108 protein-coding genes, 20 tRNA genes, 3 rRNA genes, 3 pseudogenes and 5 riboswitches (2 of these 139 running past the window's edge) are annotated in these 115,343 nt (G+C 43.3%); of the genes and pseudogenes, 39 read left to right on the forward strand and 95 right to left on the reverse strand.

What is annotated here, in order from left to right; genetic code table 11:
- Positions 1–580, forward strand: partial view of a response regulator transcription factor gene (locus NYE23_RS18365; RefSeq protein WP_341079840.1) — the 3' portion only. 137 nt of this gene lie to the left of the window's left edge; the window shows 580 of its 717 coding nt (coding positions 138–717); the start codon falls outside the window, past its left edge; its stop codon occupies positions 578–580.
- Positions 567–2,288, forward strand: a complete 1,722-nt coding sequence (locus tag NYE23_RS18370) for a sensor histidine kinase (protein WP_341079841.1) — start codon at positions 567–569, stop codon at positions 2,286–2,288. The genes NYE23_RS18365 and NYE23_RS18370 overlap by 14 nt, the downstream gene beginning before the upstream one ends.
- A 97-nt stretch (positions 2,289–2,385) precedes the next feature.
- Here NYE23_RS18370 and NYE23_RS18375 read toward each other — a convergent pair whose 3' ends face one another.
- Together NYE23_RS18375 and NYE23_RS18380 are read right to left on the reverse strand one after the other, a co-directional pair.
- Positions 2,386–2,733, reverse strand: a complete 348-nt coding sequence (locus tag NYE23_RS18375) for a permease (protein ID WP_341080803.1) — start codon at positions 2,731–2,733, stop codon at positions 2,386–2,388.
- Positions 2,734–2,779: 46 nt separating this feature from the next.
- On the reverse strand, positions 2,780–2,983 hold the full coding sequence (locus NYE23_RS18380) for a helix-turn-helix transcriptional regulator (RefSeq protein WP_341079842.1): 204 nt from the start codon (positions 2,981–2,983) through the stop codon (positions 2,780–2,782).
- 210 nt (positions 2,984–3,193) lie between these two features.
- On the opposite strand from NYE23_RS18380, the gene NYE23_RS18385 reads away from it, so the two are divergent.
- The gene (locus NYE23_RS18385) at positions 3,194–3,325 is read left to right on the forward strand and encodes a hypothetical protein (protein WP_341079844.1); all 132 of its coding nucleotides are present in this window, start codon (positions 3,194–3,196) and stop codon (positions 3,323–3,325) included.
- A gap of 25 nt (positions 3,326–3,350) precedes the next feature.
- Here NYE23_RS18385 and NYE23_RS18390 read toward each other — a convergent pair whose 3' ends face one another.
- Positions 3,351–3,710: a hypothetical protein gene (locus NYE23_RS18390; RefSeq protein WP_341079846.1), complete on the reverse strand. Its 360-nt coding sequence runs from the start codon at positions 3,708–3,710 to the stop codon at positions 3,351–3,353.
- 142 nt (positions 3,711–3,852) lie between these two features.
- Between NYE23_RS18390 and NYE23_RS18395 the strand changes: the two genes are divergently transcribed.
- Positions 3,853–4,230 carry a VOC family protein gene (locus NYE23_RS18395; RefSeq protein ID WP_197214014.1) on the forward strand — a complete coding sequence of 126 codons (378 nt, stop codon included), beginning with the start codon at positions 3,853–3,855 and terminating at the stop codon, positions 4,228–4,230.
- Between the two features lie 85 nt (positions 4,231–4,315).
- On the opposite strand, the gene NYE23_RS18400 is transcribed toward NYE23_RS18395, so the two are convergent.
- The 7 genes from NYE23_RS18400 to NYE23_RS18430 all read right to left on the reverse strand — a co-directional run bounded on the left by NYE23_RS18400 (position 4,316) and on the right by NYE23_RS18430 (position 10,776).
- A complete protein-coding gene (locus NYE23_RS18400; protein WP_341079849.1) occupies positions 4,316–5,335 on the reverse strand; it encodes a MoeB/ThiF family adenylyltransferase in 1,020 nt (339 codons plus the stop codon).
- Complete coding sequence (locus tag NYE23_RS18405; RefSeq protein ID WP_341079850.1) at positions 5,332–6,099, reverse strand: thiazole synthase; 768 nt, start codon at positions 6,097–6,099, stop codon at positions 5,332–5,334. Before NYE23_RS18405 ends, NYE23_RS18400 begins: the two co-directional genes overlap by 4 nt.
- Position 6,100: 1 nt before the next feature.
- Complete coding sequence (thiS, locus tag NYE23_RS18410; protein ID WP_341079852.1) at positions 6,101–6,304, reverse strand: sulfur carrier protein ThiS; 204 nt, start codon at positions 6,302–6,304, stop codon at positions 6,101–6,103.
- Positions 6,301–7,440: a glycine oxidase ThiO gene (thiO, locus tag NYE23_RS18415; RefSeq protein WP_341079853.1), complete on the reverse strand. Its 1,140-nt coding sequence runs from the start codon at positions 7,438–7,440 to the stop codon at positions 6,301–6,303. Before thiO ends, thiS begins: the two co-directional genes overlap by 4 nt.
- Complete coding sequence (gene tenI, locus NYE23_RS18420) at positions 7,440–8,048, reverse strand: thiazole tautomerase TenI (protein ID WP_341079854.1); 609 nt, start codon at positions 8,046–8,048, stop codon at positions 7,440–7,442. Before tenI ends, thiO begins: the two co-directional genes overlap by 1 nt.
- Positions 8,049–8,135: 87 nt before the next feature.
- A riboswitch (TPP riboswitch) is annotated at positions 8,136–8,246 on the reverse strand.
- Positions 8,247–8,269: 23 nt separating this feature from the next.
- The gene (gene thiC / locus NYE23_RS18425; RefSeq protein WP_341079856.1) at positions 8,270–10,054 is read right to left on the reverse strand and encodes a phosphomethylpyrimidine synthase ThiC; all 1,785 of its coding nucleotides are present in this window, start codon (positions 10,052–10,054) and stop codon (positions 8,270–8,272) included.
- 128 nt (positions 10,055–10,182) lie between these two features.
- Positions 10,183–10,297, reverse strand: a riboswitch (TPP riboswitch).
- Between the two features lie 194 nt (positions 10,298–10,491).
- Positions 10,492–10,776: a hypothetical protein gene (locus NYE23_RS18430; protein WP_341079858.1), complete on the reverse strand. Its 285-nt coding sequence runs from the start codon at positions 10,774–10,776 to the stop codon at positions 10,492–10,494.
- 180 nt (positions 10,777–10,956) lie between these two features.
- On the opposite strand from NYE23_RS18430, the gene NYE23_RS18435 reads away from it, so the two are divergent.
- The gene (locus NYE23_RS18435) at positions 10,957–12,576 is read left to right on the forward strand and encodes a bifunctional metallophosphatase/5'-nucleotidase (protein ID WP_341079861.1); all 1,620 of its coding nucleotides are present in this window, start codon (positions 10,957–10,959) and stop codon (positions 12,574–12,576) included.
- A 345-nt stretch (positions 12,577–12,921) separates the two neighbouring features.
- On the opposite strand, the gene NYE23_RS18440 is transcribed toward NYE23_RS18435, so the two are convergent.
- Positions 12,922–13,458 (reverse strand): DUF3267 domain-containing protein, encoded by a 537-nt coding sequence (locus NYE23_RS18440; RefSeq protein ID WP_341079862.1) that lies wholly within the window; start codon positions 13,456–13,458, stop codon positions 12,922–12,924.
- Positions 13,459–13,679: 221 nt separating this feature from the next.
- On the opposite strand from NYE23_RS18440, the gene NYE23_RS18445 reads away from it, so the two are divergent.
- Positions 13,680–14,111 (forward strand): hypothetical protein, encoded by a 432-nt coding sequence (locus NYE23_RS18445; protein ID WP_341079863.1) that lies wholly within the window; start codon positions 13,680–13,682, stop codon positions 14,109–14,111.
- A 181-nt stretch (positions 14,112–14,292) separates the two neighbouring features.
- Here the strand turns inward: NYE23_RS18445 and NYE23_RS18450 are convergent.
- The 34 genes and pseudogenes from NYE23_RS18450 to NYE23_RS18615 all read right to left on the reverse strand — a co-directional run.
- A pseudogene (locus tag NYE23_RS18450) lies at positions 14,293–14,469 on the reverse strand (IS1595 family transposase); the annotation flags it as partial.
- A 52-nt stretch (positions 14,470–14,521) separates the two neighbouring features.
- Positions 14,522–14,797, reverse strand: coding sequence for a hypothetical protein (locus NYE23_RS18455; protein WP_341079865.1), 276 nt, complete (start codon positions 14,795–14,797; stop codon positions 14,522–14,524).
- A 125-nt stretch (positions 14,798–14,922) separates the two neighbouring features.
- Positions 14,923–15,120: a hypothetical protein gene (locus NYE23_RS18460; RefSeq protein WP_341079866.1), complete on the reverse strand. Its 198-nt coding sequence runs from the start codon at positions 15,118–15,120 to the stop codon at positions 14,923–14,925.
- Positions 15,117–15,986 (reverse strand): cation diffusion facilitator family transporter, encoded by an 870-nt coding sequence (locus tag NYE23_RS18465; RefSeq protein WP_341079868.1) that lies wholly within the window; start codon positions 15,984–15,986, stop codon positions 15,117–15,119. Before NYE23_RS18465 ends, NYE23_RS18460 begins: the two co-directional genes overlap by 4 nt.
- Before the next feature lie 230 nt (positions 15,987–16,216).
- Positions 16,217–17,005: a DUF2935 domain-containing protein gene (locus NYE23_RS18470; RefSeq protein ID WP_341079869.1), complete on the reverse strand. Its 789-nt coding sequence runs from the start codon at positions 17,003–17,005 to the stop codon at positions 16,217–16,219.
- 149 nt (positions 17,006–17,154) lie between these two features.
- Complete coding sequence (locus tag NYE23_RS18475) at positions 17,155–17,715, reverse strand: hypothetical protein (RefSeq protein ID WP_341079871.1); 561 nt, start codon at positions 17,713–17,715, stop codon at positions 17,155–17,157.
- Positions 17,712–18,344: an SCO family protein gene (locus tag NYE23_RS18480; RefSeq protein ID WP_341079872.1), complete on the reverse strand. Its 633-nt coding sequence runs from the start codon at positions 18,342–18,344 to the stop codon at positions 17,712–17,714. The genes NYE23_RS18475 and NYE23_RS18480 overlap by 4 nt, the downstream gene beginning before the upstream one ends.
- A 60-nt stretch (positions 18,345–18,404) precedes the next feature.
- The gene (locus NYE23_RS18485; protein WP_341079874.1) at positions 18,405–20,099 is read right to left on the reverse strand and encodes a cbb3-type cytochrome c oxidase subunit I; all 1,695 of its coding nucleotides are present in this window, start codon (positions 20,097–20,099) and stop codon (positions 18,405–18,407) included.
- 14 nt (positions 20,100–20,113) lie between these two features.
- Positions 20,114–20,578 (reverse strand): cytochrome c oxidase subunit II, encoded by a 465-nt coding sequence (locus NYE23_RS18490; RefSeq protein ID WP_061793109.1) that lies wholly within the window; start codon positions 20,576–20,578, stop codon positions 20,114–20,116.
- Positions 20,579–20,590: 12 nt separating this feature from the next.
- The gene (locus NYE23_RS18495) at positions 20,591–20,731 is read right to left on the reverse strand and encodes a cytochrome c oxidase subunit 2A (protein ID WP_163139610.1); all 141 of its coding nucleotides are present in this window, start codon (positions 20,729–20,731) and stop codon (positions 20,591–20,593) included.
- Between the two features lie 341 nt (positions 20,732–21,072).
- Positions 21,073–21,149 (reverse strand) — tRNA-Ile (locus tag NYE23_RS18500).
- Positions 21,150–21,158: 9 nt separating this feature from the next.
- A tRNA-Gly gene (locus tag NYE23_RS18505) sits at positions 21,159–21,232 on the reverse strand.
- Between the two features lie 34 nt (positions 21,233–21,266).
- A tRNA-Cys gene (locus NYE23_RS18510) sits at positions 21,267–21,340 on the reverse strand.
- 7 nt (positions 21,341–21,347) lie between these two features.
- Positions 21,348–21,422, reverse strand: a tRNA-Gln gene (locus tag NYE23_RS18515).
- 24 nt (positions 21,423–21,446) lie between these two features.
- A tRNA-His gene (locus NYE23_RS18520) sits at positions 21,447–21,522 on the reverse strand.
- Positions 21,523–21,533: 11 nt separating this feature from the next.
- A tRNA-Trp gene (locus NYE23_RS18525) sits at positions 21,534–21,607 on the reverse strand.
- Positions 21,608–21,614: 7 nt separating this feature from the next.
- A tRNA-Tyr gene (locus NYE23_RS18530) sits at positions 21,615–21,698 on the reverse strand.
- A 22-nt stretch (positions 21,699–21,720) separates the two neighbouring features.
- Positions 21,721–21,796: transfer RNA gene (locus NYE23_RS18535), tRNA-Phe, on the reverse strand.
- A 171-nt stretch (positions 21,797–21,967) separates the two neighbouring features.
- Positions 21,968–22,044 (reverse strand) — tRNA-Asp (locus NYE23_RS18540).
- A gap of 3 nt (positions 22,045–22,047) precedes the next feature.
- Positions 22,048–22,121 (reverse strand) — tRNA-Met (locus NYE23_RS18545).
- 184 nt (positions 22,122–22,305) lie between these two features.
- Positions 22,306–22,398: transfer RNA gene (locus tag NYE23_RS18550), tRNA-Ser, on the reverse strand.
- Positions 22,399–22,421: 23 nt separating this feature from the next.
- A tRNA-Met gene (locus NYE23_RS18555) sits at positions 22,422–22,498 on the reverse strand.
- Between the two features lie 18 nt (positions 22,499–22,516).
- A tRNA-Ala gene (locus tag NYE23_RS18560) sits at positions 22,517–22,592 on the reverse strand.
- An 18-nt stretch (positions 22,593–22,610) separates the two neighbouring features.
- A tRNA-Pro gene (locus NYE23_RS18565) sits at positions 22,611–22,687 on the reverse strand.
- A 5-nt stretch (positions 22,688–22,692) separates the two neighbouring features.
- Positions 22,693–22,769 (reverse strand) — tRNA-Arg (locus NYE23_RS18570).
- A 7-nt stretch (positions 22,770–22,776) separates the two neighbouring features.
- Positions 22,777–22,851, reverse strand: a tRNA-Gly gene (locus NYE23_RS18575).
- Between the two features lie 6 nt (positions 22,852–22,857).
- Positions 22,858–22,942: transfer RNA gene (locus tag NYE23_RS18580), tRNA-Leu, on the reverse strand.
- A 16-nt stretch (positions 22,943–22,958) separates the two neighbouring features.
- Positions 22,959–23,034 (reverse strand) — tRNA-Lys (locus NYE23_RS18585).
- 151 nt (positions 23,035–23,185) lie between these two features.
- A tRNA-Val gene (locus NYE23_RS18590) sits at positions 23,186–23,261 on the reverse strand.
- Positions 23,262–23,267: 6 nt separating this feature from the next.
- A tRNA-Glu gene (locus NYE23_RS18595) sits at positions 23,268–23,342 on the reverse strand.
- Between the two features lie 24 nt (positions 23,343–23,366).
- Positions 23,367–23,483, reverse strand: a 5S ribosomal RNA gene (gene rrf, locus NYE23_RS18600).
- 80 nt (positions 23,484–23,563) lie between these two features.
- Positions 23,564–26,499: ribosomal RNA gene (locus tag NYE23_RS18605) — 23S ribosomal RNA — on the reverse strand.
- A gap of 207 nt (positions 26,500–26,706) precedes the next feature.
- A 16S ribosomal RNA gene (locus NYE23_RS18610) occupies positions 26,707–28,257 on the reverse strand.
- Together the 16S, 23S and 5S rRNA genes with 20 tRNA genes alongside form the textbook arrangement of a ribosomal RNA operon.
- 337 nt (positions 28,258–28,594) lie before the next feature.
- Positions 28,595–29,533, reverse strand: coding sequence for an alpha/beta hydrolase family protein (locus tag NYE23_RS18615; protein WP_341079879.1), 939 nt, complete (start codon positions 29,531–29,533; stop codon positions 28,595–28,597).
- A gap of 128 nt (positions 29,534–29,661) precedes the next feature.
- On the opposite strand from NYE23_RS18615, the gene NYE23_RS18620 reads away from it, so the two are divergent.
- Complete coding sequence (locus tag NYE23_RS18620; protein WP_341079880.1) at positions 29,662–29,988, forward strand: hypothetical protein; 327 nt, start codon at positions 29,662–29,664, stop codon at positions 29,986–29,988.
- A 52-nt stretch (positions 29,989–30,040) separates the two neighbouring features.
- Here NYE23_RS18620 and NYE23_RS18625 read toward each other — a convergent pair whose 3' ends face one another.
- Positions 30,041–30,370: a winged helix-turn-helix transcriptional regulator gene (locus tag NYE23_RS18625; protein WP_341079882.1), complete on the reverse strand. Its 330-nt coding sequence runs from the start codon at positions 30,368–30,370 to the stop codon at positions 30,041–30,043.
- Positions 30,371–30,658: 288 nt separating this feature from the next.
- On the opposite strand from NYE23_RS18625, the gene NYE23_RS18630 reads away from it, so the two are divergent.
- Both NYE23_RS18630 and NYE23_RS18635 read left to right on the forward strand, forming a co-directional pair.
- A complete protein-coding gene (locus NYE23_RS18630) occupies positions 30,659–31,861 on the forward strand; it encodes an MFS transporter (protein ID WP_341079883.1) in 1,203 nt (400 codons plus the stop codon).
- Positions 31,862–31,880: 19 nt separating this feature from the next.
- Positions 31,881–32,714 (forward strand): aldo/keto reductase, encoded by an 834-nt coding sequence (locus NYE23_RS18635; protein ID WP_341079884.1) that lies wholly within the window; start codon positions 31,881–31,883, stop codon positions 32,712–32,714.
- A gap of 60 nt (positions 32,715–32,774) precedes the next feature.
- Here the strand turns inward: NYE23_RS18635 and NYE23_RS18640 are convergent, their stop codons facing one another.
- Both NYE23_RS18640 and NYE23_RS18645 read right to left on the reverse strand, forming a co-directional pair.
- Complete coding sequence (locus NYE23_RS18640; protein ID WP_341079886.1) at positions 32,775–34,394, reverse strand: ATP-binding protein; 1,620 nt, start codon at positions 34,392–34,394, stop codon at positions 32,775–32,777.
- Positions 34,395–34,536: 142 nt separating this feature from the next.
- Positions 34,537–34,878, reverse strand: coding sequence for a zinc ribbon domain-containing protein YjdM (locus NYE23_RS18645; protein ID WP_341079888.1), 342 nt, complete (start codon positions 34,876–34,878; stop codon positions 34,537–34,539).
- A 700-nt stretch (positions 34,879–35,578) separates the two neighbouring features.
- Between NYE23_RS18645 and ahpC the strand changes: the two genes are divergently transcribed.
- The gene (ahpC, locus tag NYE23_RS18650) at positions 35,579–36,142 is read left to right on the forward strand and encodes an alkyl hydroperoxide reductase subunit C (RefSeq protein WP_159868900.1); all 564 of its coding nucleotides are present in this window, start codon (positions 35,579–35,581) and stop codon (positions 36,140–36,142) included.
- A gap of 14 nt (positions 36,143–36,156) precedes the next feature.
- Positions 36,157–37,686 (forward strand): alkyl hydroperoxide reductase subunit F, encoded by a 1,530-nt coding sequence (gene ahpF / locus NYE23_RS18655; protein WP_341079889.1) that lies wholly within the window; start codon positions 36,157–36,159, stop codon positions 37,684–37,686.
- Positions 37,687–37,843: 157 nt separating this feature from the next.
- Here ahpF and NYE23_RS25295 read toward each other — a convergent pair whose 3' ends face one another.
- Both NYE23_RS25295 and NYE23_RS18660 read right to left on the reverse strand, forming a co-directional pair.
- Positions 37,844–37,939, reverse strand: coding sequence for a hypothetical protein (locus NYE23_RS25295; protein WP_445662606.1), 96 nt, complete (start codon positions 37,937–37,939; stop codon positions 37,844–37,846).
- A gap of 56 nt (positions 37,940–37,995) precedes the next feature.
- A complete protein-coding gene (locus NYE23_RS18660) occupies positions 37,996–38,613 on the reverse strand; it encodes a DUF3298 and DUF4163 domain-containing protein (RefSeq protein ID WP_341079891.1) in 618 nt (205 codons plus the stop codon).
- 161 nt (positions 38,614–38,774) lie between these two features.
- On the opposite strand from NYE23_RS18660, the gene NYE23_RS18665 reads away from it, so the two are divergent.
- Positions 38,775–39,503, forward strand: a complete 729-nt coding sequence (locus tag NYE23_RS18665) for a UTRA domain-containing protein (protein ID WP_341079893.1) — start codon at positions 38,775–38,777, stop codon at positions 39,501–39,503.
- A gap of 40 nt (positions 39,504–39,543) precedes the next feature.
- Here NYE23_RS18665 and NYE23_RS18670 read toward each other — a convergent pair whose 3' ends face one another.
- The 5 genes from NYE23_RS18670 to NYE23_RS18690 all read right to left on the reverse strand — a co-directional run bounded on the left by NYE23_RS18670 (position 39,544) and on the right by NYE23_RS18690 (position 44,559).
- The gene (locus NYE23_RS18670) at positions 39,544–40,365 is read right to left on the reverse strand and encodes a PfkB family carbohydrate kinase (protein ID WP_341079896.1); all 822 of its coding nucleotides are present in this window, start codon (positions 40,363–40,365) and stop codon (positions 39,544–39,546) included.
- A 13-nt stretch (positions 40,366–40,378) separates the two neighbouring features.
- A complete protein-coding gene (locus NYE23_RS18675; protein WP_341080806.1) occupies positions 40,379–41,218 on the reverse strand; it encodes a carbohydrate ABC transporter permease in 840 nt (279 codons plus the stop codon).
- Positions 41,219–41,264: 46 nt separating this feature from the next.
- Positions 41,265–42,143: a carbohydrate ABC transporter permease gene (locus tag NYE23_RS18680; protein ID WP_341079897.1), complete on the reverse strand. Its 879-nt coding sequence runs from the start codon at positions 42,141–42,143 to the stop codon at positions 41,265–41,267.
- A gap of 69 nt (positions 42,144–42,212) precedes the next feature.
- Positions 42,213–43,499 carry an ABC transporter substrate-binding protein gene (locus NYE23_RS18685; protein ID WP_341079899.1) on the reverse strand — a complete coding sequence of 429 codons (1,287 nt, stop codon included), beginning with the start codon at positions 43,497–43,499 and terminating at the stop codon, positions 42,213–42,215.
- Between the two features lie 70 nt (positions 43,500–43,569).
- A complete protein-coding gene (locus NYE23_RS18690) occupies positions 43,570–44,559 on the reverse strand; it encodes an SIS domain-containing protein (RefSeq protein ID WP_341079901.1) in 990 nt (329 codons plus the stop codon).
- Positions 44,560–44,870: 311 nt separating this feature from the next.
- Here NYE23_RS18690 and NYE23_RS18695 point away from each other — a divergent pair, with 311 nt between their 5' ends.
- Both NYE23_RS18695 and NYE23_RS18700 read left to right on the forward strand, forming a co-directional pair.
- A complete protein-coding gene (locus NYE23_RS18695; protein ID WP_341079902.1) occupies positions 44,871–46,604 on the forward strand; it encodes an ABC transporter ATP-binding protein in 1,734 nt (577 codons plus the stop codon).
- Between the two features lie 170 nt (positions 46,605–46,774).
- Positions 46,775–46,999 (forward strand): hypothetical protein, encoded by a 225-nt coding sequence (locus NYE23_RS18700; protein WP_035331657.1) that lies wholly within the window; start codon positions 46,775–46,777, stop codon positions 46,997–46,999.
- A 121-nt stretch (positions 47,000–47,120) separates the two neighbouring features.
- Here the strand turns inward: NYE23_RS18700 and NYE23_RS18705 are convergent, their stop codons facing one another.
- The 8 genes from NYE23_RS18705 to NYE23_RS18740 form a co-directional block, all read right to left on the reverse strand.
- Entirely contained in the window at positions 47,121–47,948 is an 828-nt protein-coding gene (locus tag NYE23_RS18705; protein WP_341079904.1) for a sugar phosphate isomerase/epimerase family protein, read from the reverse strand.
- On the reverse strand, positions 47,945–48,928 hold the full coding sequence (locus tag NYE23_RS18710) for a DUF6005 family protein (protein ID WP_341079905.1): 984 nt from the start codon (positions 48,926–48,928) through the stop codon (positions 47,945–47,947). The genes NYE23_RS18705 and NYE23_RS18710 overlap by 4 nt, the downstream gene beginning before the upstream one ends.
- Positions 48,925–49,200 (reverse strand): petrobactin biosynthesis protein AsbD, encoded by a 276-nt coding sequence (asbD, locus tag NYE23_RS18715; protein WP_076258380.1) that lies wholly within the window; start codon positions 49,198–49,200, stop codon positions 48,925–48,927. The genes NYE23_RS18710 and asbD overlap by 4 nt, the downstream gene beginning before the upstream one ends.
- A complete protein-coding gene (locus NYE23_RS18720; RefSeq protein ID WP_076258378.1) occupies positions 49,197–50,432 on the reverse strand; it encodes an AMP-binding protein in 1,236 nt (411 codons plus the stop codon). The genes asbD and NYE23_RS18720 overlap by 4 nt, the downstream gene beginning before the upstream one ends.
- A gap of 19 nt (positions 50,433–50,451) precedes the next feature.
- The gene (locus tag NYE23_RS18725) at positions 50,452–52,167 is read right to left on the reverse strand and encodes an IucA/IucC family protein (protein WP_341079906.1); all 1,716 of its coding nucleotides are present in this window, start codon (positions 52,165–52,167) and stop codon (positions 50,452–50,454) included.
- Positions 52,139–53,965, reverse strand: a complete 1,827-nt coding sequence (locus NYE23_RS18730) for an IucA/IucC family protein (protein WP_341079908.1) — start codon at positions 53,963–53,965, stop codon at positions 52,139–52,141. The genes NYE23_RS18725 and NYE23_RS18730 overlap by 29 nt, the downstream gene beginning before the upstream one ends.
- 147 nt (positions 53,966–54,112) lie before the next feature.
- Positions 54,113–55,060 carry an ABC transporter substrate-binding protein gene (locus NYE23_RS18735; protein ID WP_341079909.1) on the reverse strand — a complete coding sequence of 316 codons (948 nt, stop codon included), beginning with the start codon at positions 55,058–55,060 and terminating at the stop codon, positions 54,113–54,115.
- 165 nt (positions 55,061–55,225) lie between these two features.
- Entirely contained in the window at positions 55,226–56,767 is a 1,542-nt protein-coding gene (locus tag NYE23_RS18740; protein WP_341079912.1) for an AraC family transcriptional regulator, read from the reverse strand.
- A 136-nt stretch (positions 56,768–56,903) separates the two neighbouring features.
- On the opposite strand from NYE23_RS18740, the gene NYE23_RS18745 reads away from it, so the two are divergent.
- Together NYE23_RS18745 and NYE23_RS18750 are read left to right on the forward strand one after the other, a co-directional pair.
- Positions 56,904–57,929 carry a FecCD family ABC transporter permease gene (locus NYE23_RS18745; protein WP_341079913.1) on the forward strand — a complete coding sequence of 342 codons (1,026 nt, stop codon included), beginning with the start codon at positions 56,904–56,906 and terminating at the stop codon, positions 57,927–57,929.
- Positions 57,929–58,960 carry a FecCD family ABC transporter permease gene (locus NYE23_RS18750; protein ID WP_341079914.1) on the forward strand — a complete coding sequence of 344 codons (1,032 nt, stop codon included), beginning with the start codon at positions 57,929–57,931 and terminating at the stop codon, positions 58,958–58,960. Before NYE23_RS18745 ends, NYE23_RS18750 begins: the two co-directional genes overlap by 1 nt.
- A gap of 52 nt (positions 58,961–59,012) precedes the next feature.
- Here NYE23_RS18750 and NYE23_RS18755 read toward each other — a convergent pair whose 3' ends face one another.
- Positions 59,013–59,348, reverse strand: a complete 336-nt coding sequence (locus NYE23_RS18755; RefSeq protein ID WP_341079916.1) for an antibiotic biosynthesis monooxygenase family protein — start codon at positions 59,346–59,348, stop codon at positions 59,013–59,015.
- Positions 59,349–59,492: 144 nt separating this feature from the next.
- Between NYE23_RS18755 and NYE23_RS18760 the strand changes: the two genes are divergently transcribed.
- Positions 59,493–60,707 (forward strand): MFS transporter, encoded by a 1,215-nt coding sequence (locus NYE23_RS18760; RefSeq protein ID WP_341079917.1) that lies wholly within the window; start codon positions 59,493–59,495, stop codon positions 60,705–60,707.
- 178 nt (positions 60,708–60,885) lie between these two features.
- On the opposite strand, the gene NYE23_RS18765 is transcribed toward NYE23_RS18760, so the two are convergent.
- Entirely contained in the window at positions 60,886–61,935 is a 1,050-nt protein-coding gene (locus tag NYE23_RS18765) for an NAD(P)/FAD-dependent oxidoreductase (RefSeq protein ID WP_341079918.1), read from the reverse strand.
- 213 nt (positions 61,936–62,148) lie between these two features.
- Here NYE23_RS18765 and NYE23_RS18770 point away from each other — a divergent pair, with 213 nt between their 5' ends.
- The 8 genes and pseudogenes from NYE23_RS18770 (at position 62,149) to NYE23_RS18805 (ending at position 69,635) form a co-directional block, all read left to right on the forward strand.
- Positions 62,149–62,994, forward strand: a complete 846-nt coding sequence (locus NYE23_RS18770; RefSeq protein WP_341079919.1) for an ABC transporter ATP-binding protein — start codon at positions 62,149–62,151, stop codon at positions 62,992–62,994.
- Positions 62,945–63,871: an iron-hydroxamate ABC transporter substrate-binding protein gene (locus NYE23_RS18775; RefSeq protein WP_341079920.1), complete on the forward strand. Its 927-nt coding sequence runs from the start codon at positions 62,945–62,947 to the stop codon at positions 63,869–63,871. The genes NYE23_RS18770 and NYE23_RS18775 overlap by 50 nt, the downstream gene beginning before the upstream one ends.
- A 99-nt stretch (positions 63,872–63,970) precedes the next feature.
- Positions 63,971–64,981, forward strand: a complete 1,011-nt coding sequence (locus tag NYE23_RS18780) for a FecCD family ABC transporter permease (protein WP_341080809.1) — start codon at positions 63,971–63,973, stop codon at positions 64,979–64,981.
- On the forward strand, positions 64,978–65,985 hold the full coding sequence (locus tag NYE23_RS18785; protein WP_341079922.1) for a FecCD family ABC transporter permease: 1,008 nt from the start codon (positions 64,978–64,980) through the stop codon (positions 65,983–65,985). Before NYE23_RS18780 ends, NYE23_RS18785 begins: the two co-directional genes overlap by 4 nt.
- Before the next feature lie 109 nt (positions 65,986–66,094).
- Positions 66,095–66,920 (forward strand): annotated as a pseudogene (locus tag NYE23_RS18790) (manganese catalase family protein).
- Positions 66,921–67,181: 261 nt separating this feature from the next.
- Positions 67,182–67,889 carry a polysaccharide deacetylase family protein gene (locus tag NYE23_RS18795; RefSeq protein WP_341079923.1) on the forward strand — a complete coding sequence of 236 codons (708 nt, stop codon included), beginning with the start codon at positions 67,182–67,184 and terminating at the stop codon, positions 67,887–67,889.
- Entirely contained in the window at positions 67,886–68,473 is a 588-nt protein-coding gene (locus tag NYE23_RS18800) for a DedA family protein (protein WP_341079925.1), read from the forward strand. The genes NYE23_RS18795 and NYE23_RS18800 overlap by 4 nt, the downstream gene beginning before the upstream one ends.
- A gap of 16 nt (positions 68,474–68,489) precedes the next feature.
- The gene (locus NYE23_RS18805) at positions 68,490–69,635 is read left to right on the forward strand and encodes an MGDG synthase family glycosyltransferase (protein ID WP_341079926.1); all 1,146 of its coding nucleotides are present in this window, start codon (positions 68,490–68,492) and stop codon (positions 69,633–69,635) included.
- A gap of 54 nt (positions 69,636–69,689) precedes the next feature.
- Here NYE23_RS18805 and NYE23_RS18810 read toward each other — a convergent pair whose 3' ends face one another.
- Positions 69,690–70,526, reverse strand: a complete 837-nt coding sequence (locus NYE23_RS18810) for a DUF6843 domain-containing protein (protein ID WP_341079928.1) — start codon at positions 70,524–70,526, stop codon at positions 69,690–69,692.
- Positions 70,527–70,657: 131 nt separating this feature from the next.
- The gene (locus tag NYE23_RS18815) at positions 70,658–71,491 is read right to left on the reverse strand and encodes a TIM barrel protein (protein WP_341079929.1); all 834 of its coding nucleotides are present in this window, start codon (positions 71,489–71,491) and stop codon (positions 70,658–70,660) included.
- 289 nt (positions 71,492–71,780) lie between these two features.
- Here NYE23_RS18815 and NYE23_RS18820 point away from each other — a divergent pair.
- Positions 71,781–72,301: pseudogene (locus NYE23_RS18820) on the forward strand (DUF1287 domain-containing protein).
- A gap of 20 nt (positions 72,302–72,321) precedes the next feature.
- Here the strand turns inward: NYE23_RS18820 and tenA are convergent.
- From tenA to NYE23_RS18840, 4 genes are all read right to left on the reverse strand, one after another.
- On the reverse strand, positions 72,322–73,014 hold the full coding sequence (tenA, locus tag NYE23_RS18825; RefSeq protein ID WP_341079930.1) for a thiaminase II: 693 nt from the start codon (positions 73,012–73,014) through the stop codon (positions 72,322–72,324).
- 59 nt (positions 73,015–73,073) lie between these two features.
- Positions 73,074–73,176: riboswitch (TPP riboswitch) on the reverse strand.
- Between the two features lie 136 nt (positions 73,177–73,312).
- A complete protein-coding gene (thiW, locus tag NYE23_RS18830) occupies positions 73,313–73,801 on the reverse strand; it encodes an energy coupling factor transporter S component ThiW (RefSeq protein WP_341079933.1) in 489 nt (162 codons plus the stop codon).
- A gap of 114 nt (positions 73,802–73,915) precedes the next feature.
- Positions 73,916–74,032: riboswitch (TPP riboswitch) on the reverse strand.
- Positions 74,033–74,101: 69 nt separating this feature from the next.
- Entirely contained in the window at positions 74,102–74,485 is a 384-nt protein-coding gene (locus NYE23_RS18835) for a DUF302 domain-containing protein (RefSeq protein WP_341079935.1), read from the reverse strand.
- A 104-nt stretch (positions 74,486–74,589) separates the two neighbouring features.
- Positions 74,590–75,699 carry an alpha-hydroxy-acid oxidizing protein gene (locus NYE23_RS18840; RefSeq protein ID WP_341080811.1) on the reverse strand — a complete coding sequence of 370 codons (1,110 nt, stop codon included), beginning with the start codon at positions 75,697–75,699 and terminating at the stop codon, positions 74,590–74,592.
- 173 nt (positions 75,700–75,872) lie between these two features.
- On the opposite strand from NYE23_RS18840, the gene NYE23_RS18845 reads away from it, so the two are divergent.
- The gene (locus NYE23_RS18845; RefSeq protein WP_341079936.1) at positions 75,873–76,244 is read left to right on the forward strand and encodes a PaaI family thioesterase; all 372 of its coding nucleotides are present in this window, start codon (positions 75,873–75,875) and stop codon (positions 76,242–76,244) included.
- A gap of 57 nt (positions 76,245–76,301) precedes the next feature.
- On the opposite strand, the gene NYE23_RS18850 is transcribed toward NYE23_RS18845, so the two are convergent.
- Positions 76,302–77,033: a TVP38/TMEM64 family protein gene (locus NYE23_RS18850; RefSeq protein ID WP_341079938.1), complete on the reverse strand. Its 732-nt coding sequence runs from the start codon at positions 77,031–77,033 to the stop codon at positions 76,302–76,304.
- A gap of 528 nt (positions 77,034–77,561) precedes the next feature.
- Positions 77,562–77,699, reverse strand: coding sequence for a hypothetical protein (locus tag NYE23_RS18855; protein ID WP_341079940.1), 138 nt, complete (start codon positions 77,697–77,699; stop codon positions 77,562–77,564).
- Between the two features lie 143 nt (positions 77,700–77,842).
- Here NYE23_RS18855 and NYE23_RS18860 point away from each other — a divergent pair, with 143 nt between their 5' ends.
- Positions 77,843–78,391 (forward strand): GNAT family N-acetyltransferase, encoded by a 549-nt coding sequence (locus NYE23_RS18860; RefSeq protein ID WP_341079942.1) that lies wholly within the window; start codon positions 77,843–77,845, stop codon positions 78,389–78,391.
- A 172-nt stretch (positions 78,392–78,563) separates the two neighbouring features.
- Here the strand turns inward: NYE23_RS18860 and NYE23_RS18865 are convergent, their stop codons facing one another.
- The 5 genes from NYE23_RS18865 to NYE23_RS18885 form a co-directional block, all read right to left on the reverse strand.
- On the reverse strand, positions 78,564–79,346 hold the full coding sequence (locus tag NYE23_RS18865; RefSeq protein WP_341079943.1) for a TerC family protein: 783 nt from the start codon (positions 79,344–79,346) through the stop codon (positions 78,564–78,566).
- 14 nt (positions 79,347–79,360) lie between these two features.
- Complete coding sequence (locus tag NYE23_RS18870) at positions 79,361–79,486, reverse strand: FbpB family small basic protein (RefSeq protein ID WP_341079945.1); 126 nt, start codon at positions 79,484–79,486, stop codon at positions 79,361–79,363.
- Between the two features lie 319 nt (positions 79,487–79,805).
- Entirely contained in the window at positions 79,806–80,801 is a 996-nt protein-coding gene (locus NYE23_RS18875; protein WP_341079947.1) for a hypothetical protein, read from the reverse strand.
- Positions 80,802–80,977: 176 nt separating this feature from the next.
- Positions 80,978–81,184, reverse strand: coding sequence for a twin-arginine translocase TatA/TatE family subunit (locus NYE23_RS18880; RefSeq protein ID WP_341079948.1), 207 nt, complete (start codon positions 81,182–81,184; stop codon positions 80,978–80,980).
- A 15-nt stretch (positions 81,185–81,199) separates the two neighbouring features.
- Positions 81,200–82,954 carry an alkaline phosphatase D family protein gene (locus tag NYE23_RS18885; RefSeq protein WP_341079950.1) on the reverse strand — a complete coding sequence of 585 codons (1,755 nt, stop codon included), beginning with the start codon at positions 82,952–82,954 and terminating at the stop codon, positions 81,200–81,202.
- A gap of 313 nt (positions 82,955–83,267) precedes the next feature.
- On the opposite strand from NYE23_RS18885, the gene NYE23_RS18890 reads away from it, so the two are divergent.
- On the forward strand, positions 83,268–83,585 hold the full coding sequence (locus NYE23_RS18890) for a hypothetical protein (protein ID WP_341079952.1): 318 nt from the start codon (positions 83,268–83,270) through the stop codon (positions 83,583–83,585).
- Between the two features lie 230 nt (positions 83,586–83,815).
- Here the strand turns inward: NYE23_RS18890 and NYE23_RS18895 are convergent, their stop codons facing one another.
- The 5 genes from NYE23_RS18895 to NYE23_RS18915 form a co-directional block, all read right to left on the reverse strand.
- Positions 83,816–83,941, reverse strand: coding sequence for an FbpB family small basic protein (locus NYE23_RS18895; protein ID WP_341079955.1), 126 nt, complete (start codon positions 83,939–83,941; stop codon positions 83,816–83,818).
- Between the two features lie 69 nt (positions 83,942–84,010).
- Positions 84,011–84,877 (reverse strand): formyltetrahydrofolate deformylase, encoded by an 867-nt coding sequence (gene purU, locus NYE23_RS18900; protein WP_341079956.1) that lies wholly within the window; start codon positions 84,875–84,877, stop codon positions 84,011–84,013.
- Positions 84,878–85,015: 138 nt separating this feature from the next.
- Positions 85,016–85,116: riboswitch (glycine riboswitch) on the reverse strand.
- 166 nt (positions 85,117–85,282) lie between these two features.
- A complete protein-coding gene (locus tag NYE23_RS18905) occupies positions 85,283–86,470 on the reverse strand; it encodes an MFS transporter (RefSeq protein ID WP_341079958.1) in 1,188 nt (395 codons plus the stop codon).
- Positions 86,471–86,610: 140 nt separating this feature from the next.
- Positions 86,611–87,243, reverse strand: coding sequence for a glycosyltransferase (locus NYE23_RS18910; RefSeq protein WP_341079960.1), 633 nt, complete (start codon positions 87,241–87,243; stop codon positions 86,611–86,613).
- Between the two features lie 239 nt (positions 87,244–87,482).
- Positions 87,483–88,847 (reverse strand): aspartate kinase, encoded by a 1,365-nt coding sequence (locus NYE23_RS18915; protein WP_341080813.1) that lies wholly within the window; start codon positions 88,845–88,847, stop codon positions 87,483–87,485.
- Between the two features lie 335 nt (positions 88,848–89,182).
- Here NYE23_RS18915 and NYE23_RS18920 point away from each other — a divergent pair, with 335 nt between their 5' ends.
- Positions 89,183–90,325, forward strand: coding sequence for a fused response regulator/phosphatase (locus tag NYE23_RS18920; RefSeq protein ID WP_341079961.1), 1,143 nt, complete (start codon positions 89,183–89,185; stop codon positions 90,323–90,325).
- Between the two features lie 75 nt (positions 90,326–90,400).
- Here the strand turns inward: NYE23_RS18920 and NYE23_RS18925 are convergent, their stop codons facing one another.
- The 5 genes from NYE23_RS18925 to NYE23_RS18945 all read right to left on the reverse strand — a co-directional run bounded on the left by NYE23_RS18925 (position 90,401) and on the right by NYE23_RS18945 (position 99,493).
- Positions 90,401–91,225 (reverse strand): CheR family methyltransferase, encoded by an 825-nt coding sequence (locus tag NYE23_RS18925; RefSeq protein ID WP_341079963.1) that lies wholly within the window; start codon positions 91,223–91,225, stop codon positions 90,401–90,403.
- A gap of 68 nt (positions 91,226–91,293) precedes the next feature.
- Entirely contained in the window at positions 91,294–94,086 is a 2,793-nt protein-coding gene (locus NYE23_RS18930) for a response regulator (RefSeq protein WP_341079966.1), read from the reverse strand.
- Positions 94,087–94,259: 173 nt separating this feature from the next.
- Complete coding sequence (locus tag NYE23_RS18935; protein ID WP_341079967.1) at positions 94,260–97,007, reverse strand: dynamin family protein; 2,748 nt, start codon at positions 97,005–97,007, stop codon at positions 94,260–94,262.
- Positions 97,008–97,350: 343 nt separating this feature from the next.
- Entirely contained in the window at positions 97,351–98,553 is a 1,203-nt protein-coding gene (locus NYE23_RS18940; protein ID WP_341079970.1) for an MFS transporter, read from the reverse strand.
- A gap of 175 nt (positions 98,554–98,728) precedes the next feature.
- The gene (locus tag NYE23_RS18945; RefSeq protein ID WP_341079972.1) at positions 98,729–99,493 is read right to left on the reverse strand and encodes an alpha/beta hydrolase; all 765 of its coding nucleotides are present in this window, start codon (positions 99,491–99,493) and stop codon (positions 98,729–98,731) included.
- 283 nt (positions 99,494–99,776) lie between these two features.
- Here NYE23_RS18945 and NYE23_RS18950 point away from each other — a divergent pair, with 283 nt between their 5' ends.
- The 3 genes from NYE23_RS18950 to NYE23_RS18960 all read left to right on the forward strand — a co-directional run bounded on the left by NYE23_RS18950 (position 99,777) and on the right by NYE23_RS18960 (position 102,395).
- Positions 99,777–101,468, forward strand: a complete 1,692-nt coding sequence (locus NYE23_RS18950) for a glutamine--tRNA ligase/YqeY domain fusion protein (RefSeq protein WP_335449868.1) — start codon at positions 99,777–99,779, stop codon at positions 101,466–101,468.
- A gap of 126 nt (positions 101,469–101,594) precedes the next feature.
- A complete protein-coding gene (locus tag NYE23_RS18955) occupies positions 101,595–101,945 on the forward strand; it encodes an ASCH domain-containing protein (RefSeq protein ID WP_335449870.1) in 351 nt (116 codons plus the stop codon).
- Positions 101,946–101,954: 9 nt separating this feature from the next.
- Positions 101,955–102,395, forward strand: coding sequence for a hypothetical protein (locus tag NYE23_RS18960; RefSeq protein ID WP_341079977.1), 441 nt, complete (start codon positions 101,955–101,957; stop codon positions 102,393–102,395).
- A gap of 173 nt (positions 102,396–102,568) precedes the next feature.
- Here NYE23_RS18960 and NYE23_RS18965 read toward each other — a convergent pair whose 3' ends face one another.
- On the reverse strand, positions 102,569–103,294 hold the full coding sequence (locus tag NYE23_RS18965; RefSeq protein ID WP_341079979.1) for a glycerophosphodiester phosphodiesterase: 726 nt from the start codon (positions 103,292–103,294) through the stop codon (positions 102,569–102,571).
- Between the two features lie 200 nt (positions 103,295–103,494).
- Here NYE23_RS18965 and NYE23_RS18970 point away from each other — a divergent pair, with 200 nt between their 5' ends.
- The 4 genes from NYE23_RS18970 (at position 103,495) to NYE23_RS18985 (ending at position 107,470) form a co-directional block, all read left to right on the forward strand.
- The gene (locus tag NYE23_RS18970) at positions 103,495–104,946 is read left to right on the forward strand and encodes a TerD family protein (protein WP_076258267.1); all 1,452 of its coding nucleotides are present in this window, start codon (positions 103,495–103,497) and stop codon (positions 104,944–104,946) included.
- 170 nt (positions 104,947–105,116) lie between these two features.
- On the forward strand, positions 105,117–105,935 hold the full coding sequence (locus tag NYE23_RS18975; RefSeq protein ID WP_341080814.1) for an MBL fold metallo-hydrolase: 819 nt from the start codon (positions 105,117–105,119) through the stop codon (positions 105,933–105,935).
- A gap of 110 nt (positions 105,936–106,045) precedes the next feature.
- A complete protein-coding gene (locus NYE23_RS18980; protein ID WP_048009723.1) occupies positions 106,046–106,393 on the forward strand; it encodes a hypothetical protein in 348 nt (115 codons plus the stop codon).
- A 114-nt stretch (positions 106,394–106,507) separates the two neighbouring features.
- On the forward strand, positions 106,508–107,470 hold the full coding sequence (locus tag NYE23_RS18985; protein ID WP_335449875.1) for a D-2-hydroxyacid dehydrogenase: 963 nt from the start codon (positions 106,508–106,510) through the stop codon (positions 107,468–107,470).
- A 26-nt stretch (positions 107,471–107,496) separates the two neighbouring features.
- Here NYE23_RS18985 and NYE23_RS18990 read toward each other — a convergent pair whose 3' ends face one another.
- Positions 107,497–108,174, reverse strand: a complete 678-nt coding sequence (locus NYE23_RS18990) for a DUF421 domain-containing protein (protein ID WP_341079985.1) — start codon at positions 108,172–108,174, stop codon at positions 107,497–107,499.
- Between the two features lie 113 nt (positions 108,175–108,287).
- The gene (locus tag NYE23_RS18995) at positions 108,288–109,211 is read right to left on the reverse strand and encodes a DMT family transporter (protein ID WP_341079987.1); all 924 of its coding nucleotides are present in this window, start codon (positions 109,209–109,211) and stop codon (positions 108,288–108,290) included.
- Between the two features lie 162 nt (positions 109,212–109,373).
- On the opposite strand from NYE23_RS18995, the gene NYE23_RS19000 reads away from it, so the two are divergent.
- Complete coding sequence (locus tag NYE23_RS19000) at positions 109,374–109,946, forward strand: CBO0543 family protein (protein WP_335449881.1); 573 nt, start codon at positions 109,374–109,376, stop codon at positions 109,944–109,946.
- Between the two features lie 39 nt (positions 109,947–109,985).
- Here NYE23_RS19000 and NYE23_RS19005 read toward each other — a convergent pair whose 3' ends face one another.
- The 3 genes from NYE23_RS19005 to NYE23_RS19015 all read right to left on the reverse strand — a co-directional run bounded on the left by NYE23_RS19005 (position 109,986) and on the right by NYE23_RS19015 (position 112,464).
- Positions 109,986–111,386 carry a M28 family peptidase gene (locus NYE23_RS19005; RefSeq protein WP_341079989.1) on the reverse strand — a complete coding sequence of 467 codons (1,401 nt, stop codon included), beginning with the start codon at positions 111,384–111,386 and terminating at the stop codon, positions 109,986–109,988.
- Positions 111,387–111,580: 194 nt separating this feature from the next.
- Complete coding sequence (locus NYE23_RS19010) at positions 111,581–112,141, reverse strand: FAD-dependent oxidoreductase (protein ID WP_076258255.1); 561 nt, start codon at positions 112,139–112,141, stop codon at positions 111,581–111,583.
- A 92-nt stretch (positions 112,142–112,233) separates the two neighbouring features.
- On the reverse strand, positions 112,234–112,464 hold the full coding sequence (locus NYE23_RS19015) for an excisionase family DNA-binding protein (RefSeq protein WP_076258253.1): 231 nt from the start codon (positions 112,462–112,464) through the stop codon (positions 112,234–112,236).
- A 205-nt stretch (positions 112,465–112,669) separates the two neighbouring features.
- Between NYE23_RS19015 and NYE23_RS19020 the strand changes: the two genes are divergently transcribed.
- Positions 112,670–114,328, forward strand: coding sequence for a PAS domain-containing sensor histidine kinase (locus NYE23_RS19020; protein WP_341079994.1), 1,659 nt, complete (start codon positions 112,670–112,672; stop codon positions 114,326–114,328).
- Between the two features lie 52 nt (positions 114,329–114,380).
- Here the strand turns inward: NYE23_RS19020 and NYE23_RS19025 are convergent, their stop codons facing one another.
- On the reverse strand, positions 114,381–115,343 hold the 3' portion of the coding sequence (locus NYE23_RS19025; protein WP_076258248.1) for a toxic anion resistance protein. The gene runs 204 nt beyond the window's last position; only the last 963 of its 1,167 coding nucleotides appear in the window; the start codon falls outside the window, past its right edge; it ends in the stop codon at positions 114,381–114,383.

Raw genomic sequence — 115,343 nt, forward strand, 5'->3', positions numbered from 1 at the left:
GAAAACCTACGATCTCATCCTATTGGATGTCATGCTGCCGGACCGCAGCGGTTTTGAGATTTGCCCATTAATCAGAGAAACAACGGATGCTCCCATCTTCTTTCTGACTGCACGATCCACCGACCTTGATAAACTTTCAGGATTTGCCCTTGGAGCGGATGATTATATAACGAAGCCATTCAATCCGCTTGAAGTGGCTGCAAGGATCAAAGCACACTTGCGCCGCCATAAAGGCAGCCAGCCTGCCTCCGTGCAGACAAACTTCGATTTTGGCAGAATTAAGATTAATACATTAGCAGGTGAAGTTACTGTTTCAGGAAAGAAGATCGATTTGCCGGCACAAGTCTACCAGCTGCTTCTTTTCCTCAGTAAACATCCCAATCAGCTTTTCAGTAAAAGCCAGTTATATGAGCAAGTGTGGGGAGAAGAAGGCTTCGGAGAGGACAACACAGTCATGGTGCACATTCGAAAGCTGCGGGAGAAGATCGAAATGAATCCGAGTAATCCCAGCCACATCATTACCATAAGGGGACTTGGCTATAAGTTTGTTCCGGAAGGCACCATTCATGAACATCCATAGACGATTCATTTTTCAATTTTTTGGTCAATTAATTACCGTTTTCGTGCTCTTTTTTATCATTCTGATTTCCTTTTGGGCTTTTCTTGGTTTTTCAATGATGGATTTCGAATCCAAACAGGATCTCTCCAATGCTGAAGATTATTTTATATCTGACCATGTTAGCTTTAAAGACGGGAAGGCCTTTTTTAAAGAGGAATTGAAAATTCTCGCTAAGGAACAGAAGGGATGGCTCCTCGCTATCAATAAGAACGGAGAAGTCCTGGGTCATTATAATGTGCTGGGAAATCCGCCTGTAACATTAAAGGAAAGTGAAATTGCTGCCATGATCTATGGAAGAGACAGTGACTTATCCCAATATACATACTGGGAAATTGGCGATGAAGCTCACTTTGTTCTTTTCGGAAGAATTCAGATGGCAGCTAAACTGCTGGAACAGATATCTCCAGCGACTGACTGGAAGCATGAGAAGCTAAACCTTCCTGAAAAGGTACAGAATGAACTTGCAAAGAGAAACGGATGGGTCCAGCTTATCCGCGCAGATGGAAAAGTAGCGGATGATTATGGAGTCCGGAATCAGCAGACCCATTATTCAGTCAAGGAGCTATTGGCAAAACAAGATATGGAAGGAAGTTCCACAGCCTTACACTTTGACCCAGACACAGAACAGGCAATCCTGGTGGGAGTTCCTGCTGATGAAAAGAACTCCACCTTGGAAAAAAGCTTACTTGAGTCTCTAAACAAGAGTCTCATAATCATTTTCATCATAGCTTTCCTCTTGCTTCTGGGTGGAACACTCTGGTATGCACGTAAGTTCGGTGTGCCGCTGCTGACCTTAATGAAATGGATTCAAAATCTGGGGAGCGGTGTTTATCAGGAGCCTGGCGATGTTCATGGCAGGCCGGCAACACGCACCAAAAATGGAAAATTGAAAAGAAAATTCCGCCTGTATAAAGAACTGATTGCAACTTTAGCCCAGCTGACTGAAACGCTTAAGGAAACCGAGAAGCAACGACGTGTTATGGCCCAAACCAGAGAAGAATGGATCAGCGGCCTATCCCATGATTTAAAAACACCGCTATCCTCTATCTCGGGATATGCTCAAATGCTTGCATCCACTGACTATTCCTGGTCTGAAAAGGAAACAAGGGCATTCGCCGGCATTATGTCTGAAAAGTCGGCTTACATGATGGACCTCCTGGAGGACTTAACTTTAACTTACCGTCTCAAGAACAATGCTCTGCCAATTGCCAAAGTGCGGACCGACTTAAACGAATTCATTCGCCGAATTATTATTCATTACATTAATGATCCAGTCTATCAGGACAGAACATTCCATTTCATCCCTCATCCTGAATCCATTACGGCTTCCATAGATCCCAAATGGTTTCAGCGGATCTTGGACAATATCATTGCCAATGCTATTAAATATAACCCGCCAGGCACAGCCATATCCGTTAGCCTCTCTTCCATAGAAGAACATCTGATTGTCATTAATATTAAGGATGATGGCATCGGCATGGACAGCGCCACACTCGGAAAGCTCTTCAGCCGCTACTATAGAGGAACCCATACAGGGGAAACCGGAAGCGGGTCAGGACTGGGCATGGCCATCACTAAACAGCTTGTCCACCTCCATGGAGGTACCATCAATGTTCAAAGCAAGCCGCAAAACGGCACTCTCATCCGGATTATGCTGCCAGTCCATTAACACAGCAAAAGAGTGCAATGTGCACTCTTTCGCTGTATATTGCAATTCAATCAAACGTTTGATTGATATTTTGGGGTTCATTGACTGCCTTCTTTTATCAATAAATCTTCGAATAAATAACAAATGATAAAAACACGGTACAAATCAGTAAAGTGGATAAAATATTGATGGCTTCACTTGCCGTTAATAAGATTAGATCCAGCTTCAGCCCCATGTTAAATACAATTAAATACATCATCATGGCAAAAAAAGAGGCAAACATCCCTTTTTCCCTGATCAGCTTCATCCGCTCATCTTTCTGTTTAAATTGAGGATACAGATAGCTTAAGCAAAAACACATTACCGCCATTCCAATCAGGATATAAGACTCAGACGGCGGGGCAGAATCAGCCATAACCCCTGCATATACGATAAAACCGCTCATCGCCAAAAAGAATACTCCCAAAACAAAAAATGCAATCCAATATTGATCCTTCAATCCAGCTCCCCCTTTACTCTTTCTTTCCTTCATAAATAAATAGTTCTTCAATTGTGGTATTAAACGTCTTTGCTAATTCAAAGGCAAGCGGGAGGGAAGGGTAATACTTCCCCTTCTCTATGGATATAACCGTCTGCCTGGAGACTCCCAGTATAGCCGCCAGTCTATCCTGTGAATAGCCCTGCCTTTTCCGAAACTCGACTAGATTATTTTTCAATTCGTCCACCTCATCACCTACAGATTAGTGTAAAGTTTCCTTTACGTCAAGCAAACTTTACATTATTAACAAAAAAATGCAGCACGCCAGTGAAGCTTCTCTCTGTTTTAATTATTTTATTCCTCTGAGATTCCGAATAACTTAAGGCATAGCCTCATAAAAAAAATGCAAACTAAACACAATGCTAATGACTAAAAGGGGGTGAAAATCGTGGCAAAGAATAAGAAAAGCAAATCAGATCATAAGAATAATGCACTTCCAAAAGATACAGAATTTGCGGGTGACAGAGAAAACGGCCTTGAAAGAATCGCTTTAAAAGCCCAAAGAGACAACACCAAGTAAGCCATATGGGACAGTTAAACTGTCCCTATTTATCCCTGTCGTTTCGTCCGAAATGCATGTGATATACTTTTCGTGCTTTAGTTTCTGTTTCTACATTGCTTATAAACCGTTCTTTAACCTCCTCCAGCAGCAGCCGCTCCAGCTTTTCAAGCCTTTTTGGCCCGAATCCGGTCATTTTTCCGGTAAGCTGCACCTTGTACTGACCACTTCCCTTATACTTTCGAATGGTTCCATAGCCCCTCCTTTTTGTTTTTCCTACTGTAAAATCAAATTCATATTTCTGCTCAATAAAGGAAGAAACTTCAGGAAGACCCAGGTTCTCATATAACGGGGGAAATTGATGATGGACAGGAGGATCGGTGAACTTTATGGAGTCAATGTTCATATTTCTCTCCTCTCAATGTTTACAGTAATTATCTCCAATCTGAAGTAAATTAAAGCGAACTATCCCTTAGTTGAAATTGTTTTTACAGCTTTAGACTGATAAAATCGCTAATATAAGATATGAATTAAAGGAGACCTTTTTCATGATCAATAAAATTGGAAAAATCACAGTATACGTTGAGGATCAGGAACAGGCAAAAGATTTTTGGCTAAATAAGATGGGGTTTGTGCTAAAATTCGAACAGCCTATGGGACCAAATGCATCCTGGATTGAAGTGGGTCCAAGCGATGATGAGTTCACGACTCTGGTTCTTTATTCAAAGGCAGCAATGGAACAGCAAAATCCATCTGCTGTTGCCCACCCTTCCATCCTTTTCAGCACCACTGATATTGAAGCTGCCTATGAACAAATGAAACAAAATGGCATAGAAGTTGAAGATATGTTAAAGATGCCTTTTGGAACTATGTTTACGTTTAAAGACCAGGATGGGAATAACTACTTATTAAGAGAAGATAAGTAATTAAAAAAGGCCTGCCCTTCAAATGAAGAATGGACAGGTCTTTTTTTATTTAGCCTTCAAATGCTTAGCGGACAGACAAAACTCATTATCCAAGGAAACGATGATACAGGTTCTTTGCCTGTAGAATGTCTCTTACACCATGCACCAGCACTCTTCCATCCTTAAATACAACTACTCTGGCGTCATTGATCGAAAATGAGAGCAAATAAGGATTGCTCTCTACATTGATTCCTTGAGAGACCAGGGATTTTTCGAGATAGGCAACATCCATATCCTGAAGAGCTGAAGGCCTGATTTGTACGGTATCCCTCCCGCAAAGCAACGCTGTCTTTGTCTGATTTCTGTAGTCCAGGAAGGGATAAATTGGTTTAGTCCCGCACGATAAGCACTGCGGATTTCTTAAGGAAGAAACATTCACAGAACTAAATTGATTTTTCCATACATCAAAAGAAACAAGTGTCGCGCGTAAGGATTCCAAGTCTTCTGTCAATATCTTTAATGCCTCAGCAGACTGTTGAGCCGCAACCATTTGAATAGCAGGCTGAATTACACCAGCTGTATCGCAGGTTGCTCCTCCCAATGGCAATTTGTCCATCAGGCAATTCAGGCACGGTGTCACCCCGGGCAAGATGGTATAGCTTAAACCATAGCTCCCCACACAGCCTCCATATATCCAGGGAATCCGGTGCTTTTGAGAAATATCATTGATCAGAAAGCGAATGTCAAAATTATCCGTTGAATCGATGATTAAATCAACATCCTCAATCAGCTCTTCCATTTCCTGTACACCTACATCCATAATACGTGCGAAAATTTGCACCTCTGAATTGATGGCTTTTAGGCGTTTAGCCGCTGCTATTGCTTTTGGCACCTTTCGTACAGCATCTTCTTCACAATAAAGCTGCTGACGCTGCAGGTTGCTCCACTCTACATAATCCCGATCGGCAATGGTTAATTTGCCGACGCCTGCCCTTGTGAGAGTTTCTGCATTTGCAGCCCCTAATGCACCAGCCCCTATAATCAAAGCGTGTTTTCCCCTCAGCTTTTTCTGTCCTTCTTTGCCAATCGGAGGAAATAACATCTGGCGGGAGTATCGTTCATTCAACTAAAAACCATTCCTTCCACCGGGCTGCTTGCTGATGCATAACGTTTTTTTGGCATCCGGCCTGCTTCATAGCCCAGCCTTCCTGCTTCAATGGCGAGTTTCATTGCTTTTGCCATTTTAACAGGATCAACAGCAGAGGAGACAGCCGTATTTAATAACACTCCATCTGCTCCCAGCTCCATTGCCAATGCCGCATCTGCCGGGCTCCCAATTCCAGCATCCACAATAATCGGCACAGTAGCCTGCTCTGTAATAAATTGAAGATTAATAGGATTAATGATTCCCTGTCCTGAACCAATTGGCGAAGCACATGGCATAACCGCATGGCAGCCTAGCTCTTCAAGTTTCCGAGCAAGCACGACATCATCAGAAGTATAGGGCAGAACAATAAATCCCTCGTCTAATAGGATTTCCGCTGCTTTTATCGTTTCTATTGGATCAGGAAGAAGTGTTTTGCTGCATCCAATAACCTCCACCTTAACCATGTCGCAGAGCCCGGAAGCTTTGGATAGCCTTGCTATTCGGACAGCCTCCTCCGCTGTACTCGCCCCTGCCGTATTAGGAAGTAATTTATATTTCTTTAAATCCAGCTTTTCCAAAAAGTTGGGCTGGTTCGCTTCAAAAATGTTCATACGGCGTACAGCAAAAGTAAGCACCTCTGTTTCCGATGCTTCTACAGCTTCTCTTTGCACATCAAAGTTTGGATATTTTCCTGTTCCTAGCAGCAGCCGTGAGTTAAATTCATAGGGTCCAATTTTCAACAAATCATCCGCCTCCCACAAAGTGTACTATTTCGATTCGATCCCCATCTGTCAGTAGGGTTTCAGCATGCGTGGATTTATCCAAAATATGCTGGTTTAGTTCGACAATGACTACCTTCTGTTCCAAATTAAAGTGCTCGAGCAGAAGTGAAACAGAATTAACTGTTTCCGGCAGCACCATAGCATCACCATTAATGACAACATTCATAAAAACACCCCTTTTGACGAATGGACTAAACATTCAAGCCGGGACAGCTTAAACGGGTTATGCTGCTCCGTTTTGCCTTCGAGGATGTCTGCCATCAGCTCTCCTGTTGCCGGGGCAAGAAGGATCCCATTCCGAAAGTGGCCCGCAGCAATATATAGCCCTCTATAAGCAGGATGTTCTCCTAAAAAAGGCTGTCCATCAGCCGATTGCGGTCGAATCCCTGTCCAGGCACGCTCCCATTCAGCCTTAACTATATCCGGAACCAGTTCTTTCGCCTTTTCCATCAGCGAGGATATTCCCTCAAGGGTCACCTTCTCATCAAATGAATTTACCTTAACCGTCGCTCCAACTACCAGCCTCCCAGATTGCTTTGGAACGATATAGCATCCATGTGAAAAAATCGTCCCCTGTACAAGCGGTTTTTCAAGCTTGACCGAGAAGCACTCGCCTTTAACCGGAATAATGGGCAGCGCAAGGTCCGTTCTTTCAAGAATCTCCCTGCTCCAGGCCCCGGAAGCAACAATAACTGAATCTGCCAGAAATTCCCCCTGGCTGGTTCTGACCCCATAAACCTTTTCGTCTTTTAAAATAAAATCTGTTACATGTGTATACTCATAAACTTCTGCGCCGAGGGCTATTGAAGCTTTTGCAAAGGCAAGGGACAATTCATATGCCTGCACCTGTCCGTCATTCGGTATATACATGGCACCCCTCAATTTGTTTGATACGAACGGTTCACGTTTGATCAGGTCATCAATCGAAAACCATTCGGCCTGCTCATCCGCTTTTTGCTGGCTTTCTATCAATCTTTTTAATACCTGCTCCTCTTCTTTATTAGACGCCACTTTATATACACCCTTATTTTGATAGCCAATATGCACTTGTGCTAAGTCTTCCAGTTCAGGAATCAGGCTCCGGTACATGGAGCGGCTTTTGCATGCCAGCTGGAATAGCGGGCCGTCTTCTGTCAGTTCCGTTTGGGCTCCTAAAATTCCAGCTGCTGCTCCAGAAGCCTTGCCGGCTATTTTCCCCTTATCCAAAACAGCTGCTCTATACCCTCTTTTAGCCAGTTGAAAAGCAATGGAGCTTCCGTTAATGCCGCCTCCAACTATCACAGCGTCAAACATTTTCCTCATTATTTCCCCTCCTCATTTAATTTTTTTGAAAAGAGCTTCGCTGCCTCCACAGGATCCTTTGCCTGCAAAATCCCTGACATTACAGCAATGCCATCTGCTCCTGCCTCCAAAACCTCAGGGACTTTCTCTGGTTTAATGCCTCCAATCGCCAATACCGGAATATCTACTGCCTTTTTAAGAGCCTCCAGTGACCCGGTACCTCTTGGCGGGACTCCCTTCTTGGAATCGGTTTCAAATATGTGCCCAAACAGGATATAATCAGCACCCTGTTTTGCAGCCTTTTCAGCTGCCTCAAGAGAATGTACGGAACAGCCCACTTTTAAATCCGGAAAATGCATTTTTACCATATGAACCGGCAGACTGTGGAAAGCAAGATGCACACCCGCGTTAAACGCCCAGGCAACATCCACCCGATCATTAATAACAATTTTATGAATGGGGATTCCCTCATTACGAAGCAGCTTAACTCCTTCATATAGCTCCCTAGAGGTTCGATGTTTTTCCCTCAAGTGGAACTTGTCTGCAAAAGGTTCCACTTCACCTGCTATTTCAGCAAAAGCCTCTAGAGAAAGCTCTCCATCTGATATAACATGCAACTGTTTTCTCATCGCGACTGCTCCCATGCTATTTTTAGATTTTCTGCAAATAAAAAACCACCTTCTAAATAGAAAGCGGCGGTATGGGGCCCAGAATTCAGGCCCGATCCTCCACTTCCCTACGCTGGTATTCAAGCCAGATCAGGTTCTAAGGGTCTTAAAGCTCTTGCCTTAATCTCAGCCTGCAAACAGGCACCCCCAGCAGATATAAATGCTATTAAGCTACTATTCATTTACTGATAGATGGTTCCTCCGGACTTTTTAAATTCCTCAGCTTTTTCTTCCATGCCTTTCTGTATCGCTTCATCCGTGTCAAACTTATTCTCTATTGCATATTTCCGGATATCCTGAGAAATTCTCATACTGCAAAATTTTGGGCCGCACATGGAACAAAAATGAGCTGTTTTTGCACCTTCAGCCGGCAGTGTTTCATCATGGAATTCCAAAGCGCGCTCAGGATCCAATGAGAGATTGAATTGATCTATCCAGCGGAATTCAAAACGGGCTTTTGACAGGGCATCATCCCTTTTTTGCGCTCCTGGATGTCCCTTTGCCAGATCTGCAGCATGCGCGGCAATTTTATACGTGATGACACCCTCGCGCACATCGTCTCTATTTGGCAAACCCAAATGTTCTTTAGGGGTAACATAGCAAAGCATTGCCGTCCCATACCAGCCTATCATGGCAGCCCCGATTGCAGAGGTAATATGGTCATATCCCGGAGCTATATCAGTCGTAAGGGGTCCGAGTGTATAGAATGGTGCTTCTTTACAGATTTCCAATTGTTTATCCATATTCTCCTTGATTAAATGCATTGGAACATGTCCAGGACCCTCGACCATTACCTGTACATCATGTTCCCAAGCAATTTTCGTCAGCTCCCCAAGTGTTTCAAGCTCCGCAAATTGAGCCCCATCATTTGCATCTGCAATCGATCCCGGCCGAAGTCCATCCCCCAGGGAAAAGGCCACATCATAAGCTTTCATGATTTCGCAGATTTCTTCAAAGTGTGTATATAAAAAGTTCTCTTTATGATGATGCAGGCACCATTGGGCCATAATGGATCCGCCCCTCGACACAATTCCGGTCAGCCTTTTGGCAGTAAGCGGTACATAACGCAAAAGGACACCTGCATGGATTGTAAAATAATCAACACCCTGCTCTGCCTGTTCGATTAAGGTATCCCTATATATTTCCCACGTGAGGTCCTCAGCAATGCCATTCACCTTTTCAAGTGCCTGGTAAATGGGAACAGTCCCGACCGGAACAGCGGAGTTCCTGATAATCCATTCGCGTGTAGTATGAATATTTTTACCGGTAGACAGATCCATAATTGTATCTGCCCCCCATCGGGTAGCCCAGGTCATTTTCTCTACCTCTTCTTCAATAGAGGATGAAACAGCCGAGTTTCCAATGTTCGCATTAATCTTCACGTGAAAATTTCTTCCGATAATCATTGGCTCTGTCTCAGGATGATTGATGTTGGAAGGAATAATCGCCCGTCCTCTTGCTACTTCAGACCGCACAAATTCCGGTTCCATATTTTCCCGAATGGCTATAAACTCCATCTCAGGGGTAATGATTCCCTTTTTTGCATAGTGAAGCTGGGTGACATTCTTCCCTCTTATCGCTCTCAATGGCTTGCGGGATAAGCCAGGAAAGACTTTATGATTAGCACGCGGATCATGTTCATCGCGGAACCCGTTATCCTCGGGCTTAATTTCCCGCCCATCATACTCTTCAACATCCCCGCGTTCCTGAATCCACCGGCTTTTCACAGCGGGAAGCCCTGTTTTTAGATCTGCCGTGTATTGAGGATCCGTATAAGGCCCGCTCGTATCATATAAGCGAACCGGCTCATTGATTTCTTCTCCAAAAGTACCGGTGGTGGGACTTAATTCTATCTCCCGCATTGGAACCTTGATATCCGGTCTGGATCCTCCCACATAGATTTTTTTGCTGCCAGTAAAGCTCGACATAATAGAAATACTTTCCTGATTTAATGAACTTGCAGTCATTGATCATCTCTCCCTTATTAAAAAATATAAGGACGAGACCTGGAACCGAGGTAGTGCAAGATATGTAAAAAAGCCGGTCCACATAATGATGGACCGGCTTAACCGCAGATGTCTTTGCACAAAGAAACCTTTGCACATTCTAACTTCCCCACGCTGGTATAATCCAGATCAGGTCCAAAGAGTCAAGAAACTTTAGTGCGTTTCTTTCTCAGCCCAAGCTATTGGGCACCCCTAGTTATTGCTATTTAATTCTATTTTAGTATACATAATTCTGAAAACAAATAAAAGGTATTTTTATAATCCCGCAAGATCACTTGTATTCCTGTAGCTGAATGCTTCACGCCCTTTAAGATTAGACTTTCCAATCCTGAAAAAAAGCACACAAAACGCCTGCCATTAGCAGACGTTTTCCACAAACTTTAGATGTGTATCATCAATTAGTTCTCTTCAGAACCACCATCGTTCATATCAATATCATTTTCATCCATGTTCTCTTCATCCTGAGGGGATTCTTCATTCATGCCGGGTTCTTCCATATCAGACTCCTCTGATGTGCCGGGATCCTGCATTTCACTATCTTCATTATTGTTTTCTTCCATTTGATTGTCTTCCAATTCTACATCTTCCGTTTCCGGCGGCGGCTCCTGTTCATCTGTTCCGCACCCTGCCAACAATAATCCTGCACCCAATGGGACTGAAAGTAATAGCTTCTTATATTTCACTGTTGTCATCTCCTTTGGCAGTATTATGTTTCTTAATATGAGCTTACCCTTTATCAAATTGGATAAACACGTGCAGTTTAGCAGGATTTTTTCATTTTCTTGCCGCCATAATGCCCCCTTACGATTAAATCCCCAATATCTGCAAATACTATCCCTGCCGCAAATACTGGAGGTTGATTGATGAAAGTACTTATCTCCCTTATATTATTTAGCTTCCTGGGAATGCCTCTGGGAAAAAAAGATCAATGGGATAGGCAAGGCCTCTCTGAAGATTATCATGGCCATATTGAAGATCGCTCAGAAGGGCCATACAAGAAAGTCCAGTTGCTGGGAATCAATGATTTCCATGGCCAGCTGAATGTGACCCGGCAGATTAACGGCAGACCAGCAGGACGTGCGGATTATCTCGCTGCCTATTTGCGCCAGCGTGCCGCAGAAAATGAAAATACCATCCTGCTTCATACTGGAGACATGATAGGAGCCAGTCCTCCTGTATCTGCCCTCCTGCAGGATGAACCGACCATTGAATTTTTGAATAAAATGGGGTTTGATATTGGCACCATCGGTAACCATGAATTCGACAGGGGCCTGGATGAACTGCTTCGCTTACTAAATGGCGGAAGCCCTTCAGCTGCAAAGAGTTACCCCGGCTCCCGCTTTCCATGGATTGCAGCCAATGTTATCAGTCAGAATTCTGGCAAGCCCATCCTTCCTCCCTATAAGATTTTAAATGTCAGCGGGGTCCCAATAGGGTTTATCGGTGTGATCATGAAACAAACACCAAGCTTTTCCTCACCAAATAGTGTGAAGGGCCTTACCTTCACTGATGAAGCGGAAGCAATCAATACGTATACACGGGAACTTAAAAAGCAAGGAGTAAGAGCCATTGTGGTACTGGCCCATGTTCCCGGCAAATCAAAACCAAATGGAGAACTAGCCACGGGCCAGCTAATAGAATTGGCCCATCAAGCAGATGACGAAGTTGATATTATGTTCGGAGGCCACAGTCATGCTTATCTGAACAGTGTGGTGGATGGGAAGCTCCTCGTCCAGGCCTATTCATATGGCACTGCCTTTTCTGATGTGGATATTGAAATAGATCCCGGGACCAAGGATATTGTCCGCAAGCACGCGGAAATTGTGAATGTTTTTCAAGAGAATATCCAGCCCGCCAGAGACATAGCCAGAATGATCAATCAATATGAAAGAAAAGTAGAACCTGCTGTGAACAGATATATTGGCACTGCTGCCAGTCCCATCACAGCTGCACGAAACAGAAGCGGTGAATCCGCCCTGGGCAATCTTATTGCCGATTCCAAGCGGGCTGCGATGAACACAGATTTTGCTTTCATCAATCCAGGAGGCATCCGGGCAGACATTGACGCAGGCCGTGTTACATGGGGTAACTTATATGTCGTCCTTCCATTCAGCAATCAATTGGTTAAAATGAACCTGACAGGAAGCCAAATCCGTGAAATTCTCAATCAGCAATGGCAGACTGATACTGCCAGAATCCTTCAGATCTCGGGCTTCACTTACAGCTGGGATGACAGACATCCTGCCGGCAATAAAATAAAGGAAATCTATTTGCCCAACGGAACAATGATTGATCCGGATAAAATCTATTCAGTCACTGTAAATACCTATCTCGCAGATGGCGGAGACAATTTTACTGTATTCAAAAATGGCATAAATAGAGTGACGGGACCAAAGGATATAGATGCATTGGAGAAATATATACAGCAACTCCCGCAGCCGTTTAGTTCTGCTATTGAGGGACGCATAAAGAGAATAGATTAAAAAGGACAGCTCCGGTGACTGTCCTTTTTTCTTGTCAATTTGATACTAATAGCAGGTTCTGACTCATATCTTTCCAGTAGAATAAAAAGAAAAGGATATGATAATGAAAAAATATATTTTATTCCTCATGATGTTCGGCGTCTTCTTTCCATTTTTCCATAAGACAGCCATAGTTTATGAAAACTGGAGATTGTGCACCACTGCTTCTAAATTAATCGGGATCCGGCTTTATGGACTGGATTCCACGAGAAACCTCCTTATATCAGCACTGGCAGCCCTCGCTGCTTTCTTTTTCACCCAGCTATTTATTAGATGGGAGAGCAAATATAAAAGCTAGTTTACTCGCTATTCATAAACCGTAAATTGTGGTTTAGACGGATGATCAATGACATGGGCATCATTTGGAAACTTTAAGAGCTTTTTATACAAAACAAGATCTCCAAAACATCCAACAGTTAATATCGCCCCTAGTATCGATAATCCAGGCATATTCAATACAATTCCAAGAACAAGAGGCAATAAGCCAGTCGGAATGAATGGCAGCATTAAAACCTTTTTCATCTGCTGAACCGTCACAGGCTGTTTGGCATGAGCATAAGCCACACCCATTTTTAAGTTGACTCCCCAGGACATTTCCTTCCAGGGAACACCGCCAATATAGCGAAAACCTGCCAAATGGATAGCTTCGTGCAAAACAACAATAATGACCATACCAGCAAAAAACATTAGCATACCTGTGAGGTCAAAAGACATTTCCCCACCGCCATAAATCGCAGCATGTAAAAAGAGGACCCCAATTATAAGCGCCATTGTTGCCAAGAATAAATAAATCTGCAGCTTCATCATTGAAATAGAAACAACTGTTGCTTTTTTATTTTCCAATTTTTTCACCTCATCAGAATTGGTCAATACCCATACCTACGGATCAAGCAACAGCGAAGTTTCAGATTTTTCCATGTCGTCATTCATTTCTCCTTCTTTTGCATCACTCTCTTTTTTTCATAATTTACAGTTTCTGCCCAAATGGACCTAAAGTAGCTGAAAACACTGTTACCGTCACTGCTCGCCTTGTATAATCAAGGCAAGTAAGCTGTGAAAGGACTGTGATAGGAAACGTGCTGTATATCTGGGATATTGAAAAAATCATTTTACATACATTAAACGAACAACGCCTCAATATAAATTATGAGTTCAGCAATACACTCGCTTCAGCCATGAGCTACAACGTCTCAACGAATACAATCAAGTTTAACTACCTGAAGGTGAACGGCTACATAGCCAAAATCAATTTTAAAATAAAAGAGACAGATGAGAACCTGGTAAAATTAATGCTTTACCATGAAATCGGCTATTATCTGGATTTCAAGAAAAACAAACATGACATCAGAACGCTTATGTACGGAGATGATGACGAGAAAGAACAGCTTATGGCTGAAATAGAAAAAAACTCCTGGGATTACGGAAGAAAGATAGTACCTGAACATCTGGTCAATGCTTATGATCATTTTAGGGAATTGGCTAAAATGTTCAGCTAAAAAAGATTGGGACACGAATATTCTTGATTTTATTAATAATAATGGGAACCTCTAATTCACTAGGTTCCCTAAAACTTTATACTTCTCTTTACGCTTCTCAATAGCAATATCAAATAAATTACAATTCCAGTTGCGACCATATTTAGAGAAGAGTTTGAAATCCAGCCTTTTTTAATTACCATTTAAATCGATTTAACCAGACCTTCAAGACTGTTATATCTATTCACATTTTGGATATGATAAGTCTCTCTACACTTTCCTTACCATCTGATTTATTTCTATAATGCTCATGTCCTTTTTCTTTTGCATTAGTCATAAATGCCCGCAAAGCACCGGTACAAAGAACATTGGAAGGAGTAGTTTAGAGACAAAAGATTTCTCACAAAAAAGAACAGCTTCCGCTGTCCTTTCTATACGCTTCCTGATGCTGATCCGATGGCAACCAGTATCCAAAAGCCGAACTTGTATATAAATGTTCCAATTCCCAATATAAGTCCCGTCCAGCACATCCCTTTGCTCTGTCCCTTTTTCAGCCCCACTGCACCAAATACAATGGCGAGGATCCAGGCTGGAAGAAGAAACCATCCAATAAAAGGTATCAAGCCTAATACAATTCCGCATATGCCAAGAACCAGTGAAGCTACGGCCATTCCATTGCTCTCCACCTTTACCTGCTGCATTTCCATCGCATTCACCCCTTCTTTCTATGGATACGCGTGATTCAGTAATAAAAGAACCGTATTAGTTTTAAACAGAGTTAATTTCTGGATATTTTCATTTGACAAGGGTACAATTATAGAGAAAAATGGATCTATTTGATAGGATGATAATCCGCTATCTTTTCAGGAAGAAAAGCCCGAACCTTCTTCTTATTTGCAAATCGTTTTAAAATTGCAGGAGCTACTTCTGCAGCGTAGTTTGAAGACCTGTTGTGTTTGCAGGATTTATCCCATATAGGATAAACTCCCTCAGGGTCAGATCCCTCATCATGAGACGCATTTCTTTTCAATTTGGTTCCACATGGACATGAACATCATAAACACCATAATCCTGCATCATCACTTTTTCCACATGTGTCGCAATATCATGGGCTTCCTTAATATCAAGTGTGGAATTAACCAAAATGACCACATCGATCACTTCATTATTGCCGTAGCTTCTTCCTTTAATATCTTTTATGCCTTTAACCCCATTTACTTTTTTGATGACATCCTGATATTCTTTAATCTTTTTTTCATCAAATCCATCTGAAAGCTCATGGGAAGCTTGTACAAAAATATCCCAACCCGTTTTGCATATTAAAAGCCCGACAACAATGGCTGTTAACGGATCAAGCCATGGCATGTTCAGCTGTGATCCAAATATCCCGATGGCTGTGCCTATACTCACCCAGGCGTCTGAAATATTGTCCTTTGCTGCTGCCATTACGGCCTTGCTGTTAATTTTAATGGCTAATTTTTTGTTGTAGCGGTACACAAAGTACATTGCCGCTCCTGAAAAAACACCGGTATATGCCGCAAATATATCAGGAGATTCATTAACACCTTCAAATATGGAAGAAACAGCATTCAGCAGAACTTGAATGCCCACAGCAGCCATAATAAAGGAAGCTACCATAGAAGCAATGGTTTCACTCTTCCAATGGCCATACCCATGATTTTTATCAGGCGGACGCTGGGATATCCTAAGTCCAATCAGCACTGCTATTGAAGCAATAATATCAGTTGTATTATTCAATCCATCCGCTTTCAGAGCAGCAGAATCACTCATATATCCGATTGCTAACTTTAATATTGAAAGACATATATAAGCTGCAATACTAATATACGCAGCCCGTTCACCTAATTTAAGGTTTCGATACTTTTCTTCTTCCATGCCCTAGCCTCCTACATTACCCTTGCTTATATTACCAAGCGGGATTCGGGTGGGTCTAGAGCAAACTTTTTGTCTGTTATTAAATAAATAAGCAAAGTGCAATTAAGTTGTACTAATGAAAATTTAAGCCAGCCCGGTAATAGGCTGGCTTAATTCGAATCATTTTATATAATGAAGGAGAAGACAGCATTCGAACCGCTTGTGAGTAATAGCCCTTCATCCATGCAAATCTACGCCCTTTTGAGACTCGCCTCAAACAAATCGATAATTTCCAAAAATCTCTCTGCTTCTCTAAATGTATGATCAGCCAGAAGAGGATGAATATTGCTTTTGATCCGGCATGCCTCTATTAATTCTCTGGCAGTTTTCTTAAAATCCCTTAATGAAGCAACTGATACTTTATTCTGGTTTAAGAATTGGCTCAGAATCGGTTTCGTTTCTGATTGAGGCTGCATAGAATCCAGGTCCACAGCCTGAAATACCAATTGATCGAAATCATGGCTGAACTCTTTGGCCTGTTCAACCAGCTTTCTTTCAGAAGGGTCTAATAGATGGCCGATAAATTTAGCATGATCAGCCATGATTTTTAGGAAAAATACATTCTCCTCTATAATGGCTTCCGGCTTTGGAGCGAGTACCCCAGAGTTAAGTTCCTTTAATCGATTAGCAAAATAAGCAGCTTCTCTGCTGATATGGTCAATCAACAAAGGGTAATTATTCGAACGGATTTCGCATCTCAATGTCAAACCCAATACTTTTCTCTTATAGCTCCAGATAGCGGCAGCTGCCTGATAAACCTCGTTATTAAAAGCTTGCACTTGGCCAAGTTCGGAGTTTACATTAAACCTTGCCAGCTTATCCTCAATTCGTTCAAATAAAGCAATAAACTGTTGAGCTTCGGCAATTAACTGTTTCTGTTCATATGTAAAACCCAAACTTAAAAATAAGGCATGTTCTTTCATGATCCTGGACCAAAATTTAATTTCATCCAGTGATCTAGCGACAATTGGATCCGCCATGTCTTCCCCTCCCTAATTACTCACTCCTTCTTATATATATTTATGATTTTCTGAGTTATTCCATGTTAATTCGCACATTAATCAAGACAATACAAGCAGATAAACAGCTGAAAATTTAAAAACTGCTCCCAAGAGGAAGCAGCATTCTATTACTCATATTTTGAAAAATCCATAAAATAGCTATAAATCAAGTAAACAACCATTGCAAACGCGGTTGAGATGAAACCCCAGCCGAGCGTAATCTGCTCGATAACCAAATAGTTATTGCAAAGCTGTACAGGGGACCAGATATATAGCCATCCCAGAGCTAAAAATAGAATAGTAAAGAAAATAATGAGAGCATGCTTCCAAAATGAACTTAGTTTTGGCCAGCTATCCCGCAATGGCACCCCGGCCAAAAATGGCAGTGAGATAAATTTAAAGACCTCTACGCTTGTAAGCGTCAAAGCTTCATCCATCGTCCTTGGCAGAGACCAATACACCATAATGATTGAAAACAGCAATAGTCCCGGCACTCCGTTTTCATTCCATTTTGAGAAAAACTCCGGAAAGCGATTCTGAAAGAACTTAGCCATGAATAATCCAGAGACGACCAGCAGGGGCATTTGCATATGCATATGGGTAATCATTATTGACTCCAGCAAATTAGCTGCAGGCGGGAGCATCAATGCAAGGAGTAGAAGCAATCCGTAAACTGGTGACTTCATCATTCTTCCCTCCCGCTGCTCAAAATCTCAATTACCCGATCAGCCGCTTCTTCTATCAAGGTGTAGTCCATGACTTCGATTAATTGTCCTTCAGGGTTCACCAGATAAAAAGCCGAGTTATGGGCAAAGTTGCCGTATTCATCCGGTATGACAATGACTCCAAACCGGTCCAGCAAAGAATCAAGCTCCTTCTGTTCCGGAATCCTCGCCATTCTCCACGTTTCTCCGTCACTGCCGAAAGCCTTACGGTAAGTATCCAAAGTTTCGGGATCATCCCTCTCCGGATCGAAACTGATGCTAAGAAATTGAATGTCATGGCCAATATACTCTTCCGGAATCCGTTTATATACTTCAGACATATTAACCTCCAGCTCAGGGCAAACAGTACCGCATGAAGTATATAAAAAAGTAATAAAAACATACTTCCCTTCAAATTCCGAAAAAGAGTAGGTCCTTCCATTATTATCTTCAAGCGTTACATCCGGGAACTGAGGCTTCTCATCCATTAACTGATTAACCCTGGCTGTTTCAGCAGTAAAAGCCTGAAACCCATCTGTGCCAATGTAAAAAAGGACTACGCCAAACATCAGTACAAGCAAGCTTGATATAGCCGTTCTATTTTTTGGAAACATGATTCATCACTTCCTTTTAAAAGAAAGAGACAGCCCAGCAGCCGAGCTATCTCTCATACCTTACCAGGTTTTAAATGGAGGTGAACCTGGGGGCGCATTGACAATGAAATCGACCAATGGAATGACATATGCCATGCCGACAAGGACAATCATACAAACAACCCACAATCCCCAGCGTTCTGTCCATCTAGGTGTTGGCGCTTCATCTTCTTCCACTTCTGCAATAGGGAACTCTGTGTTTCCCTTTGGTGCAAAGAACATGAGATAGAAAACTGCGTATACCTGCATAAGGACACCAATCATCAGAAGCGTGCCGCCGATTGCCAGGAAGAACAGATAAGGATCCCAGCTTAAAGCAGTTGCATTATCAAAATATGTTGAATAGGAAGTTCTTCTCGGAGATCCAAGCAGCCCTACCCAGTGCATCGCACCAGACATGATGATCATACCGAGCGTCCATATGATCGTTTGAATAACCCCAAGTTTATTGATCTGCGGTGTCAGAACTCTTTTAGATACATAAGGAATGAGCCAATAACTAAGGCCAAAGAACGTCATAACTACTGACATGCCAAGTGTTAAGTGGAAATGGCCAACGACCCACATCGTGTTATGGACTACCTGATTTAATTGGTTTGTAGTTTGAGCAATGCCGCCTGCCCCTGCAGGGATAAAAGCAGCCATTGCGATAAATGGTGCAAGGAATCTGACGTCTCCCCAAGGAAGCTTCTTATACCAGCCAACAATGCCTTTTCCGCCTTTCCTTCTCGCTGTGCGTTCAAAGACTGCAAACATTGCATAAGCAGTCATTAATGAAGGGAAGCCAATGGCCAAACTCATAAACACGTGCATGTATTTCACAGGTTCAGAAATACCCGGGTCAATAATTTGATGGTGGAATCCCCCGGTAATATTCATAATTACTAGTGCAATAACCACAATCCTTGTTAAGAGGTCATTCCATCTTCGGCCGCCAATAACTTTCGGCACAATGACATACCAGGCAGATACAGCTGTTAAATACCAGATGTTAACCAGTGTATGTCCGAACGCCCAGAACAGCGTGCGTGCAACCATAACATTTATCGTCTCCACCCATCCAAAAGCCCAAGGAATTATAGTGAAAACCTCAATGGCTACAGGTATGCTTCCGAAGAATAAGAGAACAAATACGCCTGTTGCAAAGAAAGATAAAATCGGGATATGCTGGCCAGGATTTCTCTTTCTCCAGCTTGCCACATTGATAAAAGCACCAAAGGCGCACATCCATACACCCAATACGATAAATACTAAGCCGATATAGAAAATGGGTGAAGCGGCCATTGGCGGATAGAAAGTATACATAACAGATGCTTCATTCATTAAAATCGGGATCACCGCTAGGACAAATCCGAAAATCTTCATCCAGAAACCAATCCATGCCATCTTTCTGACCTTAGGAAGCAGGCCGCCCAGTGTGTGGGATAACCCAGCATAGAAGTATCCAATTGTGAAGAACGCCGACAGTACGACTACCAGCAGAAGACCATGAGCTGTGAGAACCTGATAATAATTCAGCCATGCCGGCAATTCGAGCATTCCAGCCCGGTTCAGGCCTTGCAGCAGTCCAAGTATTCCGCCCAGAAGGATGGCTAAGAAAGCAACAGATAAATATGATTTCGTTAATTTTGCATCCTCGAGGCTAATCCCCATAACTTTATTTGCTTTATCCTTAAAAACTTGTGTTTTTCCTGATTGCTTAATAACTGTTTCCACTGTCTATCCCCCCTTTATTTCACTGTAATGGTTGTGCTCATCATTTGATGACCCGCACCGCAGTACTCATTGCAAAGAACTAAATATTCACCTGGCTTATCGAACTTCTGGGTGATTTTTTGTACATAACCAGGCACAACCATAGCATTTAAGTTAGTTTCCGCAACCTGGAACCCGTGAACGACATCTTTTGACGTCAATGTAAAATGAACTGTTGATCCTGCAGGCACTTCTATCTCACTAGGAGTAAAACTGAACACTTGAAGAGTCATAACTACTTCATACTCATTCTCGCCAATTTTCTTAATTCCTGGCTTATCAAACGGTGCTGTTTCATCCACTTTCTGAGGATCAATTCGCTCTCCATAGCTTGGCGGCCCCATTTCAAAGGCGAATGCTTGGTAGCCCGCGATTAACATGAATCCAATAATCATTCCAAAGCTTAAAATAAGCCATACCTTTTCAGAACGATGCATCATTGTTTATCCCCCCTATATTCTGGCCATGTACAGGCCGTACAAGATTAAATAAGTAACAAAGATCCCAAGCCCTACAACTGTAACTGAAAAGAACGTACCCTTTAGAGAGTTATGTTCTTTTGAACTGCTCTGGTCCACTTTTCGTGTTTCCACCTTCCATCAGCTCCTTTACTTTGTTACCTATATCATAGTTGAGAAGGGTTTTCATAAAAGTGAAATGAATCACACTTTCTTCATATTTCCTCAAAGGCAAAAGGGTTGCAATTTTAGCTAAAACACTGTAATATCAAGGGTTTCTTCCACCTAATGGTGCTCTTGCAAGAATAACGGTTCACAAAGTATTCACAAAGTATCAACTTAGCTCCCCGCTTCCATATTCGGTATCTGCATTTACAGTAAAATAGCCTGTTCCTCTTGGAGACAGCCGTTAAAAAAGTTTCTAAATACAAAAAAACTAATCCCTATTGGAATTAGTTTGATAATGGTATGTATAATGGTGGGCCTAAATGGACTCGAACCATCGACCTCACGCTTATCAGGCGTGCGCTCTAACCAGCTGAGCTATAGGCCCATATGTTGTTGGAGCGGGTGAAGGGAATCGAACCCTCATCATCAGCTTGGAAGGCTGAGGTTTTACCACTAAACTACACCCGCATTTAAATTAATTTATAACATACTGTCTTTTGTTTGGAGGCAACACCCGGATTTGAACCGGGGATGGAGGTTTTGCAGACCTCTGCCTTACCACTTGGCTATGCTGCCTTAAAAATGGCTGGGCTAGCAGGATTCGAACCTGCGAGTGACGGAGTCAAAGTCCGGTGCCTTACCGCTTGGCTATAGCCCAATAATTAATGCAGAAAAAGAATAATGGGGCGATTGATGGGAATCGAACCCACGAGTGTCGGAGCCACAATCCGATGCGTTAACCACTTCGCCACAACCGCCACTATCCTACTGGCAGGGGTAGTAGGAATCGAACCCACATCAAAGGTTTTGGAGACCTTCGTTTTACCATTAAACTATACCCCTATATAAATGGTGGAGGGGGGCAGATTCGAACTGCCGAACCCGAAGGAGCGGATTTACAGTCCGCCGCGTTTAGCCACTTCGCTACCCCTCCAAGTCTGTAAAGACTAAGAAAATGGTGGCTCAGGACGGAATCGAACCGCCGACACAAGGATTTTCAGTCCTTTGCTCTACCGACTGAGCTACTGAGCCATATAAATTTATTAATCCTAAAGTTTGATACATGTGCTTCAAAGTCCTGCGTTCTTTGTCGCAGATTTTAAAAGCATACTATTCGATGATGTAAAAGCTTCGCAGCTGCATTCTTTTAAAATCCTCTACCGACTGAGCTACTGAGCCATATATTATTAAGATTATAAATAATGGCGGTCCGGACGGGACTCGAACCCGCGACCTCCTGCGTGACAGGCAGGCATTCTAACCAACTGAACTACCGGACCAGATTGCGGGGGCAGGATTTGAACCTGCGACCTTCGGGTTATGAGCCCGACGAGCTACCGGACTGCTCCACCCCGCGATAATATTATTTATGTGATTTTTCTATGCTCACATCAAGCATTACATCGCAGTTTAATCAATGAAGTACCGCCCCGATTTCAGAAAGATTATTCAAGCAGCAGCTCAATCGGTGCGCTGAAGTAATTCCCTCGCAGATTATTCGGTCGTGCTCCACCCCGCGATAATATTATTAAAATAAGATATGGAGGAGGAAAGGGGATTCGAACCCCTGCGCGGTTTGACCCGCCTGTCGGTTTTCAAGACCGATCCCTTCAGCCGGACTTGGGTATTCCTCCGATGTTGTAAAAAATAATCATATTGGTAGCGGCGGAGGGGATCGAACCCCCGACCTCACGGGTATGAACCGTACGCTCTAGCCAGCTGAGCTACACCGCCGAAATGATTATATATTCATGGTGGAGCCTAGCGGGATCGAACCGCTGACCTCCTGCGTGCAAAGCAGGCGCTCTCCCAGCTGAGCTAAGGCCCCAAGTAAAAGAAGTGTCGCTGGTCGGGAAGACAGGATTCGAACCTGCGACCCCTTGGTCCCAAACCAAGTGCTCTACCAAGCTGAGCTACTCCCCGTAATATGGCGCGCCCGAGAGGAGTCGAACCCCTAACCTTTTGATCCGTAGTCAAACGCTCTATCCAATTGAGCTACGGGCGCAAAATAATGGAGCGGAAGACGGGATTCGAACCCGCGACCCCCACCTTGGCAAGGTGATGTTCTACCACTGAACTACTTCCGCTTAAAATGGTGCGGGTGAAGGGAGTCGAACCCCCACGCCTTGCGGCGCCAGATCCTAAGTCTGGTGCGTCTGCCAATTCCGCCACACCCGCAATATGAAATTAAAAATGGTGAGCCATGAAGGACTCGAACCTTCGACCCTCTGATTAAAAGTCAGATGCTCTACCGACTGAGCTAATGGCTCGTATTAATATTCTGCTGCCTAAAGCCTGAAAGTGCTAGGTCAGATGTTCCAAAGCCCTGCGTGCTTTGTCACAGATTGCTATTCGGGTGAAGAATCTCACTGATGCTGCAATCTGCTCTACCGACTGAGCTAATGGCCCGTACTAAAGATATGGTGGAGGATGACGGGATCGAACCGCCGACCCTCTGCTTGTAAGGCAGATGCTCTCCCAGCTGAGCTAATCCTCCAAAATATGGTGACCCCTACGGGATTCGAACCCGTGTTACCGCCGTGAAAGGGCGGTGTCTTAACCGCTTGACCAAGGGGCCAAATAAAATTACCCAATCAGGGTTGCCCGGCAGCGTCCTACTCTCACAGGGGGACAGCCCCCAACTACCATCGGCGCTGAGAAGCTTAACTTCCGTGTTCGGTATGGGAACGGGTGTGACCTTCTCGCTATCGCCACCGGACTATTTGGTTGAAGAAACTTCGTTCCCTCAAAACTAGATAATGTATGAAGAAGCATTTGCCGAGTAATTACCAATATGACTTGGTTAAGTCCTCGATCGATTAGTATCAGTCAGCTCCACATGTCGCCACGCTTCCACCTCTGACCTATCAACCTGATCATCTTTCAGGGATCTTACTAGCTTGACGCTATGGGAAATCTCATCTCGAGGGGGGCTTCATGCTTAGATGCTTTCAGCACTTATCCCTTCCGCACATAGCTACCCAGCGATGCCTTTGGCAAGACAACTGGTACACCAGCGGTGCGTCCATCCCGGTCCTCTCGTACTAAGGACAGCTCCTCTCAAATTTCCTGCGCCCACGACGGATAGGGACCGAACTGTCTCACGACGTTCTGAACCCAGCTCGCGTACCGCTTTAATGGGCGAACAGCCCAACCCTTGGGACCGACTACAGCCCCAGGATGCGATGAGCCGACATCGAGGTGCCAAACCTCCCCGTCGATGTGGACTCTTGGGGGAGATAAGCCTGTTATCCCCGGGGTAGCTTTTATCCGTTGAGCGATGGCCCTTCCATGCGGAACCACCGGATCACTAAGCCCGACTTTCGTCCCTGCTCGACTTGTAGGTCTCGCAGTCAAGCTCCCTTGTGCCTTTACACTCTGCGAATGATTTCCAACCATTCTGAGGGAACCTTTGGGCGCCTCCGTTACTTTTTAGGAGGCGACCGCCCCAGTCAAACTGCCCACCTGACACTGTCTCCCGCCCCGATCAGGGGCGCGGGTTAGAATTTCAATACAGCCAGGGTAGTATCCCACCGACGCCTCCACCGAAGCTGGCGCTCCGGCTTCTCAGGCTCCTACCTATCCTGTACAAGCTGTACCAAAATTCAATATCAGGCTACAGTAAAGCTCCACGGGGTCTTTCCGTCCTGTCGCGGGTAACCTGCATCTTCACAGGTACTATAATTTCACCGAGTCTCTCGTTGAGACAGTGCCCAGATCGTTACGCCTTTCGTGCGGGTCGGAACTTACCCGACAAGGAATTTCGCTACCTTAGGACCGTTATAGTTACGGCCGCCGTTTACTGGGGCTTCGATTCAAAGCTTCGCTTGCGCTAACCTCTCCTCTTAACCTTCCAGCACCGGGCAGGCGTCAGCCCCTATACTTCGCCTTGCGGCTTCGCAGAGACCTGTGTTTTTGCTAAACAGTCGCCTGGGCCTATTCACTGCGGCTCATCAGGGCTATTCACCCTAATGAGCACCCCTTCTCCCGAAGTTACGGGGTCATTTTGCCGAGTTCCTTAACGAGAGTTCTCTCGCTCACCTTAGGATTCTCTCCTCGCCTACCTGTGTCGGTTTGCGGTACGGGCACCTTTTCCCTCGCTAGAGGCTTTTCTTGGCAGTGTGGAATCAGGAACTTCGGTACTAAATTTCCCTCGCCGTCACAGCTCAGCCTGTGTGGTAACGGGATTTGCCTCGTTACCGGCCTAACTGCTTGGACGCGCTAATCCAGCAGCGCGCTTACCCTATCCTCCTGCGTCCCCCCATTGCTCAAACGGTAAAGAGGTGGTACAGGAATATCAACCTGTTGTCCATCGCCTACGCTTTTCAGCCTCGGCTTAGGTCCCGACTAACCCTGAGCGGACGAGCCTTCCTCAGGAAACCTTAGGCATTCGGTGGATGGGATTCTCACCCATCTTTCGCTACTCATACCGGCATTCTCACTTCTAAGCGCTCCACCAGTCCTTGCGGTCTGGCTTCAACGCCCTTAGAACGCTCTCCTACCACTGACATCGAAAGATGTCAATCCACAGCTTCGGTGATACGTTTAGCCCCGGTACATTTTCGGCGCGGAGTCACTCGACCAGTGAGCTATTACGCACTCTTTAAATGGTGGCTGCTTCTAAGCCAACATCCTGGTTGTCTAAGCAACTCCACATCCTTTTCCACTTAACGTATACTTTGGGACCTTAGCTGGTGGTCTGGGCTGTTTCCCTCTTGACTACGGATCTTATCACTCGCAGTCTGACTCCCATGGATAAGTCTTTGGCATTCGGAGTTTGTCTGAATTCGGTAACCCGATGGGGGCCCCTAGTCCAAACAGTGCTCTACCTCCAAGACTCTTACTACATGAGGCTAGCCCTAAAGCTATTTCGGAGAGAACCAGCTATCTCCAGGTTCGATTGGAATTTCTCCGCTACCCACACCTCATCCCCGCACTTTTCAACGTGCGTGGGTTCGGGCCTCCATCCAGTGTTACCTGGACTTCACCCTGGACATGGGTAGATCACCTGGTTTCGGGTCTACGACCACATACTCATTCGCCCTATTCAGACTCGCTTTCGCTGCGGCTCCGTCTTATCAACTTAACCTCGCATGTAATCGTAACTCGCCGGTTCATTCTACAAAAGGCACGCTATCACCCATTAACGGGCTCTAACTACTTGTAGGCACACGGTTTCAGGATCTCTTTCACTCCCCTTCCGGGGTGCTTTTCACCTTTCCCTCACGGTACTGGTTCACTATCGGTCACTAGGGAGTATTTAGCCTTGGGAGATGGTCCTCCCTGCTTCCGACGGGATTTCTCGTGTCCCGCCGTACTCAGGATCCACTCTGGAGGGAACGAAGTTTCAACTACAGGGCTTTTACCTTCTCTGGCCGGCCTTTCCAGACCTGTTCATTTACCTCGTTCCTTTGTAACTCCGTGTAGAGTGTCCTACAACCCCAGGAGGCAAGCCTCCTGGTTTGGGCTAATCCCGTTTCGCTCGCCGCTACTCAGGGAATCGCGTTTGCTTTCTCTTCCTCCGGGTACTTAGATGTTTCAGTTCCCCGGGTCTGCCTTCCATATCCTATGTATTCAGATAAGGATCCCATCCCATTACGGATAGGGGGTTTCCCCATTCGGAAATCTCCGGATCAAAGCTTACTTACAGCTCCCCGAAGCATATCGGTGTTAGTACCGTCCTTCATCGGCTCCTAGTGCCAAGGCATTCACCGTGCGCCCTTTCTAACTTAACCGTATTTGACAGGTTCATCGAAGATGAACAAAATCAAAGGTTTTTAACTCTATTTAACATAGAGAGAATTCACTAAAATGGCGATTACTCGGTTATTGCTTCTTCATAATCATTATCTAGTTTTCAAAGAACGAATCTTTCATTGAGAGATTGAACTCTCAAAACTGAACGAACAAAGAACGTCACGTTTCTTGTAAATATTCCTTAGAAAGGAGGTGATCCAGCCGCACCTTCCGATACGGCTACCTTGTTACGACTTCACCCCAATCATCTGTCCCACCTTAGGCGGCTGGCTCCAAAAGGTTACCCCACCGACTTCGGGTGTTACAAACTCTCGTGGTGTGACGGGCGGTGTGTACAAGGCCCGGGAACGTATTCACCGCGGCATGCTGATCCGCGATTACTAGCGATTCCGGCTTCATGCAGGCGAGTTGCAGCCTGCAATCCGAACTGAGAATGGTTTTATGGGATTCGCTTAACCTCGCGGTTTCGCAGCCCTTTGTACCATCCATTGTAGCACGTGTGTAGCCCAGGTCATAAGGGGCATGATGATTTGACGTCATCCCCACCTTCCTCCGGTTTGTCACCGGCAGTCACCTTAGAGTGCCCAACTGAATGCTGGCAACTAAGATCAAGGGTTGCGCTCGTTGCGGGACTTAACCCAACATCTCACGACACGAGCTGACGACAACCATGCACCACCTGTCATCCTGTCCCCCGAAGGGGAACGCCCTATCTCTAGGGTTGTCAGGAGATGTCAAGACCTGGTAAGGTTCTTCGCGTTGCTTCGAATTAAACCACATGCTCCACCGCTTGTGCGGGCCCCCGTCAATTCCTTTGAGTTTCAGCCTTGCGGCCGTACTCCCCAGGCGGAGTGCTTAATGCGTTTGCTGCAGCACTAAAGGGCGGAAACCCTCTAACACTTAGCACTCATCGTTTACGGCGTGGACTACCAGGGTATCTAATCCTGTTTGCTCCCCACGCTTTCGCGCCTCAGCGTCAGTTACAGACCAAAGAGTCGCCTTCGCCACTGGTGTTCCTCCACATCTCTACGCATTTCACCGCTACACGTGGAATTCCACTCTTCTCTTCTGCACTCAAGTTCCCCAGTTTCCAATGACCCTCCCCGGTTGAGCCGGGGGCTTTCACATCAGACTTAAGGAACCGCCTGCGCGCGCTTTACGCCCAATAATTCCGGACAACGCTTGCCACCTACGTATTACCGCGGCTGCTGGCACGTAGTTAGCCGTGGCTTTCTGGTCAGGTACCGTCAAGGTACCGGCAGTTACTCCGGTACTTGTTCTTCCCTGACAACAGAGTTTTACGATCCGAAAACCTTCATCACTCACGCGGCGTTGCTCCGTCAGACTTTCGTCCATTGCGGAAGATTCCCTACTGCTGCCTCCCGTAGGAGTCTGGGCCGTGTCTCAGTCCCAGTGTGGCCGATCACCCTCTCAGGTCGGCTACGCATCGTGGCCTTGGTGAGCCGTTACCTCACCAACTAGCTAATGCGCCGCGGGCCCATCTGTAAGTGATAGCGAGATGCCATCTTTCAGCTTTTCCTCATGTGAGGAAAAGAGTTATCCGGTATTAGCCCCGGTTTCCCGGAGTTATCCCAGTCTTACAGGCAGGTTGCCCACGTGTTACTCACCCGTCCGCCGCTGACTTCAGGGAGCAAGCTCCCATCTGTCCGCTCGACTTGCATGTATTAGGCACGCCGCCAGCGTTCGTCCTGAGCCAGGATCAAACTCTCCATATAAGAGTTGATTAAGCTCGTTTTGTCTTTTCAAAAAAGACTAATGATTTAACGTTGACGTTTCTGTTTTGTTTAGTTTTCAAAGAACTAATGTGCTAACTTCTTTCAAAGTGACAACGATATTTATCATATCATCTTCTTTTATGAAAGTCAACAGCTTTTTTCTGTTTTCTGTTTGATATTCAAACAGATTAATAAGGATTTTTCTTCGCCGCTGAGCGAATACCTCTTAGCGACAAAAACTATCTTACAATAATTTAAACCCTAAAGTCAATACTTTATATAAAAAATTGCATACGCAATAATTTTCTCAAAACCATGCGTATGCATCTTTTCTTTTTTAGAGAATATACTTCTTCGTCCATCCTTCAATTATTTCAAGCATTTCAGCACTCAGCGGCTTTGAAAGACTACTTTTATAAATTGACTTAAGCTTTAGCATAGAAGTTTCTTCTTCCTGATCTCTAAGAAGATGGTTCATATTCGGAACATTATAGCTCTCAGCTGGGCCATTCACTTTTTCAGCAAAAAGATGCACATGCTCTGGATCCACTTGAACATCTTTATTACCGGTAATGGCAAGAACGGGACATGTAATTGCAGCCAAATCTTCTTCCATATTATATTGAAAATGCTCTCTTGCCCATTTTGCATTGATCTTTGTAAATCCTTTTTTCATCACTGTCTTTTCTGACTCCATCATTTCATCGAAAAGTTTCTTTTGTTTGGAAGCAGCAGTTTTATGAACTTTTAAACCACGGAGAATAATACCATTAACCCCCTTCATCTCTTTAACTTCCTCTTCCAGCAGTTTTACCTGCAGCTCAGAAGCGTTCCTGACATTGTCCGCATGACCGGCAAGGAGGATAATACCCGCAGTTTCTGCCTTCCTATTAATAGAAGGAATTAATGTACATCCTTCACTGTGACCCAGCAGAAAAATTCTTTCAGGGTCAATTTCCGGCAGATCACGAGCCGCCTTCACAGCTGCTATCCCATCGTTAACTAAATCCCACATGCCTGTTTGATAAAAATCACCGCCGCTCACACCGGATCCCCGCTTATCATATCTAAGAACCGCCACCCCAAGGGATGCAAAAAATTCTGCAAGCATCTTATAAGCATTCATTTGCATAACCTTTGCATTGCCATCCCGGTCAACAGGGCCTGAACCATGAATTATAATAACAAGGGGAAGCTTTCCTTCTGACTCCTTCGGAAAACTCACTGTCCCCTTTATTTTTACATCTGTATTAAATTCGACCTCACGCTCTTTCATTATGAGTACCCCCAATTAATGACTTTACTTATGAGACGCTTACTAATAAATATCGTTCAGGTTTTTTTATTATTTTTTTGAGGCAATACTAAGAGCAATTCTTATTTGTATTAGAAAGGGCTGATTTTATGCCAAGGAAAGCAGCATCAGCAGACAGCGGGGAAGAGGCCAAGAAGGATACTGAAGCACCATCAAATATCCCTGTCAAAAAAAGTGAGGATGAAATCAGCAAGCTAAATAGGATGTTAGCTTCTGTTTTAAATTATCTTTCGGATGATGAGGTAGAAGAAATTGATATCGAGTATCTGCTTGCAAATACGGAAGGACTGCGGGATTGGTGGGACCAATACAGGGAAAATAATAAGAAACAAATCGAGGAAGAAATTAAGAAGTCACTTGGCTCTTTATCGCTTGAGGAGCTCGAGAGTATCCGTGAACAAATAAAGGGTAAATAGCATTTCCATTAAAAAGGGACTCGTATGCCTAAGCATACGAGTCCCTAATTTTTTATTGTTCCACAAGCTCTCTGCCTGTTAACTCAATATGCCCTTCTCCCCAATTGCACATCGCATCAAGTATCGGGCGAAGTGACCACCCGTAATCTGTTAAAGAATATACAACCTTAGGGGGCACTTGATCAAAAACAGTGCGGTTTACAACCCCATCCGCTTCAAGTTCGCGAAGCTGCTGAGTCAGCATTTTTTGCGTAATCCCAGGCATAAGGCGTTTAAGCTCGCTGGTTCGCTTTTCACCTTTAATTAAATGACACATGATTACAACTTTCCACTTACCGCCAATCACATCTAGAGTAGCTTCTACTGGAATATTGTAAGCCAACTTCCTTCCCCCTCTGTTTGATAGGCACTTAAAAGTACCTACATTACTTTAAAGTGCGTACTGTTCTTTTAGAATCATGCCCTCCATAATAGCATAAGGAAGCATAAAACAAAATGGTGAAATTGACCATAGGTTACTTTTTAGTTCCTGTATTACTTTAAAGTACGTACTGTTCATCATATTTGGCATGCTCCATAATATCTTTCATGAAGACTGTATGGCCAAGGCGCCTGGCTACGAGGTCTTTGCTCCATCCCATACTTTAAATATAAGGAGGATTCATTGCCAATGAGTTCTATATCTATAAATGCACAAAAAGAAAAAGGCGGCACTCCCGCCCTGCTTGCACTCGCAATCAGTGCTTTCGGAATTGGCACCACTGAGTTTGTGCCTGTTGGGCTGCTGTCGACCATTTCAGGTGATTTGGGAATTTCCATTACATTGGCTGGTTTATTGATTTCCGGCTATGCCATGGGAGTTGCCATTGGAGCACCTGTACTAACTGCTTTGACCAGTAAAATGAACAGGAAGTCTCTGCTCATGTCATTAATGGTTTTGTTTATCATCGGAAATTCCGTCGCAGCCCTGTCCACCTCTTTTGCTCTTTTGCTGGCTGCACGTTTCATTACAGCGTTTTCACACGGCATCTTTTTCTCAATCGGCTCGACCATAGCGGCTGATTTAGTTCCTGAGAACAAACGCGCCAGTGCAATAGCCTTTATGTTCACTGGTTTAACGGTCGCAACCGTGACAGGTGTACCGCTTGGAACGTTTATCGGGCAAACATTTGGCTGGAGGGCCACATTCTTGGGAGTAGCGCTGCTTGGGGTAATTGGTATTATCGCCAGCGCCATTCTTGTTCCAAAAGACCTTAAGCAAGCACCAGCTTCTAAGTTCAGTGAACAGCTGAAAATTCTAAGCAGCGGAAAATTGCTTTTAGCTTTTAGCATTACCGCATTGGGATATGGCGGAACCTTTGTTGCTTTTACCTACCTGACTCCGCTTCTCGAAGATGTAACAGGGTTTAGCCCAAAATGGGTCAGCATCATTCTGCTTGCTTACGGAGTGGCCGTGGCAATAGGCAATGTTCTTGGCGGAAAAGCTTCTGACAAAGATCCATTAAAAGCATTGTTTTGGATGTTTGCTCTGCAAGCCATTATTCTTGGTCTGCTTACTTTTGCAGCACCTTTTAAAATTCTTGGTCTTGCTGCTATTTTCCTAATGGGCTTATTTGCTTTTATGAATGTGCCTGGCCTCCAAATTCTGGTGGTGAACCTTGCGGAGAAATATGTTCCTTCTGCTGTCAATGTGGCTTCCGCATTAAATATCGCAGCTTTTAATATTGGAATTGCTATCGGCTCATTTGTCGGCGGACTAATCGTCGACTCTATCGGCTTAATTCACACACCGTGGATTGGCGGAGTAATGGTGCTGGGGGCCGTAAGTCTGACGGGATGGCTAAAGATACTTGAGAAGCACAAAACAAACTAACTAATTAAGGAGTGTCTTAATGAATAAACTATCTTTATCAAGTACTGCAGCACTTGCAAATGGAATTAAAATGCCCAGGATTGGCCTTGGTGTATTCAAAGTGGAAAAGGAAGAAGAACTATTAACCGCTGTTATAGAAGCAATAGAAATTGGATATAGAAGCATCGATACAGCTTCCATCTACGGCAACGAGAAAGGGGTGGGAGAAGCCATCCGCCAGTCTGGCATTAATAGAGAGCAACTTTTTATTACTTCTAAAGTCTGGAACTCTGACCAGGGCTATGAAGAAACACTTAAGGCGTTTAACACTTCTTTAGAAAAAATGGGGCTTGAATACCTTGACCTTTATTTGATCCATTGGCCTGTTGAGGGGAAATACACAGAAACCTGGAGAGCATTGGAAGACTTATATAAAGAAGGTAAAATAAAAGCAATTGGCGTGAGCAACTTTCAGATCAGCCATTTAGAAAAACTATTAAAAACAGCTGAGATCAAACCTATGATTAACCAAATTGAATTGCACCCGAAATTGGCTCAAACTGAACTCCGCGCCTTTGCTGCCAAACATGATATGCACATTGAAGCGTGGGCCCCACTAATGCAAGGCGGATTATTCGAAAATGAGATTCTGAAGGAACTGGCTGAAAAATACGAAAAATCCATTGCACAAATTGTCCTGAGATGGCATCTGCAAAATGGCATAATTGTCATTCCTAAGTCAACAAAACCTAATCGCATTAAAGAAAATGCAGATTTATATCATTTTGAACTCTCTCAGCAAGACATGAAATTGATTGATACCTTAGATGAACATTTACGCGTTGGACCAGATCCCGACAATTTTGATTTCTAAATAAAAGGAGATGAGGAGCAGCAGACTCCTCGTCTTTTCTTAATTTGTTCAGAGAATTCGCTATTTTACAAGCGGCAATGTAATCTCTATTAAAGTACCTTCACCAATCTTGCTATTATATACGATGCTGCCATGATGCTGCTTAATGATCTTATGGCAAATCATAAGTCCCAGGCCAGTCCCTTTTTCTTTTAATGTATAAAAAGGTTCACCCAGTCTCGGCAGAAATTCGTCAGGTATTCCGCACCCCTGGTCCTGAAATGAGACCATACATTCCCCGTCATTATTACTCTTAAGGAAAATCTCAATATCCCCTCCGTTTTCCATAGCTTCCATGGCGTTTTTTAAGATGTTCAAAAAAACCTGCTTGATTTGATTTTTTTCGCATGATATCAAAAAATCACTATCTGCAAAATTCAGCTTGAACTGGATGCCGTTCATATTTGCCTGCGGAGATAATAACTCGACTGTATTCTCAATAATATCCGTTAACTTAGCCGTGTCCATTTGTACGGCCTGCGGTTTTCCGAGCGAAAGCATTTCTGTGGTGATATTTTCAATGCGCCCAAGCTCGCTTAACAGTAATTCATTAATTTGGCTATTGCCGCTCTTATAAAGCTGCAGAAACCCTTTTATGGTTGTAAGCGGGTTTCTGATTTCATGGGCGACCCCGGCTGCGAGTTCCCCGACAATCGATAATTTCTCAGACTGCAAAAGAAATTCCTCTGCTTTTTTCCGCTCAGAAATATCCCTGCTGATCATGACAACATGCTCGATTACACCATTATCACCCTCAACCGGCATACACCGCGACTCAAATTCAATCCAATGGCCTTCTCTGTGTTTTAGCCGGAACTCCATTGCCATTCTCTCATTATTCTCGAATATCCTTTGCATGCCTGCCTGAAAGTTTTCCGCTTCATCCGGATGAATAACAATATCCACTTCCATATTTTGCAGTTCTGGCACTTCATATCCTAAAACAAACTCATGAGACGGAGATAGATAACTCAAACTGCGATCCCTATCCATGACTGCAATTAGGTCTGATGTATTTTCAGCGATCAGCCGGTATTTAGCCTCACTTTCTTCCAGCGTTCTTTCCATCCGCTTTTTTTCTGTGATGATTCGGATCAATCGTTCATAGGATTCAATCAGTAAACTCCCAACAATGACACCAAGTCCCACAAACAGAATATATTGCAGATGAAAAACAGGCTTGTCCCTAAAGACGTTAAAAATGATCGGCACCGTTATAATATAAATGACACAATATACACCAAATAAAATGGCCGTTTTTCTAACCGCCTTTAGGTGGCGGCTATATCTATGTATGACTGCAAAAGCAATTAAAATAAGGGATAATCCTATTATGGCAGGCAGCCAATTCTCACTGACTGCAAGCCTTGTAACAAGAGCAATAATTGCGGTGATAACCCCTGCTCCCGGCCCTAAATAGGAAAATACCAAAATCAGAATGGCATAGCGAATATCATAGGAATATCCCTGCTCGTTAAAAGATAAACCCACAAGAATTATGGAAATAATTCCAGCATAAATGCCGCCCAAAAGATGCAGGTCCTTAAGGGGTTTATGACTGATAAACGAGCGGAGAATTAATGGCACACTGACCAGTAATGAAAAAATGGAGAGGTTGACAATGTAGTCTAATAGTATCAAAGAGGCTCCCACCTATACCGATAAATTCTTAATATTCTTTCTTTATCATAAACCAGAGATGGTGACCTTGCCAATAATATTTGAGAACCCCCAAAAGGATATGTAAAAAAGGCCAATCCATGGAAGGATAGGCCCTTTTTCGTTATACTTTCTTCACAAATTCCGACTTCAGCTTCATGGCGCCAAAACCGTCGATCTTACAGTCGATATCATGGTCGCCGTCCACAAGACGAATATTTTTGACCTTGGTTCCAATCTTAATAACGGAAGAGGAGCCTTTCACTTTAAGATCTTTAATGACTGATACCGTATCTCCATCAGTAAGGACATTTCCATTAGAATCCTTAATCACCTTTTCGTCCTCAAGACTGTTGATTTCGGATTCAGCTGTCCACTCATGTGCACACACAGGACATACTAAGAGCACCCCGTCTTCGTACGTATACTCTGAACTGCATTTTGGGCAATTAGGCAAGCTAGACATTTCGTTTTCCTCCATTGTTATGCATTTTTTCTGTTTAGACATGAATGTCAAAGTCATGACAGCCGCAATAATAACGAATGCTATTACATTATATAAGATATAAGCTGGATCTACATTCACACAGATGAATTTACCTGTTCCAGCACCCACTAATCAGCCCTTGCTTAATGAGTGAAATCCGCAGGACTCCATTTCATATTTAACTTTATCTATATTGTAATGCAAGCCATTATTTTTTCTCTATTCAATCAAACGTTTGATTGAACTAATTTTACTGGATATCGATTTTTTTTAGCCAAAGAGGGAATAATAAGTTAATGTGGACCAGCCGCTGTTTTAACATAAGCTCAGTCAAATTCTCAATTATAAACTTAAATCTCATATTAGTTGAGATTGATGCAGGCAAATAAAGGGTAATAAAAATAAGAAAGAGTTATACTGTTGTTAACGGAATCAATGCTGCTTTTAAAGTTCCATTCCGTACTGATTTCACCTTTAAAAAAAGCTGAATTTATATTGGCGTCTTATTTTGCCATTTATAGTTTCCGCTCTTCAACCGAAAGGGGCAATTTTCACAGCTTTTCCCTTGACAAAAAAATCATGGTATATGATAATTATTACCGAATTAGAATTATTATTAAATAGTTCGCTATTTAATTAATAATTAAATCACTCAACCACTTTAAGGAGGAATTTAATCATGGCATTAATCGGTTCAGAAGTACTACCATTTTCAGCAAAAGCTTACCATAACGGTGATTTCATCGATGTTACTGAAGAAAACTTCAAAGGAAAGTGGAGCGTAGTATGCTTCTACCCTGCAGACTTCACATTTGTATGCCCTACTGAATTAGAAGACCTTCAAAATGAATATGCAACTTTAAAAGATATGGGAGCAGAAGTTTATTCTGTATCAACTGATACTCACTTCACTCATAAAGCATGGCATGATAACTCAGAAACAATTAACAAGATTGAATACGTTATGATTGGTGACCCTAACCAAAGAATTTCCCGCAACTTCGAAGTTCTTAATGAAGAAGATGGACTTGCAGAACGCGGAACATTTATCATCGATCCAGATGGCATCATCCAAACTGTTGAAATTAACGCTGGCGGAATTGGCCGTGACGCAAGCCAGGTTGTAAGCAAGCTTAAAGCTGCTCAATATGTACGCAACAACCCAGGTGAAGTTTGCCCGGCTAAGTGGAAAGAAGGATCTGAAACACTTAAGCCAAGCCTTGATCTAGTAGGTAAAATCTAAGGAGCACGATAAACATGTTACTTGATGCAGATATAAAAGCACAATTAGCTCAATATCTTCAGATGATGGAGGGCGACATCCTTCTAAAAGTGAGCGCTGGATCAGACAAAGTATCCAGCGACATGCTGGCTTTAGTGGATGAGCTGGCCAATATGTCCTCCCACATTAAAGTTGAGCGTACTGAATTACAAAGGACGCCAAGCTTTAGTGTAAATCGTCCAGGTGAAGATACTGGCATTACCTTTGCAGGCATTCCTCTTGGACATGAATTTACTTCCTTAGTGCTTGCACTGCTTCAAGTTAGCGGAAGAGCACCTAAGGTTGACCAGAAAGTCATCGATCAGGTGAAGAAGATCGATGGCGAATATCGTTTTGAAACTTATGTCAGCTTAAGCTGCCACAACTGCCCTGATGTAGTACAGGCTCTTAACGTCATGAGTGTTCTTAACCCTAATATTTCTCACACAATGATCGATGGTGCTGCTTACAAAGAAGAAGTAGATGCTAAAGAAATCATGGCAGTGCCGACAGTTCTTTTAAATGGCGAATCATTTGGCAGCGGCCGTATGTCCCTTGAAGAAATTCTGGCGAAAATGGGAACAGGCCCTGATGCATCAGAATTTGCAGACAAGGATCCTTATGATGTGCTAGTTATTGGCGGCGGTCCTGCTGGATCAAGCGCGGCAATCTATGCAGCACGCAAAGGCATTCGCACCGGCATTGTTGCTGAACGCTTTGGCGGCCAGGTAATGGATACTTTAGGCATCGAAAACTTCATCAGTGTGAAGCACACAGAAGGACCTAAGCTTGTTGCAAGCCTTGAAGAACACGTGAAAGATTATGGCATCGATGTCATGAATCTGCAGCGTGCCAAGAGACTTGAAAAGAAGGACCTTGTTGAAATCGAACTTGAAAACGGTGCTGTTTTAAAAAGTAAATCAGTCATCCTTTCAACTGGTGCACGCTGGAGAAACGTCAACGTGCCAGGTGAAGCAGAGTTCAAAAACAAAGGGGTCGCTTACTGCCCTCACTGTGACGGACCATTATTTGAAGGCAAAGACGTAGCTGTTATCGGCGGAGGCAACTCCGGTGTTGAAGCAGCGATTGACCTTGCTGGGATTGTTAACCATGTAACGGTTATCGAATTCAATCCTGAACTGAAAGCAGATGCCGTTCTGCAGGAACGCCTGAACAGCCTTCCAAACGTAACGGTTGTCACAAATGCCCAGACAACTGAAATTACCGGAACTGACAAAGTTAACGGTATTTCATACATGGATCGTGAAACAGAAAAAACACATCATGTTGAACTGCAGGGTGTGTTCGTCCAAATCGGCCTGGTTCCTAACACCGATTGGTTAGGCGATCAGATCGAGCGTACCCGCTTCGGCGAAATCGTTGTGGACAAGCACGGTGCCACAAACATTCCTGGGGTATTTGCTGCAGGAGACTGTACTGACAGTGCCTATAAGCAGATCATTATTTCTATGGGATCCGGCGCTACCGCAGCTCTTGGTGCGTTTGACTATCTGATTCGAAATTAATTATTAACCTAAAACCGCTTACTGCCTTTGGCAGAAGCGGTTTTCTTACTGCTTCATAATTCAATCAAACATTTAATTAAATCAGGTATTCTTTATGCAAGAACTCGTCTGTAAAGAATGATACAATACTTACCCCTTGACCGTTCAGCCCACTAAACTACACATTATTAAACCGTTTTAATATACCATCTTCCTCATGTGTATGAGGTACATATTTTGCCGCCTTTTTGACATTATCTAAAGCACTTCGCATTGCAATAGGGGTGTAAAAATGAAAAGGACACTGTCAAAGCAGCATCCTCCTTTTATTTAATTCACCGCCATCCTCCCCAGCGGCCCATTTTCATCAATAATATCCTGCAGACCATAAACGGATATCGGAAACATTGGGAATCCATAGGCATATGGCGTGATTTCATATAGCTGGAAATAGACAACAAGCGCTTTGTCTGCAATGTAAAAATCCTGGTCTGGCTTGATTGCAGTAAAATCAACCAGGAGCGGAATGTCTCTTTCTTTGATTTGCACAGCAATCAAGTCAGAAATCTTTTTTACATAGTCGCTTCCCGGCTTGAATAAATCCTTAAGTGCAACCTGCTTCCCTTTCTGAAGGTCAAACGTCAGCGATTTTATTACTGTCATTCCATGAGCAGCATGATAATGGTACACATAGTTGTTCAAAGACAAACTCAGCACATCCCGCTGATTATTTTTAATCTCATAATATCCATACAAATCCACAACGGTTGTATCCATATTGCCTGTCTGTTCGTTAATGAGCTGCTGGTTTTGCCTGAGAATGGTATTGTTTATCAATTCCTGCAGCTGCTTATTCTGCATGCCTGTTATACGGGGATAATAAACGACTTTGGTGGGCCCGGTGCTGATTGTCATCGTTTTGATGCCTACTGGAAAGTTGATTGCCATGGGTTATCCATCCTTTCTAGGTTTTTAACACATCCTATTCAACTCTAAAAAGTTGGCAACATCCATCTGAACATTTACATTTTTTTACTCATTTTGTCTATACTGTTCCTGTAATCTTGTTATATAATATTATATAACGATATATTTCTGGAGGAGCCTTTATGAAATTAAACAATTCAAGTTCAAGGCCATTGTACGAACAGTTAATCCATAATATAAAAGATGCTATTGAAAAAGAAGTATACCTTCCAGGAAAAAAAATTCCCAATGAAGGTGAACTTTGTGACATTTATGGAGTCAGCCGAATCACCGTTAGAAGAGCCATTCAGGAATTGGTGGAAGAAGGTCTATTAGAAAGAAAACAAGGAAAAGGCACATTTGTCTGCAGAAGAAAGTTAGCGCGGGAATTAGTTACGATAGATGGATTCTCTAATTTCAGCAAGCAGCTGGGAAGAAAATCATCTAAAAAAGTATTAGGCTGCGAAGAAATTAAAGCCACAAAAGAGGTCGCGAAAGCTCTTCAGCTGGAAGTTGATTCTCCAGTATTAAAGCTCTCACGAATCATGTATTTTGATAATGAGCCTTTTTCCATTGATGTTGCACACTATTCGCTTGAACGATTTCCGAACTTGTTTAAGAGGATCTTTGATTATGATTCCACCTATGATGTCTTAAGAAATGTTTATCATGTGGATATGCTGGCCAGTTCATCCAAGAAAATTCTTACTGCTGTGCCGGCAACGGAAAAAGAAGCGGAGCATCTGGACTGTGACATGGGAGATATGCTTTTTAATATTGATAAAACGGTCTATGATGATAATGGTATACCTATTCATATTTCCATGACGAAAGTTCCCACCACACATATCGCCTTTACTATCTCAACATAAAAGAAGAACCAGCTCCTAAATGAAGCTGGTTCCTTCTATGTTATAAAGCTAAAGCTTTCCCAAATCCAAATGCCCCATGGACTTCACACGTTCTTGCGGCTCTATAGGCAGCTGCCTGCAATGATTCTTCAATAGGATTTCCATTTAACAGATGTGTTAAAAACCCTGCTATAAATGAATCCCCCGCTCCAAGTGTATCAATCACATTCGCCTCTTCAATTCCTTGGTGGTATATGTTTGTCCCGTCTGACATGACAACTCCATTAGAGCCTCTTGTTATAACAGCATTTGGGCACCCCAATTTATGGATTTGGTTTATCAACTCTTCTATTTCTTCCTCTCTATAATCACTTCCTGAAACAAAGGCATAATCAATATAGGGGCACACCCTTTGTAAAAGCCCATCGGTAAAATGATTGGAAAAATCATAGGAAATCGAAATAGATTCAGACAGTTTCTTTAGCTGATCATCCAAACTGCTGTAGATACTCGTATGCAGAACATCATATGTTCTAACATAATCATAATCATCTTCATCCAGTTTCAGCCTTAATTTTGATTGAATGCCACCTTTATTGGACTTGATGAAAATTCTGTCTCCATCCTCATTCAGGTCTACATATGCTTTACCGCTCTCTCCATATGCTTTCCGGATTTTGCTGATTTCTACTTTATTTAGTTTCAGTGATCCGATAATATGTTCACCTTCTGCATCGTTTCCCACAATCCCAATAAATGCTGCTTCCTCAGCTCCATACTGTTTTGACAAAACCGCCACATTCAAAGCGTTCCCTCCAGGAAACATTTCGTTCCGGTCTTTATATACATCTACAACATTATCGCCTATTGCAATTAATCTCATAATTCTGCTCCTCCTAACCTTTTACACTGCCTGCTGCAAGCCCGCGAATAAAATATTTTTGCATAAATAAAAATAGGATGATGATTGGTGCTGCAGAAATCATTAATCCCGCCAATAAAACTCCCCAGTTTGTTTGGAGTGCATCCCTGAATTGCATTAACCCTGCAGGAATAGTTTTTAATGCATCAGAATCAACGAAGATTAAAGCAAACATAAACTCATTCCAAGTAAAGTAAGCTGTCAGCACAACACCCGTTAATATTATTGGCAAATTTAGCGGAATAAAGATCTTCGTAAAAATCCTCCAAGTATTGCAGCCATCTAAATAGGCTGACTCCTCTAACTCTTTTGGTACATCGAGAAAAGCGGCCCGAATCAGAAGCAGTGTAATTGGAATACGATAAGCCACATACGGAAGGATCAAGGCCAGATAAGTATCATGAATCCCCAATGCCTGAATGAGCTTATACAAAGGCACCAGGCTTACTTGCGGGGAAAGCATCATACCTGCCATACAGATAATTAGCAATGCATTTTTCCCTTTAAACTCAAAACGGGTTAAGCCATATGCTCCTAGTGCACTAAGGAAAACCGTCAGAAAACAAGTAGTTATGGTAACAATCGTACTGTTCAAAAAGTATCCGGAAATACCTGTCTCCCAAGCATGGGCATAGTTTGAAACAAGCCAGCTTTGCGGCAATGCCCAGCTATTTGCGAAGATCTCTTCTGTAGTTTTGAAAGAATTAATAACCATCCAAAATAGCGGATAAGCTATGATAACAAAATAGAAGATTAATATGGAGAATAAAGGAATTCCTTTTACTGCTGATTTATACCTTACGGGCTTCTTAATAACTGGATTTAATTCCTGATGGGTAATTGCTTTATTCGTCTCCACCCTAACCATCCTTTCCTGTTTTAAATAACTTCATCTGCACCAGCGAAACCAATAAAGTCAGGATAAGAATGACGGTCGCAATTGCTGAAGCATACCCCATTTGATCCTTGAAAAACGCTGAATTATAGAGGAGCGTTCCTAAAACCTCACTTGCATTTCCAGGTCCTCCCCCTGTTAAGATGTATGGTTCATTAAAGACGGTGAAAGCTCCTGTCAAAGTGATCAGGGATGCCACAAATAGCATTTCTTTTACTTGAGGAACTGTTACGTAGATAAATTTGCGAATTTTTCCTGCACCATCAATATCCGCAGCTTCATATAATTCCTTCGGGATAGCTTGAATTGCAATAATAAATAGCATCATAATGTACCCAATGCTCTGCCATTGAGATACAGCGATAACGGCGAAGATAGCTGTTTCGGACTGACCCAGCCATGCTCTTGTCCATTCTTCAAGCCCTAAAATAGCAAGCAGACTGTTTAATAAACCGATATCAGGATTGTATATAAAACTGAATAATAGAGCGATGACCGTTATGGAAATGACAACAGGGAGAAAAAACACAGTCCGGAAAAAACTGCTTGCCAATCTGGTAATTGGATCTTCCAGAATGGCTGCTAATACCAAACCTCCAAACACTTGAAAGATTATGGATATTACGGCATACCAGATATTATTTTTTAATGCTATATAAAAAACCTCATCTTTGAAAAGAGTAAGGAAGTTTTCAAAACCAACAAACACTTTATCAGGAGAAAATGCTGAAAACTCATAAAAACTAAATCGAAAGTTTTCTAGAATGGGATAATAAACAAATATGCCCATTAGCAATAAACAAGGGGCAATATATAAAAATGGAACAACTTTTCGGCTAAGCATATTGACCACCTCTTTCTTTTAAAAGGGGAGGCCAAATTCAGCCTCCTCTGCCACTATATATGGTTTCTATTATTTTTTGACCTTTTGTGATGCAGCTTGCACATCAGCCATCACTTCTTCCGGGGTTTTCTTTCCGTCCAGCATTTGCTGTGTGCCATTCAGGTATGCATCAACAATCGCAATATCAACAGCAGTATCAAACCATAGATAAGTTTTGTCCGCATTGACAATTAGATCAATTGCTTCTTCTTGTAATGGAGAGGCATTTTCGGATGTTGTTGTCCCTTTTACAGCACTATATTCACTAACTTCTTTCAGCTGTTCAGTGCCTTTCTCCTTTGAAGTTAAGAACTTAACAAACTCCATTGCTTCTTCTGGGTGCTTAGTTTTAGAAGAAATCATAATTCCCTCTGGTGCAGCAGTGATTGAATTTGGGTTTCCTTCCCCTCCTTCGATGCCTGGTGTATTAAAGACACCTAAATCCTCACCTAAAGAAGGTTCAATTAACCCAATTTCAGCTAATTGGAAATAGCCTATTGCTGCTTTGCCGCCATTGAATAGTTCACGAGCGTATTGATGATCAACTGAATTTACTCCTTTATTGAAGTAAGGTTCAAGTTCCATAAACTTCTCCAATGCCTTCACATATCCAGGGTGTGAAAAATCCCCTTCAGGGTTGTTCGGATCATAATCCTTGGCAATTACATCTTCTGGTACAATCAGTTCATTAAGAGAGCCAATATAATGAGAAATCGTCCAAGGTGCCTTGCTTCCAAAAGTAATTGGAGTAATGCCGGCTTCTTTTATCTTTTCTGAAACCTCGATGAGTTCACTCCAAGTTGCAGGGGGCTCCAGATTTAAATCGTTGAAAATCTTTTTATTATAGAAGAAGGCTTTTCCGTCTGTTGACCAAGGAATTCCATATGTTTTTTCATCCAATGTAAATGGCTTAAATTGAGATTCGATAATTTCTCCTGACCACTCTTTATCACTGTTGATATATTCTGTTAAATCAAGTGCCTGACCGGCACGTACAAAGTTATAAGCAAATTCACCGCTCCAGGAGAAATAGACATCAGGCGGATTCTTCGATCCTAGTACAACACGGATCTTTTCTTTGTATGAGTCATTCAAGACCGCTTCTGTTTTAATCTTTATATTTGGATGCAGCTCTTCAAATTCTTTAACAGCTTTTTCAAAATACTGCTTCTTTGGTTCAGTAGGCCAACGATGGAAAAAACGGAGTTCAATAGTATCGCTATCATTTGAAGAAGATGTGCCGGCAGATGAATTGCAGCCAGTTATTAAAGAAAGGAATAACATTGAGAAAATACCTACTATCGCTAACCTTTTCATCTTTTTTGCCCCCCATATAAATTAAATGAAGCAGTGGAAAAGTGGAGCCGCACTTTTCCACTCTATTAAATTAGTATTCTACCTTCCACATATATCTGCGTTTTGACAATGGATGATTTCTTTGTTCAGCTAAATTATCCGCATACTTTCTTAACACAAAATTCAACACAAGCGGAGCAATATAGCCTTTAACTTCCTCGTTGATTCCAGAAAAATCAAACTCTTTTGCATCCAGAACAACTAGTTTCTTTCCATATTTTTTTGAGAAATCCAGTGCTCTCTCTTCTAAGAATCTTGTTTCATCCAGTCCAAGGAGAATAATAAATGGTGTTTCCTCATCAATGATTTCAAATGGACCATGGAAGTATTCACCTGCATGTATGGCATGAGAGTGAATCCATTGCATTTCCATGAGGATACAAATCGCAAATGAATAAGCAACTCCATAGTTTGCGCCGCTAGCCATGGTATAAATAATCTTCTCATCTTTATACTGTTTTCCAAATTCTACAGCAGAGTCATGCGATTGTGAAGCCGCTTTTTCATACACAGATTGTAAGTTTTCAAGGCTCTTTTCAATCGCTAGAAACTTGCCATTTCCCTCTGCCTCTTTGAGGACTCCAAATACCAGCTGGTAGATAACTGAGTAGTTCGTTGTAAAAGCATTCGCTTCTTGTCCCCATTCGTATTTCAGAACGACGTCTGACGCCTGAGCCAGTGGAGAACCAGGCTCGTTAGTTAAAGAAACCGCCAAGGCTCCTTTACTTCTTGCGAATTTTGCGGCTTCCACTGTTTCTGGAGTAGTACCGGAATGAGAGCATAAGATCACTAACGAATTTTGTCCAAGTTTTGAATGATTGCGATGAATAAATTCATTGGAGCTATATAAATGGGCATCAATTTTCTTTGCTTCCCGATCGATTGCATATTTGCTTGGATACATAAGTGCGGAAGAGCCTCCGCAGGCAACAAAGAACACATTCTCAATATTTCTCTTCTTTACTTCCTCAAGTGCATGTTTAATTTGATTTTTAATATCTACCACTAATTCTGTTGTCATAAATAAACTGCCTCCTTGGTTTTTGATAGGAATAAACCTCTACCCTCCTCAAAACAATACACAACTTTATAATACGTTATATATTGTTATATTTGTTTATATAATATCCCCTCTTATTTTTATAGTCAACATACTTTTCTGAAAATTTTAAATACAATTATCGACATTCCAGTTTAAATGCCCTGTCGAATATACGAAGATGATGGCGTTTCATAGGATTAAACTAGCTGCCTCATGTTGGTTATAGATATGGAACATAATGTATAATTCAACTGGGAAGTAAATTTTTATGTGAAGACAGGAGTAAAAACATGGATACCCGCCAAACCAGTCTAAAACCATTCATTTCACTCATTCTATCAGCAAAAATTCCAAAGACGGCTCTCATCATCGGTTTAACAGCGAGCATTTTAACCACCCTGACTGGCCTGGTGGTTCCGCTGCTGACCAAAAACCTGGTGGACGGTTTTTCTGTTGAGTCTTTAAGCGTTCCGCTAATGATCGGAATAGGAGCAGCCTTTATCGTCCAGGCCATCATAAGCGGGATCTCCATCTACCTGCTCAGCTATGTAGGTCAAAAAGTGGTGGCACGCCTTCGGGATCGGATGTGGATGAAGCTCATAAGACTGCCGGTCCGTTATTTTGATCAGCAATCCAGCGGCCAGACTGTCAGCCGTGTAGTAAATGACACCAGCATTGTCAGGGAGCTGATTACCAATCACTTTCCGCAATTTATTACCGGTATTATCAGTATTATCGGTGCAATCATTATCCTGCTTGTGATGGACTGGAAAATGACCCTGCTGATGCTTACATCTGTTCCTATTACACTGGCAATCATGATTCCACTCGGCCGAAAGATGGCAAAAATATCCCGAGGTCTTCAAGATGAAACAGCCATCTTTACCGGAAACATTACCCAAACACTCGGTGAGATCCGCTTAATGAAGTCTTCAACTGCAGAGCAAAATGAAGAAGAAAAAGGATTGGATGGCATAGAGAAACTGCTTGGCTACGGTTTGCGGGAAGCCCGCATTTTTGCGATGATTGGTCCGACGATGTACCTGATCATGATGGTGGTCATCGTCATGATCATCGCCTATGGAGGCATGCGTGTGGCCAGCGGGACGATGTCAACGGGTTCTCTTGTAGCCTTTTTGCTGTATTTGTTCCAGATAATTATGCCGATCACTTCATTTGCGATGTTTTTTACACAGCTGCAAAAAGCGAAAGGCGCAACAGAACGGATCATAGAAATCTTAGAGGAGCCATTGGAAGAGGGACAGGATGGCATCGAGATGGACATCAGCAGCAAACCGATTACAATCCAAAACGTTTCTTTCTCCTATAGCACAGAAGAGAGTGTTCTGGAAAATATCTCACTGGAAGCCCAGCCAGGCCAGATGATTGCATTGGCCGGTCCCAGCGGCAGCGGAAAAACCACCCTGTTTGGATTGCTTGAACGATTTTACGAGCCAGCTGCAGGTGAAATTAAAATTGGCCATACACCCATCCAGCAGATATCTCTTAAATCCTGGCGCAGTCAAATCGGCTATGTTTCACAGGAAAGCGCTATGATGGCAGGTACGGTCCGTGAGAATTTATGTTATGGACTGGAAAATCCCGAAAACATTCCGGATGAGAAATTTTGGGAAGTGGCAAAAATGGCATATGCCGATCAATTCATTGCTGATTTTCCGAAAGGGCTTGATACAGAAGTTGGCGAGCGGGGCGTGAAGCTTTCCGGAGGACAAAGGCAGAGAATTGCCATTGCGCGCGCATTCCTTCGCGATCCTAAAATATTGATGATGGACGAAGCTACCGCAAGCCTTGACAGCCAATCGGAAGGCATCGTCCAGCAGGCGCTTACCCGTCTAATGGAAGGCCGGACAACTTTCGTCATCGCCCACCGCCTTTCAACAATTGTCGATGCAGATCAAATTGTCTTTATTGAAAAAGGCCGGGTGACAGGCATTGGCACACATTATGAACTAACACAAACTCATGAGCTATACAGGGAATTTGCAGAGCAGCAGCTTGCATAAGAAGCGGCCAGTCTATCGCAGACTGGCCTTTTTGATGCAGATCTTAAAAGTCTAAATCTTGTGATAAAATGTGACAAATTATCCATATAAACGGGAGGTTAAGTTCCTTATAATGGAATTAGGATCTTCATAGGATAGGATACACCAACCCAAGAAGGAGGTTGCTGACTATGCCATTAGATCATACGAAAAACATGCTTGAAACGTTAAAGTACTACAGCGATTGCCAAATCACCCAAACGTTTACAAAGGATCAATCCCAGATTCTAGTGGTTCGTTATATAAAAGAGTCTCATTCATTTGAGGTTACTTATACGGGAACTTCACAGAAAAGGACATATCCTTCCATTGATTCTGCCGCGGTTGCGATTGAACAGGCAATCGGCAGTCATTGATTCCTCACATGTCCCCCATATCAAAAAAACGCAGCCAGTACTCTCTATCGCGTATCAATACTGCGCCCATTCCCTTTCAATCAAACGTTTGATTGATTTTTTTCTGCTTGAAATTGTCCATTTACCTTGCTTCTTCAACCTGAAGAAGCGTCATAATCTCCCTGCTGTCTTTTGCCAGTATGCTTTTCACATTTGGCCCGAACCATTCCAGTGATGCGTCCATTTCCATCATTTCAGCAGCCTCTCTTAAAAACAGGCGATAATCCACCGCTCCTTCAAACAGTGAAACCATGCCTTCCCTGCTGCCGGCTGCTGCATATACATTATTAGGTGCAAAGACACCAAGCTTGCTGCGCGATTCAATATTTTTGAAATGAAAGTGCGAAACATAGGGCTGGAGCTGTTTAAGAGCAAATAGAGGATCCACCCCTGATTCCCATATGTGCAGGACATCAAAATTAACCCTTAGTGCCGGATGGTCCGTTTCCTCAAGAAGCTGAAGTGCAGAAGATGGATTATCTGTCAAAGTATTCGGATGAGTTTCTACCAAAAGCTGCATTCCCTCTGCTTCAGCCATTTTACAAAGCATCTTCATGCGCGAAACAAGCTCAATCCGCTCTAATCTGCTGATATCCGCACTGCCCTTGTTCCCGGCAAATGTCCGTATTTTGTCCGTTCCCCAGCGGTGCGCAAGTGAACATAGGGCGTTCATTTCGGCCATTAAGGCAGGAAGCGGTGCATCCAGGGGCAAATAATCGCTCAGCATACTTGTCTCCAGATTGTATGAGCTCAGCCACTCACTTCCATAATGGATATCTTCCGCCAGATTTTTGGCATGGACACCCCATAATTCAATTCCCTGTAACCCATTATTTTGGGCCCAGTGTGCAATTTGGTCAATGGATTGGAGATGATGCCGGAATGAGATGGTGCAAAGAGAAAGTTTCATAGAATGGCCTCCTTCATATTTTGAGATTGCTGCAGTTCAGACCAGGCCTCAAAGCTCTCCTGCAGCCCTCTTTTTATTTGAAATTCCAGGATATTCTGTTCTTCCAGCTTTGCAGTAATTTCGTCCACTAACCGCCTGTTTCCAGTCATAGCGAGCTTCATGGCCCGGTATTGGATAGCTGTATACCCTTTCACAAGTTTTTCGATTTCATCACACCAGGCTTCAAATCCTTCTTCATCATAGCCAAGCGATTCCCAGAAAAACGCAAAAGCATGTTCATAGGCGTACTTCCGTATGGCGAGAACAGGCAATTCCCTTAAAGCCAGTGTCAGCCCTGACAGCGGAAACTTTTCTTGTCCAGCAGCATGAAGCCCGATGATTTTTGCCACAGCATCTGTCATTGGGTTGCAGTCATGCTTAATGCATGTGTTAAAATACGCTTCAACCGTTTGGGCAGTTGGCGGGATAATACCCGCAGCATCAAAGAAATAGCCGCCTTCAGCTGAAGGATCCTCAATGGCAGCCAGGATCCGGTCTCTTGGAAGCACTCCTTCCCAGCGAAAGTCGGGATCATACATAAACCATTCCTCTTCGTTTTCCGTCCTTTCCAGCATCACGTAGTGTGGAAAAGGGCTTTGATGAAATTTATTTTCCCGCTCAGGAAGCTTCGACAGATCGAGCATCACCATTACATACTGATGGGGCTTTTTGTTTTCCAGCAATCTCAGCATTTCCTTCATATTTTCCTGTTTGCTTTGCTTTTCGTCGTACCATTTATGCAGCTTGATGCCATAAAGCATTTCATACCACTGATGAAAAAAACCATGGTCGATCCGATTGGAATGATACGTTAAAACTCCATTTTCCAGCACATCAAAATCGGCATCCCATACTCCGAAATAATAGGGCCGATGGTCAGCTCCTTCTGTCTTTTTGACTGCTTCGCACACACAGCTTACAAAACAATGCACTTTAATCATCCGGATCCCTCCGCTGCAGCTGGCTCCTGCTGGCGCTCCAGAAAATCAGCCAGGCTTCCTGCCGTCCGGAAGTCTTTTGGCACAAGCATTTCATCTGGAATATCAAAACCCATGTCTACTTCCAAATGGAGGATCAGCTGCAAAATCATGATGGAGTCCATATACAGGTCTTCATTTAAGCGCGCGTCTTCATGGAAAGCTTGAATAGAAGGCAATTCTAATTGATCCCGCAAAATGTCATAGATTACCTGTAAGATCTCTTGTCTTGTCATGCCAGCACTCCTTCCCCCAGCCTTTTCCGGCTGACCTTACCGTTTGGCAGCTTTTCGATTTCCTCCACTTTCTTAAATTCCATCGGAACCTGGTATGGGGCGAGATAACCCCTGCACCATTCCCTCAGCTCCTGTTCTTCAATGGGTTCAGAGCAGACATACTGTGCACAAACTCTTTCCCCTGAAAGCGGATGGACTTTTTTATAAACAACTGCCTCTATAATTCTCGGTTCTCCCTGCAAAACGTCTTCTACTTCCTGCGGATAAACATTCAAGCCTGCTACATTAATTGTGTCATCCATTCTAGCCAGAAATGACAGAATACCATTTTCTAAATAGCCAAGATCTTTTGTATAAATTGTTTTTTCCGAATCATGAATAAGGATTTCACCAGGATTTTGGAAGCTTCCGGCCTCCACTTTGACGTGCGGAAGCGGGTAGCCCATTTCACGCGTGTCGCTCACATCCGGATGAATGGCCACACATCCCGCTTCAGAACAGCCATATTGCTGAAGCACTCGGTTTGAAACCTTCTTTAATGCTTCCAGCCAGCCTGCAGGCATGAGCGTGCCTGATGTCATGACAGCATCCAATCGCTGCCCATCCGTTATTAACAGTGTTAAAGTATGCAGCAGTGCAGGAGCCCCGTAAAGAATATGCTTAGGATGTTCCTTCAGCTTTTTCAGCACATACTTAGGGTTCATATTTGTCAGAATGACCGGTTCTGCCCCGCGCCTTATGCACGCCAATACACCGCAGATTAAACCATAGGAATGGGTCGTAGGACAGGCAACGACTGTTGCAGTCTGATTATCAGCCGGCAAAACTGAGACATAGCTGTCAAGCTCGTTCTCAATCGATTCCCATGTGCGTTCAATGCACTTCGGATCCCCGGTCGTACCCGAACTCATTTGCACCAGAACTCCTTCCTTCTTATTTATTTGCTGTGACAAGTGAATCGGCAGGTGGATATTTTCATAAAGAAGGAAATGGCTTCCGGCCTTAATTGCCATCCTGATGGCACCTTCTTTCGGTACAGAGGGATGGAGGGGGACAATGGATCCTCCTTTACTGCGTACAAATAAACAGAGTGCAAGCCATTGAAAAGCATCCGGCATACAAACAGCCAATCTACGATTCCGGCAATCTTTTAAATGAGGTATATTTTCAAATACCGTATATTGTCTTTTAAGATCATCCCGCGTATAGTACTGATCATTTACAAAAAACATCTCAATTCTCCTTTGGGTTCTATGCTAAAGAGTTAGTGACAAGATGGCGGAACCCGCCAGCTTCTTCTTTTTGGACCTTCCTTTTCAGCAGCGACTCGGCATAAACCATAGGGGCTGTATGCTGCAGAAGGTAATTTCGGAAAATCAATTCAGGATAGCAGCTCATGTGCCCGGCAAGCGTCTCGCCAGCCAGCGCCCAAAACTTTTTCTCACTGTAGCCGTACTGCTCTTCAAGCGCAAAAGACAGTTCTGTTAGATGAAAAACAAACAATGTATCCATAACAAGCTCTCGTAGTGCTTCAATGGAATTCATCCAATAGTACTCATTGTCCCCGCCTTTTTTAAACTGCTCATGAATCTCTCCAAAGTCAGGAATCCGGCTGGGCTCTGCCAAAAAGTCATGATGATACTCTGTACTGTCATGGAAATCCCGCAAAACAACACGGGTTGGCCAGCCGTTTTTATGAAGGAGTATCATGTTCTGGGCATGTGCCTCCACAGCTATGCCATGAGCGGCGAGCATATGCCAGACCGGAACCACACTTACTTCCATCAGCCTTTTTAACCAGCTTTCAATTCCATAGTATTTCAGCCATTCACCTATAAATGGGGAACCATCCCTCTCCATTAAAGGAAGTGCTGTAAAAGGCACAGCCTCCTCACCCTCTTCCATGTAGAGACGAACACTTTCCCGCCAAATAGCTCCCAGTTTTGCCTCTGTTTCTTCATCTGTAGGCTGATAGGTAATCCCTGCATACTCCTTCAAAATGATCAAGGAAGCTTCTTCCTTTAAAAATGGATCAGCTTCCACCGTGTCAGCTATCCATTTGGAAATATGGGGAGCAGCACAGATGGCGTGAGTGTCTAATGTTCTAAGCGATGAGGTATTCACCATATTCATAGATAGTTTTAAGTGAGCTTTCTTTGGATTCGCCACGTTCCAAAGCGTCCGGACCGACTGGGTTGCCCGGTAAGAATCCCCGCTGCTTTTTAGCAGAACGACATCTCCTCGCTCCAGTTCATCTTTTATATGATTTACCTGCCATGGATGTATTGGCAGAAAAGTGTATTCTTCAAAGGTTTTTCCCAGCTCATGCAGCTCGGTCAGCAGCTGTCCGAACAGAAGAGGACCCAGCTCCTTCTCCCAGAATTCCTTCTCACCATGTGGGAGAGCCATTTGGCTATGCTCCCGTCTGAATGCAGCCCATTGCAGCTCAAAAGATCGCCCTGCTTCCGGACCAAATGCAGCATGGTCTTCAAGAGAGAATCCAGTCCTTGCCTTAAAACATGGATGATAGGGATGCCCTTCCCAAACTTCAGACTCCAGGTCTTCATAACTGAATGTTCTCCTTGAAAGAGACGGCATGAGATATTTTTCATTCCATTCACTCAGCAGAATGGTTTGAAGCAGCTCGTGAATAAGCTTGTTTCTTCTATCCGGGTCGGATACAAGGTCCTCTGCCAGCTCCTCTATGCTCGTTGCCGTACGGGAACCATTGCTTTGCACGGAACAGATGCTGTCTTCCTTTAGCCGCACACGGTCAAATGCTGCAATCCTTCCCTCACAGCAATAAGTCCGCTGATTTCCGAAAACGGTGAAGCTCAATAAAGGTTCTTCCGGCTGGTGCGCTGTATTTTCATAATCCATCAGCCCTTCAAAAAGAACGGCCTCCAGTAACTGTCGTATGACTCTTTTTTCAGCTTTCTTAGATGGCAGCGGATGCAGCTTCTGCATAGTTCTCCTCCTCATTCACAAAGGCAAAAGGATTTGGGATATAGGTGTAAACGGCTTGTTCGTTCTTCGCCAGCAGTTCATCCACATCATGGAAACGGGTTAACAGGTTGGCTTTATAGGAAAGCTTCTCTGAGTGCAGGATATGGCCGATGAATGCTTTCCCCTGTCCAGACAGCTCTTGTTCAAGTATGCGAAGCTGCTTCCGGCACCATTCAATCAAACGGGCTTCACTGACGAGACCGTCCTGTCCAAATCGGCAAATCACAGAAAAGAGCTGATTCATAAACAGGTAATAGGTGAATCGTTCCTGAATGAGGTCATCTTCATAAAATAGTTCCGGGCATTCTGCCAATTGCGGCAAAAGGCAGGATAAATCTTTCCTATAATCGTTTGATAGATAATAGCCCTGATTATCACGGTAGTAGTATGCTTCTGGGTATCCTGATGATAAATCCAGAACGCTATTTTGCTGATGGGCCTCAAGTGCAAGCCCATGTTCATCATATAATCGGAGCAGAGACTCAATTGAGCATCTCCAATACTTTTCGAACCAGTCCATGCTGATTTGCTGCCGATCTCTTCTCTCTGTCTTTTCCAGCCTTTCAATTGTCCGCTGCAGTCTTGAGCGTTCATCCGGCAGCGGATCCTGAACCAATGCCGCGATGGAACTAATCCCCTTATCCGCTCCTTCTCGAAAAGGGTTAGACCGAATAATGACCTCGAACCCTGACTCTTTATGCCCCTGCAATTCAGCTGTTATATAGGCCGGATCATCAATCATCCGAAATGCCGGATATTTTTCCGTAAAGCGAAGCTTATCCATTAGTTCCGTCATAGCGGTACCTGCTTTTAGTTCATGAAGGCGGTTCGTCCTTAATGAATTTGTAATTTTTACCGGAACAGAAAATTTGAACATCCATTCATTTTCCGGGCTGTAAACCGTTCTGATGGAAGAGGTAGCTGAATAATAAGCTCCCATTAGGCCAAGATCTTTTATAAGATTTTTTTCAACCGCCTTTCTGACATGATTCTGCTGAAGCAGCCATTGAGCCTGAAGAGGGTGCATCGGAATGAGGCAGTTGTTATGCGGGACAGTAAAATGCGGTATCGATTTCTTTAGTGTATGAAGTATAATATCGCTTGCGCTATTCAGATTAGCTGAAGCTTCCTTGACTAACGCCCGGTCTACCAGGAAATAGTGAAGCTGAAAACGGCCCTTTAACTCCGGTGCATACTGCGGATGCTGCCATCCGGCCATTCCCTGCCTGCTCTTCGGTGTAGGGTGAAGCCAGTGCCCAAACAAAAGTGATTGCTCGGCTTCAATGAAGGTGCTTTCTTCGGAATAGAGGCTATTTTCGTCATTCATTCGTTCTTCAATGTACAAAGCCATTGTCTGATAACTCTCAATCAGCCTGAGCACCAGCTCATCAAAATGGGATGCAAGCTCATGGCAGCCATTTGATTTGGCCATTAAATGCAGTTCGTGGATAAGAGCAATCATCATCGGAAGCCGATCCTGTTGAATCCATTCCCGCCTTTGTCTGCAATATTTAAAGGCACCGCCGATCAAATGCCTGCCGGTTTGTGATTGGTAAATCACTTCCACTGCAAATTTTGCAGACTGACCCGGAAGTTCTATCTCCACTACGGATTCGCCTGATAGACTCATAGATGGCCGCTGCTCCTGCGCCCATTCCTCCCTTTCCATCCAATGTCCGCCATCCACTTCTCTTAAGTAACTATTTATAAAAGCTTGAAACGTTGCATTTTCTGCAATTTGTTTGGCTGAATGATGCATAATTCCATCCTTTCACCGAGTCTTTAGACCTAGTAGTTGATAACCTTTCTCAATAATGGTTAAAAAATTTGATTTCTTCTCTTGAAAGAAATCAATGTAATGGCAGAGACAGGGACCTGCGAAAGTCCCAGCCTCTCATTAAGGTGTTTATTCACTTAGGAGCAAGGATTCGATCTCTTTCAATCCTTTTTGGCGCTCAATCGGATCCCAATATCCCCATGTAGTCTTAAGAGTATGTACGTTGCCGTTCTGAACAGCTTTCAGGCTTTTCCAAACCTCGCCCTGTGTAACAGAATCATAGAACTCTCCACTATTAAAATAAGAAACATCGAGGATATGATCAGGATTATACTTTGCTAATCCTTCAATCGAAATATTCTCACCGAAATCCTCGGGAAGATTTTCTGCCGGTTTTAATTTCAAATCATCAAATAATAAGGAATTTGTTGCATGGTTTGTACGTCCATATACACGAATATCTTTTTTGTTAATTGCTACTGCCATAAATGTTTCATCGCCCATTTTTTCACTTACGCGGCTGCCGATATCTTCTGCTTCCTTCTCAAGATCTTCTATCACTTTCTTTCCTTCTTCAAGCTTGCCTGCTGCTTCGGCAACCTTCAGATGGTCTTCCTTCCAATCACCGCCCACTTCTACTGCAACGGTTGGAATGGTTTCAGACAGCTGGTCATAAAGAGGCTTATAGCGATCACTGATAATTAACAGGTCCGGATCCAGCTTTAAAATTTCTTCCGAGTTAATTTCATCAGCATAAGGCAGAACCTTCACACCTTCAAGCTCCTCTGTCAAATGCGGAGGAAACTCATTATCATACGCCATCACAGCGTAAGGCTTTACACCAACAGATACAAGTGAACCTTCCCATGATACATGCGACAGCAGAACGATTTTCTTCGGTTCGGCAGGAACTTCTGCTTTTCCGTACAAATGCTCAACGGTTCTTGTTTCCTCTGTTTTCTCCTCTTTCTTCTTTTCAGCCGCTTCTGTAGAAGCTTCCTCTTCTTTTCCACAGCCAGTTAAAATAAGTAAAAATAACATAAAAACAACACTCAAAGGAGCAAAAAACTTCTTCATGGATAATCCCTCCCAATCAATAATGAAATTCATTCTCAATGATAATCATTATCACCATTACTGAACATGGACATTTTTAACTTCCTTCATGAACAAAATGAATTTGCGTTATAAAAAAACAGCCGCAAGTCTGCAGCTGCACGTAAATTATTTTCTTTTAAATCTTTAGGCTTTCAGTTTGGCTTTAAGAATGCTTGAAGGAAAGGCTTCAAGCATCCGCTTCCTCCCAATCGGGCCCCACGGATCCCACTCATGGCTTTCAGGGTAATAGACTTCCCCGGTCCGGACAGCCCGGATTTTATTCCAATCTGGAGTATGGGCAGTTCTCCAAACATCCTTTTCATGACTCCATAAGATGAGAAGCTTGTCAGGGTTTAATTCAGCAATCTCTTTCAGGCTGACATTTCGGTAACCCTCCGCATGCAGGTCTGGATGCGGCTGGAATCCCAAACCTTGAAAAAGAAGTTCGAGAAGGGCATGATTTCCCTTCCCGTAAAGGCGTATTTCTTCCGGGCGAATCCAAATGACAGCCCACCGGCCATTTCTCGTTAATGGACAAAGCTCATCCCGCACTTTGCATTCCATACCATGAATGTCTTTTTCTATGCATTCGGCACGGCTTTCACAGCTGACCAGCGATGCTATTTCATAAAGATAATGACGCCAGTCCTGCTTCAAAGGCATATGATGAACTTGTTCCTGTTTTGAAAGCAGCACACTTTGAAGCTGAAATTGATGTAAGGGTGTCTTAATAATGCGGTCCGGATGGGTCAGCAAAATATCATCCGGCTGAAATGGTTTTTCTGCGTTTAACAATTTAGTTCCTTCCAGCTCTTTTTGAAGATAGCTCGGCACCCCGCTGCTTGCAGAATAGACGGTTGGGTAGGACGGAGCTGCAACTGGCTGGATTCCGAGTGAAATAAGGTGATCCTGTAAAAACAGCTGACTTACGACAGCGATTCGTTCACTGGCCCTTTTCATAAAAACAGTTGGCGGCATCCCTTCTCTGCTTTTAAAAAGGCGGCTGAAATAAAATTCATCCTGCAGCCCTATTTGCACGGCGACTTCTTTAGCTGTAATGCCTCTATTTTGGAGCAGCAATTTTTTTGCAGTCTTCATTCGTTCTGCATTTAAAAACTCTTTCGGGGACATACCGGTCCTTTTGCGGAAAGCTCTTGAAAATGTAACAGGGGTCATATTTGCTTTAGAAGCTAATTCAGCAACGGTTAATGGACGGGCCAGGCTGTTTCTGATCAGTTCCTCCGCTTCTTCCATTCTGTCAATTTCGGCCGCGTCTGTCAGGATGGACAGCAGTTCCCAGAGCAGGGATTGAAATCTGCATTGGGCCGAAATTGATTTTTCCTGCCGTCTTTTCTTCATCTCTTCCCAGAGGGGGACCATTTTTGCAGGTGCCTGGTCAGCAAGCGGACGGGATAACAAGTCTTTAAGCATATCGCCTTCTTTTGGCCAGGAAAGCAAATAAACAGAAAGAAGCGAAGAAGAAGACGATGTAAGGATGCAGGAATCCGTAATGAAGCAGCTTTTGCCCTCTTCTGCCCTCAATCTCTGGTTTCCGCTTACCAAGGTGCCTTTTCCCGATGATATGTAAAGGATTAAAAAATGGCTGCTCTTTTCATTTACTTCCCGGGATAAGCCCTCACGCAGATTGGATGCAGCAATTTCAAACATATGGCTCTTCAGCAGCATATTTTGACACTCCCTTCTTTTTCCTGAAATATGATTTGACAAATGATGTGGAAGGATAGTAGATTAATAACGATCTTCCTAGTCGATAACGATTCTCATTTTCAAATAAAAAATACATAGAAAAGGACTGATCATAATGGCCAGACCTGCTGCCGAATCCCTGCAGCCCGTTCACTTAAAATCTATTAAATGGGGCCTAGTTGCCTTAGTATTTGTTTTCTTTGGCCTGCTCGCTTCAATCGGACTCGGAGCCATCTGGATCTCCCCTTCTGTCGTTTGGGACTCTTTTGTCTCTTTTAAAGCCGGCCAAATTGAACACCAGCTTATCAGGGAAGTGCGTCTTCCGCGAGCATTGGGCGGTGCCCTTATTGGGGCTGCACTTGCAGTGGCAGGTACTATTATGCAAGGCATTACACGCAATCCGCTTGCCGATCCTTCAATCATAGGCATTACCCATGGAGCCGGACTTGCCATCGCCATTTCGCTTGCATTTGTATCAGGCGGATCCTACTGGATTCTTCTGATCTGTTCATTTGCAGGCTCTGCGGCTGGCGCTATGCTTGTCCTCTCTTTTTCCATGATTTCAAAAGAGCGGATATCTCCTGTAACCTTGACGCTTGCCGGTGCTGCGTTAAGCACATTATTCAGCGCTCTTTCCACGGGCATTGCCCTGTATTTCCAGGTGGCACAGGACTTGAGCTTCTGGTTTGCAGGAGGACTATCCGGAACTAAATGGCCGCATGTTTTTATACTGCTTCCCGCTGTTATCATAGGTCTGCTGCTTTCCCTATGGATCAGCCGTTCTCTGACTATATTGGCTTTAGGGGAAGAAGTGGCCGCCGGCCTCGGTCAATCTCAGCAGAAAGTCAGGTGGATCGGGCTCATTGCCGTTATTCTATTATCTGGCGCGGCCGTATCCATTGCAGGCGCGATCGGCTTTATTGGCCTTGTCGTTCCCCATATGGTGCGGATGTTAATAGGCTCTGATTACAGATGGCTCATTCCGTTAAGTGCCATTGCCGGTGCCCTTCTCCTGGTAATCGCCGATATAGGGGCACGGATGATCAATCCTCCATTCGAGACACCTGTCAGTGCAGTGACCGCCTTGATTGGCGTTCCGTTTTTCTTATATTTGTCCCGAAGGAAAAGGGGGTATATGTAATGGATTGGAAGCTGGCATTAAGCCGTTCCAAAACCTGGCTGGCAGCCTTTGTCGTTTTAATCATGGCCACCTTTGTATTGAGTCTGTCTACGGGTGTGATGCCTATCAGCTTTTCTGAAATATTGGGCACCCTCGCTGGCAGCGGCACCCCAAGGCAGGAGCTTGTTTTATTTCAGCTGAGATTGCCGAGAATGGTCATTGCCATACTGATTGGTGCCGGACTTGCTCTATCAGGCAGCATTCTTCAGGGACTTTCCAGGAACTCCCTCGCTGACCCGGGCATACTCGGAATCAATGCCGGCGCTGGACTTGCTGTCGTTTTCTCGATCTATCTTTTCGGACAGGAGAAAGGGAGCCTGCTCTCTGAACCTTTTTTTCTGCCCGTTTTCGCTTTTATCGGCGCTCTTGCCATTGCTGCTCTGATTTACCGGTTCTCATGGAAAGGAGGAATAGACCCGGAACGGCTTCTCCTTGTTGGTCTCGGATTTAATGCTCTATGCGGTGCTCTTCTAATGATTCTGCAGCTGAAAATGGATCCAAAGGATTTTCAGCAGGCAGCCATTTGGCTGACAGGAAGCATCTGGGGAACCGGGTGGCCTTATGTATGGTCATTGCTTCCATGGATTTTGATTCTTATACCGGCTGCCTTTTTTAAAGCAAGAACCATGAATCTTCTTCAGTTTAAGCAGGAAGTTCCGGTTGCTCTTGGCTTAAAAGTGGAGTCCGAACGCCGCTTGCTTCTTTGCCTTTCTGCTGCCCTTGCAGGAGCATGTGTTGCCGTCGGCGGCGGAATCGCTTTTATTGGCCTGCTGGCTCCCCATCTGGCACGGCGGCTGTGCGGACCCAATTACTTCAGCAGCCTGCCACTGTCCGGACTGATCGGAGCAGCTCTGGTCCTAATGGCAGACATGATTGGCAAAAACCTTCTGGCGCCAGCCGATATTCCCGTCGGAATCGTCATATCGGTTATCGGTGCACCCTACCTGATCTTCATGCTGCTGACCCGGAAAGGTTCCGGGATGAGGGTCTAAATTCAATAAAAATGCCCATTCAACAATCCCTTTATGAATGGGCATTTCAGCTTTATTTGATTTCAGCAGGCTCCCTGTATTGTTTTTGCCCCAGCACATGATATACATCCTGACGGCTTTCGATAATAAATTCAGGCTTTGGCTTCCCGCGGTTTGCACGGTGGCCTGCAATATGTATATCACTTGTTTCCCATGCCTTCCATGCCTCTTCAGATTCCCAGCGAATCATAACAATGATTTCTTCCTCTCCGCTACGCTGTTTTTTCTTTAATACATTCAAATCAAAAAATCCAGGCTGCTCTTCAATGATTCCTTCTCCTGCAAAGCGCTCCACCATTTTCTCTCCATGGCCCTCTTTAACCATAATTGTCTTTAATTGAATAAACATGCCTATTTCCTCCTCAGTTCTTTTTTGTTATTATAATTGATAACGATTTTCATTTTCAACTGTTTTAAAAAATAGATTCATTATTTTGTAAGTTTATAGTATCTTTAGATTAACGAAATTTTACTGAAATTGTGAGGCCGTTATATGTGGAAAAATAAAAATGTGTGGATTCTTTTAACTGGTGAATTTATAGCAGGGGTGGGCCTTTGGCTTGGCATTATAGGAAACCTCGAGTTTATGCAGGAAAAGGTTCCTTCTGATTTCCTGAAATCACTTATTCTTGCATCCGGTCTGCTGGCTGGGATTGCAGTCGGCCCCTTTGCCGGCAGAATTACAGACCAGCTGAATAAAAAAACTGTAATGCTCGGAGCAGGTTTTGTCAGGGCCATCAGTGTTATTTTCATGCTGATTGCTATTCAAACGGGATCTGTGTGGTGGATGGTTCTGTTCCTGGTTATGATCCAATTATCAGCAGCCTTTTACTTTCCTGCACTGCAGGCAGCCATTCCTCTTGTAGTTGCCGAAAAAGATTTGCTGCAGCTGAATGGTGTACACATGAATGTGTCCACCCTTTCGAGGATATTGGGTACAGCACTGGCTGGTGTTCTGTTAGTCATTCTGCCATTATCCATGCTTTATATCGGGTCGCTGGTCGCTTACCTTGCTCTATTCGGATTAACCTGGTTTATGGACTTCGAGGAAAAAAGGGAACAGCCAGGCACTGGAAAAGAGTCTGCCGGGAGCAGCGGAGGATTCAAGGAGGTTTTCCCGATTATTAAAGGCCTCCCCATTGTATTCATGACATTGATATTAACTCTGGTCCCACTGCTGTTTCTTGGCGGTTTCAACCTGATGGTCATCAACATCAGCGAGCTTCAGGACAGTTCATCCATTAAAGGGTTAATTTATACTGCAGAGGGAATCGGCTTCATGCTCGGCGCATTTATCGTCAAGCAAATCAGCCAAAAGCGATCGCCTTATGCTATCTTATTTTTCTTCTCATTTGTCATTGGCGTCTCACAGCTCCTTCTGTACTTTGCTGATGTGCCCGTTCTATCCATTGCGGCCTTCTTTGTATTCGGATTTGCCGTTGGCTGTTTCTTCCCAACTGCAGCCACCATTTTTCAAACAAGGGTGCCGAAAGAATTCCACGGAAGATTCTTCTCCTTCCGAAACATGCTCGATCGTGTTATTTTCCAAATTGTGCTCCTGCTGACAGGATTCCTGCTGGATGCCGTCGGACTTCAGGTAATGGTCGTGATCTTTGGCATTCTATCCTTAGTCATGACAGCTGCTTTCTTTGTTAAATTCAAGCAAATTCGGACAGAAGTACAAATAAAAGAAGGGATCAGTACGTAAAAAAGCGGCTCACATTATGTGAGCCGCTTTTTTACTGCTATTTTGCCTTAGTTCCAGGCGTTTTTTTCGGTTTATGTGCGGATAGCCTCATTTTATGTGCGGATAAGGTTTTTTCTGTGCGCATAACCCGGTTTTATGTGCGGATAAAAAAATTTATGTGCGCTTAAGTTTTTTGACCCTAGCGAACCAGCTGCTTCACTAATTCCCGGTTCCGTTTCTTAAAAACATCATTATGTGATGAAACCATCGCTGCCCCGGCTGCATCAGGTTCAATGTGCTGCTTCGCTTTATTTACTGCATTTGCAGCATCCTGGAAGGCTCCCGCAATTAAATGAAGCTTGCCGTCATGCTTAAGAATATCGCCGGCAGCATATAGCCCTTCAACTGACGTCTCGCTGTTTGCGTTGCCTGCAATATAGAAATCTTCGAGCATTTTAATATTCAGATTGCTATTTTTCAAGAGTTCCGTATCCTGCTCATATCCATGATTAATCACCACTTCATCGATGGCAAGATATGAAACCTCTCCCGTTTCATTATTGGTCAATTCCACCTGTTCAATTTCCTCGTGATTTCCGCCGGCAATTAATTTGGTGATGGACGTATGGTTAATGCAGATCACCGAACTATTCATCAGCTGTGAAACCTGAGCTTCATGGCCAGTTAACGCATCCCGTCTGCAAGTGATGTATACCTGCCTGGCAACAGGCTCCAATTCATTTGCCCAGTCTACTGCGGAATTGCCTCCTCCTGACACAATAACCGTTTTATCCTTGAAATGCGCAAGAGACTTGACTGTGTAATTTAAATTGGAGACCTCAAAACGCTCTGCGCCTTCAATTTTCAGCTTTTGCGGCTTTAGAATACCGCTGCCAACGGCCACAATCACTGTTTTTGAAAAATGCTCTTCCCCTGAAGACCCTTTTAAAACAAAAACTCCATCTTCATTCTTACTGATGGATTCCACCTTCTCATTTAGGACAACCGTCGGATTAAAGGTCAGCCCCTGCTCGACCAGCTGTTCAATCAGCTTTGCTCCCGGAGTAGGAGTCAACCCGCCGACATCCCAAATCATTTTTTCAGGATACACATGGATCTTTCCTCCCAGGCGCGGCTGAAACTCAATCAGTTTCGTTTTCATTTCCCTTAATCCGCTGTAGAAAGCAGAGTATAGCCCAGCTGGACCTCCTCCTATAACCGTTACATCAAAAATCTCCATCTGTTTCATATCCGTTCACTCCTATAACCAATTATTATTGATTATCATTCTCACTTCAACTATACGTCCTTTCTTCTCCTTTGACAATGAAAATTTCCCTTTGTACTTTTCCATAAATACTGTTGACTTAAAACTTAACTAGACTTATAGTAAAAAGGAACCGACACTGATAATCATTATCACTAATTGAAAATAAAATACGATATAAACGGAGGTTACATAATGGTCCGTCTATATACAGATGGCTTGAACATTGGGTATAGCGAACGGTTAATTGTAAAGGATCTCAGCGTCCAAATCCCCGATAAGAAAATCACAACAATCATTGGTCCAAATGGCTGTGGGAAATCAACCCTTCTAAAAGCCATTACCCGGATCATTTCCCATCAATCAGGCACTGTCATCCTAGATGGGGAGAACATTTCAAAGGAAAATACGAAAATCCTTGCCAGGAAGATGGCAATCCTGCCTCAAACACCTGAAAGTGCAAGCGGTTTAACAGTAGGCGAGCTGGTCTCATACGGTCGCTTCCCTTATCAAAAAGGATTCGGAAGATTGACAAAAAAGGATTATGAAGTCATCGACTGGGCACTCGAAGTGACAGGCACTAAAGAATTTAAATTCCGGCCAGTTGACGCTCTATCAGGCGGCCAGCGCCAGAGAGTGTGGATCGCCATGGCACTTGCACAGGAAACCGATATCATTTTCCTTGATGAACCAACCACCTATTTAGATATGGCACACCAGCTTGAAGTTCTGGAACTTCTTCAAAAGCTGAACGAGGAACAGGATCGCACCATTGTAATGGTCCTCCATGATTTAAACCAGGCTGCCCGTTTTGCTGACCATATCGTCGCACTAAAAGATGGTGAGATTGTTAGATCAGGAAGCTATGAAGAAGTCATTACACAGGATGTTTTAAGGAAGGTGTTCAATATTGATGCAGTCATTGGACGCGATCCCCGCACAAACAAACCAATGTGTATAACCTATAATTTACTAAAAGGAGAAAATCAACATGAAGAAACTATTGATCCCGTTTACAATCTTGCTGCTTCTGGTAATTAGCGCCTGCGGCAATACAGAAGAAAAAGATACAAGCTCGTCTGAACCAAAGGAAGACAAAAAATCGGGTACGATCACATATGAATCTGAAACTGGACCGGTTGAGGTCCCGGCTGATCCTAAGAGAGTTGTCCTCCTTTCAGGCTTTACAGGAAATGTTATGCAATTAGGCGTAAATATCGTCGGAGTGGATACCTGGTCCAAAAATAATCCTCGTTTTGAAGAGCAATTGAAGGATGCTGAAGAAGTATCTGAAGATAACCTTGAAAAAATAATTGAATTAGAGCCAGACTTGATTATTGCCTTATCTACTGTTAAAAACTACGATAAACTTAAGGAAATAGCACCAACTGTAACGTATACATGGGGTAAATTAGATTATCTTTCTCAGCATGAGGAAATTGGCAAGCTGCTTAATAAAGAGGAAGAAGCAAAGAAATGGACAGCTGATTTCAAACAGCGTGCTGAAGCAGCCGGGAAAGACATCCGTGCAAAAATTGGCGAAGATGCAACAGTTTCAGTATTTGAAATCTTCGACAAACAGCTTTATGTTTTTGGCGATAACTGGGCACGCGGAACTGAAATCCTTTATCAGGCAATGGATTTAAAAATGCCTGAAAAGGTTAAGGAAATGGCCTTAAAGGATGGCTACTATGCCATTTCAGCTGAAGTTCTTCCGGAATATGCAGGAGATTATATTGTATTAAGCAAATACTCTGATGCAGATCATTCATTCCAGGAAACTGATACGTACAAAAATATCCCTGCTGTGAAAAATAATCGTGTTTTTGAAATGGAAGGCAATGGCGCTTCCTTCAGTGATCCAATCACACTTGATGCACAGCTGGAGTTCTTTAAAGAATCATTTTTAGGCAACTAATACTTCAGGAGGGATTCTTAATTTTTAGGAATTCCTCTTTCCTATTAAAAAAGGCAGTTCCCAATGGCCAAAATAAATCCGAAGAAAGATGGAAGTACAATGACTAAAGATGCTCAACGCTTCATTCCTTTTATCTATAAACTTGCGGCAGGTTTCGTCATTTTTGCCGTCATGTTTGTGGCTGCTTGTGTGTTCGGGGCAGCCGATGTTACGGTCAGAGATGTTTGGCTTGCACTAACCTCCAATGCTTCCGGAGAAAAAATCTCCATCATTCGTGAAATCCGTCTGCCCCGAGAAATTGCGGCCATTTTTGTCGGAGCTGCACTTAGCATCTCTGGCGCCATCATGCAGGGAATGACAAGAAACCCTCTTGCTGATCCAGGCCTGCTCGGACTAACGGCAGGAGCAAATGCTGCACTTGCCATAACGCTTGTTCTTATCCCTTCAGCAAATTACATTGGAATTCTGTTTGCCTGTTTCATCGGTGCAGCTATCGGTGCGGGGATGGTATTCGGCATTGGCGCCATGAAAAAAGGAGGCTTTTCTCCGATTCGAATCGTTTTAGCAGGAGCCGCTGTTTCTGCCTTCCTTTTTGCAATAGCTGAAGGGATCGGCATCTATTTTAAGATTTCAAAAGATGTCAGCTTGTGGACAGCAGGCGGGCTCGTCGGCACATCCTGGTCCCAGCTGCAAATTATTGTCCCGGTTATTTCAGCAGGCATACTCGTTTCCCTTTTTCTTTCCAAGCAGCTTACGATACTTAGCTTAAACGAAGAAGTGGCTGTAGGCTTGGGACAGAATACAACTCAAATTAAAGTCATCCTGTTTATCTTAGTCACCCTGCTTGCAGGGGCAGCTGTTGCACTGGTCGGCAATATGGCATTTATCGGATTGATGGTGCCTCATATCGTCCGTGCCATTGCCGGAACGGATTATCGCTATATTCTTCCCTTGTCCGCTCTCACAGGAGCTTCATTCATGCTTCTTGCCGATACACTCGGGAGAACCATCAATGCTCCATACGAAACTCCTGTTGCGGCCATAATTGCCGTAATGGGGCTCCCTTTTTTCCTGTTCATTGTTCATAAAGGGGGTAAGGCGTTTTCATGATTCAGCCAGAGTTAGTAAAAAAACAGCGAATTTTAATGGCCATTTTATCCGTACTTATTATTGTTACCATTGTTATTGGGATGGGATTAGGCTATGCCTCCCTTTCCTATGACCGGTTAATCCCGACCATCCTTGGACAGGGAACTTTTAAAGAGGAGTTCGTGTTATTTTCCATACGGCTGCCGAGAGTGTTTATCACAGTGTTAGCCGGTATGGCACTGGCACTATCGGGTGCGATTTTACAGGGAATTACACGCAATGATCTGGCGGATCCAGGCATTATCGGCATAAATTCAGGTGCAGGGGTTGCGATCGCCATTTTCTTTCTGTTCGTCCCGATTGAAGCAGGCACTTTCATCTACATGCTGCCGTTATGCGCATTTTTTGGCGCTTTGCTTACCGCTATCCTCATCTATGCTTTTTCCTATAAAAAAGACGAGGGGCTTCAGCCAGTAAAAATGGTACTTGTCGGAGTCGGGTTTTCCATGGCGCTATCAGGTGTAATGATTGTCCTGATTTCCTCAGCTGAAAGAGAGAAAGTTGATTTCATAGCAAAATGGCTATCAGGGAATATCTGGGGAACGGATTGGCCTTTCATCTGGGCACTCCTCCCTTGGCTGCTAGTGCTTATTCCATTCACTTTATATAAGGCAAATCGTTTGAATCTATTAAGCTTAAGTGAGCCTGTCGCCATCGGCATAGGGGTATCCATTGAAAAAGAACGGATCATCCTTCTGCTTACAGCCGTTGCATTGGCAGCTTCTGCTGTTTCTGTAACAGGCGGGATTGCCTTTATCGGCTTAATTGCTCCGCACATGGCTAAAGCGCTTGTCGGGCCGAGGAATCAGCTTTTCATTCCGATCGCCATTCTATTAGGAGGCTGGCTTCTATTATTTGCCGACACGCTCGGCCGGAACCTGGCAGATCCGGACGGCCTGCCAGCCGGAATTATGGTTGCGATTATTGGAGCTCCATATTTTATGTATCTATTATTAAAGAAATGACGTGCCGGCATGCACGTCATTTTTTATTATTTATGTTTTTTTCTGGTATTACTGGGCAAATATATAGAGTCTCATCATTTAACAGTTTAATAGAATTTGAGGAATTTAGATGTTTTTTCATGTAAAGGATTGCAATTTGTAGCGAAGCCGGAACGTCCGGATCCCATTTTTGCGAAAAAGCTTCAAGAACTGATTGGCGGCCAATATGGTGAAATGACCGTTGCCATGCATACATGTTTCAGGGCTGGGCCACTCGCGGAAATGAAAAATATCGTGATCTTCTCCTCGATATTGGTACTGAGGAAATTGGACATGTGGAAATGCTCGCGACAATGGTTGCCAGACTGATGGACAATGCCCCAATTAATCAGCATGAAGAAGCAGCGAAGGATCCAGTCGTTGGCGCGATCATGTGAGGAATGAATCCTCAGCATGCCATTGTCTCAGGACTTGGCGCACGACCGGCAGACAGTGTTGGGAACCCTTGGATGGGCACTTATATTACAGCCAGCGGGAACTTACTAGCAGACTTCCGTTCAAACTTGAATGCAGAATCGCAGGGCCGTCTGCAGGCTGCCCGCCTCTATGAGATGACAGATGATAAAGGCATTAAAGATCTGCTTTCCGTCCTGATTGCCAGAGATGCCTACCACCAAAACCAATGGGCTGCAGCAATAGCAGAGCTTGAGGAAAAAGAAGGCCTGCTTGTCCCCAGCACCTTCCCGCGGGAAAATGAACGCACAGATATCGCTTACACACTCTACAACCTATCAGCAGGCGAAGAAAGCAGCACTGGCAGATGGGCACAGGGCCCTGCTCTTGATGGCCAGGGAGAATACAAATATGTAAGCAATCCGAAGCCGGAAGGCGACAAGCCAATGCTTAAGCCTGCACCTCCAAATCTTCATAACACATTGCCAATGGATTTAAAATAAATTCCGGCCAATACAGGCTGTTGCATTCAGCCTGTTTTATTATTCAATCAAACGTTTGATTGAATTGGACCGGTTTTCCTCTCCTCTCCATTGACTTCCTTCAAATTTTTTATATGATAAAACCATCTCACCTTAAATCATGAATGGAATAATTAATCTAAATTTTATTTTCCTTACATTCACTCTGAACATTAAGGTTACCCTCACTATTAAAAGGGAATGAAAATAAGTGATTCATCCGCTGGAAAGGATCTAGTTTGCATGATTTATTTTTTTACCGCCGCACTGATTATATTTATTAGTTACGCAGTTCTGCCCACTGTGCTCATACGATTGCTGAATTGGGGAATTGTAAAAGATATAACACAGCCAAATTCCATTGCTTTAACCTTTGATGATGGTCCTGATCCTCAGTATACTGCGAGGCTCCTGGATGTCTTAAAAAAGCATGAAGCAAAAGCAGCCTTTTTTGTTGTCGGGGAAAAAGCAGCCAAGCATCCATTGCTGCTTAAAAGAATGCAGGCAGAAGGGCATACAATTGGCATCCATCATTATCGGCATATCTCAAGCTGGATCCTTTCACCGGGATCATTAAAAAAACAGCTGGAACAAACAAAACAATCTATAGAAGCTACAATTAATGAAGAAGTCTATTTCTACCGTCCGCCATGGGGCCACTTCAATTTATTTACCCTTTGGATAGCAAGGAATTATAAGATTATTATGTGGTCGGGGATTTTCAAAGATTGGAAGATCAAGCATATGAGGAATACCCTTTCCGATTCGCTGGCAAAAGAAACCGTGCCTGGCCGTATTTTTCTTCTCCACGACAGCGGTGAAACTCTTGGCGCCGACTCCAGTGCACCTGAACATATGATTGCCCATCTGGACGAGTATTTGCAGCAGGAAGCACTAAAAGGGATCCTATTTGTTTCTTTAAAAGAAGTATATCAGGGGCATCGCATATGAGTACTGAAACAATTATTGAATTTATTTCGTCATACGGGTATTGGATCATCTTTTTATTTTTATTTTTCGGGATTGTCGGCATTCCAGCTCCGGAAGAATCGCTATTATTCCTGATTGGCGTGTTAATTGGAAATCACAAATTAAGCTTTGCCGAATCTGCTTTGTGCGCAGAATCAGGTGTGCTGCTCGGAATGCTATCAGCCTATTGGATCGGTAAAAAAGCAGGCACGCCCTTTCTCAGAAAATATGGCAGATATATTGGGATCACGGAAAAAAGATGGAATACCGCACAGAAAAAATACATGGAAAATCATCGTTTTATGATTTTTGCGGGTTTTTATATGCCGGGAATACGTCAGATTAGCCCTTACTTTGCCGGCATTTCAAAAGTACCTTTTCATCAGTATCTTCTATATTCTGCGGCAGGCTCCCTGAGCTGGGTTCTCCCTATAATTGCTGCGGGATACTTTGCAGGAAGTTTCTTAGATATAAATCCTGAGTATGTTCCATATCTAGGGGTTGTTTTATTAGTTTTATTTGTAATTTACATGCTGGTTAAATATGCCAAATCTAAATCCAATTAACAGAAAGGAGGGTATTATGAAAGTTCTCCTGCTCCCATTATTTCAATTTCCCACGGGACATTCAAAAGTAGCCAAAACACTTCAGGACCATATTAAAAGCCAATATCCTGATGCGGAAATTAAAATAGTCGACTTTCTTTCCTATTGCAGTGATAAGCTTGAAAAGCTGGTCTCAGGCATATATTTAAAAGGGTTCCTGGGTGCTCCTTTCCTTTACAGGGCTTTATATTACACCATTATGTATAAACAGCATCCTTTTAAATTGCAGCCTGATTTACAGGTTCTTTCCTATTATTTTGAAAGAAAAATGCAGAAGTTCCTTGATGAAGAAAAACCTGATTTAATATTTTGCACTCATTCTTTTCCATCCGGAATCATCAGTTCACTAAAGCAAAAGGGACAATACCGGGACATTACTGCGGTGAATGTTTACACGGATTTTTTTATAAATGATATATGGGGAAAACGGGGAATTGACTTTCATTTCGTTCCTCATACTGAGGCGAAGGAAAAGCTTATTAAAAAACATCATATTCCGGAGGATCATATTTTTGTTACGGGCATTCCGGTTCATTCTGCCTATCACCTCCCGGCTCCATTCAAGAAAGATAACCAGATACGCCATATCCTGGTTGCAGGAGGAAACAGCGGCTTAGTAAACTGTGATTTTATAGAATCTATACAAAAGGTTCCGCATATTCGATTTCTGATCCTTTGCGGAAATAATGACGAATTGTATAGCTCACTCAAAGCACTTGATTCAAAACAAATCGAGCCCATTGGATATATTGAAGACCCATTTGAAATGAACCAGCTGTATAATAAAGCGGATGCTATTTTGACCAAACCAGGCGGAGTTACAATTAGTGAAGCACTGCAAAAGAAACTTCCGATTCTGGTCCATACCTCACTTCCGGGGCAAGAGGAAATCAATTTGGACTATTTGCTTGAGAAAAATCTGGTGACTGTCATTTACGACAGGCAAATTACTGAACAGCTTAATAATGAAGAAGCTATACTTAGTCTAAGAAAGCACATTGATTCTTATCTGGAAAAAGTCACTTGCCCATTGGACTATGCCATCTTCATTTCAATTAAAAGCACCGGCAGAAAAACGCCGGAAACTGTTCATTCCTTGAGAGCCGTTCCAACTATAAAATAAACCTTCAGGTCATTAATAATTAAACAGCCTGAGATCTCCAGGCTGTTTTTCATATCAATCAAACGTTTGATTGATCAATCCTTCTTCATAAAGAATATCCTCAATACCAGGACCATTTCCTTGATCAGCCATGTCCTCCTCACAGCCAACCGAAAAATAGGTATACGAATAATCATATCCGTCTCCCTGTACACCGCCTGCTCCGCCATGTGAAATACAGCTTTCCGGTATAAGTTCACGCTTTCCCTTGTCATCCACATAATAGTACAAGTCTTCAATATACCCTTCACTTTGCGGTAAAGAGGTAATGGCATATCCCCTGTCATTCACCCGAAATACATCATACTCCCCTTCTGTCTCAGGCACAGGAGCAATCTCTATTTCATGAACAATTCTCACCTGACCGGCATACCCTTTTGGAATCAGATAAAGATCATGAGTTTTTTCTTCCAGATCTGCATGCTGGAGCATCCAAAAGAACCCTGCCGGCAGCAGGCAAGCAACGAGGAAACCTGCTGCATTCAAAGTAACCTTCCTGCCACCTGGCATCTCGCGGTCCCATTTCCGCCACTCGTCCACTAAAAAGAAAAGGACCGCAGAAATAAATGCGCAGAAAGCAAACCCTTCCATAATAAAATAAGTGACTGCAGCCAAAAAAGTATGTATCAAAGCAGCAGCAGGAAACCGCCAAACTGCTAGATTTCTAGTAAGTAACTCGGAAAGCATCGAAACTGGAACACCATATATCACATTTCCGAAAAGGCAGTACAAAAAAACCACAATCAGAAAAAAAGAAAACAGTTCCCCTTCTGAAAAGAAAAAGAGAAGCCAAAATCCAAAGGTAAAAAGAATGGAAGCCTGCAGGGCCGTTTTAATTTTTGATCCCAGCATAGGATAAATGAACCTCCTCTTTTTATTGTGAATAACTTCACATATATCATAGCATATTTACATAATTATTCCCATACTCACTATAATAACCTATCATTTTCAACCTGCTCGAAATTATGCCAGGCTGTGCCCTAACTAGCAGACCCTTCCTCAATCACCTCTATTGCCCACCTGATTCCTTCTTCCACCTCTTCTTCCGGAGGGTTCGTGTGTGGTGTGTACTCCATGACAAAAAATACATCCTCACATTCCTTTGCTAAAAGATCCATCAGCTTCTTAATTTTATGATGACTGCCATCATTCTCATGAGATGGATGCACAGGCACCCAAATATATTTATCACCCTGGTATTCAACATTATGTAAATGAACGACTTTCACAAACTCGGTCCATTTTTCTATATAATTTATGGCCTTCCCGCCTGCGGCCATTATATAATCCCCGATATCAATACATAGGCCTAGTCCGTATTTCCTCCATGTCTCTACAGAAAAACAGTCAAGATATTGAATTCCTGCGGGCGATTGCTTGAATCCCAATTTAGGTTCACACACAATCATAATCCCATATTTTCTCTGAAGAGCACTGAGTTTCTTGAGTCCCTCCTCAATGATCTCTGCCGGGTACCCACTTGTTTCCTTTTTAAAGTAAGGAAAGTGCACCAATATGTATTCAGCCCTAAGCCGGGACACCCTTTCTACTTCCTCCTCAAACTGGATCCATGCTTCCTCTGGATTCATACTGACCTTTTCCAGCAGATCGTATTTGCTTTTTCCCCGGAAAAGAGGCGAATGAAGACCAAAGCTTTTGTTTGTTTTGCCCAGTAATTCAATAAAGCTATGAAAGGATTCTTCATCTTGAAATTCGCCTATCTCAATATGCGGCAAATAACTTTTAAAAAGTTTATGAAACAGCTTGCTGTCTGACAAAATGACGCTTCCCGATAACCCTATTCGATGGACCATGATATCTCCCCTCATACGCATTCTTATATCAATCTTATCATAACCCATGTAACTTATTGGAAAATCACACCGTCTAATCATTAAAATACAAGAGGAGACTTTTATGATTAGAAAAGTGTTGGCTTCCATAATCGGAGTACTGTTATTATTCATTCTTTTTTTCCGGAGCGGAATCATTTTGGATTCCACCGGCATTCATTTTGGAAACCCTTTTGCAAAGAAAGTTGTGGTGCCTTCTGATTACTCACAGGCTGATTTAAATCAAAACGGCATTGCTGAACCACTTGATATGGTCCTGACAGCCAGAAAAGAAGTGGAACAGCGCACTCCATATAAAAGTGCTTACTATGCGGGAGGCTATCCGCCCGATGGCGAAGGTGTCTGTACAGATGTGATTTGGAGGGGTTTCCAGGGGGCTGATGTAACCATAAAGGATCTTATTGATCAGGATATCGCTGAGAATACGGACTTGTATTCAAGAGTCCAGGGCAAGCCGGATCCGAACATTGATTTCAGGAGGTGCCAAACCAGAATGTCTTTTTTAGCCGCTTCGCAAAGTCATTAACAACAGACCTGATTCCAGGAGATGTTAAGAACCTTCAGCAATGGCAGCCGGGTGACATTGTGGTTTTCCTTTCTCCTAAATTCGACCATGTGGCAATCATATCTGATAAACGGACGAAAGATGGCATTCCATACGTTATACATAACTCCACACCATTTGCAGCAGAAGTAAAACTATCTTCTTTTAAGACTCCCATTACCGCTCACTACAGATGGGATTTTGAAAAAACGCCTGCACTGCCATAAAGCAGATGCAGGCGTTTTTCTTATTTTACTACTGCTGCAGGATTGCCCGCCGGCCACTCTTCGCAGGTATAAGCCATCTCCCAGAAGCCAAGCTCCAGCTGGCAGCTTTTTCGGAAAGCATCCTTCATTCGCTGCCTATCTTCCGGTGATGCCGCATCAGCAAGCTCATCCAAACGGTTTCTCATATTCATGGTCACAGCTTCGACTCTAAGATTTGCATAAAAAGAGATCCACGGATAAAACGGATGGTTCTCATCTGGCTCATATTGCTTCATGAGCTCAAGCCCAATTTCCCAATAAGTCCATGGACAAGGCAATAATGCAGCTAGGATTTCACCCATGCCGCCTGTGTGGGCATGATACATCATATGCTTTACATAATGATCAGCTGTTGGCGGGAGCGGATATCCCTGCAATGCTTCGTAATCCACGCCAATCTGCTGGCAAAAATTATGATGGGGATGCACTTCGCTGTTCAATACGAATTCTATTTGCTGATTAAAATAAGCAATATCCTTTCGCTCTGCAGACTTTGAAATGGCAATCCCATAAATATGCATGAACGCATTCAAATACTCAAAATCTGCTTTAATGTAATGGGCCAGTGCCTCTTTCGGCACATCCCCTCTCCCGATCCCCTGGACAAACGGGTGCTCAAATATCAGTTTAAACAAATCTTCATTTTCCTTGCGCAGAATCTCTGAAAAAGTCATAAAAAATAGCCTCCTTATTAAATTCAGAAGCTGCCGGGGAAAAAGCATGAGGATATAGATTGAGGTCCTCACCGCTTCCCTGCGCTGGAATTATCCAGATCAGGTTCCAAGGGACAAAGGAGAAAGCTCCTTATCTCAGCCGTAGCGCCCCTAGCAGTTTTCTAACGTTTTTTGTTTTTTACCAATTTTTCACTTGTGGTTTTTCGCTCATAAATCGTAAATTTCGCTCATAAAGCCAGATTGTTATGATGCTCTCCCCTAATCGGCTTACTTATCTTACTTCTCCAGCCCAAAATCATCACATATTCTGAACCAAATTCTTCTCTTTAACCTTCGCTAACACCATCCAGCCTATCGTCGCACCGGCAATGCTGCTGACCAGAAACGGCGGCACAAAGAAGAATGCACCAGCTGCACTGCCCATAAGAAACTTTGCGAATGGAACGGCAAACAATGCACCGATTATGCCGGTGCCCACCACCTCTCCAGCGGCAGCCCATATTTTCCGTCCGAACTTCAAATAAAGGACACCAGCCAAAAACGCACCGATCATGCCGCCTGGAAACGCAAGCAGCGTCCCGAAACCAAGCAAATTACGCAGCAAAGCAATCATAAAAGCGACTGCTGCTGCAGGCAGGGGTCCAAGGGTCACCGCTGCCAATACATTTACCGCATGCTGGACCGGATAGGCCTTCGCTATACCAGCCGGGAACCAGAGTAAATGGGATCCCAGTGTCCCAATCGCCGTAAATAAAGCCATCGTAGTTAACAATCGGGTTCTGCTCATCTAAACCTCCTTTCTAAAAGGGCAGCCTGATTGCTTATCAGGATAAGAAGTATGTATACAAAAAATGCCAGATCCCCACAAAGGACCCGGCATGGTTTAAGTATATGAATCGACAATTGTCAAATCCTACTTCCCTCCGCTGGCATTAACCAGATCAGGTCCATAAGAGTCGGAAAGCTATAAGCGCTTTCCTCTCAGCCCGCACATTTCGGGGCACCCCTAGTAGTTACATAGATATTTAATTTGATAAGCTGTCTCAAGCTTAACAAATTATCACGGCACTGTCATCAATCTTTTAGCTTATAAACTTTTCTTGATGCACTGGATTAAGCGCTCTTCAATTTCTGCTGCGAAGCTTTGAACAGATTCGTCATTGATTAGCTCAATCATACTAGTCGGCTTAGGCATCCCAATTTTCGTTTTGCCCTTGTCTTCATAGACGACAATTTTACAAGGCAGGAAGTAGCCGGCCATTTTATTCTGTGTTAAAACGCGATGTGCTTCATCCGGATTACATACCTCTAACACATGGAATGCCTCGTTATATTCCAAGCCTTTTTCCTGCAGCTTCTCCTGAACATTAAACTGCCATAGAACTCCGAACTTTTCGTCCTTCAGACTTCCTTCCAGTGAGAATATCGCTTCTTCAATTGATTTTTCGGTTTCAGCTGTGTAATCGAACATGACTGCATCTCCTTTAGTATTGGCATATCAATTATGTACCCCTATAGGTATACTATTAAACACATGCTCCGCTGTCAACAAGCCACGCTTTTTTTAAGAAAGCTTTATCGAATTAACTGCAGACCAGCAATATCCTTTAAGCTCCCCACCCCTGCCAGAGAAAGCGACACTTTTGTTTCTTCTATGAAGTTGGCAAGCACTTTTTCAACTCCATCCTGCCCGCCAACGGCCAAGCCGTACACATACGGCCGCCCCAGACAAACGGCGTCAGCTCCCAGTGCCAGAGCTTTAACCACATCTGAACCTCGGCGAATGCCGCTGTCAAACAATACTGGAATCCGGCCTTTAACTTCCTTCGCAATCGGTTCAAGCGCATCAATCGCCGCAATCACTCCATCAAGCTGTCTGCCGCCATGATTGGAGACAATGATTCCGTCTATCCCTCTTTCAATGGCCAGCCTGGCATCTTCCGGGTGGAGGATGCCCTTTAATAAAATTGGCAGGCTGGTTTTCTCTTTTAATCTGGCAATATGCTCCCAGCTTAATGTTGGATGATGAATATTATCAAGGATCCCCTGTACGACATCGCCGTCCTGGAGAGACCCCATAAAGACTGGATCGCTTTCATAATTTGCTTTTCCATAGCCAAGCTTTAATGGGGAAAAATTGTTTCTTAAATCAGCTTCCCTCCATCCCATCATCACCGTATCAACCGTTAACACAATTGCCTCATACCCTGCTTCCTCTGCACGGCGAACCATACTGAAGGATGCTTCTTCATAATTGGACCAATATAATTGGAACCATTTTGGACTCGAGCCTGTTGCCTTTGCGATTTCTTCAATGGAATAACTGGATACTGTGCTCTGGATAAAAGGAACTCCGAACGAAGCTGCCGCCCGGGCAGATGCCAGCTCACCCTCACTGTGTTCAAGCCGCTGCATTCCAATCGGCGCAAGGAATACTGGATAAGGATACGTTTCACCAAATAAATTCACACTTATATCCGGCACTGAAACATCCCTCAGCATTCTCGGAACAATTGAGTATTTTGCAAAGGATTCGATATTCTTTTTCAACGTTTCTTCCCCGCCTGCTCCTGATTGGACATAGCCAAATCCGCCTGCTCCCATTACTTTCTCTGCTTCTTCTTCCAGTTCCTTAAATGAAATAGGAAAGTTCTCTGCGAAACTAATATTCTCTACTTTTGCCATCATCCAGCCCCGCCTTTTTTTGAATTTATTGAAAATAATATCATCTTTTTAGGTTATTTGAAACCATGTAATAATTTTCGAGCCCCTCCTCTGCAAATTAGCCTCAATAAGCAGGGATTCCACAATAAATCGGGAATAACCATTTTAAACTTAATGAAATTGGAGTGTAGCAAATGCTAATCAAACAGCCTTTTGATGAGTTTCTGAAATTCCATTACGAAAGAATCAGTGAAAGCCATATGAAAGTCACTTTGCCCATCCAGCCGCTCTTTATTAACAGCGCCGGACTGGTGCATGGAGGGATCATTTCCACTCTGGCAGATGTAGCGATGGGGAATATTTTCGAGCCGGATGAAAACCAGATGCAATCCGTGGTCACCGCTGATTTGAAGGTCAGTTTCTTAAAGGGGGCCACAGGTGAATATCTTGTTGCCGATGCTCACCTTCTGAAAAGAGGAAGAAGCCTCAGCCACACGGATTGCCTGATTTATAACGATCAGGACCAGGTAGTTGCCAAAGCATCGGGGATTTTCGTTACTATTTAGAGTGATTAATCCTATCGTTGCCTGAATAGTTTCGCTGACAGCGATAGGAGGAACCATTTAAAGCTTACGGAAAATCCTAATAGCTTCTTTTCTTCTTTTATAAAAGTGAAAAACACTGTAAAATACTCCTATCGCAACCGAAACAACAAATAACAGCTGTAAGCCAGATAAAGATAGTGCATTGGCGAATGAAAGAGAGTAAGCCAGCAGCGAAGAAGTTGCTATTTTGGATATAGACGCAATTCCCAGGAACCTTTTAAATGAAACACCACCCATTCCTGCTCCAACACAAATGATCTCATCCGGCAATATTGGAATAACAAAAAGCAGTACTAGTATGGTGTTTTCATTTCTCTCCATGTATTGTTGGTATTTGTCCAGATGCCGCTCCTTTATAAGCCTCGATACCAGCTTTAATCCCCCTATCCTTGCAATCCAGAACATGACAATAATCCCCGAAAGTGTACCTGTGAATCCAAGAAAGGCAGCGGCACCAGGACCGAAAACGGCACTACCTGCAGGCAGTGTGACGGCTTCAGGAAGCGGCAAAAGTATGGGCTGTAAAAAGCAAATCAGGAAAAAGATGAGCTTTCCCTCCGCTTCATATTCCCTCAGTATACTCTCGAGCCCATAGGCATCATTCAGAACGAGTATCTTTGTTAAATAAAAGGTAATAAAAACGATTAACAGCAGACTGAACATATAAATCAGTGCCAGTCTGCTGTATTTCAATCGGGATAGCCTGCCTGCAGAAGTAAAGTAAAAATCCATCACTAATATGGCAGCCATGCCTGTTATAATAACTCATTTATAAGCAGGCAAAAGTGTCGGCATAAAATTAAACAATATATACAACGATATTAAAATGATAAGCCCATGCAAACTAACTTCAATTTTTCCATTCATACATTTTCCCCTTCTTGCTCTTCTTAATTATAGTTTAAAAAAGAATACAAGAAGGATTAAGCTCCCTCAGCATTAAAATAATCTAAGGCTAGGGACTTAGATAAGAAAAGCGCAAGCGCCTTGCCCACGAATGAACACAGACTAAGAACGCCACGTCCTGTGGCAACGTCTGCTTGACCCCCATCCTCCCAAAAGCTGCCGCTTTCGGTCGTGCGATGTTTATGCTGACGAGGCCTTCCTTGTACTGGGGGCCTCATGCACGAGAAGAGCCTCACGGAAAGCGTCCTTTGCCTTTTTGGGAGGCTCGGCTTGTAACCTCGAGGGTGTAGGCGCTGGAGCTAGACAGTTATCGACGTTCAAAATTTTATACTTTCTTACCTTTTAAAATAAGCAGGTATTATCCTGCTTTTTCTAATACTCTATCTCATCATAATCCTTAGGCTGCGGTACCGGCTGATCCCCCTTATATTTTCCAAACTCATTGACAAGCTCCCTCTCCTCTTTTGGACCTTGTGCCTGTTTTTTATTTTTCTCATCTCTTCTGGTCATTTCTTTTGCTCCTTCCTTATAGTTCTTTAAATTAATATGTGCTCATTATTATTATTTAAAGCATAATTTAGAAGGATTTTTCCTGAACTCTGTAAAATAGATAAAAACAGCACAATCAGATGATTAATAATAAGGAGATTCACATGTTAAAATTAGAACCTTTTACAGAAAAAGACTTCGATTTGCTCATCAGCTGGATTAGTACACCGGAATTATTGGTCCAGTGGAGCGGTGCTCATTTCAAATTCCCGCTAGATCATGAGCAGCTTGCTAAGTATATACACTCTGCGAATCTGGAAACCAGCTCGGATTATATCTTCAAAGTTATGGCAAACGATGAAATCGTCGGTCATATTTGCCTTGGCAGAGTAGACCGTGTCAACGAAACCGCGAGGATGGGCAAGGTTTTCATCCGCCCCGCAGCACGGGGGAAAGGGTATGCTTCAGAAATGATTCATCTAATCCTGAACATAGCCTTCCAGGAGCTGAAATTAAATAGAATCAGTCTCGGGGTTTTTGATTTTAATTTGCCTGCTATTAAGATTTACCAGCAGGCAGGTTTTCAAATGGAAGGACTTCTCAGGCAGACCAATAAAGTTAAAAATGATTATTGGAACTTGATAGAAATGAGCATCCTGAAAGGAGAATGGCAAGCCAGCAACGGGCTCGCCGGTATTCAATCAAACGTTTGATTGAATAGTGCTCATAAGAAAAGCGCAAGCGCCTTGCCCACCTCTTACAAGCACAAGACGAGCCTCCCGGAAAGGCGTCCTTTGCCTTTTTGGGAGGCTCTGCTTGTGACCTCGAGGGGGTATGCGCTGGAGCTAGACAGTTAACAGAGCGGATAACCTCCGCCCTGCTTGATCAGCTTGCTTTTTCCTCTGCTGGCACTTCCTGTTTTTCCTTGGAAAGGAACCATCCAGCTACTGCGATACCGATTAAGACTGCATAGAAAGTAACCTTCCATTCAGTCGACTTGGCAAACCCTTCAGGCAGGATCGCGAGTGCCGGATGGGACATTGTATAGACAGCCAGTTTAACACCAACCCAGCCGACAATTCCAAAAGCTGCAATCTCAAGCCCCGGTCTTCTGTGAAGCAGATCCACAAAGAGGTTTGCAGCAAAACGCATAATAATCAAGCCGATCATACCGCCGGCAAAGATGACAAAGAACTTTCCGCCGTCAAGACCGCCTACATGGCCAAGCCCTGAATCCGGAAGAGCTACAGCCAATGCGACTGCTGCCAGAATAGAGTCTACAGCGAAAGCAATATCAGCAAGCTCTACTTTAAAAACCGTCAGCCAAAAGCCAGATTGCTTTTTTGGTTTAGTGTCCCCTGCTTCTTCCTCGCCTTTTTTCACAAGAAACTTTCTTAATATATGATTGGCCGCAATGAACAGAAGATATAGTGCTCCAATCGCTTGAACCTGCCATACGTCAACTAAATAAGAAATCGCAAATAAGGATCCAAAGCGGAATATAAAGGCTCCTGCCAAACCGTAGAATAAAGCTTTTTTCCTCTGCTCCTCCGGAAGGTGCTTAACCATAATCGCCAGCACCAGCGCGTTATCAGCAGCCAATAAACCCTCCAGCGCCACAAGCAGCAGCAACACCCATCCATACTCAAGTATTAGTGATAATTCCATCTAAGCACCCTCCCTTATTTCACCTTTGTGTATTTTTCGTCTAAACGCTTTTCAATTTTCGCCAGCAATTCCTGATCTCTCAGTAGCTCTTCTTTGTTTTTCTTAATTAATTCAGCAAATGATATCTTAGCTTTTTTCATTTCGGTCTCCTTTCATTCTATTTTTTTAAGTATTGAAAGCTTCGCACTGTTTCCCTGCAGTTATGTCGATTGAGGATTTTCATTGCCAAATATCAGGCAATAAAAAAACCTCTACCAGCAAGCGGTAAAGGTTTTAAAAAACAAAAAAGACCTTTACCCGAAACAGGCAAAGGTCTTGCTAACAACGTTTAGGTTGCCAACAAAGCCGGGAGCTCTTAACTCCGAAATGACGACTCTGCTGTAAAAGCTACTCCCCTTTAGGAGAAACTATTCAACTATTTAAATTAATCATATTCCATTTTGTTCATAATGTCAATGCTTATGCAAATCGGTAATAAATTAAAATGAATGTCGCAAGGACGAAAATAAAGTTTAGGAATACAAACACAAATTGATCTGCTTTAGTTTTATGCAGCTTGATCGGCGGGTTATAGAAAGACACCCCTTCAATGATGAAAATAATCAGCACAATATGGATCATAAAATGCCCAATCACTTCTGTCATGCCAAACAGCATTGTGGTAGTGATGAAAATAACTGTCACAACGAAACCAACTACACGGTTAAGAATCCCTACTACAAGAAGGTAACCGACTACAAACTCAATGAATGCAGCCATAACAACGAATGCAGCTGGTGCAAAACCGAATGTCGGAACTCCGTGATTGGCCACAATATCCAGAGACATGCTTGGATATACCCATTTTTCAACAGCTACCCAGCATAAAGATAAGCCTGTGCCCAAATATAAGAATGGAAATCCAACCTTCTCCAGCTTCGTGCTGCCTACCATCAGGACTCCAATAATGGCAACATAATATCCATAATCAAGCATATGGAAAATGCCATTCTGCATGGTAACGTACACAAACAGCCCCAATAAAATAACGGACCCGGCCTTTGTTGAAATATGATGCGGAATTAGCAGAAAGCCAATCGCTGCCCACGTTAATATCATAGCAATCGTGCTGGTTAAATGAAATTCAGGCGCAAACAATGTTCCGTTCGTTACCTGGATTATTAATGCCGCAGCAGTACCATACTTCAGGATATATCTGCTGTATTTGCGGAAACCTGAGAGCCAGTCATCAAGCTTTTTGGCTTTGGCCCATTGTGATGTCCTTGAGATAATCAAGGTCAAAAGCGCAAGGACAATCGCAGCCGTCAGGGCCAGTCCCATAAATAGAGGTGATAATATATTTTCAATGGTTTCCTTTTGAGGTGCCACATTCGTGAACCATTTCACATGAGCGCTTGTAAAAAAAGGTGTCATGACTAAGCCTGATATTAATAAATACTGGAATATTTTTTTCATGATGATCGTGCCTCCTTGATGGCAGTTAAAAATCATATAAACCATATAAGTACAGTATTAATATATTATACTTTTCTATACTGTGGATTATTCAAAAATGAATATTATGTGAAATGTTTCACATAATACATGCAATTAAAATACAGGCGAAGAGAATTCGCCTGTATTTTAATTCCCTACTTTTCTTTTTTCAGAGCTGAAAGTACTGTTTTTTTCTCTTCATTCTTTACCTCATCTGACACTAAATCTTTTGCGGCACTTTTAAACTCCGTTAAGGTCCGCCCAAATGCCCTCCCAATTTCGGGAAGCTTGGATGGCCCAAATATGATCAATGCAATGACAAGAACGAGAATTAAGCCTGGAATGCCAATGTTGGATATCATCTTCTCACCGTCCTTTTAATGTAATACTTTTTCACGCTTTTTCTTAAGCTGCTTTTCATGTGCCCGGGTATGGGCGCGATGGCGGTCTTCCTCCACCTCAGCAGATATTCGAACTCCCTGAGGGACAGCTGAAGCCGAAACCTGCTTCAAGCCAGCTTGATCTTTTTCAAATACAAAGGATGCTCTCGTTGAAATATCCGCCCCAGGCTCTGTTACGAAAGGAAGCACCCGATAATCTGCACGCCATTGCTCTGGTGTTACCCGGCAGCGGACATAGCCTCTATAATTATTAAAGAACTTAATATGCGGATTCTCTGCAAGCGTCTTTTCCGTATCCCCTCTCACATCTGATCCATTTCCACCTGATGTGATAGAGGTTCCGACAAATTCAGCCCCAATCAGCTTTGCATTTGGATCATTATAGTCTGTTAGAATATTGGAAGCCCAGCTTGCATGAACATCCCCAGTCAGAACAATTAGGTTTCCGATATTGTTTGAAACAGCAAAATCAGCCAAACGCTGCCGGGCAGCAGGGTAACCATCCCATGCATCCATGCTGAACTTCGGCGAAGCAATTGTCCCGAAATTTCTCTGGGCAAAGAACACCTGCTGTGCAAGGACATTCCAATGCGCTTGGGAGCTGGCTAGATTGCTTTCAACCCATTGTTCCTGTTCCTTGCCAAGGAGAGTCCGGGCTGGATCAAGCGACTCCGGCGTATGCGGCTTGCTGCCATCGCCATTTGCCTGGTCATCCCGATATTGCCGCGAATCAAGCACAAGGAATGACGCCAGGCTGCCGTAGCTGAACTCCCTATACAACTGCATACCATCACCATTTGGCATGGAAGATAACCGGAGCGGCATGTGCTCATAATATGCCTGATAAGCTGCTGCCCTGCGTTTAATAAATGCTTCAGCTGACTGGCCTTTTTCCGGAACCCCTCCTGCATAGTTATTTTCCACCTCGTGGTCATCCCAAGTGACCACCCAAGGGAAAGCAGCATGAGCTTCTCTCAGATGCTGATCAGATTTGTACTGAGCATGGCGATTCCGATAATCTTCTAGAGAGATAATTTCCGGTCCGCTATGATGGCGGACATTTCCTGTTGGTGAAATATATTCATTTGATCCATATTCATATATGTAGTCTCCAAGGTGAATGACAAAATCCAAATTTTCCTTTGCCATATGCTGATAGGCTGTAAAAAACCCATGTTCATACTGCTGACATGAAGCAAATGCAAATGATAGCCCTGATACTTTAGCACCCGCAGGCGGAAGTGTCTTTGTTTTGCCAATTGGGCTTAGTTCATTGCCGCTTTTAAAACGATAATAATAGACAGTGTTCGGCATTAAGCCTTCTGCCTCCACATGCACAGAATGCGCCAATTCCGGCACCGCAATTTCAGTCCCGTGTTTAACAACTTTTCGGAAGTGTTCATCTGCAGCAAGTTCCCATTTGACTGGTACAGCATGTTTTGGCATCCCGCCTCCATTAAGCGGATCGGGCGCTAACCTTGTCCATAAAACCACACTGTCCGAAAGAGGATCTCCTGATGCGACCCCGAGCGTAAAAGGGTATTTGCTGAACTTAGGAGCAGCATCAACCTTTAGATTGCCCATCCCTAATGATTGCGCCATAGCCAGGGCAAGCGAAAAACCGGCAATTTTCCCTGCACCAGATAAAAAGCTCCGGCGGTCAATGTCCCTCTTCAAGTTCTCTTCATTAAACTTCCTGATTAAATCATCAATCGACCTCTCATTGTTCATTTTCTTCACCTCTTAATTCAATCTGGATTCACAGTTAATTATAAGAGGCATTTTTTAAAGCAATATGAAGATGTGTAAAGGAGAATGACAATACCTCTGCCTATTTTATCAGGACTTTTGTAAGGATTTGGGTTTCTTTCAGCCTATAATCTAGACTTGCAGCCAAAATGCCTTTGTACCCCTGTATCATTTGTCCCAACTTTTTTTACAATATATACATAGAATATTAACGAATCCTGTCAAAATCTTTTAGTTTACTAATCTATAAATAGTGGTTATGATGATAGTTATAATCTTGAAAAGGGGTGAGGGAATGGGGAAACGTCAGGTAATGCCACTTTTACTGCTGTCTGTGTTTTTATCCTTTCTCATTACCCAATATCCTGGTGTCCATTATAATGACATTCCGATGGACCAAAGCAAAGCGGTAACAGTTTCTGACTTTACCGAGAGCTTCCTATTAAAAGATGATCCCAAAAAGCATATCTTCACGTTCGATATCATCTCTTTATCCATTACAATTCTGGCAGTTATCCTTTTTGTATATAGAGCCCTGCACATCGCCCGCAGGAAAAAGATTTTTTATACTCCAATTTTCTACGAGGCGAATTATGTCATTCAAGCTCCTTAATTGTCCAACAAAACAATTAAAGGAGGAAGACATAATGTGGATTAGATTTTTAATGATTGGGTTATTTTCATTAACAGCTTCCAGCCTGTTCTTTTATCAGGGGATGGAAATGTATCATGCTTTCACAGATTTCTTTAGACAAAAATAAGAAGTTGGCGCCCAGGGATTCCCTGGGCGTTTTTAATTCATTAAAAAACCGGCCTGCTTTATCCCCAGGCCGGTGTACTTTCTTACTGTGCTTTTGCATATTTATCGTCTATTTTTTTTTCGATCTTCTCAAGCTCACGGCGATCTCTTAAAAGTTCTTCTCTATTAGCCTTAATCATTTCAGGCATTGATAATTTTTTCTTTTTCATTTCTGCTCACCTTCTTTCATGATGTTGGTAATCTTCTTGATGCAAGATCTTTTTTTTTGACAGTGCCTCTTAAAAAACAATCGTCTTATTGCCATGCACTATGACTTTGTCTTCCACATGCCAGGCGACTGCCTGTGCGAGGACCTGCCTCTCCACATGCCTGCCGGCAATTTTGAGATCCTGTGCAGTGTGCCTGTGGTTAACCCGCTGGACATCCTGCTCAATGATCGGGCCTTCATCCAAATCATTTGTTACATAATGGGCGGTTGCCCCAATCAGCTTGACTCCGCGGTTAAACGCCCGTGCATAAGGATTGGCTCCCACGAAGGCCGGCAGAAAGCTGTGATGGATATTGATGATCCTGTTTGGATATTTGGAAATAAAGCTTGGCGAAAGAATCTGCATATATCTCGCCAGCACAATGAAATCCGCTTTTCCTTCCAGCAGCTCAACCGCCTTTTGCTCGGCTTCCGCTTTATTGTCCGGCGTAATCGGAACATGATGATAGGGTATTCCGAAACCCTCCACCACTTCCCTCATGTCGGGATGATTGCTGATCACCAGGGGAATATCCACTTCAAGCTCCTTCGATTTCCAGCGCCACAGCAGCTCGAGCAGACAGTGATCCATTTTAGAAACAAATATGGCCATCCGCTTGCGCTCGCCTTTGCCGCTCAGCTTCCACTCCATAGAGTATTCCCTGGCCATTTCAGGCAGATCCTCTTTCAGTTTTGGAAAGGACTCATCAAAATGATTCATATCGAATTCAATCCGCATGAAGAAGATGCCTGCCAGCGGATCTGTTGTGTGCTGGTCAAAATGCACAATGTTCGCGTTATGCTCCAGCAGAAAGTTAGAGACTGTGGAGATGATGCCTGGCCTCTCTGGACAGGATATCAGTAATGTCGCCCGGTTTGCGTTAACATTTGTATTCATCTAGATTCCTCCAACTGCCTTGCCATCCATAAAAAAAGGACAGAAAAAAGGCGGCTTGTTTATCCCCCTTCTCTGTCCTTTTACCTGAGAGTTTGACCCCTTTGGTGTCGCAAAGTCCATGCGCGCTCTCCAGAGATGCGTCCGACTGAGGTTCTGTCTACCTGAGAGATTGGCTTCAAGGGTATTTTTGAAGCTTGCTCCTTCGGTGGCTACTGTATGCTCTCTCCCGCAGCCGTCATTCGCTCAATATTTTTGTTATTTTCAGAATAATATATTTTTTAAATTATGTCAATCGAACTAGGTTTCTTTCACAAAATTGCCACAATTTCCGTCTGGCTTTAAAGCTGATTTACTTTGGAAAAAGAAAAGTAAAAAAGCTCGAAGACAAAGTCTCCAAGCCTTTTTCTACACAGAAGCCTTCGGTTTAGGCTCCCTTTTTTGCCATGCAGCCGTGATAAATAACGTAACAATCAATAATGCCAGACCGAGAACAAACGGATAGGTTATCCGTACATCATAAAGTACACCGGCTATCGTTGGCCCCAGAACGTTTCCAATACTCATATAAGCATTGTTCATTCCCATCGCAAATCCCTGTTCATTACCGGCCATTTTTGAGATTAGCGTGGTTAAAACCGGGCGAAGAATGGAAGTTGCAAGGAAAATGATCAGCGAAATAACGAAGAAAAGTGCATAGCTGCCTGCAAACAGTGAGACAAGGAATCCTGACGCTGCAACAGCCAAAAAGATATTCAATACCTTTCCTTCTCCAAATCTCCTAACCACCCGATCGACGACAAACAACTGTACAATAACACTAATGATCCCCGTCGAAGTCACCATAACCGCTATTTCCTGCGGAGTGGCAGCAAATTCATTATCCAGATAAAGCCCCAGAACTGATTCATAAGCCATTAATCCAAAGCTCATCACCAATGTAATGACAAGCGGAATAAAATAAGGCTTCTTAACAGACATTGCCAGCTTCTTGACCATTGGTTCCTCTTCTGGCATCTCTCCTGGTCCGGTCTGCAAGGTGCTGCTTTCTTCGAGGAGCACAATGGAGAATAGAACAGCCACTAGAGATACAAGCGCTGAAATCAGAAATGGCATTTTCAGGCCGAAGTCTGCCAAAAACCCGCCAATTCCAGGTCCAACCACAATTCCGAGTGACATCGCAGCTGATACAAGGCCATTCCCTTTTGCACGCTGCTCCAGGGTAGTAATATCAGCAATGTAAGCAAAAATAGCCGGAATCAGCAAGGCAGCTCCAACGCCTCCAATGACACGTGAAAAGTAAAGCAGCCAAATGGAATCTACTGCATAAAAGACAAGCATGGATAATGTCAAACCAGCTAACCCGTAAATAATCATCTTTCTGCGGCCGTACTGGTCCGCCCATTTCCCCGCAATGGGAGAAAAAATCAGCTGGGCACCCGCAAAAATGGCAATCATCAGGCCTGCTGCCGTTCCTCCCTGATTAATGGATTCCAAATAAGCCGGCAAAATCGGAATAATAATTCCAAAGCTTCCGATTGCAATAAACATATTGATCATCAAAATGATCATCTTTTTCTTTTGATCCCCTGACAAAACGGATACCCCTCCTTCTATATGTGAAAAATTTACATTATTTTTTTCGGCACGCTAAATAGCTTATAATGAGACAGGCTGCTTTGTCAAAGGAAAAAAAGAGAAGCTGCAGCATGTGCTGAAGCCTCTTGTGTTTACCTTTAAAATTTGTCCGGGAATTGCTTCACAACCGCATCAGAAATGGCATCAGCCATCCTGATAATATGTGTTACTCCATCATCAATTGCCACGATTCTTGCTTCCCAATCCTTAACAAGACTTGCTGTCAGATCATCTGTTACTAATTCCAAATGCTTATAAAGCAGTTTTTTCACATCTTCATTTTTCAGATTTGGATTGGCTCCGCTTAGAAATACCGAGATATCATCAGCATTGCGATGCCACTCTTTGTTCAGCTGATTCACTTTGGCGCCTTGCCCGCTCTTTGCTGCCTCCACAATATTACCTGCAATGACAATATGCTCTTTAAGCAGTTCTGTCAGCTTAGCTCCTGCAGCTTCGCCGTAATAAGGCTTGATGGAATTCCCTATCTCCTCCTGATTTTTAAGCAGGCGGGCCAATACCTGCTTCTGATCCTCCGCTCCAGCAGTTGTGGCACTTGTAATATAGTTGCTTGTCCATAATACATGGTCGATCCAAAGTCTGCGGAATTCGTTTTCAAACTTAACCTCTGATTGGGTGAGACACGTTTTTTGTGCAGCTGCACTGCCCGGAGCTGCCAGCATATTCAGCGGCATGAACAGCATTATTCCTATGATCAATAATTTCTTCATATCCTTTTCTCCTTCCTAATTGAAAAAGCCTCCTTCTTATTTTGATTATTCTAAGACTTTTCATTCCAAAAAATAAAGCTCGAGGCTAATGCCCCAAGCTTTTTCAATCAAACGTTTGATTTATTTGCATATAAAGCATATTTACTTTCAGATAAATCATTTTACTATCGTATAGACAGAATTACTTTAAGATAACCCATTTAACTTTCGTATAAAAAGATTTACCTTCGAATAAATGATCACACCGCTGCCACAGCAGCAAAAAACTCATTATAAAGTGCCTGTACCGCACGTACTTCATCTACTGCCTGGACGCCAAACATCATGCTCACTTCAGAGGAGCCCTGATTGATCATTTCCATATTTACTTTCGCTTTAGCGAGGGCTTTGGAGGCACGGGCCATTGTTCCGATGTTCTGGCGCATCCCCTCTCCAACCACCATAATAAGAGAAAGACTGTGCTGGATTTTCACTTCATCTGCTTGAAGTTCATGCTGTATGCGCCTCAGAATTTCTTCCTCCATTCCATCAGTAAATTGGTTTTCCCGCAGGATAATGGAGATGTCATCAATTCCTGATGGTGTATGCTCATAGCTGAGGCCATACTCTTCCAAAATGGTCAGCAGCCTCCTTCCAAAGCCGACTTCCCTGTTCATTAAGTATTTTCCGACATAGATGCTGCAGAATCCCTGGTCACTGGCAATCCCGATCACAGGTCCGTTAGTGTTATCCCGCTCGTTCACAATCGTGGTGCCGGGAGCAGACGGATTATTCGTATTTTTTATCTGCACAGGAATTCCCGCCCGAAATGCCGGTACAAGCGCTTCATCATGCAGGACAGTAAAGCCTGCATAGGAAAGCTCCCGCATTTCCCGGTATGTCAATTCTTTGATTTCTTTAGGGCTTTCTATAATAAAGGGATTTACCGAATAGACAGCGTCCACATCTGTAAAGTTTTCATATAAATCCGCCTTGGCTGCACCAGCCAAAATGGAGCCTGTCACATCCGATCCGCTTCTTGAAAATGTGAACACCTGCCCGTCCCTGCTGTATCCAAAGAAACCCGGAAAAATGATGATCCCGTCCTGCTCCCTTAATGCAAGCAGCTTGTCATATGCTTCAGGAAGCACCTGTGCGTTGCCGGGCTCTGGACTGACAAGCAATCCCGCTTCCTTCGGGCTCACATATCTGGCTTCTGCGCCCTGTTGCTGAAAATATGCTGCAACAAGCTTAGCGTTATTATCTTCGCCGCTCGCCTTGATCAAATCCATGAAAACTTCAGGATCATGCGTATCACTGGACAGCCTGGTAAAAAGATCCTCCCTGATGATATCTTTAATGTCCGGACCAAGCTCTAATTCATCAGCGATTTGGCCATACCGATCCAATACAGCTTCAGCCAAATCATCTGCTGCTTCCCCCTTAATCCGTTTCTCTGCACATGTAATTAATAAATCAGTAACCTTGTCATCCTGTGAAAATCGCTTTCCAGGAGCCGAGACAACAATGATCTTTCGCTCTGGATCAGCACTTACAATATTGAATACCTTCTCGATTTGCTTTCCGGATGCTAAAGAAGATCCTCCGAACTTCACCACTTTCATCATGACATCTCCCAATCTCTGAAAATTTAATCTTTATTTTACTCTTATCCCCACAGAAATCAAGAGAAAATTCTACCCTACAAAAACAAATGTTCACCCTAAAAATACACAAAGATATATAAATATAGTAATTTCACTTACTATTTGTGAATAAGACGTTAAATAACATTATTTTAATAAAACAAAAGAAAACGCTTACATATTAAATTTATTTTCGTGATTAAATAAAGCAAAAAATGATCAAATTAGTGGTTTTCACTCTCCCGAAATGGGGTATATGTTAAGGATATTTATATAAAGAATTAAATCGTAAAACACGGGAAGGGAAAAAGTCTATGGGAATCCTAGTTGTGGACGATAATCAAGCCAACTTATTTGTTATTCAACATATATTAAAACGCGCGGGGTATAAAGACCATTTAACATTTTCTTCTGCAAAGGATATGTTTCAGCACCTTCAGGGGTATTCATCTTTTTCAGCCGATATAAAAGCAGACATAATTCTGATGGATATTATGATGCCGGAGATGGATGGAATTGAAGCATGCCGCCGGCTTCAGCAGATTCCGCATTTGAAGGATATTCCGGTAATTTTTGTAACTGCATTGGAGGACTCGAATAAAGTTGCAGAAGCTCTTGATGCGGGCGGGACCGATTATGTCATGAAGCCCATTAATAAGACGGAGCTGCTTGCCCGCATTCGCGCTGCCTTAAGGCTTAAATATGAGAAGGACTGGCATAAGGAGCAGGAAAACAAAATCAGGAATGAACTGGATTTATCCATGCAGGTACAAACCAGCATGCTGAGCGAACCCATTTATCATGAACATACACTGTTAAAGGCTTCCTACCTGCCAGCCAACAAACTTGCAGGGGATATGTATTACTGGCACCAAATAGATGAACATCGCTATGCTGCCATACAGCTGGATATGATGGGCCACGGGATTTCAGCTTCTCTTGTATGCATGTTTATCTCTTCTGTTCTCAGAGATGCCATCAGAACATGCAGTGATCCTGAATACGTCATGAACGAGCTGAATCGGTGGATGAATTCCCTTAACCAGCGCAATCAGCGGATTCCATATTATTTTACAGCTATTTACCTCGTCCTTAATAAAAAAGCTAAAACAATCGAGTATGTAAATGCCGGACATCCAGCCGGATATGCACTTGTTGACAAAGATGAAATGGTCAGCTTATCCAGCAATATGTGTGCAGTCGGCTTTTTTGAAGACATTACAATACAAAAAGAAACAATTCCCTATACAGATTCCATTCAGCTGCTCTTGTTTACAGACGGAGTTGAAGAAGCAGTAGAGCAGAATAATCTCAATCCATGTGAGTATCTTCAGCGCTTCGCATCCTTTCACTGGAATGCAGCCAGAACCGCAGAGCCAATCGATATGATACTGACTAAGCAGCAGCAGGCAAGCGCTGATGATGATATGTGTGTTGTTCTGGTTCAGGCAGATTAGGCTGTATACATAATTATTTTTTACAAAAAAAACAGAGTGCAATCCCTCAAAAATAGGGTCCGCACTCTGTTTTTATTATACATGAGAAATCTTCCTGAATATCTTTTCCTGCAGGTTGATTTCTTCAAATACAGGGTCTTCCATCCGCAGTGCTTCCTTGCTGCCAAGCCCCAGAAAACCTCCCATGCTGAGACTTTCATTAAAAAGATTAAAAACATGGCTCTGCAGGTCAGTATTAAAATAAATCATCACATTTCGGCACATAATCACATGAAATTCATTGAAGGAGCCATCAGTCACCAGATTATGCTGGGCAAAAACCATTCGATCAAGCAGGCATGCATTCAGATAAGCTGCTTCACAATCGGTTGTGTAGTATTCAGAGAAGGATTTTTTTCCACCGGCCATAATGTAATTCTTTGTATACAGCTGCATTTTTTGCAGAGGGATTATTCCACTCTCTGCCTTTTTAAGCACCTTTTCATTGATGTCTGTGGCGTAAATCTTCGTTCGTTCACCCAGTCCCTCTTCTTCAATCAAAATAGACATGGAGTAGGCTTCTTCCCCAGTCGAACAGCCTGCATGCCAAATTCTGATCTCCGGCAATTCTCTGAGCATCGGGACAACCTCATTTCGAAAAGCCTTAAAAAATGAAGGGTCCCGGAACATTTCTGTCACATTGATTGAAAAATCGCTCAGTACCTTTTGCAGATACCCCTCTTCATGGATAACCTTTTCCGTGAGGCTTGTTATGCTGGGAAGCCGATCACTGCTAAGGCGATTTTGGATTCTCCTGGCAATTGATGAGCGCATATATTGCCGGAAATCATATCCGGATAAACTATAAATGGCCTTTAAAAGCAATTCTATTTCTAATTCTTCCTTTTTCAATTCCTTCATTCCTCAACTTTCGAGAACAAAATAATATGCAATGTCCGTATGTTGTCCTGACTGATCCTCCCTGCCATCTATGAAAGCCATACTCTCATAACGGACAGCAGCTGGTCCAGTTTTAAAGGCTTGCTGATATAATCCGTAGCACCCGCTTCCATGCACTTTTCCCTATCGCCTTTCATCGCCTTGGCGGTAAGGGCAATGATTGGAACATCCTGGTGCCTGTCCAGCCCTCGAAGCCTCTTCATGGTTTCATAACCATCCATAACCGGCATCATAATATCCATCAGTACAATATCAATCTGTTCTGTACCCATTATCAAATCGAGGCACTGCATCCCGTTTTCTGCTGTAAGGACATTCATGCCTTCTTTCTTCAAAGCATTTTTCAGCGCATAAATATTTCTGTGGTCATCATCTACGACAATGACTGTTTTGTCTTTAAGCTCAGTACCTGAATGCTGCTCTGCTTCAGTATCTCCTTCAGCATCTTTAGTTTCAGCTGCCTCAGGCACCTCCGGGACAGGTTCAGCGGTTACAGCAGCTTCTTCAAAAGCAAGCGAACCTGCCTCTATTTCAGGCATTCCGTTTGGCAGATTCGGGATAACAAGTGTAAACCGGCTTCCTTTTCCTTCTTCACTCTCCACTTTGCAGATACCGCCGAGCAGCTGGGCAAATTCCTTGGAGATGGACAATCCAAGGCCCGTGCCTCCATATTTTCTCATTGTGGCGCCATCAGCCTGCTGGAAGGCTTCAAAAATCAGCTGCTGCTTCTCGGGTGAAATGCCAATGCCTGTGTCGAGCACTGTTATTTTCAGCCAGTCATTTGTATAGATGGATAACGGCAATCCAAAGAAATCGCCTTTTGAAGCTTTTTCAAACGTGACTGCTACTGAACCTTCTTCCGTAAATTTAAATGCATTTGAAAGAAGGTTTTTCACAATCTGCTGCAGCCGCTGCTCATCCGTATTGAATACAGGAGGAACTTCTTCCGAAGTGCTTACAGTAAATTCAAGATTTTTATGCTTTGCCACTTGTGTAAAATGCTGCTTCATCCGCTGCGACATTTCACCCATATTTACTTCCTCAAAGCTGATCTCCAGTTTTCCTACCTCTACTTTTGAAAGGTCCAGAATATCATTAATCAGTGTAAGCAGATCCTGTCCTGATGTATGTATAACCTTGGAAAACTCCTTTTGCTCATCCGTTAGGACTTGATCCGGATCTTCTGCCAGCATTTCCGATAAAAGCAGGATACTGTTAAGCGGCGTTCGCAGCTCATGCGACATATTTGCCAGAAATTCTGACTTGTATTTTGAGCTTAGACCCAGCTGTTTTGCTTTTTCCTCGAGTTCTTCCTTGGCAGCCTGAAGTTCTTCGGATTTCATTTCAGCATCTCTGGAACGCTCTTCAAGCTGCTCATTAATCATCCGCAGCTCTTCGGATTGACTCTGCATTTCTTCAGATTGCGCCTGCAGCTCCTCAGACTGGGACTGCAGCTCTTCAGCCTGTGCCTGCAGTTCCTCTGTCTGCGCCTGGGACTCTGCCAGTAAGCGTTCAATCTCCATTCTTCCTGAAATATTCGTAATGGCTATTCCTAATGTTTCAATTACTTTATCCAATAGTTTGATCTGTGCATCAGTGAACGGCCTCAAACTTGCCAGTTCCACAACTGCCACTACCTCGTCCTTTAGCATGACGGGAGCCATCATGATGCTTTTCGGCCTGACATCTCCCAAACCGGTTGATAGAACCTTGTAATTCTCAGGAACATCTTGAAGAAATACCGTTTTCTTATCCCTGGCCGTCTGCCCTGCTATTCCTTCTCCCTCATAGAAAAAGTCTCTTCCTGCATCTTCGGCTCCATCTGCATATGCAGCCTGTTTCCTGAATACAGGTTTGCTTCCGCTGTCATCTTTCACATAAACGACTCCAAGATTGGCTCCAGCGGCAGGTGCCAGCCTCGAGATAAAGTCATCTGCCAAATTGGCTATCGTTACGTGCTGGCTATAGATACTAACCAATGAAGCAGACTGGCTTTGAATCCAGTTCTGTTCACTAATTTCAGCGGAATAGCGCTGTTCTTTCTCATAATAGTTCTCAAGGGAATCAGCCATCGAGTTAAAGGCTTTCGCAATTTCACCGATTTCATCTTTTGTTTCGATATTCAGCCTTGAAATGGAAGAAAGGTCCTGATAATCAATCTCCTTAATCCCTTTTGTAATCAAGCTGATGTTTCTGCCTGTACTTCTGATCACCCATACCGTTACTCCTACGATTAAGACAATGGCTAATGCAACCGCAGCAACCAAAGTTGATACTAACTGGCTATATGTTTCATTTGCACTTTTCAGCGAATCTGCCATAAGTGATTCCTGATACTCTTTAAATTCACCCAGCTTGATCAGCAGTGCGTTTCGGTTTTCTCTCTCACTTCTGTATAGTGCTTCTAAAGAATCCATTTCACCGCTTCCCATTAAATCAGTAAAGCTGTTTTGCATTTGGGCATATGATTCGTATGCCTGCTCCACTTCTTTTAAGAGCAATTTCGATTTCTGTCTATTTAATTCTTGCTCTAGATTAATTACTCGGGTTTGTATCCCCTCATGGTTGGCATTCACCAATTCAGCCGTCATGGCTGAATCTGCAGAGTCTTTGTCGGTGAGCACACTCAATAGCTGCTGGTCAGTCTGGTAAAACAGCTGTCTGATCTCTGTAGCCTGGTTTACCTTATAATATCGATCCTCCACAATTTCCAGCATGTTTGCCTTCATTCCGTTTACCATAGACAGAATGACAAACATCAGAATAAACAAAAAAAATACGGTTAAGCCCAATCCCATCATTTGCTTTCTTTTAAAGCTCACCTGTTCTCTCCTTCTTTCCCCCGATTTTTCTTTATCATCTTTCTTGTGCATGTTCACGCTTTATGAGATTAAGGTTTTAATAGACCAGCTTCTTTACCCTTATTTGATATAAACCAAACCTATTTTTCTATTTTTTTCATAAAAAAAGAGGAAGGATAACTCCTTCCCAATGTTTAACGATATTCCTTAACTCTTTCCCCTGCTGAAGTCATCCATTCAAACTGGCGGAGCTTCAAGTCAAATAGTGTCAGAGGATCCTGGTAAATCTCAGGATTTTTGCGCATATCGCTTAATGCTTCTTTATTTTCTGCAATGTTCGTATATGTCTCTTCAACTGTATTATTCAATACGTCAAACGGATTTCTGAAGAACATCTTAATATCCCGCTCAAGCGATTTCTCGAAGAGTTCGAATTGCTGCATGAATTTATCGGTGATGAATTCTGCAATTTCGCTATAGTCTTCATGCTCAATGAACTGTTTATATTTATTATGGAGCATGGTTTTATTCTGCTGAATCGCTCCAAGCAGCTTTCCTGCACTCTTCAGCAGGAACTGTGATGGCGAAAAGCGGTTTAGAATGTTGGCCTTTTCCAGCTGAACACTCCCGCGCGTCATCCGGTCCGCGTCGCGGCGCCAGTCATCCAGAACCCTGAAGTCACAGTCCAGCGCGATTTTCTCCTCGCCGTATAGCTCATTGAAGCCTTCGCTCATCTCATCCAAATATGCCTGGCTGCTTCTGAATTCTCCTTCACTTTCCGCAATCCACTCCTGAATGGAAACATGAAACTCCGGCAAAACCGTATCTTCAATATATTGATGTATCCGATTATTCATTTCATCATTTAGCTCAGAATGGATTTTTCCGAAATCACTGTCTTCTGTCACCATTTCTGAACAGTTCCGAAGCAGTTCCGGAATCTGCTTCTCAAGATCCGCTCTCATTTCTTCTTTAATCTTACTGTAAGATCTTTTAATCGTCCGGACCTTCTCTTCTTCCATATCCATCAGCTGATTATTGGCACCCTTTAGTTTTGTCACCATCTCTTCGTTCCATTTAATCGTATCAATCAAGCTGTTTTCCATCTCAACTCGCTTTTCAAGAAGGAATTTGATGGATTTTTTTATATAGTAAAGAACTTTTGCTGTACGCTCTTCTTTCCGGTTCCGCCCATCCATCATCGACTTGATAAAGACGGCTAAATCATTGAGCTGGCTTTCGCTGTCATAATAGGCGGAAAAAGCAAATACCTTTGCTTTCGGGAAATAGGTATGAACACGGGACTGAGTTTCATCAAGAAGTTCTATAGCATCCTGGCTGTCCGGAATCCGATCCATTTTACTGAGAAGGAAATGAATAGGCAGTTCCGGAGCCTGTTCTCTCATTCTCACAGCAAGATCCAGCTCTTTATCTGTCAGAGGCGAATCCGCATTAAGGACAAATAGCATGCTGTCAGCGAAATGAAGATATTGGAACACACCATTTCTGAACTTGCTTTGACCCGCAAGACCTGGTGTATCGATGACAGCTAGTCTATTATTCTGTAAAAAGGTGAATGGCATTCTGCAGCGGATGAGCATCTGCTGGCTTTTCTCTGCACTTTGCCTAAAACCCTCAAGATCAGAAATGGTCCGTACTTCCTCGTCCGTAATAGCATGGATTTCCGCTTCATCACTATCCTTGAACAGCACTGAAGCAGATGTAGAATCCCCCATCAGCTCTTCACCGAGAAGAGTGTTAACAAACGCGGATTTTCCATTTGAAGCTGCACCGGCAATCAGCAAATGTCCGGAATCCAAATCAAGGAGCTCACGGACCATCCATTCAAATCGCTCACCCATCAGGACGCCTTTATCCTTTGCCCATTTCATGATATTTTCGAAAAGCTTAAAGCTTTCCTCCAGGCCTTCCTGATAACGGACAGAACGGCTCACAAGGCTTTCTGCTTCACTGACAGCAGAAGAGTCAATATTGGATGGGAATATTTCGCTCCATGCCAGTACTGCCGATGCCGAAACAAGATAATGAGAAGGGGCAGCTATTTTCACCCAATTCGTTATGTGATTTGGTATCAGATGGGATAAATCCCGGATTAAATACTTGCCGCTGATCAATTCAAGATAAGTTTCCTTATAAAGCTCCGAAAGCACGCTCCATGTATGTGAGCGTCCCGGTTCCATATTCAGGAGAAGATGATTATATTCTTTCAGCCATGAGAAATACAGATCAGATTTCTTGTAGCTATCCCACAGAGCCGCTGATAAGCCTTCAAAGTGAGCCTGATCTGCACGGTATAACACCGAAAGCGCCTCACTGAAATAGTTCGGCTCCATTTTTGCTGTCCGCCCCTGTTCCACATACGAATGAAGAACTTCAAACCAGGATAGGGATTCCGTCCTGATTGCTTCATTGACAGCCAGCTCCACTGCATTTCCCCAATCACTGTGTTCTTCAAAGAACCCTCGTGCAAGATCGGTCACATCCGGATAATCCGGATTTAGCCGAACTGCCTCTTTAATGGATTCAACAGCCAATTCAAGCTTGCCGCGCTGTATGTAAAGTGAAAACAGCTGGAGAAGCACTTCGGTCTTTAACACCTCAGAATCTGTTTCAATGGATTTATAAAAGTCCTCTGCATTTGAAAGCAGATCTAATTCAAAATATGCATCAGCCATATTTTTCTGAGCCCATGGCCCCAATTCATTCGGAATGCTTTCCCATTTAAAAATGGCCGCTTCATAATCCTTGTTACGGAAATAGACTTCACCCTGGGCGAAGCGGATATTAGTTAAATCAGGCATCTCGTTCTGCTGCTCAGCCACATACAGTTCACCCAAAACCCTGATCGGATGCACATTTTCATTAGATTCCATAAAGGTCTTATAAAAGGTTTTGCTGATTAGCTGCTTCTCTAAAGTCATCTTGATCCCCCGCAGTGCTATTTTTAAAAGTGCGCCTAAAAGGCGGCGGCTTTTAAAAGAATTTTATTAATCCAGCCTGCTGATTTCCTAATTTCATAGGGCTTTATCAGCAGAATTTATAAAAAAACGCATAATACGCCAATTTTCATCCTTTATCCTTATATTGTAGCAAAAATTTTTCTGCAAAAAATTTCATTTCTCTATCATTTTTGAAACATTGTTGTATTGCTGTGTAATATTTTTAATAGTTTGAATCAGCTTCTCTCTATTAATACCACCTCTGTTCAAAATAAAAACTGGCAGACAGAAATATATATTCCTGTCTGCCAGTATTCATTCTTCATTATGAGGCTTGCTGCGGCCGTCCGGCCCGGCGCTGTCTCCCATAGAGGACTGTAACAGCCATGCCCAGAATCAGGAACACACTTGATATTTGGAATAGTGCCGCCGTTTCCACAAACTGGGCAAGCACCCCAAACACAAGCCCGCTTAGTCCAATGCCAAGGTCGATAGAGGAGAAGAACATTCCGTTTGCCACACCGCGCCGGTTGGATGGTGTCATCGATAACGTCCAGGACTGCAAAGTAGGAATCAATGAGCCAAAGCCAATTCCAAACAAAATTCCGCTAATGATAATAAACAAATTCGAATGAGCGAAGGAAAGTACCCACATTCCTATGAAAGTCAGGAACGTACAAAGCAGCACAAGCCCCATCGGCCCCCGCTGGTCAAACCACTTTCCGGCAACCGGCCTTGAGAGCGATGCCATAATCGCATTAAACAGGTAGAAAAGGAAAATCTGATCAATGCCGCGCTCTTCTCCAAAAATAACGATGAACGTTACAATAGAGCCATATCCAAATGTCACAATTATTGTGATGAATGCAGGAAACCAGCTGGATTTTTCCACTAAAGACCCCAGGTAAGAGAATTTAAGGTCCTCTTTCCTTGTTTTCATAACAGCCTCAGGCGTTTCGTAGCGGACAACAGCCAGGAGCACAATGGCAATCACTCCGAGTACACTTGAGATATAAATAAGATTGGTAAAGGAAGTAATCTGATATAGGTAGATTCCAAGACTTGGAGCAATGATCATTCCGATCGTAACACTCAGGCCATAGTAACCCATTCCTTCTCCAAGCCTGGAATTAGGCACTACATCTACAGCAGCTGTCCCATTCACAGTAGTTGACCAGCCCCATGCAAGCCCATGAATGAATCGGAACAACAGAAAAATCATCACCACGCTTGAAAGCGGGTAAATTATGGTTATTGCCAAAAGCGCTGCTGCCCCAATCAGCACCAGCTGCTTTCTTGCTTTATATTCCAGCATGAACCCGATGAAAGGCCTGCTCAAAACGGCTCCAATCGAAAACAGTGCTGTCACCAGCCCAATTTCAAGACCAGTTGCCCCTATGGACTTTATATATGGAGGCAATGTTGGAATCAGCATCTGAAAGGACATAAAAATAAATAAATTCCCAACCATCAGCATAATGAAAGACTTGGTCCATAAAGTCTCTTTTGCAGCCTTTTCCAAGTGCATCCCCCTTTCATCTATTAAAGAAAATGATTAATTATTTCGCATCACTAAATGCTACCACAACTGGCTGCAAAAAGGAACGGGAATTTGCATCAGATCAAGGCATAGAAAAACCATTGGGACAATGACAATACCCTATTAAAGTCAAAAAAAAAGGAGCCTGATTAAGCTCCCCTCATCACCCCTGAAGGCTGCTTGTTTCCAGTACCCGCTTCAGAAAATGCAGTGTTCTTTCTATAATGATATCCTGATCGTTATCCAGCGTTGCCACATGATAGCTGTTGTCCAGAGTGACTAATTCCTTGTCAGCTGATTTTATGCCGCTGTATATTTCCTGTGAGTTGGAAGGAGGAACTACGTGATCTTCTTTTGAGACAAAAATTAGCGCAGGACAAGTCACTTTCCCTAAATCAGCTTTCACCTTCTTCATAAGTTCCGTTATTTCACCAAGCGATTTAACCGGTGTCTTTTCATAGGCAAGCTCTTTTATATCAGGATTTTTTATGTCTGAACCAATTGCATCAAGGAAGCGGACATCCTCAAGGCTCGCTGCTGCCGCCATATCAGGAATCTCAACAGCTGCATTAATTGGGATAATCCCCTTAATCTCCGGATACTTCTCAGCCATATACAATGTCAGGGTACCGCCCATTGACAGACCTGTAACGAATATTGTACTGCAGCGCTCTTTCAGCCACCGATAGCCTGTTTCAACAGAATGAATCCAGTCCTGATAGGTCGTTGTTTCCATTTCTTCATAATGAGTGCCATGTCCCCTCAGGCGTGGACCGCAGACCGTATATCCAGCATTTCCATAAGCTTCCCCAAGCGGACGCATACTTTGAGTTGAACCGGTAAAGCCATGTGAAACCAGAATCCCAATTTCATTTCCTTCAAAATAAAAAGGTTCTGCTCCTTCTAAAACCGGATACTTTACAGACATGTTCCTTCCTCCATTCAATAGATTACTTCCTATAAAGAGATATTCTTTTCACCTCCCTCTATCCCTCCTTGTTTGAAAGTATTTAACATTTTTGTAAAACTTCGCATCCAGCATTGAGAAAAACTTTTTTTCCAGCATCGTCTTGTTTATAATAGGTAGAATGAATAAAGAGTATTGCCCTATTAACGATAGCAAACACAGCTAAGGGAAGTTTCGCTTTATTTTCCTTCCCGATATTATTAAAATAAGTACTAACTACATAAACAGAAAGGCTGATACCGGTTTGGAAAACAATTCAAATTTTATACGAACGATTATTAAAGAGGATCTGGAGTCGGGAAAGCGCAAAGAGGTCATAACCCGTTTCCCGCCTGAGCCGAACGGTTATCTTCATATCGGACATGCCAAATCGATTGTCATCAACTTCGGCCTGGCAGATGATTTTAACGGCAAGACAAACCTCCGCTTTGATGATACGAACCCGCTTAAGGAAGATCAGGAATTTGTGGATGCCATTAAAGAAGATGTGAAATGGCTTGGCTATGAGTGGGAGGAGCTTCACTTTGCTTCGAATTATTTCGAGGAAATGTATAACCGTGCTGTTCTTTTAATCAAGAAAGGAAAAGCATATGTGGATGATTTAAGCCAGGAAGAGATCCGCCAATACCGCGGAACGCTGACAGAGCCCGGAAAAGAAAGCCCATTCCGCAGCCGTTCAGTTGAAGAGAATCTGGACTTATTTGAACGCATGCGCAAAGGTGAATTTGAAAACGGAGCAAAAGTTCTTAGAGCGAAGATTGACATGTCTTCACCGAATGTGAACTTGCGCGATCCAGTTATTTACCGTGTTTCACATGCACCTCACCACAATACGGGTGATACATGGTGCATCTATCCGATGTATGCTTTTGCCCACCCGCTAGAGGATGCAATCGAAGGGGTTACCCATTCCTTATGCACAACTGAATTTGAAGACCAGCGCCCGCTATATAACTGGGTTGTCTCAGAGTGTGAAATGGAAAGCACACCACAGCAGATCGAGTTTGGCCGCTTGAATATTACTAATACAGTAATGAGTAAAAGAAAATTGAAGCAGCTTGTAGAAGAAAATTATGTTGATGGCTGGGATGACCCGCGGATGCCGACGATTTCGGGTTTAAGACGCAAAGGCTACACTCCGGAAGCAATCCGCGAATTCGTAAAAGAAACTGGTGTGTCAAAAGGTTCAGGTGTAGTGGATGAAGCGATGCTTGAGCATTTTGTGCGCGAAGACCTGAAAATGAAGGCTCCCCGCACAATGGGTGTCCTTCGTCCGTTAAAGGTTGTTATTACGAACTACCCGGAAGATCAGACTGAAATGCTTGATGCAGAAATCAACCCGGAGAACCCGGAAATGGGCATGCGCCAAATTCCATTCTCAAGAGAGATTTATGTAGAGCAGGACGACTTCATGGAAGATCCGCCGAAAAAATATTTCCGCCTCTTCCCTGGCAATGAAGTCCGCTTAAAGCATGCCTACTTCATCAAGTGCAACGATGTCATTAAGGATGAGAATGGCAATGTTGTGGAGCTTCATTGCACATATGACCCTGAAACAAAGAGCGGATCAGGTTTTACCGGCCGAAAGGTAAAGGGTACGCTTCATTGGGTGGACGCCAAGAGTTCCATTCCGGCCGAATTCCGTTTATACGAGCCTTTGATCCTTGACGAAGATGCCGATCAGAACGCTGAGGCAGATACAGATGACGCTCTTGAAAACGAAGCTGAAGGCAAAACCTTCCTTGACTTCGTGAACCCGAATTCACTTGAAATTGTCCATGGTTACATTGAGCCTAATATGAAGGATGTAAAAGCACAGGATAAGTTCCAATTCTTCCGCCATGGCTATTTCAATGCAGACCCGAAACATACGACAGCAGAAAAGCCTGTCTTTAACCGGATTGTCTCACTGAAGAGTTCATTTAAATTGAAATAGGCAAAAAGCTTGAGGGCTTCTTTCCTTCAGGCTTTTCTACCCGTAAAAACATTCATAAACTGCCTTTTCGCAAAAAAGTATGGTAAGGTTTTAAAAGTAAGCATTTACATAAGGAGGAATAGCATAATGTCAAATCAGCATGACCCAAATACATTACCGCCGAAAACATGTTCAGTAGACCGCATGGTGACCGTTAAAGAGGACGTTGAAAAGGTTCTTGCAGGAAAGAAAACAGCTACACGCCGCAACGGCCGCTATGCTGATGTAGGAGAAATCATGACACTTGAGGGACAAGATTTTGTTGTAGAAAAAGTTTATTCACAGTCTCTCGGAGAATTAACTGACGAAGATGCCCGCCAGGAGGGCTTCGAAAATTTGGAAGACTACAAGCAATCCATCCTTTCCATGCATCCGGGTATGCCTTGGGTTCCGCAAATGCGTGTATGGGTTCATGAATTCAGCGCAGTGAAGAAGTAATCTGCCGGGATGGACATACTGTACCGAATACTGCTGTACATCCATGTCAGCAGTGCTATACTTTCTGTTGGCCCATTTTTTATTCTGATTCCAATCGTCAATAAATTGGAATCGGCCGGGCCCGGGGTCCAGCAGGCATACATCGGCATTTTCAGGACATCCGTGCGCCTTGTCAAGCATGCGGGACATGTACTGGTAGGTTCAGGTATCCTTCTAATTGTGAACAGCCACTGGGCCTGGACGACATCTTGGATCGTCGCTACCCTGGCAGTCATGGGAGGCTCAGTCTTTTTTCTCGCCCGGGCCTTCACTCCCGTCCTGAGGAAATTTGAAGAGCCGGGAGCAGATCAGCATTTCCTTATCAGAAAGCTTACCCGCTCCGTCTGGATCTATCTTTTTCTGTTAATGCTCATGCTCTGGTTCATGGTAGCCAAGCCGGTGCTTTGGTAGGAAAATAAAAACAAGCGCTCATGATGTGCGCTTGTTTTTTTCTGCATGGATAAATCCATATTTTCTCGGCTTGATGCAGCTTCTATTCACTTTTGCTGAATATGCGGTGTCTATCTTGGCATTATACAACCTCTGCGCGAATAATCAGAATTTTCACCCTTGCAACTAACTCATTATTTCAAAAACCTTTCCGGAAAATCGGTCATAATCACTTCGACTCCTGCATTATTTAACAATCCGCTGCGGGTTTCATCATTTACGGTATACACCCGAAGCGGAAATCCTGCTTCTTTTGCTTTCCTCCCAAACTCGGATAGAGCAAACCTCTCTTCACAATGAATGCTGTCTGCATCGATTTTTTTGGCAATTTCGAGTGTATTTTCAGGAATGCCTTCAATCAAATACCCCGTCTGTATAGCTACATGAGAGTCCCGGACTCTCCTCAGGCTCTCCGCATTGAAGGATGAGATAATGACACGCTGTTCCAATCCATATTTAAGTATAAGGTCAATCACCTTTCTCTCCATCCCAGGATAGTCAATCAAATCATTTTTCAATTCAATATTAATCAGCAGTTCATTGCCCTCCATCACTGCCCATTTTAAAAATTTCTCCAGGTCAGGGATTGTTTCTCCTGCGTTCACATCCGCAAACCAGCTCCCGGCATCAAGCTTCAGGATTTCTTCAAAGGTCATGTCCTTTATATAGCCGGTTCCGCCAGTCGTTCTGTCCACTTTTTCGTCATGAATGATTACAAGCGTACCATCCTTCGCCATTTGCACATCCAATTCAATGCCATCTGCTCCTGTCTCCAATGCAGCCTGAAAAGCGGCCATTGTGTTTTCCGGAAAACGTCCACTGACACCGCGATGCGCAAATACTTTCGCTTTTTTATTCAATTTATCTCCTCCTATGACAAAAACATCATCATTAATATTCTATTCTACAACCAGTACCAAAATCATTTTTTCATTCCAAGAAAGCCCGCTCAAGTTTCACTTCGCATTAGATTCCATTATAATGAAAACTATGAAACTTCTTTCTTTCCAGTACGTATAACAAATTATCCATACATAAAACGAATTTAGGAGTGAAATCTGTGGGAGTTCGATTGAGCAAGGGACAAAAAGTAGATTTGACCAAAACCAATCCTGGTTTGCAGGTTGTGATGGCAGGATTGGGCTGGGATGTCAGCCACAATCAATCTCAATACGACCTGGACGCTTCAGCATTTTTAACAGGCGCATCCGGCAAAGTGCAAAGTGACAGTGACTTTGTGTTTTATAATAATCCTTCCGGCGGAAACGGATCGATTCTCTACAGCAGTGACAACAGAACGGGAGCCGGCACCGGGGATGATGAACAAATCCGCATCGAGTTGAATAAGGTGCCGCAGCATATCCATCGAATTGCATTTACTATTACCATTCATGATGCCCAGATGAAGGGTCAGAACTTCGGACAAGTTTCAAATGCCTATGTGAGAATTTTTAATGCCATGACGAACGAGGAACTGCTCCGCTTCGACCTTGGCCGTGATTTTACTGTTGAAACAGCCATCGTAGCTGCAGAGCTTTACCGCCACAATGGCGAGTGGAAATTCAATGCCATTGCAAGCGGATTTCAGGGAGGATTAGCTGCCCTCTGCCGCAATTTCGGTGTTTCCGTAGATGATGAACCTGTTCCAAGTCAGCAGCCGTCATTCGGCCATGGCCAGTTTCAGCAGCAGGCAAATTACGGACAGCAGTCTCATGGATTCAGCCCACAGCAAAGCCAGCAGACTCAATCAGGCTACAGCCCGTCGTCTTTTGGCCAGCCTGCCTACAATCAGACTGCATATAGCACACCTCCTTCCCAGCCTTCTGCCATGGGCGGCCAAACAGGTTTTGGACAGCCGGTACAGGCTCAATCCTATACAGATGGGAATATTGCCTGCACCCGGTGCGGATCTACTAACATCCGCACCGGTCAAAAGGGATTTGGCCTTGGAAAAGCAGCAATCGGAGGACTCATCCTTGGCCCTGTAGGACTTCTTGGCGGCTTTATTGGTAAAAATCAGCTGAAGCTCACCTGTAATGCCTGCGGCAATTCATGGTCGCCTAACCAGACAGATTACGCTCAGTGGGCCAATGACCAAAAGCGCCGCGCACAGGAGCTTTTCACCCGATTCAAGAGCCAGGATGTCATGGATGCCGTTGTAGCTTCATGCGCTCTTGTCGGCATGGCAGATGGCAGACTTGATCCATCTGAACGCCAAAAGATGATCGAATTTGTAAACAGCAGCCAGGAGTTAAAAGTATTTGATACCCAAAAGGTGATACAGCAATTCAATATGTTCGTCCAGCGGATTGAGATGGACCCGATCATCGGCCGGGCCGAAGCCTTCAAAGCAGTTGGCCGGGTAAGAAATAAGCCTGAGATCGCCCGCCTCGTAGCCCGTTATTGCATCGCGATCGGTTATGCTGATGGAAACTTTGATCAAAATGAAAAACAGGCTGTTACAGAAATCTGCATGGAACTCGGATTAAACCCGCATGAATTTCTATCCTGATTTTTCAAGCTCTGCCCTATTACGGCAGAGCTTTTTTTGCATTTATTCCCTCCACCTCCTGAATATGCCGCATACAAAGGCCACATGCGGGTATACTCAAAAAGATAAGAGGTCTGTTATTTTAAAAGGAGGTAATATTTTTGAAGGAAAGTTCATCAACTGAACGCTATATGCCCATGACTTCCTCCACGAGCGGGATGATTGTTAACGAAGCCGATGGAGTTTACTGCCTGACAGTTCAGATTGTTAATGTTTGTTTTGTGCGAATATCAGAAAAGCCCGGCGACTGGGTTCTGGTTGACGCAGGCATGCCAAAATCTGCAGAGAAAATCATGGATGCCGCGGAAGAACTTTTTGGAGAGAACGCCAGACCGAAGGCCATTATTCTTACACACGGCCACTTTGACCATGTTGGTGCAATTATTGATTTGGTTGAGCGCTGGCAGGTTCCTGTGTACGCACACACACTGGAAATGCCATTCTTAACCGGACAGCAGGATTACCCCAAACCTGACGCGAGTGTTGAAGGCGGACTTGTTGCAAAGATGTCCCCCACCTTTCCGCATGAAGGCATCGATCTCGGAACCCATATTCAGTCTTTGCCTGGCGACGGAAATGTTCCCCATATGGAAGGATGGAAATGGATCCACACACCAGGTCATACCCCTGGCCATGTTTCCTTGTTCAGGGAATCGGATCGTGTGCTGATTGCAGGTGATGCTTTCGTGACAGTAAAACAGGAATCCTTATACAGTGTCCTCACTCAGGAACAGGAAATCAGCGGCCCGCCCCGCTATCTGACGACAGATTGGGATGCGGCCAGGACATCCGTACAGAAACTTGAAGCCCTTCAGCCGGATGTTGCCATCACTGGACACGGCATACCCATGGCCGCCGCTGTATTAAGAGAAAGCCTCACCAGACTTGTGAATGATTTTGATGAAATTGCCGTTCCAGACCACGGAAAATATGTAGACGGGGAACGCTAGAAAAAAGCAAGGTCCAGCAAAATGACTGGATCTTGCTTTTTTAATGTTTAAAACACTCAAATAAAGGAAGAGTATAAAAAACGAATTTTAATAGTTCAGGAGGTTCATATATGCATCTTGAAAACTTTACAGGTCAAAAGATCCAAATAAAATTCAAGAACTTTCCAAACGATCTCGTCGGCTCCATTACTGGCATTTTTCAGCCCGACGAGTGGTACCTTGTTAAACTGATCAAAACAGAAAGCATGGGAATCTGGGTTGAGAACCCTTGCTTCAAGCGAACAATGGTACAAAAAGAAGATGGTACCAACATTCCGGAAGAACAGCAAAAGGAAGAAGATTGCGTCACCCATTTTCTGATCCGCTGGGATTACATCAGCTCTGTGATTACCTTTCCGGACAAGACGACGCTAGGTGTTGATAAGAAAGCCAAATTAATAGGTTTTCAGCCCTCTTAATAGATAGATCATCCCCCGGTGCTTTACACACGGGGATTTTTTATTAGAAAAGTTTCCTTTTATAGACTATGATATATTTACCGACTTTTCAAAAAATAATACGGAGGCACACACATGACAAAAAGAACCTGTATCATTACACATGATCTGGATCCCTCACTGCTTGAAAGAATAAATGAAATCATTCCCGATTGGGAGCTCATTTCCGGCAAGGATCCCGCAAACTGGTCAAATGAAATGAAAAAAGCCGAAGTCATCGCCGGCTGGAAAAAGGAACTTAAAGAGATGGTTCTCGAGGGAGACAGCAAACTCCGCTGGTTCCAATCCTGGAGTGCAGGTGTCGACTCCCTCCCCCTGGCAGAAATGGAATCACAGGACATCCAGATTACGAGCGCCAATGGCGTACATGCCAACCCTATTTCTGAAACCATTTTCGCTCTCATGCTCGGGCTTACCCGCAAAATCCATACATATGTGAAAAATCAGCAAGCTAAAGTATGGCACCATTCCGGACTAAAGCTCGAAATACATAATAAAACCATCGGCCTGATTGGCACTGGAGCCATCGGAAAAGAAACGGCCAGGATTGCCAAAGCATTCGGCATGAAGGTCATTGGAGTTCGCCACTCCGGGAAACCTGAAGAGTATTTTGATGAAATGTATACATCCGGACAGCTGAACGATGTGCTTCCTCAATGTGACTATGTTGTCGTCACCCTTCCGCTTACACAGGAAACCCGGCAGCTATTCGGATCCGAACAGTTTGCCCTCATGAAGGATTCTGCCTTCTTTATCAATATCGGCAGGGGTGAAATTGTAAAGGAAAGAGATTTGATCGACGCACTGCAGAACGGCCTGATTGCAGGTGCAGGGCTTGATGTATTTGAAAAAGAACCGCTTTCTGAAGACAGCCCTCTATGGGAGCTTGATAATGTCATCATTACTCCGCATACAGCCGGATCGACGGAACACTATACCAAACGTGTGATTGAAGATATATTTATTCCCAATTTAAAAGAGTATATAACCAGCGGTATACCAGGCATTAATCTCGTTGATTATCAAAAGGGATATTAATAGAGAGGGCCTTGCAGATGCAAGGCTCATTTCTTATAAGCTACGATATAAAACCCTTCTTCTTCCGACCATTCCGCACAGAATATTTCTTTGATATTTTGATAGCCTTCGGTTTTAATGGATTCCCTCAGCCACTCCCCATCTTTGCCCAGTAGTTTTAAGCCGTCTTCCACTACTTCTCCTTCATCAATCAGTAAAATGGAAGGATTCTTTTCCTTCACCTCAAGTTTCATCATTTCAGGAGTGACAGGCTCTCCTTTTTGATATTTCATTACGCTTAAGCCCCCATTGGTTTCAAGATAAGCATACTTGACTTCGTTCATGCTGAATATTCCTTTCTGGCGCAGCATCGTCCTAAGCTGTTCCATCTCAAGATGATTTTTCTCCATCTCTTTTACATCCAGCTTGCCTTCCTTGACCAGGATCGACTCTCTGCCTTTTAAAATCCTTCTGAATATATTTTTCTTTTTTGCCAGAATTTCAATGATATAAATAAATGCCCCCCATAAGAGAGCCGAATAGATAACTTGAAGCGCCGTTACTTTTTCATCATAAATCGTTTCCTCAATGATCCCTCCAAGAACAACCGCATAGACAAAATCAAACGGGGTTACCTGTGAAAGCTCCTTCTTTCCAAGAATACGGGTTACCGCTAACAGCGTTACCAGCCCCACAGCCATCTTTACTGTTATAGATAAATACACCCATGCTCCTCCTCTCTCTATAGCCTCTCTATTCCCTTAAGCGGCCTTTAAATACACCTTCTCCCGTATTCCACTTTTTGCAAAAAAAGAGATCTCTATGTCAAGAGATCACTTTACATATACTGGCTATTCTCTTTTCTCCGCTTCCTGAAGACTAAATCCTCCAATGCTCCAGATCCTGAAAGAACACCTCCCACAATAAGAACCAGCCCAAGCAAGTGGTTGATGGTGATAACTTCGCCGAGGATAAGCGCCGAGCCTGCCAATGAGAAAAAGGTATTCAGGTTCAAAAAAATACTTGCTTCTGCAGGCCCGATATTACGGATGGCTGTGTTGTAAACCATATGGCCGACAGCTGTTGCCAATACGGCAGATGCGGCAAATGCAGCCCAAACATAGGCTGGGGATTCTGATATGCCCTTAAGTCCGCCAGGTTCCATTACGCCCGCCATTACAAACAGGATCACTCCTCCAAAAACCAGCATATAGCCCGTCAGCAATCGCGGATCAAGTGTTTTTGAAGCCTTACTGATAACAATGAAGCTAAGAGCCTGTGAAAGAATGGACAGGAACACAAAGAAATCGCCCGGAGTTAAGCTCGATATCCCTTTATTTCCTGAAAGAACAATAAAAGTCACGCCTGCACCACCAAGCAGAAAACCAAGCACCTGAATGCCTGTAGGCTTGTGGCGCAGCAGGATGGAAGACAGTATAGCTGTCAAAAGAGGACCCGCACCTAATATAAGCCCCCCATTCACCGCACTCGTTCCCGTTAGGCCTATAGCCAGAAAAAGATGGTGGCTGACAACACTCAGAAGGCCGCCAAAAACAATGTACGAGATTTCCCTTACGCTTGGCTTCCTCACTTTTCCCATTATGCCTAATATTAAAAACACCGTTATGCCTGCAGTTAATATTCGCAGAGAAGTAATCGAAACCGGAGGAAAATAACTGACAAGAATCTTAATTATGCTTACATTCAATCCCCACACAGCCATGATGGAAGTGAGTAGAATGTATGTTTTTATGTTCTTCACATCGATCCTTCTTTCCAAAAAATCCAAATTCAATTTGTATCATTTTATCATATTTCAAATGGGAATATGTCTATTTAAAGCTTTAAAAAGTGAAAGTGAACGGGCATGAAAAACACCCTTCTGGACAAAATAACCATCAGCAGAATGAAGGGAGGGATCTGTTTGTCACCCGCTCAAGATAAATTCTTCAACAAACTCGTTGCTATTCAAGGTGATCTTACCCAGCAAGGGATTGAATACTGGCAGCAATATTCCCACCTCGGCACATGGCAGTTTTGGACTGTTGCATGTCTGCTCATCCTGCCCCTGGTGCTTGTATATTTTAAAATTGACCGGAAGCTTATTTTTCACATCGGTTTTTTCGGGTTTGCTGTTCATGTCCTTTTTTCATATGTGGACACAGCGGGAATCCGCTTCGGCTTGTGGGCCTATCCTTATCAGTTGCTACCGTTCATACCCAGCTTTTCATTAGATGCAGCCATTATCCCTGTCACTATTATGCTCGTATATCAATGGACCTTGAAAAACAATAAAAATTACTACCTTTATGCTCTTTTAACTGCATTGGCTTTCGGATTTGGCTTTAAGCCCTTGCTTGTCGCACATGGTTTATTCCTAAAGTATAAATGGGTTAATTATATTTATATATTTCTTATTTACATTACCCTATTCCTGCTTGCCTATTGGCTTACCAGAGTTTTTCGATGGATGAATAAACGTAAAAAACACAAGTAAAAGAGCAGCCTCCCCTCTAAGGAACGGCTGCTCTCATGCTTATTTCACATCCTGCTCATAAACCATCTCAGGCGCTGCTTTCATTTTATGCTTCTTTTTCGGTTTAGGGCCCATGTTATCAAAACGTGCTTTATCATAAATGGCGGCACCCACAATTTCCGCAGTATCCTGAAGTTTTTCCTTGCTTATTTTATCAATTGTATCCTCTGGAGAATGGTACCACGGCTCAGTAGGGCTGTGAATGAATAATGCGGCCGGGATGCCTGCTTCTGCGAATGGCACATGATCACTTCTGCCACCCTGATATACTGGTGTCGGCTCCCCGTTCAATCTTTCACTGGATGCTTGTGAAAGCTCTGTTACAAGGTTGTCTTTACCATCCAATGTCATCATCACTAAATCGCCCGCATCCCTGCTCCCCACCATATCAAGATTAAAGTTTGCAATGGTTCTGCTGGTTTCATCGTCAGAAAGACTGTCAACATAATGGTAAGATCCAATCAATCCCAGCTCTTCTGCTCCAAATGTCACAAAGCGGATTTCTGTATCGGTCGGAATATCCTTGAACACACGCGCCAGCTCTAATGTCATCGCTGTTCCGGAAGCATCGTCATTCGCCCCAGGCGCACCGGGTACAGAATCATGGTGTGAACCGACTACAATAATGTCTTCGTTCGCTTTCTTTTTGCTGGTTGGTTTCTTTGTGGCAATCACGTTATGGGAAACTTTTTCTCCTGCCTCTGCACCTTCAATGGTCAGGGAAGCTGCTAAGGTTTCACCGCTCTCCAGCAATGCAAGAATTGCCTCACCTTCTGCTTTTGACAGGGCTAAAGCCGGAACATATTCTTCATTATGTGCTCCAAGTGTTCCGCTCAATGGACCCTCTGAATTATTAAAAACAATTACACCGGCAGCACCTTTCTCGGCTGCGTTTAGTACTTTCTCAGCAAAAGAAATGGAACCTCGCTGAATTAGTGCAATTTTGCCTGTGAGATCAGCACCTTCGAGTTCTTCGACTGTTCCCAGACCGGCAAATGCCAGCTCCCCGCTCACATTTCCATTGACTGAATAGGTAAAGGATCTTGGCTGAAGTTCTCCTTCATAGCCATCAATGGTCACTTCCATACTGCTTGGAGGTGTATATCCATAAAACGTGAATGGCTGAATCTCCGTTTCATAGCCATAAGACTCGAATTGACTTTTAATATACTGAACTGCGTTATACTCCGATTCTGTACCGGCTACACGCGGGGTTTGTGAAAGAAAATCAATATTATTATAGATATTTTCTGCATTAATTTTATTGACTACCTTCTTATCGAATACATTTAACGGCAGGTTCTGTTTTACGCCGACTGGCTGTGCAAAAGCTGCTTGTGCTCCGACTGCCCCAAAAACAAGAGTTGAAGCTAACGCTACTTTTAAAATTGGTTTCCTCATCTAGTACCTCCAATAGAATAATAGATTCCGCTCATTAAATATTATAATGTTTCGAAAACTCTTATAAGGGTACAAGATACTAGAATCCTGTAGGTACAAAAATCTATATTTTGGATATTTTGTTATTATTAGTAAATTTATAATAGGAAGAATAGACAAAAAAGAAGGCTGCTCAATGCAAGCCTTCTCCCATTCTATTTCATTAAATCATGGTCCACATAACGCTCGCCGTTCAATTCACTGATTACATTAATCGCCACTTTCGCACCGTCTCCAGCTGTAATGATTGTATGGACGCTGACTCCTGCAATAGTTCCGGCTGCCCAAATGCCATCAACATTCGTCTTACCGTCAGCATCAGCATCCAGAACCGTTTTAATGCGAGGCTCAGTCCCTGCTTTAGTTTTCAAACCGGCTTTTTCTGCTAAATCAGTTGAAAGACCAGCTGCTACAATCACATGTTTCGCTGAATATGATTTTTCTCCTGCTGTTACAGTAAAACCACTCTCAGCTTTTTCAATGTTTTCTACAGTTCCTTCAGTGATCTCTGCCCCAAACTTAACAGCTTGCTTTTTGCCTGTTTCAATCAGTTCCGGGCCAGTGATTTCCATAACGCCATAATGATTTTCAACCCATGCACGTTTAGTCATGCTTTTATCATTATCCACAACCACTACCTTCTTGCCCGCTTTGGCGGCAAACAGCGCAGCACTTGCACCGGCAGGACCTGCACCCACTATTAAAATATCAAACATCCATACTTCCTCCTTTAACACATTATTTAATTATAGTTTATCCAAGCTGATAATAATTGTAAAATAATGTGATTCAAGGGAAATTGTACAATTTAATCCTCATCTTTGATATCCCGGTCCTCCGGTATCGGCTCATTTAAAATTTCCTCCACCAGCTCCCTGTATTTTTCCACCTGCTTTAGATGGGCATTAAACTGTTCCTTGTAAATTAAATACTGTTCTCCGTCATAAATGGCGCGTATTTTCCTTTGCTGAATCAGGCTTTCTACATATGACTCAGGGTAAGATAAATATTCTGCGGTTTCTTTAATGGTCAGATACATGCTTGTCCTTCCCTTTCTTTTTCCTTATAATATGATTTTACTAATTTCCTGGCACTAGAAGACTCTGCCAAAATCATATAGAATAGAAGCTATATATAATCTGTATATGCAACCTGTATATTCTATTATTATACGTGAAAAATACTAATTTGACTGAATTCCAGCTTTTTTTCAGCCAAATAAAGAACAGGAGAAATATAAGCTAATGAATAAAAAAAAGGTATTGGGCTTATATGTGATCATCAGCCTTATTTGGGTATTCGGAACGAATTACCTTTTACATATGCTTGAACCTTCTTCTCTTGTCAGTTTTCTATTCAGAGCTAAAGAATTTCTGTACATCATTGCTACAGGATGGCTGCTCTATTATTTTATAGGCAAAAGAGATGAGCTCAGCGCCTCAAGAGAAGAAGAAAAGCGCCTTTCCACTTTAATTAATTCCATGGTGGATTTCGTTAATTTCAAAGACGGTCATGGCCGCTGGATTGAGTCTAATGAGTTTGGACTTAAGTTATTCAATCTCGAAAATGTCGATTATAAAGGCAAGAAGGACTCAGAACTGGCCGAGTACACTGATTTTTATGCAGACGCACTTCGCTACTGTGAAACATCAGATGAAGAAACCTGGAGAAACGGTAAAATTACACGCATTGAAGAAGTTATTCCTTTACCTGACGGAACAGAAAAAACGTTCGATACAATTAAAGTTCCGCTCTTCCATGCCGATGGAAGCCGAAAGGGACTGGTTATTATCGGCCGGGACATTACAGAAAGAAAGCATGTGGAGAAGCTGCTTGCCGAAAGCCAGCAGCAGTACAAATCCCTGTTTGAATATAATACCGAGATAGTCTTTATGACAGACCTTCATAGCACAATTACGAAAGTAAATCCCCAATTTAAAGCCGTGACAGGATACAGCCCTGATGAAACATTGGGTAAAAGCATCAATGAAATAATACCGGTTCCTTATAAAGCGAAGGCCATTGAAGACTTTACAGGCATCCTTGAAGATAAACAGCCAAAGACCTGTGAGTTTGATTTCAATCATAAAAATGGCAGCACACTGACTATTCAATGCACTGCCCTTCCGCTTATTGTGAATGGTCAAATTGCCGGGGTCATCGGATATGGGAAAGATGTGACAAAGCTTCGTCAGGCTGAAGAAAGACTGCGCCGCACTGAAAAGCTTTCTGTGGTTGGGGAGCTTTCTGCAAGTGTTGCGCACGAAATCAGAAATCCTCTGACATCCTTAAAAGGCTTTGTGCAGCTCATGCAGCTGGAAGATGAAAAGCATCAGTTCTATTATCAGATCATGCAGGAGGAACTGGACCGGATCAACCATATTGTCGGCGAGCTGCTGCTTCTTGCCAAGCCTCAGGATATTTGTTTTACAAAAGCAGATGTCCAAAAGATCCTGTTTAATGTCATTTCGCTTTTAAAAACAGAAGCCAGCATGCACAATGTCCAGATTGAATTTCTGTTAAAATCTGATGTTTATATGATTGAATGTGAACCAAATCAGCTAAAGCAGCTTTTTATCAATATCATAAAAAATGCCATCGAGGCATCTAAAGAAGGCGGCAAAGTAACCGTTACACTGCTGGCTGAAGACCATCTGCTGACTATCCTGGTTAAAGATAATGGCTGCGGCATGTCGGAAGATCGCCTAAATAGGATCGGTGAACCATTTTATTCGTCAAAGGAGAAGGGAACAGGCCTCGGACTCACAGTCAGCTTTAAGATTGTCCAATCCCATAATGGTTCCATTTATTTCAATAGCGAGAAAGGGAAAGGAACAGAAGCTGTCATCAAGCTCCCTGTAAAAAAACAAACACCTGCCACTGAAACTGAATTAACAGTTTAAACAGCAAAAGAGCGATGTTCAATCAAACGTTTGATTGAACATCGCTCTTCTTTTAATTTCCCTTAATCTCCAGCAGCTTCAGCCTCAAGTCATTTTCCATATTGGCCAGGTCATGTTCCGCCTGCCGGCGCTTATTCCTGCCTTCTTCCTGGATCCTCAAGGTTTCTTCAAGAGTAGAGATCAGGTTCTCCTGTGTTTTCTTTAATGTTTCAATATCGACAAGACCCCGCTCATTTTCACGTGCCGTTTCAATCGTATTCACTTTCAGCATCTCCGCATTTTTCAATAGAAGATCATTGGTGGTTTTTGAAACCTTCTTCTGGGCTTCGACGGCATGGCGCTGGCGAAGCAGCGTCAAGGCAATGGCCACCTGATTTTTCCAAAGAGGGATGGCAGTCATGATGGAAGACTGGATTTTTTCAACCAATGCCTGATTGGTATTCTGTATCAGCCGGATCTGCGGCGCACTTTGAATCGTTATTTCACGGCTCAGCTTCAAGTCATAAAGGCGTTTATCCAGGCGGTCAGCAAACTGAATCATATCGTTTACTTCTTGGAACTTCATCTGATCATTTGACTCTTCTGCCTTCTTCTTCAGTTCAGGAATCGTCTTTTCATGAAGTTCTTCAAGCTTCAGTTCACCGGCTGCAATATAGACATTTAACGCATGAAAATACTCTTTATTATTATCATAAAGCTTATCTAACATGACAATGTCGGAAAGAAGCGCATTCTTGCTTCTTTCCAATTTGACGCTGATGCGGTCGATTTGAGCTCCCGTTTTCTGGTATTTGGACAAGACTTCCTGAACTGAACCGGAAATCTTTCCGAACATACGCGCAAAAAAGGATGATTTCTCCGGCTTCAGCTCATCCGGATTCACATCGCTGAATTTTTTCATCAGGTCATTGATGATCGTTCCCACTTCACCAACGTCCTTTTTCTGAACATGCTCGAGCATAGTATGGGAGAACGATAACAGCTTTGATTGAGCTGGTGTTCCGTATGAGATCAT

Origin of the sequence: Cytobacillus sp. FSL H8-0458 (assembly GCF_038002165.1) — a bacterium.
In the GTDB taxonomy this organism is placed as follows: domain Bacteria; phylum Bacillota; class Bacilli; order Bacillales; family Cytobacillaceae; genus Cytobacillus.

Bases quoted from the DNA above. Each gene is read 5' to 3' on its own strand.
- NYE23_RS18465 (WP_341079868.1), bottom strand. From the start codon at position 15,986: ATGGAAGAAGAAAAGTATCGAAACCTTAAATTAGGTGAACGGGCTGCG.
- NYE23_RS18660 (WP_341079891.1), bottom strand. From the start codon at position 38,613: ATGGCAATCAACTTTCCAGTAGGCATCAAAACGATGACAATCAGCACC.
- ahpC (WP_159868900.1), top strand. From the start codon at position 35,579: ATGGCATTAATCGGTTCAGAAGTACTACCATTTTCAGCAAAAGCTTAC.
- thiS (WP_341079852.1), bottom strand. From the start codon at position 6,304: ATGAATGTTGTCATTAATGGTGATGCTATGGTGCTGCCGGAAACAGTT.
- NYE23_RS18885 (WP_341079950.1), bottom strand. From the start codon at position 82,954: ATGAACAATGAGAGGTCGATTGATGATTTAATCAGGAAGTTTAATGAA.
- NYE23_RS18785 (WP_341079922.1), top strand. From the start codon at position 64,978: ATGATTCAGCCAGAGTTAGTAAAAAAACAGCGAATTTTAATGGCCATT.
- NYE23_RS18945 (WP_341079972.1), bottom strand. From the start codon at position 99,493: ATGTCTGTAAAGTATCCGGTTTTAGAAGGAGCAGAACCTTTTTATTTT.
- NYE23_RS18470 (WP_341079869.1), bottom strand. From the start codon at position 17,005: ATGGCGGATCCAATTGTCGCTAGATCACTGGATGAAATTAAATTTTGG.
- NYE23_RS18685 (WP_341079899.1), bottom strand. From the start codon at position 43,499: ATGAAAAGGTTAGCGATAGTAGGTATTTTCTCAATGTTATTCCTTTCT.
- thiW (WP_341079933.1), bottom strand. From the start codon at position 73,801: ATGAGCAGAACCCGATTGTTAACTACGATGGCTTTATTTACGGCGATT.
- NYE23_RS18895 (WP_341079955.1), bottom strand. From the start codon at position 83,941: ATGAAAAAGAAAAAATTATCAATGCCTGAAATGATTAAGGCTAATAGA.
- NYE23_RS18705 (WP_341079904.1), bottom strand. From the start codon at position 47,948: ATGAAACTTTCTCTTTGCACCATCTCATTCCGGCATCATCTCCAATCC.
- NYE23_RS18940 (WP_341079970.1), bottom strand. From the start codon at position 98,553: ATGCACTTGGAAAAGGCTGCAAAAGAGACTTTATGGACCAAGTCTTTC.
- NYE23_RS18915 (WP_341080813.1), bottom strand. From the start codon at position 88,847: ATGAAAGTGGTGAAGTTCGGAGGATCTTCTTTAGCATCCGGAAAGCAA.
- NYE23_RS18960 (WP_341079977.1), top strand. From the start codon at position 101,955: ATGGACATACTGTACCGAATACTGCTGTACATCCATGTCAGCAGTGCT.
- NYE23_RS18735 (WP_341079909.1), bottom strand. From the start codon at position 55,060: ATGAAGAAGTTTTTTGCTCCTTTGAGTGTTGTTTTTATGTTATTTTTA.
- NYE23_RS18815 (WP_341079929.1), bottom strand. From the start codon at position 71,491: ATGGTCCATCGAATAGGGTTATCGGGAAGCGTCATTTTGTCAGACAGC.
- NYE23_RS18985 (WP_335449875.1), top strand. From the start codon at position 106,508: ATGACAAAAAGAACCTGTATCATTACACATGATCTGGATCCCTCACTG.
- NYE23_RS18370 (WP_341079841.1), top strand. From the start codon at position 567: ATGAACATCCATAGACGATTCATTTTTCAATTTTTTGGTCAATTAATT.
- NYE23_RS18795 (WP_341079923.1), top strand. From the start codon at position 67,182: ATGATTTATTTTTTTACCGCCGCACTGATTATATTTATTAGTTACGCA.
- NYE23_RS18490 (WP_061793109.1), bottom strand. From the start codon at position 20,578: ATGATGCATCGTTCTGAAAAGGTATGGCTTATTTTAAGCTTTGGAATG.
- NYE23_RS18760 (WP_341079917.1), top strand. From the start codon at position 59,493: ATGTGGAAAAATAAAAATGTGTGGATTCTTTTAACTGGTGAATTTATA.
- NYE23_RS18645 (WP_341079888.1), bottom strand. From the start codon at position 34,878: ATGTCTAGCTTGCCTAATTGCCCAAAATGCAGTTCAGAGTATACGTAC.
- NYE23_RS18775 (WP_341079920.1), top strand. From the start codon at position 62,945: ATGAAGAAACTATTGATCCCGTTTACAATCTTGCTGCTTCTGGTAATT.
- NYE23_RS18890 (WP_341079952.1), top strand. From the start codon at position 83,268: ATGGGGAAACGTCAGGTAATGCCACTTTTACTGCTGTCTGTGTTTTTA.
- NYE23_RS18925 (WP_341079963.1), bottom strand. From the start codon at position 91,225: ATGAAGGAATTGAAAAAGGAAGAATTAGAAATAGAATTGCTTTTAAAG.
- NYE23_RS18765 (WP_341079918.1), bottom strand. From the start codon at position 61,935: ATGAAACAGATGGAGATTTTTGATGTAACGGTTATAGGAGGAGGTCCA.
- NYE23_RS18455 (WP_341079865.1), bottom strand. From the start codon at position 14,797: ATGGAAATGCAGCAGGTAAAGGTGGAGAGCAATGGAATGGCCGTAGCT.
- NYE23_RS18880 (WP_341079948.1), bottom strand. From the start codon at position 81,184: ATGATATCCAACATTGGCATTCCAGGCTTAATTCTCGTTCTTGTCATT.
- NYE23_RS18870 (WP_341079945.1), bottom strand. From the start codon at position 79,486: ATGAAAAAAGCTAAGATATCATTTGCTGAATTAATTAAGAAAAACAAA.
- NYE23_RS25295 (WP_445662606.1), bottom strand. From the start codon at position 37,939: ATGCGAAGTGCTTTAGATAATGTCAAAAAGGCGGCAAAATATGTACCT.
- NYE23_RS18860 (WP_341079942.1), top strand. From the start codon at position 77,843: ATGTTAAAATTAGAACCTTTTACAGAAAAAGACTTCGATTTGCTCATC.
- NYE23_RS18720 (WP_076258378.1), bottom strand. From the start codon at position 50,432: ATGTTTTTTGTAAATGATCAGTACTATACGCGGGATGATCTTAAAAGA.
- NYE23_RS18865 (WP_341079943.1), bottom strand. From the start codon at position 79,346: ATGGAATTATCACTAATACTTGAGTATGGATGGGTGTTGCTGCTGCTT.
- NYE23_RS18690 (WP_341079901.1), bottom strand. From the start codon at position 44,559: ATGACAACAGAATTAGTGGTAGATATTAAAAATCAAATTAAACATGCA.
- NYE23_RS18680 (WP_341079897.1), bottom strand. From the start codon at position 42,143: ATGCTTAGCCGAAAAGTTGTTCCATTTTTATATATTGCCCCTTGTTTA.
- NYE23_RS18635 (WP_341079884.1), top strand. From the start codon at position 31,881: ATGAATAAACTATCTTTATCAAGTACTGCAGCACTTGCAAATGGAATT.
- NYE23_RS19010 (WP_076258255.1), bottom strand. From the start codon at position 112,141: ATGTTTGATATTTTAATAGTGGGTGCAGGTCCTGCCGGTGCAAGTGCT.
- NYE23_RS18730 (WP_341079908.1), bottom strand. From the start codon at position 53,965: ATGCATCATTCAGCCAAACAAATTGCAGAAAATGCAACGTTTCAAGCT.
- NYE23_RS18475 (WP_341079871.1), bottom strand. From the start codon at position 17,715: ATGATGAAGTCACCAGTTTACGGATTGCTTCTACTCCTTGCATTGATG.
- NYE23_RS18755 (WP_341079916.1), bottom strand. From the start codon at position 59,348: ATGTTTATTCAATTAAAGACAATTATGGTTAAAGAGGGCCATGGAGAG.
- asbD (WP_076258380.1), bottom strand. From the start codon at position 49,200: ATGACAAGACAAGAGATCTTACAGGTAATCTATGACATTTTGCGGGAT.
- NYE23_RS18710 (WP_341079905.1), bottom strand. From the start codon at position 48,928: ATGATTAAAGTGCATTGTTTTGTAAGCTGTGTGTGCGAAGCAGTCAAA.
- thiO (WP_341079853.1), bottom strand. From the start codon at position 7,440: ATGAGGAAAATGTTTGACGCTGTGATAGTTGGAGGCGGCATTAACGGA.
- NYE23_RS18615 (WP_341079879.1), bottom strand. From the start codon at position 29,533: ATGAAAGAGCGTGAGGTCGAATTTAATACAGATGTAAAAATAAAGGGG.
- NYE23_RS18935 (WP_341079967.1), bottom strand. From the start codon at position 97,007: ATGACTTTAGAGAAGCAGCTAATCAGCAAAACCTTTTATAAGACCTTT.
- NYE23_RS18630 (WP_341079883.1), top strand. From the start codon at position 30,659: ATGAGTTCTATATCTATAAATGCACAAAAAGAAAAAGGCGGCACTCCC.
- NYE23_RS18845 (WP_341079936.1), top strand. From the start codon at position 75,873: ATGCTAATCAAACAGCCTTTTGATGAGTTTCTGAAATTCCATTACGAA.
- NYE23_RS18725 (WP_341079906.1), bottom strand. From the start codon at position 52,167: ATGCAGAAGCTGCATCCGCTGCCATCTAAGAAAGCTGAAAAAAGAGTC.
- NYE23_RS19005 (WP_341079989.1), bottom strand. From the start codon at position 111,386: ATGAGGAAACCAATTTTAAAAGTAGCGTTAGCTTCAACTCTTGTTTTT.
- NYE23_RS18850 (WP_341079938.1), bottom strand. From the start codon at position 77,033: ATGGCTGCCATATTAGTGATGGATTTTTACTTTACTTCTGCAGGCAGG.
- NYE23_RS18770 (WP_341079919.1), top strand. From the start codon at position 62,149: ATGGTCCGTCTATATACAGATGGCTTGAACATTGGGTATAGCGAACGG.
- NYE23_RS18695 (WP_341079902.1), top strand. From the start codon at position 44,871: ATGGATACCCGCCAAACCAGTCTAAAACCATTCATTTCACTCATTCTA.
- NYE23_RS18835 (WP_341079935.1), bottom strand. From the start codon at position 74,485: ATGTTCGATTACACAGCTGAAACCGAAAAATCAATTGAAGAAGCGATA.
- NYE23_RS18750 (WP_341079914.1), top strand. From the start codon at position 57,929: ATGGATTGGAAGCTGGCATTAAGCCGTTCCAAAACCTGGCTGGCAGCC.
- NYE23_RS19015 (WP_076258253.1), bottom strand. From the start codon at position 112,464: ATGTATCTGACCATTAAAGAAACCGCAGAATATTTATCTTACCCTGAG.
- NYE23_RS18805 (WP_341079926.1), top strand. From the start codon at position 68,490: ATGAAAGTTCTCCTGCTCCCATTATTTCAATTTCCCACGGGACATTCA.
- NYE23_RS18620 (WP_341079880.1), top strand. From the start codon at position 29,662: ATGCCAAGGAAAGCAGCATCAGCAGACAGCGGGGAAGAGGCCAAGAAG.
- NYE23_RS18740 (WP_341079912.1), bottom strand. From the start codon at position 56,767: ATGCTGCTGAAGAGCCATATGTTTGAAATTGCTGCATCCAATCTGCGT.
- ahpF (WP_341079889.1), top strand. From the start codon at position 36,157: ATGTTACTTGATGCAGATATAAAAGCACAATTAGCTCAATATCTTCAG.
- NYE23_RS19020 (WP_341079994.1), top strand. From the start codon at position 112,670: ATGAATAAAAAAAAGGTATTGGGCTTATATGTGATCATCAGCCTTATT.
- NYE23_RS18480 (WP_341079872.1), bottom strand. From the start codon at position 18,344: ATGTTTCCAAAAAATAGAACGGCTATATCAAGCTTGCTTGTACTGATG.
- purU (WP_341079956.1), bottom strand. From the start codon at position 84,877: ATGAATACAAATGTTAACGCAAACCGGGCGACATTACTGATATCCTGT.
- NYE23_RS18810 (WP_341079928.1), bottom strand. From the start codon at position 70,526: ATGCTGGGATCAAAAATTAAAACGGCCCTGCAGGCTTCCATTCTTTTT.
- NYE23_RS18875 (WP_341079947.1), bottom strand. From the start codon at position 80,801: ATGAAAAAAATATTCCAGTATTTATTAATATCAGGCTTAGTCATGACA.
- NYE23_RS18910 (WP_341079960.1), bottom strand. From the start codon at position 87,243: ATGAAGAAATTATTGATCATAGGAATAATGCTGTTCATGCCGCTGAAT.
- NYE23_RS18670 (WP_341079896.1), bottom strand. From the start codon at position 40,365: ATGAGATTAATTGCAATAGGCGATAATGTTGTAGATGTATATAAAGAC.
- tenI (WP_341079854.1), bottom strand. From the start codon at position 8,048: ATGAGAAAACAGTTGCATGTTATATCAGATGGAGAGCTTTCTCTAGAG.
- NYE23_RS18665 (WP_341079893.1), top strand. From the start codon at position 38,775: ATGAAATTAAACAATTCAAGTTCAAGGCCATTGTACGAACAGTTAATC.
- NYE23_RS18435 (WP_341079861.1), top strand. From the start codon at position 10,957: ATGAAAGTACTTATCTCCCTTATATTATTTAGCTTCCTGGGAATGCCT.
- NYE23_RS18855 (WP_341079940.1), bottom strand. From the start codon at position 77,699: ATGACCAGAAGAGATGAGAAAAATAAAAAACAGGCACAAGGTCCAAAA.
- NYE23_RS18780 (WP_341080809.1), top strand. From the start codon at position 63,971: ATGACTAAAGATGCTCAACGCTTCATTCCTTTTATCTATAAACTTGCG.
- NYE23_RS18700 (WP_035331657.1), top strand. From the start codon at position 46,775: ATGCCATTAGATCATACGAAAAACATGCTTGAAACGTTAAAGTACTAC.
- NYE23_RS18800 (WP_341079925.1), top strand. From the start codon at position 67,886: ATGAGTACTGAAACAATTATTGAATTTATTTCGTCATACGGGTATTGG.
- NYE23_RS18920 (WP_341079961.1), top strand. From the start codon at position 89,183: ATGGGAATCCTAGTTGTGGACGATAATCAAGCCAACTTATTTGTTATT.
- NYE23_RS18975 (WP_341080814.1), top strand. From the start codon at position 105,117: ATGCCCATGACTTCCTCCACGAGCGGGATGATTGTTAACGAAGCCGAT.
- tenA (WP_341079930.1), bottom strand. From the start codon at position 73,014: ATGACTTTTTCAGAGATTCTGCGCAAGGAAAATGAAGATTTGTTTAAA.
- NYE23_RS18955 (WP_335449870.1), top strand. From the start codon at position 101,595: ATGTCAAATCAGCATGACCCAAATACATTACCGCCGAAAACATGTTCA.
- NYE23_RS18390 (WP_341079846.1), bottom strand. From the start codon at position 3,710: ATGAACATTGACTCCATAAAGTTCACCGATCCTCCTGTCCATCATCAA.
- NYE23_RS18395 (WP_197214014.1), top strand. From the start codon at position 3,853: ATGATCAATAAAATTGGAAAAATCACAGTATACGTTGAGGATCAGGAA.
- NYE23_RS18840 (WP_341080811.1), bottom strand. From the start codon at position 75,699: ATGGCAAAAGTAGAGAATATTAGTTTCGCAGAGAACTTTCCTATTTCA.
- thiC (WP_341079856.1), bottom strand. From the start codon at position 10,054: ATGACTGCAAGTTCATTAAATCAGGAAAGTATTTCTATTATGTCGAGC.
- NYE23_RS18745 (WP_341079913.1), top strand. From the start codon at position 56,904: ATGGCCAGACCTGCTGCCGAATCCCTGCAGCCCGTTCACTTAAAATCT.
- NYE23_RS18980 (WP_048009723.1), top strand. From the start codon at position 106,046: ATGCATCTTGAAAACTTTACAGGTCAAAAGATCCAAATAAAATTCAAG.